Here is a 115343-nt window from a genome sequence, read left to right as displayed (position 1 = left end):
CTTTTTTTCTGCTATAAATAACAATCAATTTAAAGTACACCTAATGATTCTAATCTTCTTCTATTTTAGATTCAAATGACTTATAATCATTTATCCAATAATCAATTCGTTTTTTACATTGCTCAATAAAGCTTAAATGCTCAGCATTGAGTAATTCATTTGTATTGGGGTCTGGGTTAAAATTATCTTCAAATGCTATATCATGCTTTGAACAAAAATCTCTGAGCTCTTGTATCATCTGAACACCGACAAGAAAACTCTCATTATCATACTTAAACCGTATTTTTTTATTAACATTATCTTGATTAATTACATCGATTGTGTCGTCCCAAAAAATTATCTTTTTTATCTCAACAGCTTTAAATGAAAGGATACCAAGTACGATAGTAGTCTTCTTTATCTTTACGATCAAAAAAAATTGAACTAAATAAATCAAAATTAAACTTTGCAAAAAAAAAGCAATACCCTTGAGCATCTCTTGATAATTCGCCTGAAGTAATAAATTGTAAAGGATAAAAATAAATGAACCCAAAAAAAATACACTCAAAAACACATATCTCAACCTAAAACCTTTCCATCTAGCCTTAAGAATAAAGGTTTCTGTCTGAATTGGAAGTCTTTGATTTCTAAATCTATACAACTGAATAAAATACCTTCTAAAACTCAAAAGTATTACAAAGTACAATAACTCAAGTTCATATTGCTTAAAAAGTCCAGTTACCCATTCAAAAAAAGTCCTAATCTGTTCCATTCGAGTATAAAAAGTATTTCACCTTAAGATAAAGCAATATAAATAAAGCTTAAAACACAACCATCAGTCCTTACATTTAAAACAAAGCTGAAACAAAAAAAGCAACTTTCCAGATCGGAAAGTTGCTCTTTATATCATTATACAAGCAATATTCATTTTAGAATAATTGTAATCTGTGTTTGACACCAATCATTATACTCGAATTACTGATATCTTCTACGCCAGCAGCATTTACTTGATCAACATAATTAAAACCTTGACTTGAAACGGCTAAATGTACTCTAAAACCATCTGCGTACCCGTATGGGTAATATTCAAAAGCAACAACTCCTGTTTGTGACGTAAACACATCACTTTGAGTTGAACTAGTTTCGCCATAGAAGCTTCCATCTTTAGTATTTGCTTTTTCATAAGCATACTTCACAAGTGCATGACATTTATCTGAAAAAGCATATCTATATTTTCCTACAACCCCATAATACTGAACATCTGTCATTAAGGTATTATCGTTACCCTCAAACTGCTGATAAACATCTGAAACCAATTTCATGTCATCCACATCCTCTGAAGAGTTATATACTTCAAACTCAAAGAATCTGTTTGGTTTCTTTTGGTTTATTCTAAATCCTAAGTTGACACGCTTTGTGAAAGCATCTTCATAGTTATTATACAACTGATATGACCATATCGGCTGAAGCTTTCCATCAAATAACGATCCGTACCAAAGTACGTTATATCCCATTGCTGCCCCAGTTTCATTCACACCTTCAGGTAAACGATCAGTTGACAGTGTATTATCAGCATTTACGATCTGAAAATTTAAATTTTGTGCACCAATATCATAAGAGAAGTTTACCCCTGTCAAGAATCCCTTACAGTAATTACCAATAAGAGTGTACTGATAGATATCGATTGGGTTATAATCAAATTCGTAACCACCTAGCATTTCAGCCTGCTTACCAAATTTAATTCTAAAATCGTCATTAACCTCATATTGTAACTCCATTACGTCAGTCGCAAAAGATAAACCATCTTGATTGCCATTTCCTGAAGTACTATTGATTCTTTGTCTAAAACGATAAGTAAGTCCGTCTGCTAACTCGCCCATCATTTCAATACGGAATTGATCTATCGTAAATTTATTATCTACAAATCCGTTTTGATCAAAATTTGATCGGTTATTTCCTTGGAAGTTAATAAGTAAGTTAAAACGATCATTTTTTTGTTTAAGTTGATCAACCTCTTGTTGTAAAAGATCAATTCTTTGTGCTAATGAATCAGGTTCTTGTGTCGGTTCTACAGACTGAGCATTTGCAAGTTTATTAGCAAACACGCCGCCTAGAACACACATTGTGTAAATTAATTTTCTCATAGTGAAGTGTGTGTGCGCTTCAGATTTTGAAGTTTATTTTACTGTCATTTAAAAATCAAAAGTAGAACAGCTAAATAAAGTATGACAATTCAATGCGATAACAGAAGTTAACTGTTTACCAATATTTAAAGCATCTCTAAAATCACTACCTCACTTTACATTTAATTAAAAACGCTGTTTAATATAGATATTCATGAATCTTTTTCAATATCACTTAACATATTCAAACACGTCTTATGTACCTTCTAATCTATTGCGTATACTTGCGGTTCATTTCTTCTAAAAAATCAATATACCATTAGAGTAATACATGAATTCAGTAAATCAAGCCGATAAACAAACTCCAAAAGGGAATGGCTTTGCACTTTTACCATTAATCAGTTTCTTATTCGTATACCTGTGTACGTCCATTGTTACAGGGGACTTTTATAAGATGCCTGTGAGCGTTGCCTTTTTGATCTCTTTAGGGATTGCCCTTTTTCAAAATAAAAGCAGATCTCTACATGACAAATTAGAATCATTTTGTAAAGGAGCTGGAAATAGTGACATCATGCTGATGAGTTTAATTTTCATTTTGGCAGGAGCTTTTGCTACAGTTGCCAAAGAAATGGGAGCTGTAGACTCAGTAGTTAACTTCAGTTTGGCTTTCATGCCTTCAAATATGCTTTTAGCAGGCGTGTTCTTGATCGCATGTTTCATCTCGATATCTATCGGAACGTCTGTCGGTACTATTGCGGCACTAACCCCTATGGCTGTAGGAATTGCAGAAAGTACAGGCTTTCATATAGGTTTATCATTGAGTGCCGTTGTCAGTGGAGCAATGTTTGGAGACAATCTTTCCATGATTTCTGACACAACTATTGCCGCTACGAGATCGCAAGGTTGTACAATGCGAGATAAATTCAGAACAAATTTCAGAATTGTATTCCCTGCCGCACTAATCACAATTTTCATTTACATCTATCTTACTTCTTCAGCAGAAAATACGTTTAGTATTCAGAATGGAGAATATAGCCTTGTAAAAATCTTTCCTTACTTATTTGTACTTGTCGCAGCAATTTTAGGTATAAATGTAACCGTAGTACTTACACTCGGTACTCTGATTGCTGGAGGAATTGGTATTTATTCAGGAGATTTTGACACTTGGGGTTTTGTTCATAACATTTCCACAGGAATTCAAGGAATGTCAGAACTTGTCATCATCTGTATTTTAGTTGGAGGTACTTTTGAACTCATTAGATACAATGGCGGTATACAGTTTATTTTAAATAAGATTGAGAAAAATATTTCTGGACAAAAAGGTGGACAAATCGGCATAGCACTTTTAGTCTTCTTGACAAATCTTTGTACAGCTAATAATACCATTGCAATTGTTATAAGTGGGCCTATTGCAAAAAATATTGCAGACAAATACGGAATTTCAGGTAGAAAATCAGCAAGTTTATTAGATACCTTCTCTTGTTTTACACAAGGAATTATTCCTTATGGTGCGCAACTTCTTACAGCTGTCGGGATTGCAGGAGTCAGCTTGGTTAGTCCTATCGAAGTGATGCAATATTTATTTTACCCGATTTTGATGGGAATTTCTGCTGTAATTGCCATTTTTTTCTTCAAAAACTAAATAAGAAATAACTTCTTCCATTTTCTATGAAGGCTTTTGAAAGCTTTAATGTTTTTCTATTTAGACGAAGACATAAGATTCAAGGATTTAGCTATCTTTGCGAGTTGTCATTATTAAGATGTAAAGATTAATGAGCGGACTGAAATTTGAATTAAAGAAAAAAGACCCTCAGTCGAAAGCCCGTTTAGGGGAAATCACGACAGGTCACGGAAAGATACAAACTCCTATATTTATGCCTGTTGGTACAGCAGGAACTGTAAAATCGGTGCATACAAGGGAGATTAAAGAGGATATCAACGCTGAAATTATATTAGGAAATACTTATCACCTTTACCTTCGTCCAAAGTTAGAGATTTTGGAGAAAGCAGGTGGTTTACACAAATTCAATGGTTGGGATAGACCTATCTTAACTGATTCAGGTGGATACCAAGTATTTTCTTTGGGTGATATGCGTAAGATTACAGAAGAAGGCGTATTGTTCCGTTCGCACATTGACGGTTCAAAACACCTTTTCACTCCTGAAAATGTAATGGATACGCAACGTACCATTGGTGCCGATATCATTATGGCATTTGATGAATGTACACCATATCCATGTGATTATGCTTATGCTAAAAATTCGATGGAGCGTACACACCGTTGGTTACAAAGATGTGTAGATCGCTTTGACAGTACGGACCCAAAATACGGATATCACCAGTCTCTTTTCCCGATTGTACAAGGAAGTACATTCAAGGATTTGAGAATTAAATCTGCGGAAACAATTGCAAGTTTTGGTAGAGAAGGTAATGCTATTGGTGGTCTTTCAGTTGGAGAACCAGCTGAAGATATGTACGAAATGACTGACTTAGTTACGGACATTCTTCCAGAAGACAAGCCACGTTACTTGATGGGTGTAGGTACTCCTGCAAACATTTTGGAAGGTATTGCCTTAGGAGTAGATATGTTTGACTGCGTAATGCCTACTAGAAATGCAAGAAATGGTATGCTATTCACTACTCAAGGAGTAATCAATATCAAGAACTTGAAATGGGCAGATGACTTCTCTCCTATTGATGAAGAACTTGGCGGCTATGTAAGTACATTCTACTCAAAAGCATACCTAAGACATTTGATTCATGCAAAAGAAATCTTAGCGGCTCAAATTGCAAGTATCCATAACCTTACATTCTATTTATGGTTGGTTAGAGAGGCTCGCAAACACATTGAAGCAGGAGACTTCAGAGAGTGGAAAGACGTAATGGTCAAAAAATTAATGACTAGACTTTAGTCTTCAAATATAAAATGCGGTTCCTATACAGAACCGCATTTTTTATTTAAACTTAAGCAGCGTCATCTTTATGATGGTGATAAATTGTATTTTCATGTACTTCCCAACGGCATTCCATACCTTTCGGAATCACTACATAGTCATTCTTCTCAATTTCAACTTGCCCATGTTCTGAGCTAATTCGTGCACTTCCCTTTAAAATGTAAAATGATTCTGCATGTTCTGAGAAATGAGAAAACTCAGACTTTTCCATACTCTCTTGTTCCCAATTCGAAACCCCTTTTGCATTTCTTTCGTTTGTTGAAATTTTTCTTACTTCTATATTCATACTTACTGTTTTTGGTTGAGAATAATAGTTAAATCAGTTTTTAGTATATATCTGCCATAACAAAAAAGCCTGACCTTTTGGTCAAGCTTTTCAGATACTTACTTATTTTTTTTCGGAAAATGGAAATACAAATCGATCACTAACAATAAAAGTAACAAGACCTTTATCACTCCAAAATAGGGAATTTCATACCCCATTAGATCAAGTGAAAGAATAGCCAAGCAACAGCTTATAATGACTAAATGCCCCCTTTTTATCGTCCCTTTTGTTAATTCCATTTTTTGTTTGCAATACAATTCTTACTACCTATATAACGCAAAAACTGGAATACAAATGCCCAAAACACAGAGACACAGATTATTTCATCAGCTCTTTATCTTTTTTGATAAAGATAAAGTCTCCACCTTCATCTCCTGCACCTTTTATTTCACCGTATTGGGGTACATTTTCACTGTTATTCATTACAGCTCTTCTAAATGATGAAAATAGCTCCTCCGAAGAAACATATTTTTCTTCATTCTCAAGAAGTCTTTTTTTCAAGAAGTGGACAAATACACTCTCATCTGGAACCTCCTTCAAAGTACCGCTAGTCATAGCCTTCCGACTTGGCAAATCATACAATCGCTTAATATCTGGTCGGTCTTCACTGAAAGCTTTACGAGTCTGGAAAATACCACCACTAAAACAAGCATCTGCAATTAGTAATGTATGTTTAGAAGGAATTGAGGAGATATAATCTTTCAATCGACTATTCCCTAACCAATTTGCAGTACTATTTCTTTTTGCATCTGAAGGAAGCCAAAAACCAAGTTTACTACTATCATCCCAATAGCCATGACCTGCAAAGAATATCAGTAAGTTATCTTCTGCTGTCATTTTAGCTCTTAGCAAGTCAAAAGACTCAACGATAGATGAACGACTTGGATTTTTTAGAATTTGAACATTTTCTCCTTCAAACTCATAATTTTCAATCAATATTTTATTCAAGTCAGTTACATCATTAATTGGATTTGTTAGTGAATTAATCTCAGGATCTCCATAATCCTGTACACCAATTAACAACGCATAGTATTTACCATCAGATTTATTTATATCAAGTTCTAAATCCTTTGCCACATGAGTTGGCGTTACTCCAAAACCCTTTGAATCTTTATTTTCTGGTTTATAAGTTTCAGCCTCAAGAATACCTTCAAGACGCTCTCTATCTTGGTAAATAGAAGGTTTACTTGGTGTTGCAGGAGGAGTTGTTGGAGTCTGAGGTGTATTCTGAGCTACAAACTCTACTTTTTCCTCTTTAGGAGCTTTTTCCTTTTTCTCAGGTTCTTTCAGATAAATTGGCAATTCAATTTTTCTACGGTCAGGTTTATATATTGCTCCAGTTGCAAAGTCAATTAAAATACCAACACCACCAGTAGTTAAGGCATCTAATATTAAGAAATTAATAGAAGGTCGTCTCTTCATATCGTAAACCGAGCTCTGAAAACCATCTTTTCGAACCTCAATATGATGATTAGTATTTCTTCTCGGAACACGAACTTTAAGAGGCGTATATCCTTTGAAATCTCCATCAATATAAACTTCTGCACCTCTATGTCTATGTCCAAAATAGGTGGACTTTATCTTTATCTTTTTGGTAGAATTCCTACCCTTCATGATAGTTGCACAACTTGAGATTGATATGGATAGAGAGAGTAGTATTAATAGTTTAGAAAAAAATTTCATGAATTTTGAATTAAATAGTTCACTTACAAATGACAATTAAAATAGGGAAACTGTCAATAGAATTTCAACTAAAATGACAAGTCTTTAAAAACACTGAATCTTGAATTGAGTACATCTTTACTAAAGATGCAAAAAAAGGTAAGCGAGTCACTTACCTTACATTTAGATTATCTAGAAAACTTTAAATATCACAATGGCTTCTAATACGAAGAAAATATCTTTTCAAAATCACCTGTTACTTGTGGTGTTTGCCAACGATTATACAATCGTCTAGCTCTGTAGGAAACTTCTTCTTGTATATAATTTTCTAATTCACTTAAAGACACCTGACGGTCTTGATTCGAATCAGCCTCTCCTTGAATTCCTTTTAAAAAGTAATAGGTAAACATAGAATGTCCTTTTTCTGGATACCAAGATGAAACCTGGGTGTTAGATGAAGAAGTAAATACCATAGCATTTTCATCATGAAAAATCTTATTCCCCGATCGGATAAAAACTGGTGAGGCCTCAACCACTAGCGGACCAGCAGAAGAAACTCCACTAAAACAGGCATCCAAAACGACAGTTAAGTTTCTATAAGGCAACTTCGAAAGGTTATCGAACATCACATCTTGAGAATATCCTCCAAATTTCACGAGAGTAGGATCACAGTCTACAGGAATAAAGTACCCTGACTTTGTTTCTATATCTGGAGCACCATGACCACTGTAAAATACAAATACATCGGACTTATTTGGCTTGATATAATTAAATAACTTTCCTTGATGATCTTCCTTGCTTCCAAAAACAGCATTGAACTGAGCTTGCGTAGCATTTTCAAGATAAATAATATTCCCCTCACTAAAGCCTAATGTATTTGTTAGATATTTCTTTACGGTTTGGGCATCTTTTAAAGCGAAATCAACACTTGGAATATCTGTATTTTTATAATCCTTATTTCCAATAACTACAGCTATAGCATCTTGATTTAGTTTACCGACTTTAGGAATGTTTAAATCGACATCTGAAAGCGGTATATTTTTCATTTCTACCACGGGTGATGAAGTACTTAGATTTTCAGTTTCAATTGTTGCTACTAGGTTTTTCTGTTTTTCAGGAATATCTATTTCATCTTCTTTCTTCTTCTCGAGCATTGCTACTCGAATATATTTATGATCTGGAGTGTAAATGGCTCCTGTTGCAAAATCTAAGGGAATGCCTACTCCATAGGTAACTAGATTAAACAATAAATACGAAAGTTGTGGTTTTCTTTTCAAGAAGTATTTGACGGGGTAGTATCCTTCCCTTTTGAACAAAAGTTCATGTTCTTCTCTCTGACTTACTCTTGCCTTTAAAGGAGTTTCTCCGACATAAATCCCATCTATATAAACTTTTGCTGGAGCTGGGTCTGATGAGATCGTTATACGTTTTGTGGCATATCTTCCTTTGAAGACTGTAGCACAACTAGATACACACACACTTAGGGTTAATAAAAGTGCTAATTGAGCGAATAGCTTCATGTAGTGATGATTGGATTAATAATGGTTCTCTCAGTTCTAGACAGCTATATAAAGAAGAAAGACAAAACTTCCTCTTTATATAGCTGACTTCCACCAATACTTCTCCAAAAACTACTATTTCAACATAAAACAAAAAAAGGCAAACCACATTTTGGCTTGCCTTCTTGATTTATATTTTCTTGATGAAATTAACGATCAAATTTCAATCTTTTCCCTTTTACAGATTCATCAAATTCACCATCGGCATAAGCTAGGTGACCTGAAACAATAGTATGTGATACTTTACCACTAAATGTTGTTCCTTCAAATGGAGACCAACCACACTGGTACAAGATATTATCTTTTGCAACTGTTTGGCTCGCATTCGGATCAAACAACACTAAATCTGCCCAATATCCTTCACGAATATATCCTCTTTTCTCAACTTCAAAAAGAATAGCAGGGTTATGAGACATCTTCTCAACCATTTTCTCCAATGAGATTTTGCCTTGCTTGTAGAATTCAAACATTACTTGAAGGCTGTGTTGAACCAAAGGACCTCCTGAAGGAGCTTTAGTATATACATTATCCTTTTCTTCTAAAGTGTGAGGCGCATGATCAGTTGCAATCACATCAATTCTATCGTCGATAACAGCTTCTAGAATTGCTTTTCCATCTTCAGCAGTTTTTACTGCAGGATTCCATTTGATTAGTGTACCTTTTGTTTCGTAGTCCTTATCATTAAACCACATATGGTGTACACAAGCTTCAGAAGTAATCTTCTTTTCTGACAATGGAATATTATTATCAAAAAGCTCTAGTTCTTTCGCTGTAGAGATATGCAGAATATGCAAACGAGCACCATGTTTCTTCGCTAAAGCCACAGCTTTTGAAGAAGATGAATAACATGCTTCTTCTGAACGAATTTTTGGATGATATTTGATTGGAATATCTTCTCCAAACTCTTCTACATACTTGTCTTGATTCTCTTTAATCATTGGATCATCCTCACAGTGAGATGCAATAATCATCTTACATTTAGAGAATAATTCACTCAAAGTTTTTTCATTATCTACCAGCATATTACCAGTAGATGACCCCATGAATACTTTTACTCCACAAACATTTTCTTTGTCTACTTTCAACACCTCATCGATATTGTCATTTGTAGCACCAAAGAAGAAAGAATAGTTTGCCAAAGAAGTATTGGCTGCAATTGTAAATTTCTCTTCTAGTTTTTCAATAGTAGTTGTTGGAGGCTTTGTATTAGGCATCTCCATAAACGAAGTTACACCACCTGCTACAGCTGCTTTTGCCTCTGATGCAATGTGTGCTTTGTGAGTTAGTCCTGGCTCTCTGAAGTGTACTTGATCATCAATTACTCCTGGTAAAAGGTACTTCCCAGTACCATCAATTGTTTGCTCTACATTTTCTGGAGAAAGATCTTGCCCTATTTGATTGATGAAGCCATCTACCACAAAAACGTCTTTCACTTCAATCGTTCCTTCGTTCACGACGCTTGCGTTCTTTATCAGAATAGATTTCATTTGATACACTTTAAGTTCAACTAGAATTTTTGCGAAGATACACCCAGAAGAAAGAAATAGAAACCTTCTTTTATAAAAAATGTAAACTAATAAATTCAATTATTATCATCTCTGTTATTTTCTTTCTGAAAATAAAAAAGCTCATTAAGACTGATTCTTAACGAGCTTTTTAGGAAACAGAGATGAAGTGATTATTGCATTGTAGTAATAACCAATCTTTTTTCTGCTTTAAATACTTTCTTTTTAACTCCAAAACCTCTGGACTTCACAACAATAGTTTCCAAGTCGTCAGTAATAAAGTTATAACCATACTCTTCACGAGTAGCCAAAGGTTCAAAAGGTTTTTCTTGAGCATTTACTTGAAGCATTTCTACCCCAAATGGTTCTTGACACTCAAATTCATATGGCAGTTCATATACTTCTCCAGCATTAGCTGAGTTGATATATTCATCGAAGAAATGAACACGTTGTCCATCAGCCAAGTGATAAACCACACGAATATGGCAAGGTACATTTACTTTTACATAAAGCTTCATCATCTCGCCGTTTGAGAAAATCAAATCATCTTTACCTCTATTCGTCCAAGTATCTAGCTGAATACCATTTGCTGCAAACTCAGAATTCTTAAAGGCCTCCATCTCTTTCTGCTTCTGCTTGAAGTCAGTAGGAGTGTATTGCAATCCTGCAGATTCAATTACAGATTTAGGTATAGACTTTGAGATTGAACAGATTTTTTCCCCACTTCGTATTTCTTGGATAAATACATTGAATTTAACTTCATTTTCTTTTACCCAATACGTACCACGAAGTGCATATTTGTAATCTGAATTATTGATTTGCTGAGTGTAATTTGTAAACTGTACAAAAGACCATTGAGCAACTGAAATCAGTTCTTCCTCCAATTCAGTTTTGAAAAACTTAGAAAACTTACTAGACATTTCTGAGTCTTGGTAAGTGAGAGGCGAAATAACTACATTATTCAAAACTTGGTCTTTGTACTGACCTTTTAAACAGTAGGCTAGATAATGAGCAAGCTGATCAGTATTCAGAATCGGCTTGTTAATCACATCATCAAGTGCTTTTTGTAGCTTCAGTTGAGAAATATATTTTTTTTCAGCAGGAGGCGTTCCCAAACCATAAAGGATACCTTCCATTTCCAAAATATCTGAAAGCATATTCGAGGCATGAAGAAAAGCATCTTCAGCTCTTTCTCTTTGCTCACCGTCAGCATAATTCAGACCTTCTTGATAAAGATTCTTCTGTTCTACCTGAGCCTCTTCAAATTTGGTCTGATAATATTCGATTACTTTCGATTTATTGGCATAAACGAAAGCGTATTGGATTTTCTTTCTTTTATCATAGAAAAAGGCTTGCTTCATGCCTTGTACTTCTATCGTAGATTTTGAGTTTACGTAACTATCTACAGACTCTGAGAAATCCATATCATTTGACTGAGAATGTATAACCGTGTTTGATTGTACTTTTACGTTCACCTTTTCAGTCATGGAGGTTTTTGCATACTGCAATGCTGCCTCTTTTACTTGTTCAGGATCTTCTCCTTTTGAGTTTACACTCATCCCGAAACCTGTCAAGAAACGACTCTCAGGATATTCAATACTCTCTCCTTTATTAATTACCCAATCAGGTGTAATTTGAGCAGAAGCAATGCTCGTAATACAATAAGAAAGGATTAAGAATATAAAAAATCGATTCATCTTCATCACATCTGATTTTGATGGCACTTAAAAATATGAAAATTGCCCCAAAGCCCAATTCTCACTTTGGCCTTGGAGCAATTATATAGACTAAAGCAAATTTTATTGCTCAGAAACTTCTTTGTCGAAGATCGCACGGAACTTCTCTCTATCCATTTCTACGTTCTTCTCCATTTCTTTAGAAACTTTGTCGAACATTTGGTTACGATCCAACTCTACACATACATAGTATGTATACATGATTACTTTCTTTTTTGTCTTTGGATCTCTCTCTTTGTCGATTCTTACTTCTTCGTCAGAAACGTAAGCACCACTGATACTTTGATCAACAACTTCTCTTGTGAAGCTTTCTGAGATCAAGTTTAAGCTCTCACCAGCATCTGTTACTACTGATTTTTCATAGTCCTCTGAAACTCTTTTGATTTCAGCTCCCATGATTGCAGCAATCTCTGCTTTTGCTTTTCTAATAGCGTTTTTCTTAGCGAATTCTTGGTTTTTAGACTTGTGAGAAGAAACAGCTCTGTAAAAATCTTTGTTTGTACGGTGTTTGTTATTGCTCAATGGAGTATCCATTTTCTTACCACCTCTAGCTTTTTTTCTTGACTGAGCAAATGAGTCTGAAGGCGCTGACAAAGTAGCCATAATGAAGGCAACAGCAAATAAAAGTAATTTTGAAATTCTCATGATAAAAAATATTCAGTTATTTAAATTAATTGTTATTCTATTTTACAACACTCTGCCTAAACAGAGGATAATCAAATTCTAAGTTTTCAGCTCTTGTAGTCGGGTTTTGCTTCCCTCCTGTTAGCTCTTTCACTCTATTAAAAACATAATGACGAAGCTCTGACATACTAATTGCTCCATCCTTATTTGTATCACCCTTCAAATTGGTGAAACATTCTTTCAAAGAATAAGTGAAGACACCATTTGAGATATCGCCTCTCTCCAATGCGTACTCTGAACCTCCTGCTGCTCCTATGACTACAGCTCCTATTCCTTTATTCAAATCTGGGAATAGCTCTTGCATCAATTGGAAACTTGTTTTTCCTAAAAGAGACTGGTCTCCAAGATTCATATTCAATCTTTTCATACCAAAACCTCTTGAAGCTATCATTCCAGAAAGATCATCAGCATCTGGTATTAATTCAGACAAATCAACATCGAGACTTGCCATTTCATCTTCATCAACTTCTCCAGAATGACACGCATCTATCATCATAAGACGCTTACGAGCAGGAATTTTATCTAAAATATTTTCAAAATCTTCGTAACCTAGACCTTTTTCTTTCATTCGATTAAGGTCAAAAGTGATATCATGTGTACCTAAAAAGTAGTCGTAATTACTATCAAGAACTCCATGTCCTGCAAAAAATACAACCACTTGATCATCCACTTTAGAATTCATCAATTGCTCATGTACTTTTAGCATATTTTCTTTTGTACACGCTTCATTGAAAAAAGTAAGTCGATGAACTTGTCCAAATTCATTCTCTTGACTCAAAAATAGATCTGCAATATCTTGTGCATCTTTTGCTGCATAATTCAAGTTCATTGCAGAGTCCTTATACTCTGAAACACCAAAACTTACTACGTACAAATCTGGTTTAAGGTTTGGCTTTTTATACGCTGTGAAGATTGTTTTCTTGAATGATTCTGCACCTTTCTGATTCAATACTGAAATCTGAATTTTATTTTTCCCATCAGATAATGGTATTTGAACTAACTTTTCAACCTCCTTGATATTCTCAGCTCGAACTGATATACCATCTCGCCCTTGGAGTGGTACATCGTTTACCCAAATATTAATTCGATCTAAATTATACTTTTCATCCTTTGCTGATATTTTCAAAGAAATTGATTCAGTCGTAGATAACGCCTCAATGTCTTTCAAATTTGTGATTTCTACAGAAGGAACATGATAATCATTACTTAACATTTCTTCTGTAAAGCCCATCTTATCAAGTCTTTTCAAATAGGCATTTTTAAAAGCTTCAATCACTCTTCCATCAGCCATTCCAAGACGTTTCGCTACTAAATCTGGTCTGTTTAGTCTTAGGTCAAATTGCTCGAATAAAAAGATTTTATCATTTACGGTAAAATGTACCGATTTCACACCATCTCTTGAACACGTATAATAATTGTCTGGAGTAGAGATGATATAATCATCACCATTATTAAAAGTGATAATATTAGCCAGTTCAAGTCCTTTTTGAGTATCCCAAACTTTAATCTGACGATCTTCAGCTGCACTAAATAACTTTTGATCATTATCTCCAAAGACAATAGAAGTAACTCCTGATGTATGCCCTTCCAGTTTAAACTTCTGAGACAATGTATTTTTATCCCAAAGGATTATAGTGTTATCATAACTAGCTGTCGCAAAAAGATTTCCTTTTTTATTGAAGCTAACTTGATTAATAGCTTTAGAATGACCGCTTAATTTTTTAAGAAATGTTTTTGTTTTCCAATCCCAAACAACTAGCTCAACAGAGTTACTTACTTTTACATTTCCTTGATTTCCACTTACCGATATTAAGTATTGAGCTTGTGGGTCAATAACAAGCGAGTTTATTTCAAATTGATGTTGTTGCTCCAACTCTACCTGTTTTTCACCTTTTTCTAAATCCCAAACAATAACTTTCTTATCAGCTCCAGCACTGACCAAAAACTTAGAATCGGGAGAAAAAGCAATGGCTTTTACCAAAGAACTATGTCCTGCTAGATTGTAAATCAATTCACCATCCTTATTCCAAACCTTTACTTTATTGTCTGTAGAACCACTTGCTAAATACGCTCTGTCTGGTGAAAATTTCGAATCTCTTAAATACCCACCTCCAGACAACTCAACTACCAACCTTTTACTCTTAGGATCTAAAACTTTTACTTTAGTTCCTTTGAGGGTATTCATTAAAAGTAAGTTCTTTCCTGCACTTGGGTAAGAAAGGTTTTCAATCGCATCGTTTCTTCTCAATTTCCCTAAATCTATTTTAGACTTAGCGGTATTTACAGCTACTAAATTCACTTTCTCTAAACCGGCAGAGGCTGTTCCAACTGTCAATGATTGAGTCTCTGGATCGAATCCTAAGGCTGTTCCAATTACGGCTGGTTTTGATTGGAATGCTGGAATAATTTGTCCGGACTTCACATCCCACAAAATTAACTGATTATCTTCTGAAACGGTCACCAAAAAATTTGCATCTGGAGAAAGCGCTACTTTATTAATTTTCTTTTTATGTCCGTTTTTAAAGCTTACAACAGGTGATTTTTCATCTCCTTCAATATTATAAAGGTAGGCTTCTTTATTTTTTGCGACGATAAAAAATGCTCCATTATCTGCTAAAGCCACAGCATTTCCACTTCCTATAAAAGACTTCAAAAGTGTCTTTTCATAAGAATCATAAAGATGTATTTCGTGACCTACAGCTACTAGTAAATTTCTATTTGAACTGTAAGCAATATCCGCTACCGACTTAGGATTCACTTCCCAAATAGGTTTCTGAACTTCAGGGTAATTATAAATTTTTAGGTTAGATTTTTTGTCTTTTGTCGAACCCGTAATTAGTAAACCTCTTACAGGAGCTATTTCCAAACTTTGAATACTTTGATAGTTAGATGCCTTTGGTGTATTGTAGAAATACTCGGCTTTCTTGTCACCTGTCAGAAAATCATAAACTCGTACAGCATTTTGCTTAAAATCACCTTCAGCAGTGATTATTTGCTCTCTAGCACCATCATAAACGATACGATGTACTTTACCTAAACAGTTCGAAATCGTACGTATTATGTTTCCTTTTTCTACATCCCAAATATGAATGAGCTTTTCTTTATAACCACTACCACTTAACAGGTATTTGTCATTATATGAAAAATAGATGGAAGAAATATCTTCCTTATGACCATATAAAGTTTTGACTTCTTTCCCACTGAGTAAATCCCATATTTTAATGGTTTTATCATCACTCACTGTCGCTATCAAATCGCCTTTGTTACTAAATGCGACATCATTGATTGCTTTAGAGTGCCCTAATTCTAATACCGTAGTTGGTTTAGACTGAGCAAAAACAGAAATAATAGGTATAAAAAGTAAAAATATACCTTGATAAATAGGCTTTAGTATTTTCATTTCCAGCATTGGATAATACAGAAAAAATCATCTCCCTAATTTTATACATAAACAGGGAGATGAATTTCATTATAGTTCTATGACAGTTGACTGTTTAAAAATGTCAAGTTTAGTTGAATTATTTTCAACATAAAAGTGAAAATAAAGAACATTTTCATCGTCAAATTTCACAAAACCTACTTGACCTTTTTGAGCCTTCTCAGCTACTCCTCCAAGAATTATATTCTGATTTTTAATTTCTTCACCAGTCGTTACAGATGCGATGCCTAGCACGGCACTAGCTTCATCATCTTTGTAATAGACTAACTTTCTTTCGTCTCCACTCCCCATAAAGAATTGGTAATCAAAATAACCATACTCATCAATTAGCTTCGCTAATTTGAGTCCTTGATAACCGTAATAATAAGACTGAATTGATGTCTTTGGCTTTTTAATCAATCTTACTTCAAGAAGATTTCCTTGATCATCATAATCAAAAACCAATAGGTCTTTCACTTTAATAGTTCTAGGAGCCTCATCTTCCATTACAGGATAACCTATGACTTTCGCATTCGGATTAATCGATAATAATTGAGCAGTAGTATTTACAAGACTTCCAACATCTTCCAACAAATCTACACCTGTTACAGCTCCTGCAACTTCAGCTAGGCTACCTAAAAACGCTGCAGTTCTCTTTGCTCCTTCAGTAAAGAATGTTTCAGCAATTACTTGATATCCGCCATCCTCTTTTACTGTAATATCATGGAAGAAAGGTTTGATTTTAGCAATTTGAAACGATTTAGCTTGTTTCATTTGCTTTTGAATATCTTTTGCCCAAGAATCTTTATTGATCACAATTGGAGAACCCGTTGGATCAAGCTTCATTAAGAATACACCATCTGAAGCCATTTTACGTATCTTCGTTCCAGAATAATAATCCCCCGACAGAACAATGTTCTCTTCTGTATCTATATGAATTTTACTTGGGAATAACGTTGTATTTTCGTTCACAAGAGGAAACTTAAATAGCACCTCACCCGATTCACTGTCTAAACTATATAGCTTAGGATCAGCAACTCTTGAATTAACTGTCTTTTTTGAGAAGTTGATAAAAAAGATACGGTCGTAGAAAACCTCCACTGATAAAGCTTCATTATACTTGAAGCCATTTTCAATTTCTACTTTGAATGGATTTTCCCACTTTGGCTCTAAATCATTACCAATTTTGACTACTTCAAAAGTCCTGTGGTCAACAGTATTTTCAAAAACAGCTACAAATGACTGATCATAACTTGAAGCAACTAGTTTAACATGATTCCAGCCTTCAACTAGTTTAGATGTAGAATTTCTTTTGTAATCCAACCTAATAGGTTTAACTCCTAAAAGTTCCCCTTCTAAATCATAAGAAAGTAAAACTTTAGTTTGGTTAGTAGAAACCATTAGCGCAAATGCCTCACCATTAAAAACAATTTGATCTAATTGGTAATCTGCATTAAAATTGGCTCTAGTTTGTGTGAAATCTACTCCTTTTGAAAGGTCTACACTAAACTCTTTGATTTCTTCACCTTCATTACTTAGGCGAACAATTGTCAGTAAATTACCAGACTTTGCCGTATAAAAAACCTCACTAACCTGCCCCTCTTCGTCTTGAATAGCTTGCATTTGTTGCACTTTGGTTGTAACTAAGCCTTCTTTCGAGTGAAACACTTCTTGCGCGTAGCTAAGAATGCTCATACTCAAAAGTATCAGTATCAGAGATAAAGATCTTATCATATCTTTTAGTTTATATAAAAAGTATAATTGGTTTTATTTTATTCTTTTATTTAAAAAATCGACAGTTATTCAGTCGAAAAATAAAAAAATAGCCACTAGGAATATAAAAATTCCTAGTGGCAAAATTACAAAAACAATTTACAAGTATTATAAAAGAGCATTCATTTTAGTATAGAATCCATTTTAATAAAGGAATAATCCTAATTCAAATTTAGTATCGTACTCTTTCTAGGTTATTCTTTTTCTTTCTTAAAAATCCCCTTATAATCTTGTTTACATCCTTATTATCTTGAAAAGGTTTTACTTGAGAAATCAACTCTTCCACACTTGACCTGAAAGATGTGTCTGCAAACCCAAATCCTTTATATACCCCTTTCTCAATTTGAATTACAGCTAACTCTCCATCACTTCTACCTTTATCTAGAAGAAGCATATTATCTATACCATAACTGAAGTAACGCATTGCTTTCTCAGCTCTTTTGTTATAGACCTCAACAGGTTCATTCTGAATACAAGCTCCATTACAATTTTTGAGGTGATATGAAAAACAGGCCGAATCAGTTTTTTGGAACCCACAAAGCTTTTGGCAAAGCTTATACCTTTCCATCATTCTTTCTAAAATACGCTCAGCTTCTTTCTTAGAGAATGTCGTAGTGACAGGGTCTGCACTATTTTCATTAAGTGCTTCTATATAAAATGTCACGTAGCCATGCTCATCCATATCTTGGAAAATGCCAAAGAACATTTTAGTTCTTCTTTGAGCTACATTATATATAGGTTTATGTTTTTTTATCTCGGCAGATTCATAAAGCAGCGCAACTAGCTCACTACCTGTAAGCTCAAAACTTATATTTGATACTTCTCTAGCTTTTTTAATCGCTCGATTAGTCGTCCTATCAGACAGGTGTTGCATTATTCTTTTACGAATATTCTTACTCTTACCAATATAGATTAATTCATTTTTCTTATTGAAGAAATAATATACTCCAGTTTCCTCTGGTAAATCATCAATAATTTCTTTAGGCAGTTGTTTATGAATACTTTTATGATATGTATCAAACGTAAGATTTTCATTTGAAACATCCATCCAATCTGGATGATCTAACATCATTTCAAGTAAATTCACAGTTGCTCTAGCATCTCCAGCAGCTCTGTGTCTACCATTTATTTCAATACCTAAATCCTTACAAAGCTTCCCTAAACTATATGACTCTTTACCTGGAATCAATATTCTAGACAATTCTACTGTGCAAAGTGAATCTCTCCTATACGTATAGCCCAAACTTTTAAATTCATGCTTCAAGAAATTATAATCAAAGTCACTGTTGTGAGCTACAATCAGACAATCTTTAGTTTTTTCTACAATTTCTTTGGCTACCTCATAAAACTTAGGAGCATCGGCCACCATTTTATTACTTATACCTGTAAGTGATGTAATGAAAGGAGGTATATCCTTTTCAGGGTTTATGAGACTATTAAACTCATCAATGATCTTTTCTCCATCATGAATATATATTGCAATTTCAGTGATTTTACCTTCACTTGTATTACCTCCTGTCGTTTCTAAATCTACTACAGCGTATTTCACCTCACAAATTTTTTCTTCTTCAATAAAACACAAAAATAGGGTAGGAAAAGCAGAATAGCCAATCCTTCTACTCAACAACAAAAATTTAAGGAACTGATTACTTTATTTTTTTCATTATGATATATGAATACTGATTATAACTCACTTCTATATTTATATATGAAAATTCAATGGAATAATATAGGTAACGTTGATTTTGAAAAACTGGATACCTACAAAAAACAATTTCATAGTGTTGTGAGATTGATTGCAATCGTTGAAAAAGGGATTACAGACTGTGATCCAAATTCAATAATGTTAACATGGCTACCTGAATTTAATGCTGTATCTACTCATAAATGTGACAGTTCTGGGCATTCATTCAAACTTGCTGTTGTTCCAGAAGACTTAACACTTTTACTCATCAGAGACAATCAGTCTATTGAAAATAGCCTAAGTCTAGACGGAGTTTCCCAAAGAGAAGCTTATGAATGGATTAAATCTGAAATTAATCTCGTTGGGATAGACAATCGCAACCTTTCAGAAGATCTGCCATTCAATGATGAATCTTTCAATATTGACCCTGATCTAGTCTATGAAATTGAAAGTAAGGATTCAGGTTTAGAACTAACTAAATATTACTCAAATGCTTTTGAGTTATTAAATCACTTCAAAAACAAAAGAGATCATACTACAGAACTTCTAATTTCGCCACTCTACCTAAACTTGGAAACCAGCTTTCCTATTCACAAAAACAGTGAATCAAATCTATCTATCGGCTTCTCTCCTGGTGATAAATTTGAAAGTGAGCCCTATTTTTATGTAAGTCGCCCATCATCTGAAGAAGTACTTAATAATAAACTACTTCCTCTAAATGGAGCGAATTGGGTTAAAGAAGAAGCTTGGTTTGGTTGTAAGTATAGTGCGAAAGTGTTCTCTAGAACTGAAAGTCAGTTAGAAATTTGTAAAGATTTCCTACATGACGGGCAAGGCTACATCAAAGCAATTTCAGCATAAATGAACTACCCTAGAAGATTTTATTACTTCTAGGGTAATTTGTATTCTTTTTTTAAGGCAAAAGCGGCTAAAATAACTTTAATGAAAACATATCTTCATATAAGTATATTGTTTTAATTTGCACTTTAAGAAGCAGTACAATCTAACCTTCTAATAATGCAAAAGTCATTTTTTCTACAATACCTCTCTTTCTCAGCTTAACCCATACTTTATTTCATTTTATTGGCTTTTTATAGAATAAAACCAAAAAAAATTGACTTTACCCATAATTAATACTTTAATTATGCATTGTTCTTTGAGAGCGTTTCAAAAAAAAATCATGTTTTTTTTATAAAAAAACAGAAGTATATTTTTCTAAAAAAAGAAAAAATACTATTTTCATATTAGTTTAAGAGTCAATAAAAAGAAAATTTATATTGCATTTTATTGCTAAAAACACTTTTAGGGTAGCTACCTTTTTAAAAACTTAACCAACGTTCCCAATTATTTACCTCTTTAACATCAACCTAAATTATGATTGACGATTACAATAAAATAATCGAATCACTGAACATTAAATTTATTCGAACAAATTCACTTAATGTAATCAAGTCGGTTCGAATCCATAACTTCTACGATGTTCAGAACACGCTATTTCTCGTCAACAAAGGGAAGATTACTCTTGCTGAAAACGACGTTGCTACTGCTGGAGATATCATTTTTATTCCTGGCGGACGCAGTACTGAAATCACCTTCGGTGCTGTTGAGGCAGAAGAAATAAACAATGAGACCTTCATTAACAAAAGAGAATTGTACTTTAGTCCAATTCAAATGGAACATGAAGATTTCATCCATTTGGACGAGGCTGACTTGACGAATTTTATTTCTGTCACTTTTGATGTAAAGGCTTTCGATTCTGTAAACTTCTTTACATCTCTTGATTTCCCTCCATTTATTATCCATCAGAGTTCTTCTCTGAAAGATACTGTTGATCAGATCTATGATGAGAATGGATCAAATAAAGCAGGGCGTTCAAGAATCATCAATAACTTGACAGAATACCTAATTATTGAAGTATTCCGCTACATTCTTGAGAGTAAAATGTTTGTTGAGCAATTAGCTACAAACAGTAACTACTTCAAAGACAGCAGACTTATTGACATCTTTAATTACATTAAAGACAATATTGCTGGAGATCTTTCAAATAAAACTCTTGCAAGTGTAGCCAATGTATCAGAAGACTACGTAGGTCAATACTTCAAAATGCTTACTGGTATCAACCCACAAGACTACATTGAATACCAACGTATGGAGAAAGCCGTAGACCTTCTTCGTACTTCTAAGAAAAGTATTCGAGCTATTGGTGCAGAAGTTGGATACAAAGACACCGCTTATTTCTGTAGAAGATTTAAAATGATGTTTGGTATCCCTGCTGGTAAAATGAGAAAGAGAGATTCTCTCATTGACATCTAAGATTTTCATCATCTTAAAAGATAAAAAAACTCCACTGTTTAACAACAATGGAGTTTTTTTTGTGATCTACTATTACTAGTTTTTAAACTTCTTTATAAACTACAACAGCACGGTTTATATTATAAATTGATAGTTTTTGATCTTTATCACTAAAGAATTCGGCATCTCTATCTAATCGATCAAACCCTCCAAAAGCCTTCTCATCTGAAGTAAATACAATCTTAAACTTTGCTTCTGAGTTTACATGGAATTTGTAATCAGGAATTGAATTCTGATAATGGAAATTAAAAACAAAGACCAATTCTCCTCTTTTGAATATTAAAGTCTTGTTATCATTATCTACGTTCAATAATTCGATACTAGAATCTGAGAGAACATTATATTCTTTCAATAACTCTATCATGCCTTGATCAAAATTATTTAGGTCTTTATAACGTAAGAAGCCTTTATCTGCCAAAGACCATTGTCTACGAGCATGCTTATAGCTCCACCCATTACCTTCTCTAGGAAAGTCAACCCATTCTGGATGTCCAAACTCATTCCCCATAAAAGTTAGGTAGGCATCTCCACCCGCACTCGCAGTCAACATTCTGATCATTTTATGTAAGGCAATACCTCTATCAATGATTGGACTTTCTGATTCATCATTCATACTCCAATACATTTCTTTATCCATCAACCAGAAAGCTAATGTTTTATCTCCTACCAACGCTTGATCATGTGATTCTGCATATGCTACTGATTTCTCATTCCAACGACGGTTAATCATTACGTTCCAGAAATCCCACATATTCCAGTCCTCATCACGTTGTTCTTCTAAGATTTTAATCCAGAAATCAGGAATACCCATCCCAAGTCTGAAGTCAAATCCTACCCCTCCTTCATCAACTGGTCTACACAAACCTGGCATACCACTTACATCTTCAGCAATCGTTAAAGCTGTAGGGCTCACCTCATGAGTCAACTCATTTGCCAATTGAATATAAGTAATAGCATCAACATCAGTACCCATACCGAAATAGTCATCATAACTATTGAAACCAGCATGTCCATGATGATGGTATAACATTGAAGTAACACCATCAAATCTAAAGCCGTCAAAATGAAACTCTTCAAGCCAATACCTCACATTTGAAAGTAAGAATCTTGATACTTCAGGCTTAGCGTAATCAAATAGTTTTGAATCCCAATCTGGATGCTCACCTTTACCTCCTGAATGGAAATATTGATATTCAGTGCCATCAAAGAAGTTTAAACCTTCATTTAGGTTTTTCACTGCGTGCGAATGAACAATATCCATAATCACAGCAATTCCTTCTTTATGAGCAGATTTTATAAGTTCCTTTAATTCTTCTGGTGTTCCGAATCTAGATGTCGGAGCAAAAAAGTTTGAAACGTGATAACCAAAAGAACCATAATAAGGATGCTCTTGAACGGCCATCAACTGAATTGTATTGTACCCAAGCTTCTTAATTCTTGGCAATACATTTTCTACAAACTCAGAATATGTCCCTACACTTTCAGTCTCTTGCGCCATACCTACATGAGCCTCATAAATAAGAGGTTGTTGATCAGTAGGTAGTGAAAACTTATCATCAGACCAATCAAATTCTTTTTCTGGATTCCAGAATTGACCAGTAAAGTTTGGTGAATCTTGCTCTTGAACTACTCTTCTGATATAAGAAGGAATACGGTCCATACCTCCCATATCAGAAACAACATGAACTTTCAGTTTACTTTCATGAGTCAATCTTTCTTGATAGCCTGCATCACTTAAGAAAATCTCCCAATTTCCATCTCCAATACTTTTCAATGGATGAGAAGTTCTATCCCAATTATTGAAGTCTCCTATTAAATATAATGCGTGTGCATTTGGAGCCCATTCACGATAGTACCAACCCTTTAGTTTTTCATCATAGTTAAAACCATAGAATTTATGCGCTGATGCAAATTCTTTTAATGAACCGTAAGAATTTTCTATTTCCTCTTTTCGAGCTTGAAAACGTTGAAAACGATTTTCAATTTCTTCAGCATGTGGCTCTAACCATGGATCATCTTTGAGAAGCCTCAAGTCACTATTTTTTGTGTTGGTTTTCATAGGGATTAATCTTAAAAAAATATATTACACACACTTTACACAAGAATAATTGAGTGTTTGAATCTTAAGTGTAAACTGGATTAGGATAAAGACATTGAATGACAGCATGCAAAATGGTTTATTTTTCAATAACCTAAGATGACTATGATCATAAAAAAATTACACAATTCAGCAGCAAGAAATTTTTCATAAATATTGAACAATATTATAATTTAATTTTACTCTTCTTATTTCACAAAAAAATATTGAAGATATAAGTAAAATTGTTTCACTATTCACATTCAATTATCTTTGCGGCATGAAAACTATTATTGCACCTTCAGTACTTGCAGCAGATTTCGCAAACCTGCAAAGAGACGTAGAAATGATCAATGATAGCCAAGCTGATTGGTTCCACATTGACATAATGGATGGCGCTTTTGTTCCAAATATCTCATTTGGACTACCTGTTTGTGCTGCAATTCACAAACATGCACAAAAGCCTTTGGATGTACACTTAATGATCGAGAATCCTGATCAATACCTTGAAGCTTTTAAAAAAGCTGGTGCTGAATTAATTTCTGTTCATTATGAGGCTTGTACTCATTTACATAGATCAATTCAAAAAATTAAAGAACTTGGTTGTAAAGCAGGGGTTGCAATCAACCCTCATACCCCAGTAAGTTTACTAGAAGACATCATTACAGAGCTTGACTATGTTTGTATCATGTCTGTAAACCCTGGTTTTGGTGGTCAGAAATTTATCGAAAAAACGTATGATAAAGTTCGTGATCTGAAAAATATCATTGACAGAAACAACGCTCACACTTTAATCCAAATTGACGGTGGTGTGGACGACAAGAATGCAGACAAATTAGTTGAAGCTGGAGCGAGTATTCTTGTAGCAGGTAGCTATGTTTTTGGAAATGAAGATCCTAAATCAGCAATTGAAAAAATTAAAATTGAGATTCCTCAATAATCTTAAAATCCCTCAGCAACCTGAGGGATTTCTTTTTATATCTTAATAAGTTTTTCCCTTTCCTAATACACCAAACTTTCCATTTAAACTATTACTTTTTTGTTTGATTAATTCAAATTCAAGCCTACTTTTACGGCTCGTTTAATTAATCCCAAAAAAAAGCTTTATCAACTTAAACTAGAATATACAAATGAAAGTGTTCAAGTTTGGTGGTGCGTCAGTAAAAGATGCTGATGCAGTAAGAAATGTTGTCTCAATCATCAACAACTTCTCAGAACGTAAACAAGTGATGGTTGTCGTTTCCGCTATGGGAAAAACAACAAATAAACTTGAAGACATCCTTTCCTCTTTTCTTAAAGATGAGGATTTTGTCTCTCTAATCGAAGATTTAAAAGCCTTCCATTTTGATATCATTACGAAGCTCTTCCAAGAAGACCCTAAGAATGATATATTCAAACAAGTCGATAATTTATTTTTCCTTCTGGAAAAGAAACTAGAAAAAAGTGATGATGTAAGTGAAAATGAGCTCTATGATCAAATCATTTGTTTCGGAGAGCTGATTTCAACTCATATAATTGCCGCATACTTGAATCATGCTAATATCCCTACTCAATGGATTGATGCAAGGCATTACATCTTAGCTTCCGAAGATTGGAAAGAAGGAATCATTAACTGGGATTGGACCGAACAGACAATTCGCACTGAGTTACCTAATATGCTTGAAAACCAAGTTTTGGTTACTCAAGGCTTCATTGGAGGCAGTATGTCTAGCAATAAAACAGTTACTCTAGGAAGAGAAGGTTCAGACTTCAGTGCTGCTATTTTTGGTGCTTGTCTAGATGCGGATCATGTTACTATTTGGAAAGATGTACCGGGTATTTTAAATGCAGACCCAAGAAGAATTCGAAATACAATTCTTTTCAATGAACTTTCATATAAATATGCAGCAGAATTGACTTATTACGGTGCGAGTGTTATCCACCCTAAAACAATTCGTCCGCTAGCGATCAAAAACATCCCTTTGTTAGTTAAATCATTTATAAAACCAGAACAACAAGGGACACGTATTGGCAACTTCCCAACTGAAGAAGATGTCACTTCTATCATATTTAAGAGCAAGCAAAGTCTAATCACTTTTGAAGAAAAAGATTTCCTAAATGTTAACAGAGCAAATATTGCGATTATATTTAAGGAACTCGCTCGTTATCATATTGAAGTGAATCTCACAAAGAATTCCGCTCATAAATTAACGATTTGTACCAACACGAATAAGTCAAAATTTCGTAAATTAGTGCAATTATTCGACAAACACTTCCACATAGAAAGTATAGACAATTTAGAACTTGTCACAATAAAAAATCCATTTCATGATGTTTTAACTGCATACGACATCAACTTGGATAAGGGAGTTTTACTAGAACAAAAAACAGATACAACTTACCAATTGGTAAGAAGAGTATAAATAAAACATAAGTGTATTTATTACGCTATCATTTTTATTCCAACATTATATTTTGATATTTGTAGGAAACATTAGAAAAATTCCTAATTAGTAATCATGAATACAAAGGCCATTGACAAAGCAATACTAGAGATCATCGAAAAGCGATCAGAATTAAATAAGATTGACTATAACGATGAAAGATATGACGATGTTGAAGACGAACTTCATGAGCTTGAAGATGATTTCATTGACGAGCATGGAGAGGTAATGGAAGAAATCCTTGGCGATGTACACGATGAATTATGTCCTGACTCTGATGTTCTTTCTCCAATCAGTTATATCGCTGATTCTTACATCAAAACTGGAGAAAACGAAAACGGTCCAGAACTAGATGTCACTTATAACCAAGGAGTGTATGTTGAAATTGACGACTATTTACACAAGGAAACAAAACTAGTTATTATTCCAAATCCACTAAGGATTTTACTTAACATTGATCGAAATACTCGAGAAATCATTTGGAATAATAACCCTGTCGCATAAAGACATTCAAGAAAAGCTGCCAATAGGCAGCTTTTTTATTTTATTTAAGATAGAATAATCTATCACTTTGTATATTTGCAAAATTAATAATCAAAGAAATATTCTATTTTGACAAAAGGATTAATTGTACGTTCCACTGGCTCATGGTATGATATCTTCGACGAAGAAAATCAGAAAAGCTACAAAGGACGATTGAGAGGGAGATTCAAGCTAAAAGGAATGAAAGTAACCAACCCGATAGCTGTTGGAGACTATGTACATTTTGAGCTTGAAAATGAGTCTGAAAACACTGTAGTAATTACAGAGCTTTTGAAACGTGATAATTATATCATTCGTCAATCAACTCGTAAAAAATATCACGGTCACGTGATAGCTGCAAACATCGATCAAGCAATTCTTATTGCAACTCTTGTATCGCCAAGAACTTCACTTGGTTTTATTGATCGATTTTTAGTTTCTGCTGAATCTTTTGGCATTCCAGTAACTATTGCCTTCAATAAATGTGACTTACTTCTTGAAGAAGATCTTGAATATCAAGAGCAGTTAATGGCCTTATATGAAAACCTAGGTTATAACTGTGTTGCTATTTCTGCGCTAACAGACGATGACACAGACATTATTGATGAGCTCATTCTAGGCAAAAAATCTCTTTTAGCTGGTCATTCAGGTGTTGGAAAGTCAACACTCATCAACCGAATTGACCCTAACATTTCTCAGAGAACTGATGAAATATCTACTTTCGCAGACAAGGGAAAACACACAACTACATTTGCACAAATGTTCCAAGTAAATGACAATAGTTTTGTGATTGATACTCCAGGAATTAAAGAACTTGGTATTATTGGCTTAGAAGACCTTACAATTGGACACTTTTTCCCTGAAATAAAAGATGCAATGGGACATTGCAAATATCATAACTGTACGCATGTACACGAACCGAATTGTGAAGTCTTGAAAAGAGTTGAAGGAGGCAAAATTGCACTTCCCCGCTATCAAAGCTATCTCAGTATTTTAAATTCTGATGACAATAGAAGATAGTCTTGTTGTATTTCTTTTATAATTTATAGTTCAAGATGTACTAAAGGAATACAACCGTTAGATAATAATATCTTTTTTTCTGTAAATCAGTTTAATTAAAGAAATTATCCTATCTTAAGAAGATTTTAAGTCATTAAAGTTGGAATTTTTCAACTCAAATCAAACGTAGTACTGATAACCTCCAAATCTATGGTTAAGGAAGTTCTGAAGGAAAAAATTGTTATCGAAAACTCTTCATTAATTGAATTTTTAATCTATGACTATGAAGCTGAATTCCTTGAAGTAAAATACAAAAGAGGAAAACACAAAGGAAAAATCAGAGGCTATGAAAGTATTACCTTACAAGATTACAAAGAGATAATTAACAGTGAATCTGTAGGAAGACAATTACTCAGAACCTTGTCGCATCGTCAGAAAGAAGAAAGTTCGTTTTTAGAGAATTTCAAAAACATTTTCAGCAACAAGTCTAATACACCGTATTAACCCCTAAAAAAGAAAAAATAAAAAAGCTACAAGTTCCGACTTGTAGCTTTTTCTTTTTGGGAAGCTTAAATTTGCACTACATATTCAATATTCTTTCAAATTTTAGTTTCATGGATAAACAGTTTAAGGTATATAGTTCTTCAGCAGGTTCAGGTAAGACCTTCACCCTTACAAAAGAATACTTAAAAATTGTATTTACAGCACCAGCTTTAGAAGGTGAATTCAGATCCGATTACTTTAAAAGCATCTTAGCTGTCACATTTACCAGAGATGCCACAAATGAAATGAAAGATAGAATTTTAGATAGTCTATCTGATATGAGAGACTATTTAAACGGTGGTGAAAAACCTTTTATCCTTAAACTTATTGTTGACGAACTTAATGAAGAATATCCTCAAAGTGGTTATACTGAAAAAATCATAAGCGAAAGGGCTGAAAGTATTTATTATTCAATTTTACATAACTACTCAGACTTTGCTGTAAGTACTATTGATTCATTTAATCAAAAAATTGTACAAGCCTTTAAAAAAGACCTAGAGCTCCCATTCAGATTTGACTTACAATTAGATAAAGATGAATTATTACAGGATGCTATTCAGATCATTCAAGATAAAGCTGGTAAAAAGGAACAATCAAAACTCACACAACTTTTAGTAGACTTTGCCTTTAGAAGAGCATCAGAAGGGAATAGCTGGTATTTAGATCATAGTCTCACTTCTTTTGGTCAGAATATATTTAGCGAAGAAAAATGGAATATCATTCAAAATTTATCAGAGCTTACCCTTGAAGACTTTGAAAGATTACGTAAAGAAATCATTGCTTTTAATACAAAAATTGAAAATCAGGTTAGAGAGCTAGCCCAAAAAGGAGCTGAGTTAATCAAAACAAATCAAATTGAAGCTGCTGACTTTGCGTATGGAAATTCGACTATACATCCTTATTTTAATAAACTAGCCAATCCAGATGTTTCAATCTTAGATGTAGAAGTAAAAGCAAGGCTTAGTAAATTATTTAACGACAATAGCTCTAAATGGCATAGTAGTAAAGCCTCTTCCGCTGCTCAACAAGCAATTGAACTTATACGTCCTCAATTGGTTGACCTACATCTACAAATCAACTCCATCCTTCAAGATGTAGAAAGTGACTATATTATAGCGAAAGAGCTTGATAAAAACATCTATCTGTTATCTTCGATCAATGAGATTTCTAATGAAATAAATAGGCTTAAAGAGGAAAAGAATATTGTTCATATTTCAGACATCAATAAAAAAATAAACACTGTAATCGAAGGACAACCAGTCCCTTATCTTTATGAAAGAATAGGTGAAAAATACAATCACATTTTGATTGATGAGTTCCAAGATACCTCTATGATGCAGTGGCATAACCTAATACCTTTAGTCACTCATACTTTATCAAAAAACTTGACTAGCCTTGTAGTTGGAGATCCTAAGCAAGCAATTTATAGATGGAGAGGAGGGAAAGCTCAAATGTTAGTTTCACTACCTGAAATTACTACAGCGCCAGAAGGTTCTTCATTAAAAGACGAAGAATATACTTTCAAAATGCATCAAGAAAGTATTGCTCTTCAAACAAACTACAGAAGTCGATCAAATGTCATCACTTTTAACAACCATTTCTTTAACCTTATTGTATCTAAACTTAAGAGTGATTATCCAAGCATCACTCAATATTATCAAGATGTAGCTCAAAATATCACATCAAAAGCAGGCGGTAATGTCAGTATTCAACTCCTAAATGATAAGCAACAATACGCTGACACTAGTCTTTATACAGTATTAAATACTATTAATAACGTAATTGATAAGGGGTATAGATATTCTGATATTGCGATACTCGTTCGAAATAACAGCCATGGTGTCAATGTTGCCCAATTCTTAATTGAGAAAGGCCTTAGAGTTGTTTCATCTGAGTCATTATTAGTAAATAACTCAGAAGCTGTACAACTTTCAATTTGTCTTTTAAAAATAATTTCTAGCAAAGACATAGAGGCTGAGAAATTACATCTCTATAGAATTCTAAGTAAACTCACAAAGAAAAGTAATCTTCTACAAGGGAAAAAATACCTGGACTTTACACTAAACGTCCAAAACAGTGATCTCCCGACTTTTTTCAAACACATAAAAGATGAGTTTAACATCAATATAGATTACAATGCATTAAACCTTCTCCCCCTTTATGACTTAATCGAAGAAATCTACAATATATTCAACTTTAATAACCTTGAAGACCAACAGATTTATCTTCAAAGGTTTTTGGATATCATATTAGACTTTAGCAACATTAAAGGAAATCACCTTCTCGATTTTCTTACTTTTTGGGAAACTAAGTCTGATAAACTTTCAATTAACTCTCCTCAATCAGAAGATTCCATTGAAATACTTACCATTCACAAATCCAAAGGGCTACAGTATCCTATCGTAATTATGCCTTTTGCAGATTGGAAAACGACCCCATACCCTACTGAAAAGCTTTGGCTTGAGTGGGAAAATAACTTATTCCCCGATTTGAATACTACAATTATGGGAATTAACAAAACCACTGAAAAAACACTGTTTAGTGGCGATGTTTACAAAGAAAAAGAAGCTACATTTTTAGATGCCTTCAATGTACTTTATGTAGCTATGACAAGAGCTGAAGAGGAGCTTCATATCATAGGAAAAGAAACGAAATCAGGGAATTCGATACAACATATCAGTCATCTATTCAATCTTTTCTTAAACCAAGAAAATGAAGATCTACATATTGATAAAAAAGAAATTGAAATAACTTTAGATGATGAAAATGAGCCTATTTTAATTTCAGAATATAGTTTTTTTGATGATGTAGAAGAGAAAGTGGATTCAAAGAAAAAGGAAGAAATTGAAAACTATAATCTCCCAAAAGTTATTCACAGCTCTTCCAAAAGCATTATTTCTTTAAAAAGTAATAATAATGAAGAATTTGAAAGTGAATTAAGCATTTCCGAATTACTCTCAACTCAAAGAAAAGGGCTACTTGTACATAAAGCTTTTGAAAAACTAAACACTATAAATGACCTTGACAAGGTACTTGAAGAGCTAAAATATAGTGGCGCTATAACTTCTAATGAAATCCATTCTATCAAAGAACAAATGCTTAAAGTAATGGATTTAGAAGAGCTAAAAGAATACTTTTTAGAGGGGCGAAACTATAAAGTTCTAAACGAAAGAGAGCTAATTTTAAGGCCAAAAAGAATCAAAGGACTAAGTACTGTTAAATCTTTAAGACCAGATAGAGTTCTTGTTAAAGATAAAAAGGTAATAATAATTGATTATAAAACTGGAAATAATCCTCAAGAAAGTCATATTCAACAAATCAAAAAATATGGAGAGTATTTCCAATCATTAGGTTATAAAGAAATTGAAAAAATATTGGTTTATACTGAGGTTCCTTTTTGTAAAATTGTGACTTAAGAATTATCTTATAATGATATAGAAATGCATTTTTTTAATAAAAAACCACAATATGAAAAACTTACTAATTTTATTTGGACTTTTACTACTTAGCTATTCATCATTCGCTCAAAAATCAGCCATCGGAAAATGGAAAACGATTGATGATGAAACAGGAAAAGCTAGATCAATCGTAGAAATTTTTGAAAAAAATGGTAAAGTATTCGGTAAGATTGCTGAATTACTAGATGATGATCCATCAAAAGTTTGTGATAAATGTCCTGATGACAGAAAAGATCAGAAAATTGTTGGATTGGAAATTATCCGTGACATGGAATTAGAAGAGGAAGGATTGTATGAAGAAGGTGAAATTCTTGATCCTGCAAATGGAAAAATCTACGGCTGTATTCTAAAAGTATCTGAAAGCGGAGAAAAAATGGAAGTCCGAGGCTTTCTAGGTTTCAGTTTACTAGGTCGTTCTCAAGAATGGATCAAGGTTCAATAAATTAAGAATGTATTAAATAAAATTAGCCCAATATCAGATTGATATTGGGCTAATTTTTTTGTGAAGAAACTTATCTATTACAATAAGGTGCCTATTCTTCTTCTATCATTTCCAATTCAATTGGAATCTTAATAATTTCCTGGAAATCTAATCCAGCTTCTTTCATATCCTCATCTTCTTCGTCGTAATACCACTTTACGATCACGCGTGAACCAACTTCAGTAAGGGATTCTACACGTCTAAGAATTTCCACAATACACTTTGAAGAGCTTGTATTAAAATACTCTAAACTTACCTCTACAAAGGTAGTATCTTGTGGTTCTGATTTATATTCATCTAACCAATCATAAACAGGTTTGTAAAACTCCAATGAATTCTCGGGAATAGACCGACCTGAAATAATAAATTTCCCGGTTATCCCATCCAAAGATATTTTTGGTGTTTTTGATGTCTTTTCAAGATAAAAGTTCTTCATCATTGTTATTTATAATGGCACGTTTACTGTCAAACAAAAAAACTTTTCGGAGTAGCCCATGTCTAAAAACTCGTATTCTAACTTTTGTCCAGATTTCCGAGCAAGATCTATAATACCTAAACCGGCTCCTCCATATTCTGAGAACTCTCCGTTACTCAATATTCCACGATATACATTTTTCAACTCTTCTACGGATAATGAATTCACTGTATCAATCCGCTCACTGAGCTCATACATATGCTCTTCAGTAACAAAGTTTCCAGATGTAATAGAATATTTTTCTTGATCTTTGGATAGGAAAAAAATGATCTTATTAAAAAAGGGATCTGAGTTTTTAGATCGGTACTCAAAGTGATGAAAGATATTCTGAAGTGCTTCCACTATAATAAGGTGAACTCTCCTCTTGAATTTGGGAATAGATTCATTGAGAGATATTTCATCTTCTGCCACAGAAAGAATATGATCTAGCGTATCAGCATTTATCACACCTCTGTAAGAAAAGATGACCCCTTCTAGCTGTTGAAGTTCTTCATAATATTCTTTGATATCTAAGGATTCTTTCAAAGCAATTTTTTTCAACTTTGATAAAATTAAGGCATTTATCAATTAGTAAAATATATAATTATGCAGTTCAAATATTGCACAAGCATAAGTGGGAAACTAAAAAATAGAATTTTTCACAAAATATAATTTTTTTGGTTTGAAATGAAAAAATAACCATTCTCTTTTACAAAAAAAGATAAAAAAGAGGTGTGTATTTAAGTATACACACCTCATCTATTAGTTTGAACCTTGATAATAAGTTATCTCAGCCCATTTATTTCCAGACACGTTACCTGCAGCATCTTTAAATTTTACAAAAACTCGTTTCAAACCTGGTCCATCTGTAAGCTGCCAAGGCTTCTTATCAGAGTAAGGTTCCCACAAAGCACCTTCAAACTTCGGATTATTTGAAACCATCATGTGAGATGCGTCTTTCGCTTGAATAGTAAGATTTACAAACTTCGTATTCACTGCAGTTTGACCATTATTAATTTTCAAGAATCTAGGAATTGGAGGAGTTGTATCTAAAGTAATTTTCGCTTTAGCTACACTAGACTCATTTCCAGCTTTGTCTCTAAATTTCACGAAAACGTTTTTAGCTCCATCACGACCTAATACTCTCCATTCTCTTGACGGTCTATATGGTTCCCATTTAGTAGCACTATTGAAGCTTCCTGAGTTTGATAATATCATTTCATCTGCTCCTTCAGCCATAATTTCCAAAGAAACTACATTATCAGGGTTGTTTGTAAGCTTTTCTCCGTTATTAATCACTAGCATTTCGTTTACAGGTTCCTGTCTATCCAAATAGATACTTGCTTTAATAGGAACTGTAGCATTTCCAGCGTCATCAGAGAATTTAGCATAAACATACTTTTCACCGTCTTCTTCACTGTCTAACATATAGTCATATACAAACGGCTTGAAAGGTTGCCAATCTGTTCCTTCAAAATTACTATTGTTACTAATCATCATCTTAGTTGCTGCTCTAGCAAATAAGCGAAGAGTAACCATACCATTTATATTCGTACAATATTTTTCTTTCTTATTAATAACAATCATTCCTTGTTCAGGAGCCTTAGTATCAATACCAACCCTAGCACCTACAGGTCTTGAAATGTTACCTATTTCATCTTTAAACTTGATATAAAGATACTTTACGCCATCACCATTATTAAACTTCCAGACTTTCTTAGGGTTAAAAGGCTCCCAATCGGCTCCTCTGAAGTCAATATTTGTACTTACGATCATCTCGGTAGCTCCTTTAGCAGAAATTGTAAGAGAAACCTCATTACTGTTATTCAGCTTACCTCCATCATTGATGACAATCTTACCCTCTTGAGGAGGACGTCTATTAAGCCTGATCTTATCAGAGAATGCTTGAGAAATATTTCCAGCTTCATCCATAAATCTCACAAATACTTCTTTATCACCATCTGTTGGTGAAAGTCTCCATTTAAGATTTAAAGGATTATACTTTTCCCAGCGTTTCCCTGAAAATGCATTAGAATTACTCAATTGCATTTTGACGGCTTCTTGAGCTCTAATTTTTAACCAAACAATTCCATCTGGATGGTTTGTCTGCTCTTCTCCTTTATTAATTTCAATTAAGCAATCAAAAGGAGGTTGTCTATCTAGAATAATTTCATCAGCAACTGGTTCAGTTACATTACCTGCAAAATCTTTATATTTCACAAAGACAGATTTTACGCCATCTTGCCCATCTAAAGTCCAATCTTTTAGTTGACCATAAGTTTCCCATTTAGCATTATCGAAAGTTGGGAAGTTACTTATCATCATTTGATCTGCTCCTCTAGCAAAAAGCTTAAGTTGAGTCTTCTTTTCTTTATTAATGGTATAAACATTATTTCCATCAATTACCATACGAGCATCTACAGGTGGTGTATTATCAATTACTACACGATCAAAAGCTGTTTCAGAGATATTACCTGCTTTATCTCTAAATCGCACATATACTTGCCTTACTCCGTCATGCTCACCTTCCAATTGCCAAGAATCAACACTTGTCTTATACAACTGCCAACTAGCTCCATAGAAATTCCCCACATTACTAATCATCATGAATTTAGCATCATCGGCTTTAATTGCTAAAGGCACCTTTCGAGTGTCACTCATCAAGAATTTCACATCATTCGACTTATCATAAGCAATCCCTTCATGAACTACTTCCACAAAAGGATTTTTAGGTGGAGTCGAGTCAAGAATAATGGAATCTGAATATACTTTTGATATGTTATTTGCTTCATCCTTGAACTTAGCATACAAATGCTTTACACCATCTCCCGGAGGAAAAGACCAATTAGCGATTGTTGTCGTATAGGGTTGCCATCTTCCATTTCTAAAGTCAGAAAAGTTAGACACCATCATATGCGAAGCACCTTGTACAAATAACTCTATACTATGATGAGCATAATTTGTTATGTATCTTTTATTTTTAGCAATTACTACTTTACCAAATTTTGGAGGAGTTGTATCTACTATAATAAATGATTTCGCTGCCTTTGATACATTTCCAGCATCATCTCTAAATCTTGCATAAACAACCTTTTGGCCATCACCTTTAGACAGTTCCCACTCCATTTCTTTTTGCAGAGGAAACCATTCATCTGAACCTCTCAGTTGGACTTCTGTGGCACCATCTGCTTTTAAAGATAATTTTACTGTATTCGACTTAGAATATTTGGCTCCGTTATTTATGGCAAGTCCTACATTTGTAGGAGGAGTAATATCTAGTATAATTGAAGCATCAACTACTTCAGACATGTTTCCTGCCAAATCTTTAAACCTAGCAAAAAGTCTCTTTTTACCATCTACTCCAAATAACTTATAATCAGAAAGACTTTCTCTGTATGGCTGCCATTTTGCACCAGCAAAATCTTCACGATGAGAAATCATCATGTAATTAGCCTCATCACAACTCAAAATAAGTTGAACTTTACGTTCCTTATTATTTGTATAAGATAATCCGCCGTTAATCTGGAAAGATGGATTATAAGGAGCTTGTCTATCTAGTTCAATCAGCGCTGAAGAAACTTCTGATACATTACCATTACCATCTCTAAACTTTGCATACAAAGTTTTAAGACCATCTTCCTGGCCACTTCTAATTAGTGGGAAATCATAAATTGTGTGTGTTATAGGTTTCCAAACTGCCCCTCTAAAACTACCATCCCTACTAATCTGCATTTGGGAAGCCCCCTGTGAAATCACCTTGATATTTACTTTTCCTTCAGGATGATTCGTAACAGAAGAATTGTTATTAATTACTATTGATCCTGTAACACCTTGTGCATTTCCGAGGTAAGGAAATGAAAAGAGAAGAACCAATAAAAAGAAATATATTCGCATAACTGATCTAGCTTTATACAACCACTCCACCACAATTACTATAAGTGTAAATTCGAAATATAAACGATTATTATATGGCTTTATTGAGTCTGCTAAGAAATTAAGTTCAAAATAGTATCTAATAAGATGATTCTCTTAGAATAATAATATCAGCGATACTCACCAAGATAGTTAAATTTCATCCTCATAATAAAAAAACACAGAACACAGCAACCAAAACAATGCCATTTTTATTATAAAGTTAAGAATAGTAGCACTAGTAAAAATCACAAAAACACTAAATATTATACACATGGGTAATTTTTAACCCAAAAAAACTTTCTAATAAGTAGTTTCCTAGTATTTTTGCACCAAATAGAAACCATAGTATAGACTTTTAGATTCTTATATTAAAAATCATGTCTACATTAAGATTTAACGCATTAGCACAACTTCAAAACCGTCAATCTCGTAAGGTTGAGGCACCATCAGAATTAGTTTCAGATTATTATGGATCACATGTTTTTGATCTTAATAAAATGAAAAAAACACTTTCTTCAGTTGTATTCAAGAAAGTTGAAAGAGCAATTAAAGAAGGTGAATCTATAGATGAATATGTAGCTGATGCTGTAGCTACAGCCCTAAAAACTTGGGCTATAGATAAAGGAGCAACGCATTATACACACTGGTTCCAACCTTTGACAGGTTCAACAGCAGAGAAACACGATGCATTTCTTGATGTAAGCCCTGACGGCTCAGCAATCGAGAAATTCAAAGGAAGTGCATTGATCAGACAAGAACCTGATGCTTCTTCTTTCCCAAGTGGTGGAATCAGACAAACTTTTGAAGCAAGAGGATATACTGCATGGGATCCGACATCACCTGCATTTTTAATGGAGAATGGAAACGGTATTACACTTTGTATTCCTACCGTTTTTGTTTCATATACAGGAGAAGCTCTTGATAATAAAGCCCCTCTACTTAAAGCTTTAGAAAAAGTAGATATTGCAGCCACAGAAGTTTGCCAATATTTTGATAAATCAGTTACTAAAGTTACTCCTACCCTAGGCTGTGAGCAAGAATTTTTCTTAATCGACAGTGCTTTGGCTGATGTCCGTCCTGATTTAACAATTACAGGCCGTACGCTTTTTGGTAGAAAACCAGCTAAAGGTCAACAACTTGATGATCATTACTTTGGTTCTATCCCATCTAGAGTTCAACACTTCCTTCAAGAACTAGAAATTGAATCTTATAAATTAGGTATTCCAATTACTACTCGTCACAATGAGGTTGCTCCTAGTCAATTCGAGGTTGCTCCTATTTTTGAAGAAGTAAACGTAGCTAATGATCACAACCAATTATTGATGGATGTGATGGAAAAAGTTGCCAGAAGACATGAATTCAAGATTCTATTCCATGAAAAACCATTTGCAGAATTAAATGGTAGTGGTAAACATAACAACTGGGCTTTAGCAACGAATACAGGTAAAAATCTACTTGCACCAAGTTCTAAAGCAAAAGAAAATCTTCAGTTCTTAACATTCTTCGTAAACACAATCAAAGCTGTTTATGAACACGCTGACTTAATTAGAGCATCGATTGCTTCTGCTGGTAATGATCATAGACTAGGAGCCAACGAAGCTCCTCCAGCTATCCTTTCTATTTTCATTGGTACTCAGCTGACAAACGTATTGAATGAGCTTGAGCATAATGGAGATGTTAAAGTAGGTAAAGGTGATAACATCTACATGAAATTGGGTATTGATAAAATCCCTCCAATTCTCCTAGATAACACCGACCGTAACCGTACTTCACCATTTGCATTTACTGGTAACAAATTTGAATTGAGAGCTGTTGGATCTAACGCAAACAATGCAACTAGTATGACTGCATTGAACACTGCGGTAGCAGATCAACTGAATAAATTCAAGATTTCTGTTGACGCTCAAATCGATAAAGGTGTTAAGAAAGAAGTTGCTATTGTAAATATTCTTAGAGAATATATTCAAGAATCAAAAAATATTCTTTTTGAAGGAAATGGATATAGTGATGAGTGGGTTGACGAAGCTGCTAAACGTGGCCTGAACAACAGAAAATCTACTCCTCATGCTTTGGATGCATATACTGATAAGAAGACAATCAACCTTCTAACTTCTAATTCAGTAATGAATGAGCAGGAAATCAAAGCTCGTCATGAAATCATGTTGGAAGATTACATCATGAAAATCCAGATTGAGGCAAGAACAATGACTGATATTGCGGTAAATCACATTGCTCCTACTGCTATCAAATATCAGAATACCTTGATTAAAAATGCCAAAGGATTGAAAGAACTTGGATTGGAAGAAGAAACGAAAGAAATCGTAATTTCAATCAAAAATATTTCAAATCACATCAGCAGCATCAAACGTTTGAGCTATGAGTTGACTCAAGAAAGAAAAAGAGTGAACAAAATAAAAAACACGAGAGATAAAGCGATTGCTTACTGTGAAGATATTAAAGAAAAATATTTCGATCAGTTAAGATGGCATGCAGATAAATTAGAAACGATGATTGATGATCAAGATTGGCCTCTACCAAAATATAGAGAATTATTATTCTTGAGATAATCTGAAATCTAAAGACAAGAGCCAATATCAAAAATGATATTGGCTCTTTTTATTTTGAATAAATTTCAATCTCCTTAAACCAGTTCTTTCTGTGAAGCTACAAGTGCTTGCTCAATATCTTTCTTGATATCATCAATATGCTCTAATCCACATGAAATTCTAACAAGGCCAGCACTAATTCCAACCTTCAAACGCTCTGCTTCGGAAAGTTTTGAATGAGTTGTAGAAGCTGAATGTGTAGCAATTGTACGTGTATCTCCAAGGTTTGAAGTAAGTGTACACATCTTCAAAGAGTTCAAGAAAGTTCTTCCTGCATCAATTCCTCCTTTTACTTCAAAAGTAACAATTGCACCACCCAATCTCATCTGTTCTTTCGCCAATTCATATTGAGGGTGTGAAGGTAAAAATGGATATTTCACAAACTCAACTTCATCTCTTGTTTCTAAGAATTTTGCAAGTTCAAGAGCATTCTGACAATGTCTTTCCATTCTGACAGAAAGAGTCTCTAGACTTTTTGATAAAATCCAACCATGGAAAGGAGATAAAGAAGGACCTGTATGTCTTGCCAAGAACAAAATATCTTTAAAAAGCTCTTTGCTTGTCAAAATTGCTCCTCCAAGTACTCTTCCCTGCCCATCCATAAACTTAGTAGCAGAATGTGTAACGATATGCGCTCCTAATTTTATAGGATTCTGAATATATGGAGTTGCAAAACAATTATCTACATTCAACAGAATGTCATGTTTATTGGCCAAATCAGCCAAGTACTTTATATCTATTAGATCAAGAGCTGGATTAGAAGGCGATTCAACAAAAATCATTTTAGTATTTGGCTGAATAGCTTTTTCGAAATCTTCTGGCTTATCTACATCGACATAAGTATGGCTCACCCCCCAACGAGGAAATAGTTGTGTTAAAATTTGATGTGTTGAACCAAATACAGAGCGACAAGCAACAATATGATCACCAGACTTCACAAATGCAGCCATACTCATAAACATTGCAGCCATTCCAGAAGCTGTTGCAATACCAGTTTCTGCACCTTCTAAAAGGCATAATTTTTCAACAAACTCATTATTATTTGGATTTGAATAACGAGTATAAATATTCCCATCAACCTCATCATTGAATAAGGCGGAAGCATGTTCGGCACTGTCAAATGTAAAGCTAGAAGTAGCATAAATTGGTGCAGAGTGCTCATTGAATTGAGAACGCTCAGATTGCGTGCGAACAGCAATGCTTTCAAAATTTTTCAATTCCATTTCTCCACTATTTTAGTATAATCTCACGGAAACAATAGTCTTCTACAAAGAATATTTGCAGTTTATAAATAGCAAATTTGTCAAATAAAGCACATAATAAAAAGTTATTGATTATTATATTTTTTGGGAGGAAAACTTAGCCTCTCAACAGTATCCTTATCAACTAACCTACATGAAACCCAATTTCACTTATTACTTGACCGTTCTAAGTATACTTTTCTGTCTTTCCTGTGATCAGGAGAGTCTGATTAGGAACACAAACTATGTACACTATAATTATATGGAGTTAAATGAAAATAGCTCCGATTGGAGACTAATCACATCAAATATTTCTTCAGTTGACTCAATTAATGAACTTTATATCTCTCGTTTCGAACATCAAAAAGATATTCAGTTAGAGTTTGAAGATGAGATTCAAACAGAAAGCGGGTATGCTTTTTCTCTCAATAACATTGAAGAAAAAGGGATCTTTCAATTTATGAAAACTAAAATATCAGAACTTACACCTGAAACACCTTACATCATAGATATTGAAGTATCTTTTGCTACCCAAACTTTAGATACCCTGATACATTCACAAAATGATTTTAATGTAGAAGTCAACCTAGGGTATTTACTATATGAACCTAATTTGATTGAAGAATCTAAAACCTTCAAACAGAACTTTGAATTGAGTGCGACCAATAACGTAGGTTCGTCTACTTCACTAGGTTTTTATAATATAGATAAGCTCCCTTATTCAACACCTACACTTCATAAAATTAAATCTGATGATATTTTGACAATCAGAAGTGATGAAAATGGAGAGTTTTGGCTTTGGATAGGTTATCAATCTGATATAAAAGGGCATCAAGGATTTTTCATTAATCAGCTAAGTATTTTTTATGAGCTAGCTGAATAAATATCATGAAGAAATTATCCGTTAAAAAGAGACTAGATTTACGATAGTTCAATAATTCTTAGAAATATTCATAATATTGTAGTTGGTTTTGATTTCAAGCTGAACTACAATTTCATTATGAGAACTTATCAATCAGTTTTATTTTTTATTCTAGCCCTAACTTTAAATTCCTGTCTAAAAGAGGATGATTCTTCATTATTAGATTATTCAAAATATAACTATTTCATATTTGATGACATTGATGGATGGCAATTTACTCCTGCAAACCTCCCTTCAGACACAAGCTTATATAATGAATACGAACCAAGTATGTTTATTCAAGAAGATTGGGTAGTTTTTTCTGAAGATGAAAATGCACCTACTCAGACTACTGGGTTAGTTTTTAGTATAAACAATCAAGATTCAACTGAAGTATTTCCTTTTATCATTAACAAAATGACAGGATTAAAGCCTAGTACTTCATATAAAGTAGACTTAAGAACTCAATTTTCACCAATAGTATTAAATGATGTCCTTTTGAGTGACTTAAATGCTAATGTAAAATTGGGTATTTCAACATCTCAACCTACTATATCTGATGACAATGGTATTCTAAAACCAAATTTTGAAAGAGCTACTGACCTAGATAATGATAAAGTAATACTACTTGACGAAATAGTATTTAACCCTACAAATATTGAAATTTCAAATCTTCATACTTCTGAAATTTATGAAACATTAGAAATAGAAACAGATGAAAATGGAGAGTTTTGGCTTTGGATAGGAATTGAATCTTCTGCTTATGGGAAACACGGTTTATTTATAGATGACCTTGCTATTTTTTACAAAGAGCTTTAAACAGAAAATGCCTCACATTGATTTTAAATGTGAGGCATTTTTTATTTATATTTTGTTTTTGTTCGAAAGTCGTAAAATGAACCATCTTTATAATGAATTCCTAAGAAAGGCTTCCACTCTCCCTTCAAATCAAAAATGCTCAAATAAGCATAACAATTGAATTCATTTTTCGCAAAATCCATTAGCTCTTGCTCACTATCTTCTGAGAAGATAAAAATAACTTCAGAATCTTCTTTACTCTCATAAAAGCTTTGAAGCTCTTCTTGACTCAAGCCATCTGCAAAAAAATAGAGCACATTTTTATCGTCTTCAACTCTGATAAATTCCTTATTATCTTTTGGACTTACAGCCAATATTTTTGAGATCGCTTCTAACTTATGTTCCATTTTTTCAAAATCATAATTCTTAAGTGCAAATATGCATATTTTGTAGAAAATGAAAACAGAATGTGTTTAGTAATTCAAGCGATTTAAATCTTTATCATTAGGTTTTAATTGATTTAATCCTGGTTTCTTTAAATAAAGCTACACTCTATTTATATTTGTCCTCTTAAAAACAATGAAAACAAAATAATGATGGAGAAAAACTTTGCTTTTTCTGCTCAAGAAGGTTTCCGTGGAGCCATCTTACAGAACTACAAAACCAAACAACTTTTAGGAATTATATACATTGCAATAGATTCACTGGAAGAATTAACACTCGGTCAAGATATTCCAGTATCAGCGAATGAAAAAGGAAAGCTAATTAAAATCCATCATCATAACAGTCAAGACAGCATTCTTTTAGAAGTAGACTCTACATCAGAATCTACATTTGAAAAAGAAGTAAATGAGAAGGCAGGCTTTATTGATTACTTATCAGAAATTATTGCTGATCGTAAAAAAGCAGACCCTAGTAGTTCTTACACCAGCAGTTTATTTGCAAAAGGCATAAATAAAGTTGCTCAAAAAGTTGGTGAAGAAGCTGTTGAAATCGTCATTGAAGCGAAAGATGACAACAAAGACCTTTTCATGGGAGAAGCTGCAGACCTCCTATATCATTACTTAGTATTACTTGAAGCAAAAGATTACAAATTGCATGAAGTAATAGAAGTTCTTGAAGCTCGTCATAAATAATGAGCTAAATCATCGGATTTAACTCCCTTAAAAGCTAGATTCGTTTGACACACATTTAGATTTGAGTGTCACCAAGTTTTTAAAATAGAAGTAAATCATCATTTTTTATACAATTTTAGACTATGAATCCTGAAGTTCAATCCATTACAGGACAATGGTTAGAAGACCCAGTCATTGACCAAGCCACAAAAGACGAAATTATCCGCCTTCAATCTGAAGATGAAAAAGAACTAGTAGACAGTTTTTACAAAGAACTAGAGTTCGGTACTGGTGGACTTAGAGGAATTATGGGAGTTGGTTCAAACCGTATGAACAAGTACACGGTTGGAAAAGCTACCCAAGGTTTTGCCAATTATTTGAAAGCAAATGTACAAGGAGAGATTAAAGTAGCTATTGCACATGATAGCCGAAATAATAGTACTCTATTTGCTGAAACTACCGCTAATGTTTTTGCTGCAAACGGCATCAAAGTATTTCTTTTTGACGGTCTAAGACCAACACCTGAGTTGTCTTTTGCTATCCGTCAGTTAGGTTGTCATGGAGGTGTTGTTCTAACCGCATCACATAATCCTAAAGAATACAATGGTTATAAAGCTTATTGGGCTGATGGTGGTCAATTAGTACCTCCTCACGATAAGAATGTAATCACTGAAGTAAATAAAATCACAAACTTCTCTGAAGTGAAATTTGAAGGAGGAGCATCTAATATTGAGAAAATCACCTCTGAAGTAGATGAGCCATATTTAGAGATGTTGAAGAGTCTTTCTGTTAATCCAGAAATGATTAAGAGACAAAAAGATCTAAAGATTGTCTTTACTCCAATTCATGGTACTGGTATCGTACTAGGACCTAAAATTCTTGAGAAGTATGGGTTTGAAAATGTAACAGTCGTTGAGGAGCAAGCAGAACCTAATGGAAACTTCCCAACAGTTGTATATCCTAACCCTGAAGAAGCTGAAGCACTAAGCATTGGTCTTGCTAAAGCAAAAGAACTTGATGCAGATATTCTTTTAGGAACTGACCCTGACGCTGACCGTGTAGGTATTGCAGTAAAAGACAACCACGGAGAATGGGTACTTTTAAATGGTAACCAAACGGCATCCCTTCTTTTCAACTATGTAATTAAAGCTAGAAAAGATAATGGTTTGATGAAGGACAATGATTTTGTTTGTAAAACAATTGTTACTTCGGACCTCATCGATCGTTTTGCTGAAAAGCAAGGAATGGAATGCTTCAATGTATTGACTGGCTTTAAATATATTGCTGAAGTTATTCTAGAGCAAGAAGGAAAGAAGAACTTCGTAGTTGGTGGTGAAGAATCTTACGGATATCTTATCGGTGACCAAGTTCGTGATAAAGATGCAATTGCTTCATTGGCTATGATTTGTGAAATGGCAGCAGACGCCAAAGATCAAGGCAAGTCTCTTTATGATCAGCTAATTGATATCTATACTGAATACGGATTCTTCAAAGAGCGTTTAATCTCTATTACGAAGAAAGGAAAAGAAGGCGCTGAGGACATCAAAGCAATGATGAAATCATTTCGAGAAAATCCTCCTGCAACAATCAATGGTTCTAAAGTTGTTTGTGTGAAAGATTATCAAGCTCAAACAAGTAAAAATCTTGAAACTCAAGAACTGGAGCCAATCGAACTTCCTTCATCAAATGTATTGCAGTTCTTCACTGAAGATGGTTCTAAAATCTCAGCTCGCCCTTCTGGTACTGAGCCTAAGATCAAGTTCTACTTCAGCGTAAATACAGCGCTTACAAATAAAGCTGATTTCGATAAAGTTAATACTGAATTGGAAGCAAAAATTGACGGTATTATTACAAGCCTAGATTTAGCTTAATTCAAGATTATCTTTCATAGATATACTAAACTCTCTTCTAATTCTAGAGGAGAGTTTTTCTTTTATATACAGATTTAGTTACTTCCTCTATTCTTTGAAATTGCACTTAACTGTGATACAAGTAATTATTTGTATATTTGTCGGTATTCGTAAACTGAATTATCCGAATGAAGAAGAGCCTATTTATTTATTTCCTTCTTTTACCATTTATTCTAAAAGCCCAGAGCGTTTCTAATCTTATTCAACATTATCAAGAAAGAGCGCAAACATACCTTGTAAAATCAAATGAATTACGTCAGTATTTTTCAATAAATACTGATGGAATACATATGTATGCTTCTCCTGAAATGAAACAGCTGAACAAGGCTGAATTCACTGTGTTTTGGGAAGACTTAGAACAATTTAAAGCACTCTTAAAGTATACAGATAGAGCTTATCAAATAGAGTTTTATGAAAACCATGGGACTAATCGCTTTTCAGATGATGTGGCTAGTACCATTGAGATTCTAAAACAGAACTATAGGTATTACCATCAACCGTCCAATAATCCTCTAGCAGGGATAAAAGTCGCAATTGACCCTGGGCATATTGCTGGAGATTTTAAAACTGCTCAAGTTGAAGGTAGATACATCAATATGAAACACGGGGGAAAAGAATATCAATTTTGGGAAGCTGAGTTGAATCTGGCCACTGCAAAAGTTCTAAAAGACAGTTTATCTAAGTATGGAGCTGAAGTTTATTTAACAAGAGAAATTCCAAATACTTCTGCCGAAGGTTTCACATATGAAGATTGGAAAAAATCTCATTTGAGGAAAAAAATGCAAGCCGATGGATTAAGCTCACCTCAGATTGATAAGAAGATTAAAATTTCATACCCTAGTCAAATTTATAGAGAGTACTTTTTAAGGGGAGATTTAGAGGCTAGAGCGAATAATATCAATTATTTCAATCCCGATGTTGTAGTTGTTATCCATTACAATGCTGATGAAAAAAATCAAGGATGGTCTAAACCTTCTCAACGTAATTTTGGAATGGTCTTCGTCCCAGGTTCATATCTAAAAAAAGAGTTAGAAACCCCCCGTGACAGATATGATTTTCTTAGAAACTTGGTCAGTGATCACACACAAGAATCTGCGAAGCTTTCGAAGCATATCATGGAGAATTTAGAGGAACATATCCAAGTACCAGCAGTAGATGATACAACTGAGCCTAATTATCTTAAAAGTGTTGCGATAAGACTCTCACCAGGGGTTTATGCTAGAAACCTCAGACTATGTAGGCTATTAAATGCTCCTTTATGTTATGGCGAACCACTTCTTCAAGACAATGAAAAAGAACTGGAAGCCCTTAGTAAAATTGACTTAAGTAAAGGTATTATTCCTAACCGAATAGTGGAAGTTGCCAATTCTTATTTCTTTGGAATTTTAAAATACATTGAAGAAAAATAAAGGACTGTATTTCTACAGTCCTTTATTTTTGGATGAAATCATATCTCTTCTTATAATTCTAATAAGAACTTCATCGTATCAACTCCATCTGCATAATCCCATAATTCTGGCAATTGGGCTTCTCCTAAATCAAAGCTACCCGCATACCATGCTCCTTTAGAAACAATACATTGAATTTTATCTTGATGAGCAGAAATTTTTGATTTCAAATCAGCTTCATCTGAGTAATTTTCATGATAGAATACTGAAATCGGAGAAACCAAGTTTTCGCTTTTAGTTGTGATAACGGCACCATTATCTAGGTGGTCAATTTTATCAACTAAATAAATAGACTTGTTGTAATCGTAGTTATTTACATACTTTTGATTATTAACAGCCTCTTTACCTTGAACTTCTAAAGCCTCCATCAAATTGAAGAAGTCATAGTTTTCTGGTGCATAGATTTTCGCCACATTTCGACACCCTAAACCATAGTACGTCAAGATATCTTTAGATAGCTCTAGTAAATCTTCTTTAGTTTCCTCACCATTCAAAACAGCAACTGAAGTTCTATTTTGACGAATGATATTTTTAAATTTACTGAAATACTTCTCAAAATATCTAGCTGAGTTATCACTTCCAGTTGCGATCACTGCTTCCATGCCTTTCAACATGTCTACGATCTCAAACTGATCCAAGAATCTAGGCTCAATCTCGCCTAGCCTAGCAAAGATAAACTTCATTAAAACTTCATCTTGCGAACTAAGTTTCACCAATAAATCTTGGCCGCTAATAAGTACACAAAGCACATCATGAAAGCCTACCATCGGGATATTCCCAGCTAAGACTAATCCTACTTTGTGTTTATTAATTGGTTTCAAAAAATCATACTTTGATGTCCATTCAATCAAAGCATCTTTTTCCAACATTTTTATGATGCCTTTAAATGCATGTCTGACATTAGGTTCATCAAACCATGTATTATGTGCTCTTGCAGCTGAAACTAAGCTCAAAAGTTCATCTTCTGGCATATTTTTAAGCCTCTCTCCTAATAAAGAAAAGGCATCTATTCTCTCAGATAAAGTCATAATCTATCTCTAGTCATAATTCCAATTCCATGCAAAATTAAGAAAACCCTACAAACCTCCTTTGCTTTAAGGCGCTTTATATCAAAGAATCATTTAAATTTGTAGTTAAAATATTAAGTACTAAGATGGATTTTGGTAGGGAGGTTCTAGAATTTTTACAAGAAAATAGCCAGTTTAAAATAGCAGTAGCTTATTCGGAAGATAAGATTGAAAGTATATCTATTCCTGAAAAAATGTTGATTTTCAGAATTAATTCAATGGCAGCCCCTCTTGATAGCAACCAAAAGCTACAATCCATTTCTCATGCTCAAGACTTAGGATACAAGCACATTCACCTGTCCGAAGATGAATGGCTAAAAAAGCGAATCATTCTGCAGTCAAGAATACTATCCTTACTAGGTCAAACAAAAACTGTTTTTGCTCGAAAAGGTAAAATCAGAAAAATTAATCAACCTGAACTTCATATTTTCTTAGAAGAGAATCATCTTCAGATTCCTACAAATGCTAAACATAAATATGGCCTTTTCATTGAAGACACTCTTTACGCTGTAATGTCTTTTAGCAAACCGAGACCAATTCATAGAAACGGAAAAGAAGTACTTTCCTATGAACTCATTCGTCATTGTAATAAACTGGGTTATACCGTAACAGGAGGAATGAGTAAACTACTCAAGCACTTCATTCGTGAGATTCAGCCAGAAGATATTATGAGTTATGTAGACAGAGATTGGTCTGATGGCTCTGTTTATGAAAAAATGGGATTCAAGTTATTGGAAACAACTCCTCCTATGGAATTTTGGATTAATCCTAACTCTGGGGAAAGGCATTATCCTCATCGTTTGAATAATGCGGAAAGTCAAGATAAATTATTATCACAAGGCTTTAAAAAAGTATTCAACAGTGGTAACTTGAAATATATCATGACATTCTAAAAGAGAAGGGAAATCACTCCTTTAGAATGCCATTTCTTGACTATATCTTATAGCATTTCACCCCTAGCAGGATAGCCCGAAGATATGATGTAATCAACTGCTTTCACAAAAGAAGGAAGGTAAGGTCTTCCCCAAGGATTACTATTCATAGACGCATAATAAACTAGTTCGTCTTTATCGATCAAGAACAAACCCGGTTCACTAAAAACATCTGGTTCTCCTTCTTTTACGCCTTTACTCATATATAACCCCCAACTTCTCGCAGTCTCTTCTGAAAGTCCATAACCGAGTGTCAACTCAGATATTTCCCATTTCTGTCTCGAAAGTCTTGCTCTTTTTTCGGAGTCCATACTTACAGCCACTACTTCAACTCCTTGCTTTTTGAAATCGGGTAGTAATTCTTTCAGCTGTTCTAAATACTTTTTACACAACGGACAATGCAATCCTCTATAAAAGATAATTAGTGTAAATGGATCAGCCTTATGTTCGCTCAAGCTCCACTCACTGCCATCTAGCAATGAAAATTTCAAACTCGGAGCTTTTTGTTTTGGTGTAGGTCTAGTCATATTTATTTCTGTAAGAAAAGAGTATTGAGGTGATCATCAAAACGTTTAAAATCACTTTCAATCTCTGGGTTTTTCATAACATCATAAGCCATAAAAGTAGGTAATGGCTCATAACCAAACCATCGAAAATTCAAATGCATTGGTCTTAACAAATCATCTTCACTTATTCCACCAAAAAAAGTCTCATTGGGGTCATTGAAAGCTTCTTTCGGAGCATTTGCAGTTACCGACATCATGTACTTTCCTTGTAACTTCCCCCCTAATCCATAATTTTTCTTAGGTTCTTCTCTTGTTCTTCCATCTCCATCTGACATCTCGCCCATCATTCCTGTAGAAAAAACATGGTCTATATACTTTTTAAAAGACCAACTGACTCCCATCCAGTTAATAGGTGTCTGAAAAAAAACTAAATCAGCCCACTTAAACTTCTCAATCTCCTCATTTACATCATACTCATCCTCCATCGTAGTTTTCTTTACATTATATCCATTACGATTAAAAAAAAGCTCTGCTTTCTCCGCAAAACTCGCATTCAATTTCCCTTCTGAAAATGGATATTTCTGATGACCATTTATGATAAATACATTTTTCATAAAGTAGAATATTAGATTTCGAGACCTCTTTGATTAGCATTTATAATTTAATGAGAAAACCTCTTTCGAAGAGGAATAATTTCCTTTTAAAAAGTACAAGAGAGCGAGTTTTAAATCCAAAAATCAGGACAATGCCCTAGCTCGAAAAGAAATTTGGCTATAGAAAAAAGACTTCTCTCTAAGTTTTAACCTAGAGGGAAGTCTTTAACAAATAATTAGAGGTTGAGTACTTTTCTATAGAACAGTTTAAGATTTACACTTTCTAGCATATCAATATTTAAAAGCCTATCAAAAAATGACTTTAGGCTAGTTTAAGGATTCCTTTGATCTCCAAATCAATATTTTTCATTGGCGCACTATTAGAAAAATCTTTTATCAAACCAATTACATCATGATCAATAACAACTGATCTGGAACCATCAATAACCACCTTCGTATTATCAGGAATTTTATTTAGTAAACCAGAAATACTAGCCTTATTCAAAAATGAGACTTCTTCAGCCAGAGTGATATACATCGTTTCTTTTGTTCCTATCGTCTCCTTCTCAATATTGAATGGTGTACGATAATTATTCAATAAAATATGGAAAAATGCGACTACCATTCCAATACCAATTCCAGTAAGCATATCTGTGAACACAAGCCCCAGAATAGTTACGATAAATGGTATAAATTGAACTCTCCCATTTTCATACTGCTCTACAAATAATTTTGGACTAGCCAGTTTATACCCAATCATCAAAAGGATAGCTGCCAAAGAAGCTAAAGGAATTAGATTTAAAGTGGCAGGAATTAGAATGACACAAACCAAAAGAAAAATACCATGAGAGAACGCTGACGCTCTTCCTCTTCCTCCAGAGACAACATTGGTAGTTGTTCTTACGATTACTTGAGTTACAGGAATACCACCAATTAAACCTGAAATGGTGTTACCTACACCTTGACCAATCAATTCCCTATTAGTTGGTGTAATTCTTTTTAAGGGGTCTAATTTGTCTGAAGCTTCCACACTAAGAAGTGTTTCCAAGCTAGCCACTACTGCTAATGTAAGTGCTGTGATCCAGACTCCCTTCTCCCCTATCATAGAAAAATCAGGAAATGTAAGCACAGACTTGAAGTCCTCGAAAGTACTGAGAACGGGTAAATTTACTAAATGAGTATTACCTCCATCAGTATTGTTCAATGTCCATTCTGGTATAAAAACACTGTACAATTGATTCATTCCTACACCTAATAAAACTACGAGTAAAGGCCCTGGAAAAGCATTTATAAATGATATCTTTTTTCCTCTTTCACTATTCCAAAAAATGAGAATCGCCAACGAGACAATGGTTATCATGACGGCTCCTATACTTGGAAACATAAAAGCATGAACGATTTCTGAAAAAGTATTCATTCCATCTTGTTGGAAGAATTCAATTTCCCCTTCATAAGCTCGATCAAAACCCAAAGCATGAGGAATTTGCTTTAGAAAAATTGAAACGCCAATACCTGCTAACATCCCTTTGATAACAGATGAAGGGAAATACTGACCAAGAATACCTATTTTACCAAAACCTGCAACAATCTGTATCAAGCCAGCCAAAACTACAGCCAACAAAAAGGGTTCAAAACCTAAATCAGCAATTGCAGTAGCGACAATAACAGCAAGTCCTGCAGCAGGCCCACTCACTCCAATGGCAGAATGACTAATTGAAGTAACAACGATTCCTCCTACTATTCCGGCTATCAAGCCCGAAAACAAAGGGGCTCCAGAGGCTAATGCAATCCCTAAACACAATGGTAAGGCAACTAAAAAAACGACGAATCCAGCGACTATATCTTTTCCTGTTGATTTTTTGTTCTCCATAATCTTAAGTAATAAAGCACAAAACACACGGAGTCTATATAGGTATAACTTAAAACCTATACATCCGATTCGATTTGAAAATGAATTTTGAATAAATATTACACGAAAATGGAAGGCTGTTCTGGAGGTGGTTTTATAACTTCTTGTATAAAGGAATGAGGTATATTTAAATCGTATAAATCAAAAAAAACATTGCTCAAACAAGTCAGTAAATAAGGGTAATCAAATTCAGGGAAGACCTTTTCTTCATCTATTTCTTTTTTAGATTCTTTTTCTTCCTCATCCTCCTCAAAATCATCACTTTCTAACAGAATAGCATAGCAAATGCCTTCATCTTCTATGGAAAAGTGAAGTATATATTCAGCTCCTCCCGTCACAATGAATGCTATAATTATAGCAATGAATTGATTAAGAAATATTTGATGATAAGGTCTTAGCAATTTAACAATAGTATAGTTTTTGGTGAATCCCTTTGCATTTTACAAAGGAAAATGAAAATATATTTTTATTTTCAGCCTTTGGATTACGTCACAATAACATTAGTCTAAAAAAATAGTTGCAGAAGCAGCTTATTACCTTTTAAGGTAGGTTAATAAATAATATTTTAAAACTAGCTCATCATGTTTAATCTAGAAAAACTGGTCAGAAAACACATTTTAACGCTAAAACCATACTCATCGGCAAGAGATGAATATAGTGGTAATGAAGGAATTTTTATTGATGCCAATGAGAACCCATATCATTCAGTAGGAAACTTGGATTTCAATAGATACCCTGATCCTTATCAGAAAGAGTTGAAAAAAGAAATAGCAGAAATTAAGAATGTGGCTGCAAATCAAATTTTTCTAGGCAATGGGTCTGATGAAATAATAGATTATATTACTCGTACTTTTTGTGAGCCATACCAAGACAATATCTTGATCATGCCTCCAACATTTGCGATGTACAAGGTTAATGCCTTAATCAATACTGTAGAGGTAAAAGAAGCTCCTTTGGATCAAAACTTCCAAATGGATGAAAAAAAGGTACATGAATTAATTGACGAAAACACAAAAGTTGTCTACGTATGTACTCCAAATAACCCTACAGGTAACAACTTAGCATACCAAGCAATTATTAATATCCTAGAATCAGATTACAATGGGATCGTAGTTATTGATGAGGCTTACTTGGAATTTAGCGGACGTGATAGCTTTACATCAATGCTTGACAAATACCCTAACATGATTGTTTTACAAACTTTCTCAAAAGCTTGGGGTATGGCAGGTCTTCGCTTAGGGATGGGATTTGCTTCTAGTGAAATCATACATATGCTAAACAAAATCAAGCCTCCTTACAACTTAAGTCAACTGACACAAGAAACTGCTTTGAAAGCCCTTTCTCAAAAAGAACAGATGACTAAAATGGTTGAAGATATGATCATAGAGCGTAAATTCTTAGAAGAGGAATTTGCAAAGCTAAGTGTTGTAGAAAAGATTTATCCTTCAGATACTAACTTCATCTTAGTCAGAGTTTCTAATCCTAATAAAGTATTCACTACGCTACTAAATAAATTGATTATTGTGAGAAACCAATCTCATGTAGCTCAGTGCGAAGGCTGTTTGCGTATTACAGCAGGTACTCGTGAAGAAAATATAGCCCTTATTGAAACTTTACAAGAGCTTTCATAAGGCTAGGAACCAAGAAAAATAAAGCTGTTGTTCTTTCTGAAAACTAAACTAACCATGAAGAATAACAGCTTTATTTTATGCTTTTTATGTATTGGGCTGTTGATTATCGGAAGTTCTTGCAATCATGCCTTTGATGAATCTCCGGTCTTTTACAACCTCAAAATTGTAAATCAGTCTACAAATATTTACAACGTTTACATTGAAGACAAAGACAAAAACCAATTCAAGAATCACGGCTTACTAGATGGGCTATCTATTGTAGAAATTGAAGGTTTTATTTCTGGTCAGTCAAAAGAAGTAAGACTTGTAGATACTTCAACTCGGAATACCTTCGACACAACCCCCACAGGTCTTAGAAAAACATTCAAAAACCAAACATCAACATCCGAGCAATGGGTGATTACTCCCTAACATTTTCTTACTAATTCAGATTGTTTAGTTCAAAAACACTACCTTTGCGATCTTCTTGTCAAAAGAAACTAAAGAATTCTACCAATAATATTTGTATTTCTGAATGGAGCAATCAACAAATACCAACGGATTTGAGCAATTCAAACTGAACCGACAACTTCTTAATGCTATTGATGACTTAGGCTTTACGGCTCCTAGTCCAATTCAAGAAAAAGCTATCCCATTGGCTCTAGCTGGTCATGACTTATTCGGTATTGCTCAAACTGGTACAGGAAAAACAGCCGCATTTGTTCTTCCTATTCTAATGAAGATCAAATACGCTCAGGGTAATAATCCTAGAGCTTTGATTCTTGCTCCTACCCGAGAGCTTGCCATTCAGATTAAAGAAAATGCAACAAACCTAGGAAAGTATACTGACTTAAGAATCAAAGTTGCTTTCGGTGGTATAGGTATCAAAAAGCAGTTAGAAGATATCAAAGAAGGTGTAGATATTCTGATTGGTACACCAGGGCGTGTAATGGATTTATACGCTACAGGAGAACTGTACTTGAAAGAAATCAATACGATGGTCTTGGATGAAGCTGACCGTATGATGGATATGGGTTTTATGCCTCAAATCCGTCAAATGCTAGAAATTTTACCTAGTAAAAAACGTCAGAACCTTCTTTTCTCAGCTACAATGCCTCAAACAGTTGTGAAACTAAGTGAAGAATTCCTTGAGTTTCCAGAAACAGTTGAGGTAACTCCTCAAGCTACAACTGCTGAGATGGTTGACCAGTCTTTATTTTATGTTCCAAACATTAAATCTAAGATCAACCTCCTTGAACACTTTTTGAGCGATCGTGAAACATTCAAAAAAGTAATTGTTTTTGCTCGAAAACGCCAAACAGCTGATAGTATTTTCAAGTACTTGGAAAGAAAGGTTAAGGATGCAAACATTAGAGTTTTACATGCGAACAAAGGACAAAATACTCGTATAAATACGATTCAAGCCTTTAGAGATGACGAAGTTGATATTCTGGTATCTACTGATGTAGCTGCAAGAGGTATTGATGTAAGTGCAGTATCTCATGTGATCAACTTTGACATACCTGTACTTTATGAAGAGTATGTACACCGAGTTGGACGAACAGGAAGAGCGAATACGGAAGGTACGGCTTTTACGTTCTGTAACCCTGCTGAAAAGTATCACTTAAAGAAAATTCAAGAATTAATTAGTCTTGAAATTCCTGTTAAAGATATTCCAGCTGAAGTTCTGATTGAAGAAACCCCTTTTGCGGAGCATCAGGAAATGGCAATGGAAATTGACCGTCAGAAACGTAAGGAAGACCCGAACTACAAAGGAGCTTTCCACGAAAAGAAAGATAAAAACGTTAAGAAGCAGGAAAAGAAACAAAGAAATGCGAGACGTAATGCAGGACAATCTTCAAAAGGAAGTTCTGTTTATGTATCTAAAAAGAAGAAAACTTCTTCAAAAGGTGGAGGTAGTTCTCGTTCTAGCTCTTCAAGAGGAAGAGGAAAAAGAAGATAATTTAAAATAATATATACAGGCAGCTCTTTAGCTGCCTTTTTTATTAATTACTACTCAATTCTCCAACTGCATCTAGTTCGGTCTCTTCATTCAAACAACAGAGTGGCTTTTCATTTTCTCTCGAAAAACCTTCTTCTTCCAAAAAATGAAAGAGGCATTCTAAATCAAACTCTTTGGGATCTACTTTAAGACGTAAAATCCCAGAATCTCTATTCAGCTTAGAATAATGCACACCTTTCAATTCACTAAGAAGCTTATGTTCTAGCGTTTCTTTACATGACTCACATGCATATTCCAATTTAAATTCTTTTTCTTCCAATTGAATACAACTCCCTAAGAAGATCAAGAGGTGTAAAAACAATAGATTTTTCATCTTATTCAGTTTATTCCAAGAATCTAAATGATGATAGCTTTACATCATTCATTTTCGTTGAAAAATCCCTTCTTTAGTCACTGATTGACTTAGAACTTTACTATTTTTACCGACAAATTTGACCTCATGAATAGTTCAACATATAGATTAAATCCCATTGTTGGGATCACAAATATTTGTGCTGCCTTAGGTGTGGAAAAAGCTGTACTTTCTCCTGGCTCAAGGTGTGCACCTCTTACTTTAGCCTTTGCTCGTCACAAAGACATTGAAACAATTTCTATTTCTGACGAACGTTCTGCTGCATTTATAGGAATGGGAATGGCTCAGCAGTCAGGAAAACCTGTTGTACTAATTTGTACTTCTGGAACTGCAGCTGCCAACTATTATCCTGCAATAATTGAAGCTTACTATCAACAAATCCCTTTGATCGTTCTTACAGCTGATCGACCTCCTGAATGGATTGACCAACTAGATGGTCAGACTATCAGGCAGCAAAATATTTACGCCAATCATATAAAAAGAGCATTCGAACTTCCTGTAGACTATGAACACCCAGATGCAAAATGGCAAATAGATCGTACGGTTTCAGACGCTATTAATATTGCAAAAAGCTATCCACAAGGCCCTGTACAAATCAACATCCCACTTCGTGAACCTTTCTATCCGATGGAAGGCGAAACGATGGATTTTGATGCTCCATTTAAACACATTGAAGAAGAAAAAGGGGAAACTATCCTTTCAGAAAGCCAATGGACAAGTATTTTGGATAAGCTAAAAGATAAAAGAATTTTATTAGTTGCTGGACAACAAGAAACTGATATTAACTTTGCATCTTTTATCTCTCAACTACCTTTTCCTTTAGCCTCAGATATTATTTCAAACTTTCACTCATGCACAAATGCCATTCAACATCAAGATGCATTTTTAGGAATGGAAGGAGCTGAAAAACTTCAAGCTGATATTGTAATTTCATTTGGAAAGTCTGTCATCAGTAAAAACTTGAAATTGTTTATTCGTAAACATAAACCTCAAGAACACTGGCACATACAAGAAGCAGGAGATGTTGCCGATACATTCCAATCACTAAGAAAAATATGGAGGGTGAATCCAAAGTATTTCTTTCAAGAACTTTCTAAAAGATGGAACGATTCTGACAAAAGTTACTTAGAGCAATGGCAAAAAGTTAATACAGATTTTAGGTCTAAAATCCCTACCTTTTTTAAAGAACAAGACTTTTCAGAATTTGAAGCTATATATCGTTCAATTGAAAAGTGTGAAAATAATACTCAGCTTCATTTAGCTAACAGCATGTCTGTTCGATATGCGAATATGCTTTCCACACTCGGGAAACCATTGAAAGTTTGGGCAAACCGAGGAGCTAGTGGTATTGATGGAAGTACAAGTAGCATGATTGGGCACAGCTTGATTTCAAATGAACCTCAACTTTTGATTACAGGAGATTTATCCTTTATGTATGATCGAAATGCATTATGGAATAACTATCTCAAATCAAACGTCAAAATCTTGATGCTTAATAATCAAGGTGGGGTGATTTTTAGAATGATTGATGGTCCAGCTCGCCAACCTGAGCTTGAAGAATACTTTGAGACACATCAGAAAAGAACGGCTGAATTAACAGCTAAAGATGCTGGTCTAGCTTACTTCTCGGTAAATACTAGAGAGGAATTTGAAGAGAATTTAGTAAAATGGCTACATGAAAAAGATGCTCCAGCTATCTTAGAAGTGTTCACAGATAAAGCACTTTGTAAAACAACATTTGGAGCATTTAAAAGACTCATACCTAAGATTTAAATTAATAATAAACCCCAGTTCTAATAGCCGATATTAAAACTGGGGTTTTACTTTACAAAGTGTTTACTACTCGTGGGCGACCCAAAGATCTCTAATTTCTACTTCGGCGAATGAACTACAACGCTCTCCTTCCACTTTCTTTTTACCTTGACAAGACGATTGAGCGTAACAGCCTGCCTTAAAATAGGCACCTTCATATTCCTTTTCTAACGTATATTTCAACTTTCCATTATAGAAACAATTTGTCTTTCCATCACTGACTTCAAATCGAACTGTAAAAAATTTTCCTAGCTTATAATTTGAATCTAAGACAGGTCCATCTTCACCATTTATATCCACAAATAGCTTTCTATTTTCGAGTCTGAACACAATTACATCATCGTCTTTATCATGAATTTGCCCAACTACAACGTGCTTTTTCTTGTAAGGCAAATTCGTAACAGCTTGTGTGATCTCCATTACATGTCTCCCTTCAGTTGAACTCCAACTTGCTTTATCTTTCCCTCCATTTGTCATTTCTCGAAGCTCTGTACGAGGGTAACCAGAACCTTTTGTAGTTGCCCCTCCTGCAAAAGCTGTAAACACAATTGCCTTACGGTCCTCGGATACTTTAAAATGTTTTTTATCCCAATATTTATTCAATAAAGGTTGCTTCACCTCATCAGCTTTCCCATTTCCATCCTGATCAGAAGTTGTATCTAGTTTCCAGTTTGTCAAATCTTGTGTGAAATAGATGAGCATCAGCTCTGATGGTAATTGCACCATCATATCAGAGTTCTTAACGTATCCTCCAAAAATTTCCAATTCACTAATCGAGTTCAATTCGTCCTCTGAATTTCCAAAGCCTGTAATTCTTACATATCGAACATTTTGAGGTAGAAATTTATAATCTTCAAAATCCTCTGTTTTCCCACTTGAAGTACCATTATAAATAGTGTACAAGTTTGAGGTAGATGTACCTACTCTTATCTTAAACTTGAATTGTTTTTTCTTTCCACTTCCCCAAGCTACACGTAGTCCCGATACACTTTTGATTCTGCCCAAATCATAAGTAATATACCGTCCTTTTCCTTCAGCCTCCCAAGCGGTTTCAAAATTCCCATCAGTGGTAAAATAAGGAGCTTCACCTTTGTTAGCACTAGCAGTTACTTTGGTTACTGTTAATTTGTCCCCTTTTAGTTTTTCAACATTAGAAAACGCATAACCTAATTGGGATAAAAAAATAATGAGTAAAAATAGTGTTCGATAAAAAGTCATCATAGTAATTATTTTGTGTTGGTGATTATAGTTTGTAATGATAATTATTCAAAAAGTACATTTTTGATTGATAATGCTCTATCAGAATTGATTTTGAATATGAAAAAATTGAATTAAATACGTACAAACAACACTTTATATTGATTATTTCTGCAAAAATAGAAATAAAAAAGGCACCAATTTCAATAATTGATGCCTTTAAGTACTCTATAATGATAAGTAATTATTAGCTATTAAATGCTTCTCTTTTTTGTAAACGCATCATTGCATAAAGAATCATAGCCACACTTGCTACAAGCATGTAAATTCTATTATAGAAGATGATGTCTTCCCATAAAGCTGTATTTGTAACTTGGTATGGTTGATCGAAAGGATTTAAAAAGAAATCCCATTTCGTTCCTTCTGCGGCACCAGATAAAATCATTAATGCAATAGTCACAAGAATTGTAACAACTGCAGCTCCACTACCTGTTTTTATCATCGTTGAAAAAACGAACCCTATACTACCAAAGAATATCACAGGAAAACAAAGCTGAAGTACAACCTTTGATATTTCGTGTGGGAAAATCAAGACCGACAGCAAACTATCAAAGAGTGCTAGAATAGCTATTGAAATGATAAAAACCATTACTAACCTCACTAGCCATACTTTATATCTGTAATTCGGTATAGAGAAAATCACTTCTAAGATATTCGCATCTTTGTCGTTTTGAATCCCGAAAGTAGTTGGGTAAAAAACGAGTAACATTCCAGGAAATAACAACCAGCCATACATCAAATCTATGGCAAAATTAAAGCCTTCACTATCTGCAATAGCAATTCCTACAATCAGTGCCAAGACTAAAAAGGCAACGATCAGAAAGTAAGTAAAGAAACTGGAAAAGATAATTTTCAAGTTGTACTTCACCATACTTGTGATAATGATGGATGAATTTTTAAAACTCTTGAACATTGTTTTTCAGTTTAATTAAGTGATACTTCTACTTCTTCCTTTTCCTTAATCTGCTCCAAGCCTTTTCCTTTCAAAAGCCACAGATAAGCGTCTTCAAGAGATGGTGGAAGTGAAACAGCTGCTTCCGATGGTTTTACCTCTGAAAGTACTCTAGCCAATACACCATTTCCTGCTCGAGTATGATGAATGACAACATACTTTTCATTCACTTCCTCAAATTCTTCCATACTCAACTGCATTTGCCAAACTTTCTCTTCTGCTACATGAAGCATCTTTTCTGGAACTCCCGAATACATCAGGTTTCCTCGTTTAACCACTGCAATCTGATCACATGAACTTGAAATATCTTCGATGATATGTGTTGAGAAAATCACAATTCGTTCTCTACTCAATTCCACCAAAAGATTACGGAAACGGATACGCTCTTTAGGATCAAGTCCTGCGGTAGGCTCATCCACAACCAAGATTCTTGGTAAGTGCAACAAGATAGAAGCAATACCGACTCTTTGTCTCATACCTCCAGAAAAACCTCCAACTTGGACATCTTTCTTCTCCCAAAGGTGCACAGCTTTCAAAACATATTCTACACGTTCCTTTCGAACTTTCGCGTCTGTTACACCTTTCAAGATTGCTTCATAATCCAAGAATTCGTAGGCAGTCATATTTCCGTAACAGCTAAATTCTTGAGGTAGGAAACCGATCAAACCTTGTAACTCTTCACGTTTCTCTTGGGTATCTATTCCATTGATCCAGATTTTACCATAACTCTGTTCATAGATTCCACAAATGATTCGCATCATGGTCGATTTACCAGCTCCGTTTGGTCCAAGAAGTCCGAACATTCCTTGCTGAATATTCAAAGAAACACCATTCAAAGCTCGGAAAGCAGCTTTTGGCTTACCAACTTTAGGCATATTTTTCACTAGTGTTTTAATTCCTCTAATGATTTTCCATTTGCCTTTAACTTCCCAATTATTTTTCTCTAGCCCAGTTCTGATATGCCAAATAATAAGCGATATCACACCTAAAAACTCTACGAAAACCAGTTGAGAATTATCAATCCAAAGTGGTCTTAAGAGGTTCTGCCCTAAAACAAAAGTCCACCAAAATACAATAGGGAAAGCTTTCAACAATTTTGGTTTTTCTCGTAACCAATAACTAACAGGTTTCATCAATCCCCATAAATAGAATCCAAAACCTACAGCCAAGAACATCTGATAAAGTGATGTTTCGAGGTATATAAATGTAAAGTAGAACCAGAAAGCAGCCAAAGGCAATTGCCAAAGCCATTCGGCATGATCTTTCAATCTTGTATATGATTTTTCATGCTCGAAGAAAGCAATAATACGTTGTCCTCCTTTCCATTCTCTCAAAAACTGAGTTTCTCGACCATACACTTTTACCAAGTGCTGAATCTCGATTTCTACTTTTTCATCATCAGCAATAAGCTTATTATCGGCTTGCTTCAAACTTTCTTTTAGGAAATATGTGATTGCAGGAACAAACATGATTGTACTTGCCCCCATAATGATTTGCCAGATTACAGAAGAAACCTCGAAATAAACGTAATAACCCATCAAGCCAACCAAGAGTAATTGGAATAACTTCCAACCGAACTCTAAGTTTTTGAACCAATTGATGGTTTCTTCCAAGCCCGAATAAAAAGCAGGAATGAAAACCAAAGTAAGCAAAGTACTGAAAGACAAACCTCCGATTACGGTAATTCCAAATGGTGCACCAATAGCTCCAACATATTCATTATCTCCCATTGCTAAAGGCACAAGAGCTACAATTGTGGTAATTGCAGTAATCAGAATAGGGCGAAGACGAGCTTGCCCTGCCATCAGCAACGCTCTGTTTTTATGATAACCTTTCCTTCTTAACTCTTGTGCATAATCAATCAGAATAATACTATTGTTTACAACTACTCCTAATAGAATAAGGAAGCCTGTAAATACATTGCTATTCATAATCGACTGACCACTTAAAATCAGAGCTAAGAATGAACCTGTTGCAGCCAATGGAATCGTGAACATCAATACAAATGGCACATAGAAAGATTCAAACACTGCTGCCAAAATCATATAAATGAGAATGAAAGCTGCTCCAAATAAGAAATAGTAATCTTCAAATAGATCATCTTCTACAATGTAATCGACAGCCAAACCCGATGGAATTGGTAGTGAAGCTAGTAGCTCACGCACTTCCATTTGTGCAATTTCCTTCAAGTCATTTGCTTCATTGATTTCAGATTCAAACTGAATATATAATGAAAGCTGTTTTCCTTGATTGAAACGTTTGATACTTGCTTTTCCAGAGGCATATCGAATATCAGAGAACGACTTCAATTGATGTTGTGTACCATTATTATCTGATACTTCCATCTTTCGTAAATCATCCATTCGCATATCCTTATCATTCTGAGTTAAATCCCCTCTTTTGATGACGATATCGTATTGTTCAGTTCCTTGTACAAACTTTTCACTTGCGGTTGATTCTTTAGAACTAGCATTCAATTCAGAAGCAACATTTTGCAGAGAAATATCCCAATAACTCATAAGCGTAGGATCGAAACTCAGATGTACCTCTGGTCTGTCGCTGCCAATATTTTTACTGACTGACTTTACATTTTCGAGTTCTTTCAAATATTGCTCAAGGTCACTCGCAAAATTCTGCATAAGCACAAAATCAGTCCCTTTAATCTGAATTTCTTCTTGTTGAGTACCGATTCCTAAAGCTTTTAGCAATCTTCCGCCTCCTCGCATTCCATTTCCGCCACCTTGTCCTCCGCCAAATCGGCTAGAAGATGAAGAGGGTTCGAACGAGATTTCAGCTTCCGATATATTCTTTACTCTTTCTTCAATATCTGATTTGATCTGATAAATCTTTCGGTCAGCTACTTTTTCATAATCTTCTTGCAGACTAATCGTAAGTACTGCATCTCCTTCATTGATATTTGAGATGATATGTTCTTTCTCATCCAAACTATCCAACAAGACTTCCACTTGTTTTACCAAATCATCTGTCTTTTGTAACGAAGCACCTTCTGGCATTTCTACATAAAGCTTCAAATCTTTGGTATCAACTGATTGAAGATTTGATAAACCGACAACCAAAGTCAGTAAAAGTGACCCGAAAAAAGTAAAAACAAGAGTCAGTAGCGATTGAGCAGGATGTCTTAACGCCCACTTAAAAAGAAGGCTGTAAACCTGTACGATACGATCTCTGATATTGATTTCTTTTTGCGAAATTGGGTTACTTTTATTTTTCGATAAAAAGAAATGTACCACCATCGGTACAAACAGAAACGCAACAACCAAAGAAACCATTAAGGTCGAAATAATAGAGACTCCGATGTTTGTACCGATCAATTTGATGATAAAAGAATCAGCAAAAATAAATGGCATAAACACCACAATAGTTGTAAGCGTAGCCGCTCCAACCGATCTCAATACTTCACGCACACCTTGCGTAGCCGACACATCTGGGTCTTTTGTGATTGAGAACCATCGGTAGATGTTTTCCAACACGACAATACTATTGTCCAACAACATACCGAGTGCCAAAGCCATCCCGATCATGGTCAAACTATTCAAGGTAATCCCGAATCCGTAAAAGAAGTTGAAAGCTGTCAATATAGAAATCGGCATTGCGACACCAATTGTTAAAACCCAGAAAGGTTGACGGAGGAAAATCCAAAGGATGAAAATTGCAATCAACCCTCCTGTGAGTGCCAATTCTTGAATTTCCTCCATATTTTTTTCCATTGCCTCTGCCGTATCTGTAGAAATATCTAATTCGACTTGAAGTGGTTTTAGAGCAATGTTCAGCTTTTCAATTTCATTTCTGATGTTATGAGATGCTTCAATTTGATTGGCTTGTGTGTCATAAACCAAATACAAGTTAACTGCATCTTTTCCATCCAAACGGCTAAATGAGGTTTCTTCTTTTACATTGAAACTCACCTCTGCCACATCCTTCAATCGAATTCCTTTTGTAGCATCAAGCAAAACTTCTTCTACATCTGAAACTCGCTCAAAAGGTGCTGTGATGTTCACAAAATAACGGCTACCCGCATCTTTCACATTCCCGACATAAGTTCGGACTTGAGCACTCGCACTCAGTTTTTGTTGAATCTGACCAATTGTAATTCCGTTGGCTTCACAAGCCTTTTCATTCAGAATGATTTCTAAAGCTTTTTCTCGTCCTCCAAATATTTCAACGTTAGCAACTCCGTCTACACTTTTGAGAACATCAATTACTTCCCGATCAGCTACATTTCTTACACGATCAATCCCTCCAACGCCTTTAAGCTGAAGACTCATCATGTCACTTCCGAGCTGATTCTGATTGATTTTAGAAACAACTGCTTGAAATTCTGAAGGTAGATTTGAGCGAATGCTATTAATTCGCTCTTCCAACTTAAGTTGTTCAAACTTTATATCAACACCATCTTGATAATAAATAAAGATGGTTCCTCTTCTATTATTTGCTTCAGACTCAATTTCATCAATTCCCTCCAACATACTGATTGCACCTTCAATTGGTACAATCCCTTGTATCTCCATATAATCTGGAGTTACTTCCAAGGTACTTGTGATATTGACGATCAGTACTGGAGGTTCCGCATTTGGAAACAGCTCCATTTCTAGCCTTTCATAAGAGATGTATCCTAACATACACATACCTATGAAGAGCATACTGATCAGTACTTTTCTTTTGACGACAAAATTCATAGATAAATGTGTTTAAGAGATCAAATTCATCACTTTCTGATAAGCTTTCTCAATCACTTCATAATAACATGGAATAACGACAAGCGTAAGCAATGTAGAAGTGATCAAACCTCCGATCACAGCCAATGCCATTGGTTGACGCAATTCTGCTCCATCTCCAAATCCGAAAATCATAGGAAGTAAAGCTAAAATTGTAGTCAAACTAGTCATCAAGATCGGACGAAGTCTTTGTTGAGAAGCTAGAATAATTCCAACTCTCAAATCAGCTCCTTTCTTCTTTTGCTGATTGATGGTATCTACCAAAACAATTGCATCATTTACCGAAATACCTGCAAGCATAATTAAGCCGATAAATGCCATCAAACTGAATGCTTTTCCAAAAATGAAAAAGGCAAATACAGAACCTACAGCAGCCAAAGGAATAGATAATAAAATGGTAAAAGGATGTACCAAAGATTCAAACTGAGATGCCATTACCATATAAACTAAGACAATAGACAGAATCAGTGCGAAAGTAAGTCCAGCCATCGCTTCTTCACGTTTGGCTTCTTCTCCTCCGTATACCAATTTGATTCCGTTTGGTAATTCCATTTTGTCTAACTCTGTTTTCACCTTAGTCACCATTTGATCTAATGGAACATCACCTTGAATCTGAGCACTCACTCTTCCGATTCTATTCTGATTATTTCTCAAGATTGCTTTTGGCGAAGTTTTGAAGTCCATTTTCGTCACTTCTGCCAAACGAATATCTTGTGTACCTATGCTCAACTTTATATTTTCTAAATCCTTCAAAGACATTTCTGGCAATTTGATTTGAATATCTTTCATCTCGCCTTCATGCTCAAAAGAACCTACTTCGTGTCCATCCAACTGATCTTTGACTTGTGTAGTAATTCCGTCTACAGAAAGATTATACAAACCAGCTTGCAAACGATCTACGGTAACTTCTAATTCAGGAGAACCTCCTTCTACAGAAGTTTCCACGTTGAAGACATTTTCAACTTGAACTAATATAGCCTTTACTTTCTGTGTAATTTCAACAATTTCGTCTAAGTCTTTCCCTACCACATCAATAGAAATTGGGCTTTCTTCTGAACCTAGAATATTTTGGATAGCTGCATCTTGTTGTACAAAACGCATTTCTACTTCCTCCATCTGATTCAGTGTTTTTTCCAAACTTCTCATCGCATTATCTAGGCTGATAGTTGCTGAATCAGTCAAAATCACTGTTACATAAGCGGTATTTTCACCTTCCATTTTCGCAATTGTAGCATCATCTTCTGTGGTAGATGGTCCCGCTTGCGAATAGACTGTTTTTACTTGTTCTCCGTACAATCCATCAATCAACTTTTCGATTTTCTGAACTGTTTTAGAAGTTTGTTTCAAGGAAGTATTATCAGAAAGATTCATTTCTAGAGTAAATGATTTCCCCGATGTTTTAGGGAAATATTCGCTACCGATAAATGGCAACAATTGGTAAGCTCCAAAAATCAGTAAAACTGCTAATCCGATAATTCCCCATTTATAGGCCATGATTGATTTCAAAAACCTACCATAAGCATTCAAACTTTGAGATTCTGTAGTCTCTTCCTCTGCTACTTTAATCGTTTTATCAGTAAAGAATCTGCTCACAAGCATTGGAATCACAAGAATAGCCACAAACAGAGATGATAGCAGTGAAAATGCTACCGTCCAAGCTTGATCTTTGAACAACTCACCCGAAGCTCCTTGTAAATAAACGATCGGAAGAAACACAACAATTGTCGTAAGTGTAGAAGCCGTAATTGCACCACCCATTTCGGCTGTACCTTTGATGGCTGCATCTTTCACACTAGCACCTTTTTCCAAATGACGGAATATATTTTCCATCACAACAATTGCGTTATCAACAAGCATACCTGCACCCAATGCCAGACCTCCAAGTGTCATGATATTCAAGGTAAGACCATTGAAATACATCAAGTTGAAAGTGGCGATCACAGAAACAGGAATTGCTACAGATATAATCACAGTCACTCCTATTCTACGAAGGAAAACATAGAGAATAAGAATAGCTAAAAGAATACCTCCAACTGCCGAATCTTTTACTTCATTGATTGCTTGATTGATAAAAATCCCTTGGTTCTGGATTACCTCAAATTGATAACCAGGCAAAGCATTTTTCATTTTATCAAAACTCTTCGTCAAAGACTCTTGGGCTTTTACGGTATTGAATCTTGGTTCTTTATAAACGGCTAAGCCAATACATTGCTCCCCATTCAATCTTGCAATATTCTCAGGGTCAGCTTTTGAGAAAGATACTTTTGCTAAATCCTTTAAGTAAACAGGTGTTTTAAGGTTTGTTACCTCGTCTACTTTGTGCGTAACCACGATACTTTCAAAGTCATCCACAGCCTTGAAAAGATTGATTCCTTTTACGGTATATTTCAATCCCATTTCCTCAATAGAACCTCCAGAAACACTTCTATTGAATGCTGAAATTTTGTTTGAAATATCATCAATCGTGACTCCGTGAGCATCCAAAAGATATTGTTTTGTCTCGATCAGAAGTTGATCTACTTCTTTTCCGACCAACTGCACATCAGCAATACCTTCCAAACGGATCAGCTCATTACGGATATAATTTTCGGCTACTTTTCTTAGCTCATTAATATCCTTTACCGATTCGTGTGTCAAACCGACCAACATAATTGGCGATTCATTTGGTGAGAACTGAGAAATATTCAGTTCATCAACCCCTTCTTGCAAAGAAAATGCACTTAAAGCCTTTTGAAGATCAAGAAAAGCTTCGTCCATGTCTTTTTCCCAAGTATAGGAAACTGTAACGATTGCTTTTCCTGTACGACAAACTGAACCCACTTCTACTACATCTGACTGACGCAGACAAAGTGTTTCAATCTGATCTACAAATTGCTTTTCAATTTCTTCTGGTGGTCTTTCCCCACTTTTCAGTTCCACATATATTTTTGGGTTGTTCATATCTGGAAATAAATCCACTCCCAGTTTACTGAAAGAGATATATCCCAAAAGCACAATTCCCAAAACAATCATGAGCACTGAGACGGGATAATTGACCGAAAATCTTGTCAGTTTTTCCATGATCTCAATGCTTATTTTTTACTTTTTAAAACTTTTACTTTCGTCTTATTTCCTAAGACTTCATAACCATCTATTACCAAACGATCTCCTTTTGCTAAACCGTTTAATACTTCAATTTCATCGTTATTTTCAAGACCTGTTTTCAGAATACGTTGTTTTGCCAAAGACTTCTCAACTACATAAACTGTTTTTCCTTTTTGCGTAGCTAAAACCACATCTTTAGGAATTACAATTGTACTGTCTTTACTCGCTACTTCAATCCCTGCCTCTACGAACATACCCGGTCTGAATTTTCGTTGAGGATTTTCAATTAGAATCTGTGCCGTGAAAGTTCTTGTTTCTTCATCAATTGAAGGAGAAATCGCACTTACTTTACCGTAAACTGTATCTTCTTCCATCGAATAATGAGTAACCATTACTTTTTGGTTGACAGAAATATTTCCAATTTCTTTCTCAGGTAAGCTCGCCTCCATATACATATTGGCATATTCCATCATAGACAGCATCTCTTGACTCGCTTCAATCTCAACACCTTTTGTATAATGCGGAAGTTTGACAATTACACCTGTAAATGGCGCTTTGATTGTCATTTTAGAAAGTTGAATTTCTGCATTTTCAGCATCGTATTTCGCATCGATATAAGAACGTTCTGCTGTTTTCAGCTCTGTCAAAGTCACACCACCTTTTTCGTATAAAGAAGCCTGTTTATCGTAATCTCTCTTTGTGGTTTCTAGCTGTAATTGAACAGACTGAATCTTGATCTGATTTTCGTATTCTTTATCTTCAATCTTGATGATCGGTGTTCCAGCTTTTACCACATCACCAAGAGCAAATGTTCTTCCTGTATTTGGGTTTTTAAGCAGATTATATTTTCCTTTTAGCTCATTGACTAAGCTTACATCTTTAAAAGGTTTTACAGTACCTGTTGTCGAAATATATTCTGTGATCTGTCCAGATTTCACCATTTCTACAGAAACAGGAATCTGAATTTCACTTTCTTCTTGTGTATTAGCATTTCCACATGCTGTGAGCCCGATGAACCCAAATCCTACTAAAAAGTGTGCTATATATCTCATTTCTATTATTTCTTTTGCGATTAGTATTACTAAGTCTAAATGTCTTCTCTGTGGTATTTTATTTATTGATATCTAACTCCATTCGGTTTTTCCACATATCTTCTGGAAGGAATGGCTGATCAAATTCAAAATCCCAAAGTGATTGGATTTTTATATTGAGTAAAGCTAGTTTGTAATCAATCTGAGCATTTACAAGAGTAATTTTTTTTTCGGAAAGCTGATTCTGAAATACGTTTAAGTCAATACTTGTAAGATCACCGTTTCTATATCTTTCTAAATTGATATCGTAAGTCAATTGTGCGTTTTTCAGGTTTTGCTCCGCTAGTTTGATTTGGAGTTTAGAGTTTCCAAAATCTCTATGAATCTGACGTAGATTCTTCACAATATTTCGTTCTTCAACCTTTAGGCTCAATTGCGATGACTTGATTTGTGCTTGTGCAGCTTTTACTCTTGATTTCTTTTCTCCCCAATCAAAAATTGGAACAGATAATGAAATAGAAATCAATTGGTCATCTGTAGGATTTGCGTAGATGTTATTTAACTCAGCTTCTTGTCCAATGAGACCTAATCTTAAGGCTACATTACCTTTAAATTCGTTAGTTGCTTTTGCCTGAATTAAATCAAATTCAGAGTTTTTAATATCTAAATCTCTCTGACGAAGTTCTAACCTTTGATTCAAACCATAATCAATTGCTCTATCCAAGTCTACATCTATCTCTGTGATCTCTACCTTAGTCAATACTTCAATTTCTTCATCTAAAGCTAGACCTGTTACTTCTTTAAAGTCATCTAAGACATTTTGAAGATTCATCTGAGCAGTAAACAAATTTGACTCTGAAGTGGCTAAGTTCAATTCTGCTTGATAAAGCTCTTCCTTAGCTTGAAGTCCACTTTCTACTTTATTCTTAATGATATCATGACTTTCTTTCTGATTTGCATATTCCTCCTCATTGATAATCACTTGCATCTGCTGATTGTAGACATTATAGAAAGCTTGAGAAACATTAGCTTCTAGGTTTAGTCTTCTAATCACATACGCCATATATGCATTTTCATAATCCAACTCAATTCTATCCAAATCCATTTTCAACTGATTATAAGTGAAAATAGGTTGATTTAATGTCAGATAGAGGTTATTGGTGTAAGCTGTAGTTGATTGATCTCCTGTAAACTGATCAAACTGACCTCCACTCGTTTTAGAATCTTGAAATGAGAATCTATTTTCAAGAGATACAGAACCACCCGTCCAAATAAGAGGTTGAGTTACTCTAAAAGTCCCTTCCGAAGACATTTGCTCTGTATTTAACCAATCATTGGCTACGGCAAAAAATTCTCTGTTTTTATAATATCTAAAAGGATTTAAATCAAGATCAAACCTTGTTCTCAAAGAAGCTCTCTGTGCATTTAGTAATTCTTGATTTCTTTCCAATTGAAGTTTCACCTCCATCAAGTCTGGGCTATTTTCTTCTGCAATTTGCAATGCAGACTCAAGTGTCACCACTCTTTGTGCAAAGCTTAGCTCGGGTATAAATAATAGATAGCATAAGCCCAAGCCCATTAAAAATTTGTTCACTGTATCTCTATTTTTCATTTATCAAAAAGTTCAGTGTGTATAATCTGACACTCTATATTTTAGTTAATCTTGTAATCTTACCCATTTGACAGCATCGGCAATGATGGCTCCTTCGCCACTACCTTCGTCACTCAATTCAATTTTGGCTTTACCTTCTGAGTAGTAAAAAGTACCGAGGTAATTCCAACCATCTACAAAGTCATCATTGCGTTGAGTGATTTCTTCTTCTCCGTCATCATGAAATACTTTGTAGTTATAATCTGACATCTTAGCATCGTCACTTCCTCTTCTTCTCCCTCTACGTTTGGCTGTCAAATTCTGATGGACATAAACTTCGTAAGTTCCTCTTTTCTCAATCTCTGCTTCCCAAGAAACCTTTTGTTCTCCTTTCCCAGGCTTTATAAAAAATGCAGACTGTATATAATCGCCATAAAAACCAGAAAGAACTGTAGCTTCCCAAACCGAAGGTGGATTCCAAGCATTCAATCCTTTGTACTTGTCATTTTCTTTCTTATCGAAATTAATCCACTGCTCTAGCAATCCTGCTTGTTGAACATTTGAATACGTGCTAAATCCTTTGTCTTCGTTATCAACCACAATTTCAGTGATTCCAGAATTCACTTTTGGAAGGCTTACAATACCCTCAAAAGGCTTCATATCCTTATTTTTCTCAACTTTCTCAAAACGATAAAGTAGGATTGAAGGAATGTTTTTAGATACAAAAGTCTCGACATTCATTCGACCGATTTGTTCGTTCATCACAAAACCAGCCTTTATCTTTTCATTTGCAGGGATTTTCAGATAACGAACAACCGTATTGTCTTCATCATTATCTCGTCTTCGTCTTCTTCTACCGCCTTCTCCTCTTGGTTCTAAACTGATTTGAAGTAATCCGTTTACTGATGTCGGGTTCTCTATTTCCATTGTAATTTGGAAACGCTCATATTCATCAACTTCAATCTTATGCTGTTCCACCTCACGAATCTTATAAGCAGGCATTTCAAACTTTTTATCTGATGGTCTCAAATAATCACTCATATCCAAACCCGAATCATCCAATGTATCCATCAGACTTTCGATTGGTAAAGCTTGAAACTGATGATCTGAAAGTTTATTTGCCAAATAAGAACTGAAAGCTTCACTTCCCAATTCTTTTTTTAGCATATGGAACATCATTTTACCTTGTGCATTGATTGCATAAAGCTTAATATCTTTTTCAGTGTCTTCGTCTTTCAGAATTTGATCTAAGGAATTTTCCTGTAATTTTTTATTTGCCTTTTCACTGAAAGTCATTCCCCACCAACCCCATCTTCTACGTCCTTTATCAGTCTGATTTTCTTCTTTCAAGTATTGTTGAAGTGAAGCATTAAGGTATGGCAATTCGGGAGCATCTAGGTAATAAACTCCTTTATAGAAAAGATTCAGAAGGTTTGTCGGATTTCGTTCTTCCTCATCCCCGAGTTCCATATTAAATCCGACCATTCCTTTCATCAAGGAATTCATTGCTCTTCTGAAAAGTTTCACTTGAGCAACTTTAGGGTCTTCTTCCTCTTCTTTATTATTCCCTCCAGAACCACGTCTTCTATTTCTGAATTTATCAAAACCTTTAAAATCAAACATTGGATATGCCGCAGCCATCTCTCCTACCCAAATCTGTTCTGCTTCGGTTGTCCCAAAAAGAGCCGCATGAATCGGAATTTCAACCATTGAGAATCGCTCATAAGGGTAATCCAATCCTAGATTAGCCTCAAAGTCCGATTTATATTTGGTAATTTCGGTATCAAGTGTGTCAGTTAAAAGATCAAACTGTTTACTGAAAAAGTCATGTTTTTTATGATGATAAATGGCATATTCCATACCATCAATTTCTTTCCCAATTTTAGTATACTCACCTATAATTAATGACATTCCACCCAATCTATCTGAAGTGAATTTCTGCGGATTACTTTCAGAAGATTTCCCTTGAGTTAAAACCGTTGCATTTGGCATTTCAGTCTCTACATTCACTTGGAAACTCGAAAACTGTTGAACCTCTTTCAGTGGATATGAAGGACTATAACCTACACCTGCTTTTGGATACCAAGCAATTGAACTCGGTAACAGCACATAATCTGATTGTAGAAATGCGTATTGATAAGTGATTTTTTGATGTAAAATTCTGAATGACTCTTTCTCGAAATCCTTCAATCGATTAAGGTCATCGTTGATTGTTCCTTTATAAACGATAGTGAGCTTATCAGCAGTTTTTGGTAAAAGTGATTTTGTAGGAATGACCTCTAACAAATGCTTTTCTCTGTTCCACTCCAAAGATTTCCCATCTTGATCTTTTACTTCTGAAACGGATAGTCCAGAGTTTAGATGAAGAACATAACTTTTAAGTGCTGTTGCATGATTATTCGCTAAGGTTAGTTCGGAAGTGGCTTGTAAAGTATTTCCAGCATGAGAAACTGAAATATCATAATCCGTAATTGTAGGTACTCGTTTATTTACCCACTCATCATTCAATTTTGCTGTTTCTTCTAACCTAGAAAGATTTCCTTTGGTGACATCCAAGTATTTAAAACCTAAGAAACCTGCCACAGAAAATATAGCGACAGTAACTACTGCTGAAATTCTGGGAGCCCAAACATTTTCAGAAAGACGGTCTAACAAAACAGCTGTTAAACCAATCATCCCAAGTCCTACAACAAAATAGAATGCTCTTTGCCACAACACATCGGAGGTTACCGTCCAAGAAGTAAATTCTGAAAAACCCAATGGAATATGTAATGCCAAATAGTCAAAGAAATTGTAATACTTCCCTCCTAAATACCAAACTGTTACAATGATGTAAGACAACAAGACAAGAAATGTTACTGCTTGATTTCTGAGTAAACGCATCAAAACGAATGACAATCCCAAAATATAAACCAATGACGGTAGTGCTAAAGCTAATGGCAAGAAAATATAAGCAGACCACATCACTTCGCGATCATAAACAAACAAATGGAATAGCAGACTTTCAGCCAATACAATTGCTTGTAATACCATAAATACCCACAAAATACTCAAGGTCTTCCCGATCACATAATCAGCATTGGACATAGGTCGGGCGTAGACTACGGCAGTAGTATCTAGCTTTTTATCTCTTTTCAAGAAATCGGACGCTAAAAAAATCGCTAAAACTCCTTGAGAGAGGTTCAATGCCATCAAACTGAAATACGGAATACCAACAGCTAGCCCTGTAAAATTCCATGAGTTTGGAGTCTGAAGTATAGTTGCAGAATTGACCAAGTTGAAAAAGGTCAATACAAAAAGTAGCAAAAGGCTATAGATTCTGAAAAACCACGATCGGAACAGAATTTTCACCTCAAATCTAGCTACTGTAAGAATATGATGTAAGGACATTTCTTAAGATGATAAAGATGAAAAACTATTTTCAGAAGTATTTTTTTCTTGTTGCTCCATAAAATACATATAGGCATGTTCTAGGTCTGGCGTAATATTTTTAGCATCTAAATTACTGATGTCATCCGCAATCAATTGAACATTCCACCCATTTACGGTAGGCATGGTATTCACTACTGTAAAATGTTGTTGGATATGATTCATTGTAGCTTGATCTACTTCCACTTGCCAAACTTTTCCTTCAGCCATATTCATAAACTCACGAGGAGAACCTTGAAAATCAATATGCCCATGATTCAGTAAGCCCATATCATTACACGAACTCGAAATATCTCCAACAATATGAGTGGAAAGAATAATGATCACATCTTTATGACTAAGCTCTGTCAAAAGATTTCTGAATCGAATACGCTCATCGGGATCAAGACCTGTTGTAGGTTCATCTACAATCACAATTTTCGGGTCTCCGATTAAGGCTTGAGCAATACCCAAACGGCGTTTCATACCTCCAGAAAGTTTATTAGCATAACGATTTCTAAACTCCCAAAGCCCAACGGCGTTGAGCATTTCTTCAACTGCCGCAGATCGTTCCTTCTTACTTTTCATGCCAGCAAGTGAGGCGGCGTAGTCTAAAAATTCCCATGATTTAAGCGAAGCAAAAAAACGGAAATCTTGAGGTAAATAGCCCAAGTATTGCCTTACCATTTTACGATGTTTATTCAAGTCTAAACCGTTAACTTCAATCAGTCCAGAGCTAGGTTCCATCATAGCAGTAAGAATACGCATCAGACTTGATTTCCCTGCTCCATTCGGACCAAGTAAACCAAACATACCTTCTCTAATGGTTAAGTTCACACCTTTGAGAGCATGATAACCATTATCGTATCTTTTATGCAGGTCTTTGATTTTAATTTCCACTGAAAAATTCTTCTAATTGTTTATACTCCAAATAACATCGGGCAACTCAAGTCTACAATTTTATTCAACCAACGTCGATAAATTCTAAACCAACTACTTTAGATTATGTTGCAATTCATCCCAATAATAAGCCTCTTTGAGTAGTTCAATGATCGAAGCTTGCTTTTCCTGTACTTCTTCAAGACTTTGAAAAATGACCTTCCCCATTTCCTTTCTTTTCTCAAAAGTCATCAAGTCTTGTTCGTTGGAAAGATAAATTCCAGCACAAATACCTAGAGCGACACCTGTTTTTACTCCACCCCAAGGAATACTTGAAGGCCATATGTAACATATTCTTTTGTGTCTGAAATAAAATGGAACGTTGTAGCTTATCCTCTCTTCTATCTGAGGAAGATTAGTCTCAATAAGGTTTTTCAAAAATTGGAATATCTGCTTGTGTTCATCTGTAAGTAAATCTATAAACTCATCCAGATGATGAATCTTTTGTGAGTGCATTCTTTGAATTGGTTTTTTAATTTGACCTCCTGATCGTATTGAAGTTACAACCTATAATTATTTTTTTGTACTATTTCTTCAAAAAGAAACTATAAAATACGGTATTTCAAATATTTACAAATAGATTTTAACACTAAATCCACAAACTGAATAAATAAAAAGTGTTCAGTTTTGAGACAGAAACGAATTGATTAGTAACTCACTAATAGACTCTTAGCTCAGAAGTTGCATCTTTCAGAATCTGAGTTTTCCCTGCTTTACCATATAGATTTACAGATGCTTTATTTTCAAGTTCTAAATTCACCTCATTCACAGGCCCTTCCACACTCATCTTAGAATTATTGAGTTTAAAATCTGCTTGTTGATATTTAGCATAGATATCCACAGTCGAACGATCTTTCGCTTCAATAGATAAGTTAGAAATCTCATTATGTCGACTAAATTGATTAAAGTGAGAGTGATTCAAATTCACAGCTATTGCATCGCCCTTAAATTGACCAATTTCAAATATTGAGGCATCAGCACTGATTGATAAATTTTCATTGGGTAATGATACCGTAATCCACATTACCTTATTTTTTTCTTCCTCTGACAATTTTGAAATAAATAAAGTATCATTCTTTACTTCATATGGAACTTCAACAGTATCTGTGATCCCTCTCCCGAGCTTTATTTCAAGTCCGTAATTTTCAGCCGTTTCAAACTTTAATTTCCCAACTTCATCTAAATGAATATGAGAGAATGAAGGTATCGTAGTCTGATGAGTTTCATACATTGTGATTTCCTCATCAAAAGATGCCCAAGCTTGGAATATTACACTTAAAAATAGAAGTGGAAAACTACTGAATAAGGTGATTAATAGAATATTACTTTTTTTCATGATATAATGTCTTAATGTCGTTTTGGAGTTCTTCTAACGAAATTTCAAGCTTCATTGCTTGTACAACAGTTTCGGGTAAAATCTCTTCTAAAAACTCTTTCTTTTTCCTTTCCAGAATAATTTCTTTAGCTCCTTCAGCTACAAAATATCCTTTACCTCTCTGGGTAAAAATGATTCCTTCTTGTTGTAGAGCCGCATATGCTTTTATGGTAGTATTGGGGTTTACACCTACAACACCTGCCAATTCTCTTGTAGAAGGTATTTTTGCAGTTTCCTGATATTCGCCTCTCAAAATTTTATCTTTTACATCGTCTCCTATTTGAGAAAAGATGCTTTTTGTACTTTTAAAATCCATCTCACAATACTTTTTCTTGAAGTTTCAAATAACTACAATACACCAACACCACATTTGTCAGTAAGAAATAACCAATCACTAGCTTCATGGCTGTTAGCTTATCACTTAATATAAAATTTGGGTTCTGACCTATGAATCTTCCCATATCCCATACTTCTAATACTTGGTAGAAGATGAATACATGAAGAAGTATATACACGCCCATAAACAACGTTGTTTTCACAATTGGGAATTTTGTAAAAACTGAATTTCCGACAAAAAGTATATTCAATACTGTCCAAGGAAAACCAACTGCAAATACTCTTATCAGCACTCGTTGTTCTGGGGCTTTAGCAGAAATACCAAAAATTTCATTCAGAAAGCTTAAACCACTATAGTTAATGTCATAGTTAATTAGCTTATGTACTTCCCCCTCTATCACGTAAGCCAATAAAATGATAGCAGGAATCCCGACCAAGCCAAATACAACTTTAGACAGATATTCAAATAAGAACTTCTCAAATTGTGAAGCTGGTAAAGTCAGAAAATTGATAAGCTTCTCTCTATTTCGGAAAGGTAAAAATGAACGGTTTATCCATACAACACCTAATACCAAGTATGACATGATAAACATTGGCACTAGGTCATTCTTAGCTAAAGGAGATACGGATAACTCTCTTATCGCGAATAGTGCTACAATCACAAAAAAGAATACGGCAGTAATTGCCATTAGTAAAAACTGCTTATTGAAGCTAAATTCTCGGACACTGAAATCACGGAAACGCTTAAATTCAAAAGTATTATTCATCTTAAAAAAATTGTTTATAATCACTGATTAAAGCATTGAAGAATAACTCTAAATCAACTTGAGTTTCTTCGTGGTCTTGTTTCGATACGATGGCTTTATAACCTCCTAATACGGCTTCAGAATAGATGGCATCTACTGCGTTCTCATTTGAGATCGTTAGGAAATTATACTTCTGAGTAAGATCAAATATTGACTCATTGTAGATTACCCCACCTTCGTCCAATACAACCAGATGATCTATAATTGTATCGATATCTTTTACTTGGTGAGTAGAAATCATGATAAGCTGATCTTCTTCAAAATGCCCTGCCATGATTTTTCTAAAGATATTTTTTGACGGAATATCTAAACCATTTGTAGGTTCATCCATCAAAATAAGCTCTGCCTTAGTTGCTAGTGCAAAAGCGATAATCACTTTCTTCTTTTGCCCATAAGACATCCCTTTCAAATTCTGCCCATCCTGTAATGAGAATTCCTTCAAGAGTTCATTCATCAATGAATAATCGAACCTAGGATAAAATACAGCTGTATTTTTCACAAAGTCCCTTACACGAATCGGAGGCATATCAAATTCCTCTGGGACAAAAAACAATTTGGAAAGAAATGAAGGTTCTCTGCGGAAAGGATCGGTTTCAGAGATAGTAATACTTCCACTTTTTGGTTGAAGTAAACCACTCATCAATTTGAATAAGGTACTTTTTCCTGTGCCGTTCTTCCCTAACAAACCTACAATTTTCCCTACTTCCAACTCAAGATTAAGCTGATTATAAATCATTGCTCTTTTGGAGTACTGGAAGTCAAGATTTTTAACTGAAATCATAAATACAAAATTTTAATATAGTGCACTATTGATCTATTGCACTATAAAATTCATTCGCATTTTCATAAATTCCAAATGTTTGTCATCAAATTTTTAAAAAAAATTCCTCGATGATAGTTTTAGAACTAATCTCTACATCAATTCAGTTTAAAGAATAATCAACGTATAAATGATATGAAAGCACTTACTTTTAACCCTTCAACCGATGAATTCAGTATTAAACAGCTCAATAAACCAAGTCCTTCTGCTACTGAAGTTTTAGTAAAAGTTGAAGCTTGCGGACTCAATCCTGTAGATGCCAAGGTCAGATTTTGGAAAAGTATGATTCCTGATCAGATGAATGATAATTGGGTTGTTGGTTTAGATGTCGTAGGAACTATCGAAGAAGTAGGTTCTGAGGTTTCAGATTGGAAAGTTGGGGATAAAGTCCAATATCATGGTAATATGTCCAAACCTCATGGCGGATTAGCTGAATATGCCATTCATGAATCTTCGTCATTGATTAAATGTCCCGAAAAGTTTTCTGTTGAAGAAGTTGCCGCCATGCCCTGTGCTGGATGGACTGCATGGAGAGCTTTAGTAGATAAACTTCAAGTTGATCATACAGACTCTTTGCTTGTGATTGGAGGTTCTGGAGGTGTGGGGTCTTTAGCCGTACAAATCGCAAAATATGCCTTAAACTGCCCCAATATTATTGGAGTTTGCTCTACTGACAATGTAGAATTTGTGAGGAAAATGGGTGCTCATCATGTGATAGATTATAAAACAGAAGATATTTTAGAGAAAGTAAAAGAATACACCAATCAGAAAGGTGTTACCAAAGCATTAGATGCAGTAGGTGGAGATAACGACATCATTGCCGCAAATGCTTTAGCTTTCGAGGGGCAAATGGTTGAACTAGTTGGCACAGTTCGCCCCAAAGAATATGATAATGCTTTTATGAAAGGTCTAGGATTTCATCAGTTAAGCCTTGGTGCTGGTCATGGATACGATGGAGGAAAAACAATTGTAGAAGCTGGCAAAGCATTCAATAAAGCGTGGAAAGCTGGTAAAATATGTATTCCTCAACTTCAAACTATTTCTTTAGAAGAAGCAGGTGATGCACTTGTAAAAATATTAGATAAAAGAACTGTGGGTAAAATAGTAGTGAAAATGTAAGCAATTTTACTCTTACTATTTGAAGGCTTTATTTATTCATTTTTGGGTAGATAAAGTCTTTTTTTTAATCTTTGAGAATTAGAAACCGAAAACTGATACTACTTTTTTATGCTCTCAATACTCATTAACGCTTTTAAAAAGTCTCCACAATCTTGGGCTAGGACTATTCTGAGTGGAGTCTTTATGTTTGTCGTACTCTTTATCTATAAAGCTTATGACATCCAACAAGGTATTTCATATTCGGGGCATAGTCTCTTATTTAGAGCTTTCAGTTTCGGTTTGTCAAGTAGTATTTGTTTTTACCTTTTAGAATTTTTCTTCTTTGACAGAGTTAAATCAAAATCCCTCAAATCATACTTCGTTCTTTTTACTTTAGAAATCTTCTTAGGGACAAATATCACTTTTCTACTTTTCAATATTTTTTGGAATTGGACTGAATTACTTTGGAGTGCTTACACGCTTCTCCTTTTTGAGTATACTCTGATCATGATTTTTCCCATTTCACTTTCTTTCATCTTTAAAATAGACAATGAGAAGACAAAAGATTCAACACCTCTAGATGACTACATTTCATTCGAATCTGATAATGGAAAAGATATTTTTAGCCTAAAAACCGAACAACTTCTCTACATCCAATCAGCTGACAATTACGTAGAAATCCATTACTTATCTGAAAAAGAGCATAAACAAACGCTACTGAGAAGTTCTCTCAAAAAAATTGAAGAAAAATATGCACTTCATTTCACAAGAATTCACCGTTCTTTTCTGATAAACCCTCAGAATATTCAAAATATCATCAAAAACACTAAGGGAGTCACTATTGACTTGGGTTTTGGAATTCAAGTGCCTGTGTCTAAATCGTATCAGAAAAAATTAGATTCTTTCCTTCCTCACTCAAGCTCATATAAAAATTCTAACAATAAACCTGTAAGCATCTAAGCTCTAGGAACTACACACAGTACTCACATTGTATAGTCTTTTGAGAACGACTAGACTATGCACAAACGAGCTATACCAAAACAACCGCCCAAAGTCATATCCTACTTAAGAGTGGGACTGCTGTTGCATACCTCGTTGATTCTATTCTTTATAGAATCTTGGGTCTATTGGATTCAGCTTGAAAAAGCCTATTCAATGGGTTCTGTGTTTTGGACAATCTTTTGGATTGCTTTCTTCTTATTCTCATTTCTACATATTTTCCTTGTATTGGCAGATAGTTGGTCAAGATTTCAGAATTATAAGAGAATCAAAGATCAACTCTATAAATACGGTTTTCAATCTCGGATTATCAATCGATTTATAGGCTCAAAATGTCAACGAGCAGCCGCACATACTGCCGCATTAGAACTTGGGATGGAATCTCAGATCAAGCATCATTTTTGGAAAATGGGCTACAGGTGGTTTCATTTTATTCCAGATTTTATGGTAAAAGACCCTTTATTTTTCTTTAGGAGATACTTCTGGTCAAGAACATTTCTGGAAAAGTTCTATACCTCTGAGTTTGACTATCATCAACTTTACGCAGACAACCATAGTAATGATTAAGACGGTAGCACTCAGTAAAACATACGGCAAAGTAAAGGCACTTGATAAAGTTAGCCTTGAAATTGAAGGTGGAAAAATTCATGGATTGCTAGGGCCTAATGGAGCAGGTAAAAGTACACTGTTCAAAATGATCTGTGGTCTGATCAGTCCTACAAGTGGTGAAATTCTTCTCCCTCAAAAAGAACGGAAATGTGTTGGGGCTATCATAGAAAATGTGGGTTTATACATGCATTTGAGTGCCTTTGAAAATTTATATGTATTCTCTAAAATCCAGAATGCACCAACGCAACAATCCGCTTTAGAGCATCTTCTTGAATTAGTTGATTTACCGCTTGATAGAAAAGATCCTGTCAGAAATTTCTCACTTGGGATGAAGCAAAGGTTGGGACTTGCCATTGCAATGATTAATCAGCCTGAGTTTTTGTTACTTGATGAACCTTTTTCAGGATTAGACCCTTCTGGCACACAAAAATTAAAAAATTTGCTTTCTGAATTAGCGAAGCAGAAAAATATTGGAATACTCGTTTCCTCGCACTTAATCGAAGAATTGAACTTGATTTCTGAACAATTATTTGTTCTACAAAAAGGTAAACTCATTGAGCAAGGACGTACAGATTCAATTATCCGAAAGCACGCTACACATTACTTAATCATTGCTCAAAATATTCAGAACTCGAAAAGTATTTTAGGCTATCAACATCAAATAGAAGGGCAAAAAGTTGAAATAGAAATTAGTGCTGAAAAACTACCAAAACTGCTTCAAAGTTTGCTAGAGGAAGGAATCCAAATTCAATCCTGTAAACAATTGATGCCGTGGGATACATTTTTCACTACAGAATACGATGACTGAAATTGTAAAAATTGAACTATATAAACTATTTAAACAAGCTCGTACATATTACGCACTTCTAGCCCTTTTTATTCTAGAAGTGATCATTATGTTGGTGGCGTACATTCAAGGAAATTCTATTCTTGAACTGTTGCTCAGCACCCTAAAACAAAACTTTTATTTTGAAGGAAATCTGCTGAATGGCAATCTGATTCTCTACGTTGTTCTTCAGTCTTTGTGGTTCAATTTACCACTGATTCTGATGATAGTTATTTCGGGAATGCTCACCGATGAATACCGAGATAAAACCCTTCATACAAGTCTGATGCAAGCTATTCCCAAAAAGCATTTTATCCTTTCAAAATATTTAGTTGCCGCTATTTTCACAGCAGGAGTTGTATGCTTTTTATGGCTAACTGCTATTTCCCTTTCATATTTATTCTTCGGAAAAGGAGAACTAATTGTCTATCTAAACTCACTTAACTTTTTTCCTCCTTCGGAAGCATTCAAACGTATCAGCTTCTCATTTTCATCTGGACTTTTATCCATGCTATTTTATGCTTTTATCAGTCTCAGTATTGCTACTTTTTTTAAAGACGCTACAAAAACATGGATAGTAGCAGCTCTTTTTCTGGTACTCACTAATATCCTTTTAAAAGTTGACGTTGGAAATGAATGGTTTTCACTTTTGTTTTTCCCAAAACTCATGGACACTTGGCAGTACTTCTTCTACTATGAAATCAACTGGACTGCAATTTTTAGTAATAGCCTATCATTGATTGTTCACAGCTTGTTATTTGCAGGCTTGGGAATCTATTATTTCAGTAAATCTGATGTAGTATGAAAAATTTAATATTTATACTCACACTGTCATTCTTATCATTTACATCTTTTTCACAAGAAATAGATGCGGTTTTATCTGCCACAAAAAATAGACTCGATGCTATTCAATCCATTGATGCAGATGTGAAAATTGACATAGACGTTCCACACATTCAGATGCCAACTAAGAGTGCTAAGCTACATTACAAAAAAGATAAACCTACAAAACTAGAGTCAAAGGACTTTTTGATGGTTCCAAGAAAAGGACTTGATTTCACTTTAGAATCGCTGTTTAAGTTTCCATTTATCACAGCAGATCGTGGGCTTGTAGAAGTTGATGGAATTTCTTGTCGTCAGATCAATGTAATCCCCACAGATTCTCGTTCTGATTTTGCAATCGCTTTACTCACTATAGACACCAAAAATCATAGAATTTTAAAATCAGAAGTAAGTACAAAAAAAGAAGGTTCTTATCAGACAGTCATGGCATATGCAAATGAAGAAGCTATTGTGCCTTCAGCCATTGAGGTTAATTTTGAAATGGATAAACTGAGAATCCCACTCAGTTTTATGGGAAAAAATATTGAAGTAGATAAAAAAGCTTTAAAAGAAAGTGGTGAAATAGAAGGAAAGATCTTCATCAAGATTAGTAATCCAGAAGTTCAATTCAACTAATTCACCACCATTTAAAATCTTAGATTAGAACAATTCATCTACAGAGAAATAACGCTCTCCTGTATCGTAATTAAAACCTATGATTTTTGTTCCTTTTGGAAGTTCAGCCACTTTTTTAGCAATTGCAGCTAGAGTAGCTCCAGAAGAAATCCCTCCTAAAACACCTTCTTTCTCTGCAGCCAAACGAGCATATTTAAAAGCTTCTTCCTTAGAGACTTTTACAACTCCATCCAAAATGTCTGTATGAAGGTTTACAGGAATAAAACCTGCTCCAATCCCTTGAATAGGGTGAGGGCCTGGCTCTCCACCACTAATTACTGGCGAAGCTTCTGGCTCAACAGCAAATACTTTAAAGTCGCTCCATTTTTCCTTTAAAACTTCTGCAACTCCTGTAATATGACCTCCTGTTCCTACACCAGTAATCATATAGTCAACTCCCTCAGGAAAATCATTCAGAATTTCTTGAGCAGTCTGATCTTTATGAATTCTAATGTTTGATGGGTTATCAAACTGAGAAGGCATCCATGAATTAGGGTTTTCACTAATGAGCTGTTCTGCTCTTTCAATAGCCCCTTTCATTCCTTTCTCTTTTGGTGTCAATTCCAATTTAGCACCATAAACAGACATGATTCTACGTCTTTCAATAGACATAGACTCGGGCATTGTCAAAATAACTTCGTAGCCTTTTACAGCAGCAACCATAGCAACACCTACGCCAGTATTACCAGATGTAGGCTCGATAATAACATCTCCTTTTTTAAGTTTGCCACTCTTTTCAGCATCTTCAATCATTGCCAAAGCAATACGATCTTTGATACTTCCTCCTGGGTTAGATTTCTCTAATTTCATCCAAACTTCATGGTCTGGAAACAATCTCGAAAAACGGACATGGGGGGTGTTTCCGATATTCTCTAATACATTGTTAAATTTCATATTTTAACAAGAGTTAATAGGTGATAGATTTCTTATTTTAATAGATTCGCAAACTTAATGGTCTCCATAAAGTTGTTAAAAAGAACTCTTTATAGAAAGACCACTTGAAGATAAACTTTTTTGAGAGAAATCAAGACTATCCAAAGAACTTCAACCATTTAATATTGCTAAGAACATATACCAAATGCGAAAGTTACGCTACCTCATTTTAATCTTATTTACTATTTCCGCTACAAACATAGTTTGTGCACAAAGTAAAATCACTCTTAAGGGTGAAGTCAAGAATAAGCTAAATGATGAGCCCTTATTTGGGGCGACCATCTATGTAAAAGAACTAAAGTCTGGAACGACAACAGACCTTAATGGTGCTTTTAATATGAGCATCCCAACAGGAGACTACACTTTTGTCATATCCTATGTGGGCTTTCTTGACCTAGAAAAACAGCTAAATGTCACACAATCCATGTCTGGAATCACTTTCCAATTGGAAGAAAGTGGACAAAAACTCGATGAAATCACAGTAACAGGCGAACGAGAAGACATCAATGTAAGTGGTATGCAAATGGGTACTCAAAAACTAGATGTAAAGGTTGTTGAGAAGCTCCCTGCTCTACTTGGTGAAGTTGATATCATCAAAAGTCTTCAATTACTACCTGGAGTAAGTTCAGTAGGCGAAGGCTCTTCCGGCTTCAATGTACGTGGTGGAGGTGTTGGTGAAAACCTTGTCTTAATGGACAAAACACCTATTTTCAATTCATCTCACCTTTTTGGATTCTTCTCTATTTTCAATCCTGACGCGGTAGAAAATGTACAACTAATTAAAGGTGGTATTCCATCAAATTATGGAGGAAGACTTTCTTCTGTTTTGGACGTAAAAATGCAAGAAGCCGATACTGAAAAGTGGAAAGTGAACGGAGGACTTGGTCTTATTTTTAGTAGACTTTCTGTAGAAGCCCCAATTGTTGAAGACAAACTTTCTGTTCTTGTGGCTGGAAGAAGATCATACATCGATGTGTTGTCTCAACCATTTCTAAATGATGACTTGGCTGGTTCAATTTTTTACTTTTATGACCTCTCTGGAAAACTGAGATGGAAAGTTGGCGAGAAAGATAATATTTCATTTACAGCCTATACAGGACGTGATGTCTTTGCAGCCGAAAGTCTTTTCAGAAATAATTGGGGAAATAATACGGCTACACTTCAGTGGAATCACCTGTTCAATATGAATTGGACATTGAACACAACTGCATTTGTCAGTAAATATGATTACACACTTGGTTTTGGTGTTGGGGATGACAAGTTTGATTGGGACTCTGATATTACAACCTACAACACTTCTGTAGATTTGAATTACGCTCCTTCAAGCAGAAGTTCATGGACTTTTGGAGCATCGAGCAATCTTTATAAATTCACACCTGCAGATGTACAAGCAACCTCAGATGGAGATGTTGCAGAGTTCAGCATTCCTAATATGCAAGCACTAGAAAGTGCCATTTATTTCAGTCACGAATGGAAAATCACAGACAATATTGGAATCCAATACGGACTGAGATTACCTGTTTTCATGTATCTAGGGGAAGCGACTACATTTGATTACAATGAGTCTGAAAAAGGAGCTGGTTGGGCTAAAGACATTGATTTTAGTTCTGCTCAAACTTACGATGATTGGGAAATCATAAAATCTTATGTTACTCCAGAACCTCGTCTATCAGTAAAATTTGGGTTGAACAAAGAATCTTCAATCAAAGCGAGTTACAACAGAATGCACCAATACATCCACCTCATCTCTAATACTACAGCTTCTACGCCTTTAGATATTTGGTGGCCAACAACAGATAAAATCAAACCACAACAAGCTGATCAATATTCAATTGGGTATTTCAGAAACTTCAAAGACAATACATACGAAGCTTCTGTTGAAACCTACTATAAAGATATGCCTCAGTTAGTTGATTATGTAAATGGCGCACAACTTCTACTAAATCCTTTCTTGGAAGGAGAATTGATTGATGGAAAAGGTCGTGCCTATGGACTTGAATTGTATTTCAAAAAGAAAAAAGGACGTTTCCAAGGTTGGTTGAGCTATACTTTATCTAGAACAGAACGACTTGCTCAAGGGATCAATAATAACGAATGGTATGCTGCTCGTTTTGATCAACCTCATAACTTGAAAATTGTAACATTCTACGATTTCAATAAGCAGTGGAGTATTTCTTCAAGCTTCACTTACCTATCGGGTACGCCAGCTACTTTTGCGACAAATACCTATGAAATTGGAGATTGGTTAATTCCTCACAATCCTTCTGAACGACGAAATAACTTTAGAATACCTGCTTACCACAGACTGGATGCCGCTATTACTTACAAGCCTAAAAAGAATGAAAATAGAAAATATCAATCAAATTGGGTCTTCTCTATTTACAACTTGTATGGTAACAAAAATCCATTCTCTATTTATTTCGAACAAGCAGTTGGTAGACCTACCATAGATCAGCCACAGTACAATCAAGCTGTTCAGACTTCTATTATTGGTACAATCGTCCCTTCTGTTTCATACAATTTCAAATTCTAATTCCAATGAAAAAATATATAAATATACTGAGTTCTATCGCTCTATTCTCTACGCTTACTGCCTGTGAAGATATTGTAGATATCAGTGTAGAAGCAGGTGATCAACAATTGGTAGTTGAGTCTTTCATTAATACCAATTTTGAAGAACAAACAGTTAAGCTTACTTATTCAAAACCATTCTTTTCTACAGATGATTTTGAAGTGGAAGCTAATGCTTCTGTCTTTATCACAGAACTAGAAACTGGTAGAAAATTAGAATTTACAGATGAAGATCAAGATGGCTTATACACTTGGACTCCAGCTACTGAAGCAGATACGCTTGTTACAAGATTACGACCTGAAGGTGAATTAATTGATAGAGGAAATGATTATGAAAATCAATATCAGTTAGAAATTGACTTACCAAATGGATGGAGTTTTGAATCTTTCACTTCTATTGAACGTGTCCCAAAGATTGATTCAATCCAATTCGTAACTAGAGAGATAAATGTTGCAAATCCGATCGAACAAATCGTAGCTTCTTTTTGGGCAAAAGATCTTGTAGGAGTTGGAGATACTTATTGGATTAAAGCATATAAAAATGGTGTTTATCTAAACAAACCAGACGAAGCTGTTTTCGCTTACGATGCTGCTTTTTCTAATTTTTCACCAGATCAAAATAATAGTACAGATGGAAATACTTTCATTGTCCCTATTAGAGAAAGTATAAATCCAGATGGTTCAATTGACCCTGAAGAAGATGAATCTGAAGAACCAATTCCGAATTATGAAGTTGGTGATTCTGTTTATGTTGAAATTCATTCAATTACTGAAACGACATTTGAATACATGAATCAAGCACTCAGTCAGATGGAAAACGGAGGTCTTTTTGCTCGCCCTGTTGAAAATGTTTTTTCAAATATTCGTCCCAAAAATGAAGCTTCGCAAGGGAAAGTTGTAGGTATTTTCTGTGGTTCTACAATTAGTGGTTTGGGAAGAAAAATCGATACAACTCCACCAATTGAAGAGGATTAATTTCAGTCTTAAAAATATTTATTTTAATTTAGTCTAAATAACTAAAACTAAACAACGTATTTTTATGAAAGAATTAAGCCAAGAAGAACTTCAGAACTACAGCAAACAAGCAAAGACATTGGTTGATGGCCACAAGAGTATTTATATTTCTAGTCTGACTGCTGATTTATTCCCTGACATCAGTTACGCTCCTTTCGTAAAAGATGAAAAAGGTGTGTTCTATATTTTTGTCAGTGAACTATCGAATCACACAAAAAACCTTCTCGGTCAAAAGAAAGCTTCGGTGTTTTTTGCTCAAAATGAAGCTGAAAGCAAAAATATCTTCGCAAGAGAACGTATGACTTATGCTTGTGAAGTCGATGAAGTTGAAAAAGGTACAGATGAATTTAATACACTTTTAGATCAGATGACTGAAGTTCATGGAAATACGGTAAGTGTTCTCAGAGGCTTGAACGATTTTCATTTAATTGCACTAAAACCATTCAATGGACAATATGTCGTAGGTTTTGGAAAAGCATTTACGGTTGATGTAACAACTGGAGAGCTTTCACATATTGTTATTGACAAGAAATAAATGAACAAAAGCTACTTTCTACTTACTATTTTAACCCTTACTCAATTATCAATTTGTATGTCCCAATCACTAGAAAATCACCAGTGGAAAGATCGACTGGTGATTCTTTGTACACAAGATTCTTCCAATTCTATCTTCCAAAAGCAACTCAACTTACTCAAGAAAAATAAAGAAGAACTTAACGATCGAAAAATTGTAATTTATCAAGTTTTTCCAGATCAGTATGCTCAAGGTCTAGAAGCACTGAAATGGAATTCTGAAACAACTTTTTCAGATCAGTTTAACCCTGATAATTCCGATTTCAAGTTTATTCTTATTGGTCTTGACGGAGGAATAAAATTAGAAAGAGCAACTCTTGTAACAACTGCTGAACTATTCTCTTTGATCGATCAAATGCCCATGCGAAAAGCAGAATTAGAAAAAAGGACAAGAGAGTAAATATTTCTGATTTCTTCTTTTAGAAGTCTTTCTTATAAATACCGCTTGAACCTTATTCCAATATTTTTTGTGAATTTACAAGGAGGATCAATGGTTTATGAGTCTGAACGAGATCAGAGGAGATGGTAAAATAATGGTCATTACGGGGGCATCGAAAGGAATTGGAAAGCAGATCAGTATTGACTTCATCGAAAGAGGATTTAAAGTTTTCGGCATTGCCCGAAGTGAAGAGAAGCTAAATGAGACAGCTCAACGTTTAAATCCTATTTCAAGAGGTGAATTTATTCCTATGCCTTATGATATTGGCAATGAAACCCAAATTGAGACACTCATTGAAAAATTATATTCCAAGATTCCCAAAATCGATGTACTCATACTCTGTGCGGGAATTGCACACTCTCGAATTTTTGAAGATTTGAGCTTAAAAGACATTCAGATAGAATTAAAAGTCAATTACACCTCCCATATTTTCTTGATACAAAAACTAGAAGAATTACTGAAAAAGTCATCCTCTCCTAGGATTATAGCAATCGGTTCGCTCACTAGTGAATTACCATTTCCTACCAATGCAAGTTATTCTGCTTCAAAAGCTGCTCTTTTCCAATTTCTTCGATCTTGGAGAATGGAAAACCCATTTTTTGAAGACAAAGTGAAGATCATTTTACCAGGCTTTGTGAAAACTCATATTGCTTCAGAATATGACATGCATAAATATATGCCTCAAGAATCGACGAAAGAAGTTAGTCATGCTTGTCTAAAAGCACTTCAATCTCATAAATCAGTCCTTTTTCCATCTTGGACAACAGCCTGTGCTTATCGGCTAGGACGTTTTTCTTTGAGTCTGAGTGAATGGTTAATTAAACTAGGAAGTAAATACTTTGTGATCAATAAAAAATATCCACCAAAATCATAAATATGGAAGCAAGTAGAAAAATAATTGTGATTGGTGGAGCTGGATTCATTGCCCGAGCGTTCATTCAAGAAGTAAGTAAAACTTACACAGTCATTTCTTTTGATAAGAAAACTCCTACTAAAATCTTTCCTGAAGAGCACTTTACAGAATGTGATTTAGGTAAAAAAGAAGATATTGAAGTCATTAAAGACTGTATTAAAAAAGAAGTTGAATCACTTCACGGCATTGTATTTTTAGCCGCTTATTATGACTTTTCCAATAAGCCGAACCCATTTTACCAAGATGTTTACAATGGATTTTGTGACTTGGTAGATTTTCATTCAGAAACTCTTCCGAGTACAATTAAATTTATTTTTTCTTCCTCAATGGCATCAATGCTTCCAACAACTCCTGGTATCAAACAAACGGAAGATAGTCCAAGAAAAGGCATGTGGCAATACCCTTATTGGAAGCTTGAAATGGAAAAATATTTAGAAGGTAAAAAACTTCAACATCCATTTTTTTCTTTGGTCTTAGCGGCTGTTTATTCTGACAACATTGAAATTGTACCTTTATACCATTTGGTTAAAAATGTAAGTGAAAAGAAAATAGAACGATTCTTCTATCCTTCTGACACAAATAGAGGACTCACTTACGTACACCTAGATGATGTAGTAAAACTCCTATTAAAAGTAATAGAGAATGATACTTTTGAAAGGGGCTATCACAGGTTTTTAATCGGAGAAGAAGAAGCGCTGACTTATCATGATATTCATTCTAATAGTTCAAAAATATTTCTCAATCAGAAAGGTGTCATCATAAAAATCCCAAAGTCTCTCACTCTTTTTGGAGCTAAATTCTTAGGCTTTCTTTCCTCTTTATTAAACAAAAGACGATTTGTACAAGCTTGGATGATCGAGCTTTCAGACGAACATTATGAATTTGATATTTCAAAAGTGAGAAATGAACTTGGTTGGCAACCCGAGCGAAATATAAAAGAGGAACTACCTAAACTTCTTCAAGCTGCAAAAGATAACTATGAGACTTGGAAAACTATTAATGAAAAACGCCCTTGGTAAGCTTTCATACTATTTATTTTTATTGATAAAGCTCTCAAAAGTCACATCTTTCCCCTATTCACTTTCTCGATCTTGTTCTAGGTATAAAATAAGCTAACTACGAGACACTTTTAAGAATACGACTAACAATGAACAAACTACTACCAATACTTTTCCTCATATTTTGGGGCTTAGTCCAACATGCAAACGCACAAGTAAATGGAAATACTTGGGTTGGAGATCTCAACCTTACCTCACAAATGCAACTTGATGGAATTGCTCAAACCCTCAAAGACTTAGGTGTTACGACAATTGATGGAAATCTGAATATTCAAGATGGTACACAATCCGAGGCTGACCCAATCACATCATTTGCTGCTTTGGAACTTGAATTGGTCACTGGGCAACTAAGAATTACATCTAACTTTGTAAAAGAGGTCACTGATCTTCAAATCACGAAAGTCGGGCGTTTTCAAATTCTGAATGCGATAAGACTCGAAAGATTTAAGCTACAGGGGGAAATTGAAAATAGAAGGCTAAATATAGTCCAAGTCCCAAACTTAGTTTCGATTGATATTCCTACAGAATTGAAAGAAAGTGTTGAACACTTCAATCTCAAATTCGCTAACATCATCACTGAATTACCTCAAAATCTGCATCTCAAGTCAATTGAAATAGTCGGTGTAAAAATCACTGAACTACCAATTTTTACGGGAATAGGTAAAATGTCTCTGATTAATATTACGAATACAAGAATCCAAAATTTAAAAAATAAGAATAGTAAAAGTCTGCCAGCCACAGAAGAAATTGACCTCAGATTCAATCCTCAGCTAGAAACGCTGGAAGGTTTTCCTGTTTCTGAAGATTCTGTCAAAGCGATTATCCGACGAAACCCAAAACTATCTCTTTGCTGCGTTCTTCTTGATGCAAACTTGACCGATGACAGTGATATAAATTTGAATGCTGAAGGTTGTGATAACCTTCAAGATGTTCAAGAAAGCTGTCGTACAGAAGGTGAATGTGATTACCACCAAAGTCCACCAATTAAAGAGGATAACAGCCAAATTATTGAGGAAAATGATAGCATCAAAGGGCAAGCTTTCAGTTATGATCTAGTTGAAATTGAAGAGCATTCTTTGGATAAAAAAACTCATCTAAATGATGTCATCTCCAATATCTTTTCCAATGTCAAAACCACTCAGAATTTCACCTCACTAACTTCATCATCATTTAAAATTCAAAAATCTGAGGGTTCAACAGCACTTTTATTACTCAACCTTTCTATCAATGGATTTCATTGGAAATTGGAAACGGCATTAAATAAAATTTCACATGACGGAAACGCATTCTACGTAGGCAAAGGCAAGCTGATTCTAGAAGAAAATAAATCATTATCCTTCGATCTAGACAATATCACTCTTGTCCATCAAAAAGAAGCTAAAGCTTTGAATTTAAAATTCGATTGGAAATATCAAACTCAGCATGGGTCTGAAGAATTACATTTAAAAACCGAAAAAGAGTTTGAAGATTACTCCGCTACGGCTATCGAATGCGCAAAAATGAAAGGATTCTATTTTTGGGAGATTCAAAATAATAATGCATTCCAATCCATTGAAGTCATTAATGCTCTCGGACGGAAATTTCAGATTGGTGTAGGTGAGAAATTAAGTGTTTACACGAAATCATCAGAAATAAATATTCTGAAAAATGATCAAATAGAAACACACTCGCACAATTACATTCATGGAAATCAGAATTGTACAGAACAAGAAACAATTAGCTTACATGATTTTGATTGGGATCATTCGCTACCCATTCTTCAAGCAAAACATACAACCGTAACAGTCTACCCAAACCCAAATAAGGGGACTTTTACTCTAAAAAATAACTTCAAATTCCCGATCAAAGTTGAAATCATAGCTCCTGACTCTAAAAAAGTGTATCAGCATAAAATTGAAGGTGAAAGTGCCGAAGTCCTAGACCTCAGCCATATAAAAAAGGGAATTTATCTGATTATGTCTGAATCGGAAGAAGGAGTTAATCATCAAAAAATTGTAATTCACTAGTATTACATACCGATATATAAAAAAGCCTTTCAATCAGAGGTTAATTATTTCTGACTGAAAGGCTTTTAAACAGCTATTTTTTAAATTCTTATTGCTGATTAAAATAAGGTGTTAGACTATTAATTCTTTGAGAATTAGGCCATTTCTGGAGTGCTTCGCTATATAATCTGTAAGCAGATTCAAGCTCTTTTCCTTTCATTTTAATGACAATCAGATTATACATATAACTGTCATTATCTTGATCTAACTCCGCTGCCTTTTCAATGTAAAAACTCGCTTTTCCAAAATCATTTAACTCACTATAAAGCAAGCCTAAATAATACATTGGCAATGGATTTTCCTTTTCAATGAATTGACAAGGCTCTAAAGTTTCAATTGCATCATAAGTCTGGCCTTCTTGACTTAAAAGGATTGCAAGATTTATTCTAACAGGCACTTGTAGGCTATCCATTTTTAATGAAAAACGATAGGCTTTAATCGCTTTTTGCGGCTCTCCCATTCTTAAATGGTACTCCCCTTTTTGCACTTGTCCATTTACCATATCGGCATTGGCATATAGCATTTCTTCATACTCAGCTTTTGCTGTATTATAAGCTGATTGATAAGTTTGAGGAACATTTTGATCTGCCAACAGTCTGAAACTCGCCAATCGAATAGCTCGAGTGGAATCATTCAAACCTTCCCACATTTGAGGTAAATCCTTAGATATTGGAAGTTGCAGAATATTTAGATAAGCTGCTTGTCTCACAAGTGGTGTTTCTTCCTTTTCTAAAGCTTTAATGAACACATCTGCATGTTTATCTTCATACACATAATATAAATATTGTAATGCTGTTGCTCTCACAATATCATTTTGTGTACGGTCTTTAATCAGCTTTAATAAATAAGGAGCTGACTTCTCATCCAATTTACTTCCTGGTAAAAGGTCATCTGAAAAATGATAAGGTCTTTCTTTCCCAAAGTTCTTCTCAACAGCTTCTTTAGCCCAGGTAGGTGACTTATCGGTATGACATTTATTACAAGCATTTGGAGTTCCATACTCTACACTTTGGTCTGGTCTCGGAATTCTGAAACTATGGTCTCTACGATAATCATTTCCCATATACTCCTTACCGTCCATGTGACAGTTTACACATTCAGCACCTTCACTACCCATCTCGTGGAAATGGTGTTCTTCTAAGGTATATTTAGGGCTATGACATTGTAAACACACTTTTGTCATATCTCCGTTAAACTTCAGCTTCGTTGTATGCGGATCATGACAGCTTGTACATCTCACATGTTCCGCATACATTTTACTAGAGAGGAATGAGCTTAGCACATAATCTTCATTGTCAATCTGCCCATCAGGATGATAGTTATCTTTCGTCAGTAATACGGGGAAAAAATAGTCTAAATATTCTGGGTGTGGATTATTGTCATTTGTGATCATGGTTTTACGAGCATGACAAGTTCCACAAGCACTGATTTGCGCTTCTTGAGAACGAATACTCCAAACATCATCTTTATACTCTTCTCCCGCATTCATAGCTTTTACATGTTCCTCTCCCGGTCCATGACAAGCCTCACAAGCCACATTTATTTCTGAAAAAGTAGTATTGTAAGAATCTGTTTCTTCATCAAAGTTTTTATGCAAGTTTGTACTATGGCAAGCCGCACACATGTTATTCCAGTTCTGAGCATTTCCAGTCCAGTGTAACCAATCGTGTGACGGAATGACTGAATCTGGGTATTGATGAAACCACTTTTCAAGTTCAGTATCCCAAGTTGCTCTTAGCGTCTGATATTTTCCATTAGGGAATTCAATTAGATATTGCTGTAGAGGCTCCCATCCAAACGTATATTTTACTTCGTAGTCAGTTGTTTTTCCTTCTTCCGTTATTTTCACAAAAAAGCTAGAATCATTCTGGTAAAAAAGGTACTGCATACTGTCTTGCTCCCATCTTACATTATTAAAGTCACCTCTTACGTATTTAGGTGTTGCTTTTTGCATTGCTAAATCATGATGAGAGTTTTGCCATTTTTGAGTCTCTTCTTGGTGGCATGAAATACACTGCTTACTCCCTATGTAGCCTTCGGAAAATACTTCTTCATGAGATTGTACCTCTGCATGCTCTTTTTGAGTATTACATTTCAATAAAAAAAATGAGGTTCCTAAATAAAGGAATAAAAAAGGTAAAAATAAGTGAAGTTTATTTTTCATAGTCGTAGTGTTTTAGCGCTAACTAAAAAGTTTAGCTTATACTCCAAAAATCCTATTCATAGATTTCGGTTTCACTTGTGAATCTACAAAACGAGAGACAAGTAGACAATTCAGCATGGGTAAAACAATAGTCTAAATGAACATAAAAACTCATATTTAAAGATATACACCCTCTCTTTTGAAATAAATCCCCTTCCAAACAAAGAAAGGGCTATATCTTGAGCATATAAAAAATTATAAAAAAGTACAATTCTATTTTAAGTATTAAAGCCTGAAATTATCTTACTTTTGTGCAAGAGTACTTTTTACAATTGACCAACAGACAAGCTTCTTAATAACTAAACAAAGAACCGAGATGAAGATGAGATTGAAGCATTTTTTATTGATACCTATACTATATTGTTTTATAAATACATCTGTATTTTCCCAAAGCAATTCAAATACTCAAGCCCTAAACTTTAGAGAAATCACAACCGATATTGGCTTATCTCATACCAATATTACTTCTGTGGTTCAAGATCAGAAAGGCTATATGTGGTTTGGTTCCAACCATGGATTAAACAGATACAATGGATTTGAAATAAAGTCTTTCTTTCATAATTCTTCTGACACAAGTAGTTTGAGTTCAAGTAGAGTAAGTACTTTATTTGAAGACCGTCAAGAAAATCTTTGGATCGGTACGAGAGATGGTGTAGTAAATAAATACCTGCCCCAAAGTGAGACTTTTGATCATTATAAAATCACCGATAAAGAGTTTGGTATTTTAAGTATTTCTGAAGATAGCTCATCTAATTTATGGATCGGAACACTCCGAAATGCATTATTCCAACTGAATACTCTAACAAAAGAAGTAACTCATTTCCCATACCAAAATGGAGATATATCAATTTCTCAAGTTTGGACTCTCAATAAGAATTTTCTTCTGATAGGTACACGAAAGAAAGGACTATTAATTTTTGATTTGGAAGATCAAACTTATCATTCCATCGATCAATCTCTTCTAAAACATAAAAATATACGTTCAATACAATCCTTCAATAATCAAATTTGGGTGGCCACACCTACTCAATTATTTACCCTTTCATCAGAATCCTTTTCAAACCCAAAACAGATCGTTTTAAACGAAGTAAGTCTCCCAAAATATGCTCAAAATCTAGGATTTAGTGCTATTTACCCCGACAAACAAGCACTTTGGTGTGGTTCAAAAAATGGTTTACTCAAAATATGCATCACTTCCTCTGAGTATAGAAAATACAAATTCGATTTATACAGAAGTGAGCAAAACAAGCGAAACTCATTACTCAGCAATACAATCAATGCCGTTTATAAAGACAGATTTGATGTTTTATGGGTAGCTTCTACAGCTGGGATAAACTCCACAAGTTCATTTTCGCTTCCACTTGAAAATCTCTACTTACCCGAACTTGAAAAAGAAAAAGTAAACTCAACTTATGAAGATAAATTCGGTCAGACATGGCTTGGTTTAAATAGCGGTTCTATCATTAAATTGAGTGAAGGAAAAGTAAAAAGATATTCTAGACATCAGATTTTTGGAGAAAGTACTCAAGGCGAAGGAAGTATCGAAGATTTTTGTGAAGACCCTTTTGGAAACTTATGGATTGCAAGTTGGGGAAATGGTCTTCGGAAGATTGATCTATCTAAAGAAAAGCAAGGAAATATACGTTTCAAGAATGTGAAAAATGAGCTGTTAAGTTCTAATATCATCACATCGGTAGAGATGTATAACAACAAACTTTATATAGGTACATTCAAACGCGGACTGAATAAAGTCTCATTTGAGGCTAATGGAAGAATCTCTAAAGTAGAAAAACTGAAGTATAGACAGAAAGTAAAAGCTTCAAACCAAATTATAAGTAATACAGTAAATCACTTATATCATGATACCATCGAAAATTGTCTTTGGATGAGTTCTCCTGATGGTATCTGCAAGATAAAAGATGAAACTAATCGTACATATTTTTCACATTATAACACAGAGAAAAAGAACTTTCCCCTACCCAACAACTTTTGTTGGGAAATGCTCAGAACTTCCAAGTCACACCTTTGGGTAGGTTCTGTAGAAGATGGATTATATAAACTAACTTTTGATAGCTTAAACTTCAAACAATCAAATCTAGAAGTCTTTAGAAAGTCTAATGGATTAAGCTCAAACTCTATTCAATCTTTAGCCTTCGACAAAGCATCTTCTACCCTATGGATTGGAAGTAATGGATTGAATACAATCAACATCAAGAATCATCAAGTCCATAAGTATGATACCAATGATGGTATTCTAGGTAGTTTTTTCAGAATTGGAAATGCAATCAATACCGACAAAGGTGAACTGCTTTTTGTTTCAAATAAAGGCTTGAACAAAATACAGCCAAACGTGTACCAGAGCAATCCTACCTCTCCACAGATTGTATTGGAATCATTCTCGCTATTCGGTAAACCAATTTCGCAAGGAGATACCATAAATGGTGATATTATTTTACCTAAAACATTAGGAGAAACAAACAAAGTCATCCTCGCTCACAATCAGAATAATATTGAGATAGGTTTTATGCCTTTGCACTTCGGTAATCCTTCAAAAAATCATGTTAGATATAAATTAGAAGGATTTGACCAACAATGGATGAGTACAAGCAGAAGCTCTGTGGTTTACTCAAACCTTAAGCATGGAAAATATACATTTAAAGTTCAAGCAGTCAGTAGTGATGGAATCAAAAGTGAGCATATTCGAGAGCTAGAGATAATCATTAAAACTCCTTGGTGGCTTACTTGGATAGCATTTTTATCTTATGCGGTAATTCTGTTTCTCATCATTTGGAAAATAAACGAATTAATTATCAATAGGCATAAGTTAAAACAACAACTAGAATTAGAGCATTTTAAAGCTCAAAAGACAGAGGAACTTACCCTCATGAAAATTCGCTTTTTTGTAAATATTTCACACGAGCTCAGAACACCTCTAACACTTATTTCTAGTCCATTAGAAAATCTATTGCAAGATGAAAGTCTTAATGCTTCAGTAAAGGAATACTTAAGCACAATGAAGCAAAACACAGATCGTTTATTGGTACTCTTTGATCAATTGCTTGATTTCAGAAAGATTGAAACGGGCAATCACAAAGTAAGTTTTGAAAAAGTTGAGGTGATCAAATTCTGTCGAATGGTAACTTCATCATTTAAGAATATAGCCAAAGACAACAAGATCAACTATTCTTTCCATTCGCACATCGATAAACTGAATACTTGGATTGATAAAGATTCAATTGAGAAAATCATCTACAATCTTGTTTCCAATTCTTTCAAAAACACATCTAAGGGAGGAAATATCTTGGTTGATATTCATCAGAAAACAGATAAAGAGTTTCAGATTTGTGTGAGTGACTCAGGAATTGGTATTGATAAAGAAGATCAAAAAAATCTGTTCAAGCTATTCTATCAGACCAAAAACAAAACGGATAGAGGATCAGGTATAGGACTTGCGTTAGTAAAAGAATTGGTTGATGCTCATTATGGTAAAATTGAATTTGAAAGTGAAAAAGGAAAAGGAACGAAGTTTATCTTGACTTTCCCTACTGGAAATTCCTTCATGAAACCAGATGAATTAGCTAAGGAGAAAGTCAAAGAGAAGCCTAAGAAAGTCCTTGAAGTCAACAATACTACAGAGGAAACCAAAGATGAGAAAAAGCAGAGTATTTTGATTGTTGAAGACAATGAAGATATTGCTGCTTATCTGAAAAACGAATTAGACCAACTTTACAATATTTCTATAGCTTCTAATGGAAAAATAGGGTTGGATAAAACGAGAAAAGAAATTCCTGACCTAATTATATCAGATGTGATGATGGATGAAATGGATGGTATTGAACTTTGTAAACAGGTTAAAAGCAATGCCATGCTCAATCATATTCCAATCATTTTACTAACCGCAAGAAGTAATGATGTCGATAAACTAGAAGGTATAAAAAGTGGTGCTGATGCTTACATCACGAAGCCTTTTAAGAATAACTATTTAAAGGCAACTATTACAAATTTGTTAGAAGAACGAAAATCTGTAAAACAGTTTTTTGCGACTAAAAAAGATGCAAGTCTACAATCTTCTGACCCAGAAAAAGAAGCATTCTTGGTAAAAGCTCAAAAGGTAGTTGAAGATAATTTATTAGAAACCGACTTTGATACGCAGATTTTTGCTGAAAAAATGGGACTGACCTATGCAACACTTTACAACCGACTAAAAAAATATGATAATGTATCACCTACAGCATACATCAGACTTATTCGATTGAAACATGCTGCAAAATTAATCGCCAATACCGATAATTCAATCAAAGAGATTCAATTCTTGGTCGGGTTTAATGATGCTAAATATTTCCGTTCCAATTTCAAAAAGTACTTCGATATCACTCCTTCTGAGTATTTGAAGAAATACAGAAAAATAGAGAAAACGGAAAGTTAATAGCCATAATTCCCCTCTTTGATTCTATCATAATCATAAATAAAAAAGCCATTTTATTTCAGGTTTCACTGAGATAAAATGGCTTTAAATTTAGATAAGAATATTGCCTTAGAAATTACTTCACTGAAGTATAAATCCACTTAGAAACACCATAAGTAGCATCTGTTACTTCTACTACTAATTTTCCATCTTCAGAAAGGTAGATTTTATCCGAGTTTCCTTTTACCAACTCTTTTGAGTTTAAAAGTAACTCCTCAAAACTCATCATTTCTAAGTTGTTTTCTTCAATTACAAGCGTAGGTAAACCTGTTTCTACATTTGTGATGTCTTCACTTTTAGCATCATCAAAAGCAAAAGCGTTAATCACTGCACCTCTAATTTCTGCCATATACTCTTCCACAGGGAAAATCAAGAAACCTAAATCCCCGAAATCTGGCATCATTGCAAATTGATACGCCAAAAGTTTCTCGTTCAACTCTTCAGCAGTTGCTGGATCTTCTACTGAAGCTTTGTACATATCATTTTCCTCAGTGAAGCTTACGATCATATCAAACTCCAAAACAGCATTTGCTCTAGTGATTGTAGTTAAAGCAAGCAAACCATCTTCTGTTTGAGCTGCAGAAGCCATTTCTGCTGATGGCTCAAATTTCTCTGGTGCCCATTTAGAATCTGTGATCAAGTCAAAAGTTTCTGCTGCTGCCTCAATGATTTCTTGACGAGCAATTTCATCTAATTCTCCTTGAGTCAAAGTTGCTTCATCTTCATCACAAGAGATTGTAGCTAATGACAATGCAGCCAATAGCATAAGGTTAAATTTGTTGAATAGTTTCATGATTATGTTTGTTTGCGTTTAGTTAATTATTGAATGAAAATATTTTTGTACGTTTTTCTCTTTCGGCTAACTCATATTTGACACCATAAAAACCTGGTATCACATTAGGGTTACTTACAGAATCTATATAAACCGCTACATCAAGTTTACTTACATCTTCCTCTGGAATTTCTAAGCCTTCAAAAGTAAAATAACCAAAGTAACTACCTGCAGGAATTACGACTTCTTGCTGCATACTATAGTGCTCATCAAGCTTAGCCGTTGTTTTCTTTTGGTCAATGGCAATGTAAACCTTCAAGTCTTCTGTAATTGGAGTACTAATGAGTACACTATCTTTAAAAACTTTGACCAAACCGCTTGTTGGGTTTTCTTTTGAAAGTTGTACTATCGCTTGTTCTGAACTTAAGCACACAATTGGGTCTCCTGTATATTCTTTATCTTCAGATACTAAATCATTACATGAAGTAGCTAAAAAGCCCAATACGATCCATAAAAACTGCTTCATCATCTAGTCTATATAAGGGTTTGAATTCGTCTCTACCAAAGGAATATCCCAGTTGTAAAGTTTTGAACCAGGTACTAACAATTCTCCGCTAGAACGTTCAACGGTTATGTTCAGACGTTCAGAAATACGTTTCAAATCATAGAAGCGTAAACCTTCTGAAAACAACTCCAAACGGCGTTCATTCATTATTTTTTTAAGATCAATCGTAGCGTACAAACTAGCTCCACGAGCTTCTCGTAAAGTATTCACTACTTTTAGTGCCTCCGATGGATTTGTATCCAATACAGCTTCTGCATAAATCAAATACTGCTCGGCTAAACGGAAGTGTTTGTAGTTCAAGTTCTGATCTAGAGTAGTTTGATAATCAATACGGTACTTTGAAGGCATATTGATATCATTGATATACTCTGGGTATTTTCTGATGTCACTATCTTCAAACAAAAGCAGTAGATCCGTAGCTAAACTCACACTATTGAATTCATACATTTCTTGATAATCCAAATACTGAGCTTCATCTGTATCACTCAAGTCATAAGTCATGAAAATCACTTCTTGATTTTCGCTACTTTCAATATCCTTCCACAACTTTTCGTATTCTTCTTTGGATAAAAAGGAACGATCAATGAAAGATTTTGCACTTTCTTTTGCCATCTCCAAATCACCCATAAATAAGGCTACTCTTGCTTTCAACGCTCTTACAGCATCTAGTCCAAATACAAACTCCTCATCTGCGGCTAAAGGTGTAAAGCTTGTTTCTACAAATATGCTTTCAGCCTTCTCCAAATCTGAAATAATTTGCCCATAAACAGTTTCCAAAGGTGATTGAGGTAAGTATTCTCTATCTAACTTAAGTTTTAATGGAATTCCTAACTCTTGTCCGTTTGTACCATCATAACGAGGGGCATATAATTGAACCAAGTTGAAGAAAGACCAAGCCCTCAAAGCAATTGCTTGAGCATAAATTTGATCTCTTTGTACTCTTTCTTCCTCTGTAGGTACAGGAACAATTGAATAGTTGTCACTTAACACATTCATTTTGGAAATCAAACTATACTGAGATGCCCAAATATGTGGTTCCGGTTGTGAGGAATAATCCCATTTGAATACGTAGTAGTTACTTGGAGAATACCCTTCGTATGCTTTACCAAAATCATCAGATGCAAAATCAGTCATTTGCATATTGCTATTGGCATCTGCAAGACTTCTGTAAACGTAGTTCAAAGCCTGTTGATAGTATTTTACATCATCAAAAGCAGACTCAGATGGAACGACATTATCAGGGTCTATGTCTAACAAACTGCATCCTGAAAGCATCAAGCTCCCGATGAATGCACAAAGTGTTTTTTTCATTTTCATCAGACACTTAGAAAGTAAGGTCAAAACCAAGTGTATAAGAACGTAAAAGTGGTTGTCCGATACCTGTAATCTCAGGGTCTATACCTTCGTATTTGGTGAAAGTAAATACGTTATTCACCTGAGCCGTAATCATACATTTTGTACCTATCCACTTAAGATAATCGCTTAGGTTATAGCGAACAATCAAGTTTTTCCATCTTATGTACGATGCATCTTCCAAGAATAGAGAGTTTACCGAAGTATCTGTGAAAAACTTAGGATATGGGTACATTTTCACATCACCCGGAGCTAACCAAATTTCATTTAAGAATCCTTCAAACGGAACTTCTCCATTCTTTACATTTTGGATCATAGTGGCTTTCAAGTTATTGTAATTCACACCTCCAAAGGCAAAAGTGAATAAGGTCGAAATTTCTAAGTTTTTGATCGTAAAAATGTTAGAAAAACCTCCTGTAAGCGGATGATCATAAGTTCCAAAACCTATCATTTGCGGCGCTACACCTCCAAGTACCAAGTTATGATTTTCATCATAGTACATTGGACTTCCATTGGCTGGATTAACCCCTGCCCAATACTTTACATAAGCTGAGTTTATTGGCTCTCCCACTTTAAAATATCCTTCTGTACCTACTTTAATTTCATCAGCACCATACAAGTCTGTAATCTCATTGATGTTATATGCTAGGTTGAACTGTGATGTCCATCTGAAATGACTTGTACGAATATTCACAGTACTCAATTGGAATTCAATTCCTCGGTTTTGTAAAGCACCAATGTTTTGAAGAAGATCTGTATATCCATTACTTGCAGGAATACTCACGGTAGATAATAGATCATTTGTATTCTTAATATAACCTTCTACCGTACCATAAACTCTACTGTCAAATAATCCGAAATCTACGGCTGCACTCCATTGTTTTGTCTTTTCAAATCTGAGGTCAGGATTATAGAATTCCACAAGGTTTATCATTCGCTCCCCTCGATACATATCATCGTTGGTGAAGTCATAAAATGGCATACCAAGTGTCTGACGAATACCTCCAGAGTTATAATTCAATCCGTATGAAAAACGTAAGTTCAGTTTATCTATAACTTGATTATTTGCAAGAAAAGGTTCAGCCTTCATATCCCATGCAGCCCCTGCTCCCCATGCCGTTACAAACTGTTTGTCTGATGGTAAAATAGATGAACCATCATATCGTAAAGAAGCATTAAAGTCATACTTATTCTTGAAGCTATATGAGAAATTCCCATAGAAGCCCAAAAGAGCATCAATGTATTTACTATTACTTACCGTTGCATCTGGGTTTGCTCCAATAGATGGATCAACTTTATCTGAAATTCCTACACTAGAATAACCAAATCCCCAGTTCTGATTGTGAATGTATTCTGTCCCTGCTGAAACCGAGAAAAAGTGTTTTTCCAATGATTTCACATAGTTCATATTCGCATTTAAGCGATTACTCAGAAACTTCGATTGGTTTTTACTAAATCTACCAAGCTGATCACTTGTCGTAATCGCATCTGCATTCGGAAGATTTACATTATCATTTTCCCCATCATTATAAGTCAATCCATAACCTGCAAAGAGGCTAAAACCTTTACCCATTGTCCAAGTTAGTTTTGGGTCAATGCTTAAACGCCATGTTGTATTTTCAGCATACGAATTATACAATTCATCAAATGGGTCTACAAAATTAACACTACCATTATTATTTTTTCTTGCTACAAAATCAGTAGTTTCCAAGGTTTCATAAGGCTGTAAAGTATAGATCAAACGAGCGGGTGAAGTACTAGACTTAGAAGTCTTGCTACGACCAATCGAAGCATCTACACCCACAGTAAGATTATGGGTTATGTTGTTATCTACATTTAGGCGAGTGGTGAATCGCTCAGCCCATGAATTTTCATATCCACCATCTTCTTTGTAGTAGTTTGTAGATAAGAAATAACGGCTATCGTCACTGCCTCCAGAAATACTAATTTGTAAATCTTTGATCTGCCCAACTCTAGAAAGTTCTTTTAACCAATTTGTATTGGTGTTCTCAAGTTCTCTATACTTTCTTTCTTTGTAAGCCAAAACAAGTTCATCATCTAAAGGATGTGGAGAATAAATATAACCTGCTCCGTTCGTTATATTCAGCGCTTTTTCTAAAGCCATTTTTTCTCTAGCATCCATCAAACTAATACCTCCTAATCCTCCAATCGGACGAACAGTATGCTGATAACGCACATTGTACTGCGTTTTGCCTGACAGACCTTTCTTTGTTTTGATTTCAATAACTCCATTTGCCCCACGAGTACCATAAGCTACTGTAGACAAACCATCTTTCAAGACATTGATTTCGATAATGTCATTTGGGTTGATGGTATTGAATACATCAGAAGTAATAGGGTTTCCATTCAAGATGTAAAGAGGTTCATTAGCAAGGTTAAAAGATGCCATTTCTGTATCATCTTGAGTACGAATACCCAAAGAGTTATTTCCTCGAATACGAATTTGTGAAGTTTCACCAGGCTCACCACTTGTTTGAATCGCCAGACCAGCTACTTGCCCTTGTAGTAATTGGTCGAAAGAACCTGAAGGTGTTCCTTGTGAGAAAACTTTGCTATCAATTTTACTAACAGAACTTGTAATTGTACGTGTATCTTTCTGACTTTCACCAAAGACCATTACTTGTTCTAGTGTGCTTACTGTAGATTTCAATTGCACATCTACTATGCTTCGACCTTTAGCATCTACCGTAATACTTTCATACCCGATATAACTAAAAATCAGTTTTGCATCAAGTGCTACATCATACAACAAATACTCTCCATTATAATCTGTAATCACTCCCATACTTGTCCCTTCAACAATAATATTCGCTCCAATGAGAGGATCTCCATTATCCTTGTCAGTGACCACCCCCTTGATGGTATTGCCTTGAGCGAAAGCTTGCCACCCTAATCCGAAGAGAAAAAGGATGAACAAAGGCAGTTTCACTGACACCAATGAAATATATTTCATTTTCAATTAGTTAGTCTGCAAGTGGACTAAGCGAAAACTGAAGCGCTTTTTCCTCTTTCAAATACTTCTTTGCTATTTTTTGCAGTTGTTTGATCGTAATTCCTTCTGCAAAATCTTCGTAGTTATTATAAATTGAAATACCTTCTTTACTTTCTTCGATAGCATGTAAAAGCTTCATCCAAAAGCCATTCGTTTCAAGTGATGCTTTTCTGTGATTGAGTGCCGCTTTTCTTACTTTTTCCAAATCTGAAAAATCAATACCTTCTTTTAATTTTTCAATCTCTTCAAAAGTAGCCTTGCTCAATTCTTCGACTTTTTCTGGGTCACAAGTGTACATGATATCAAAACGATAATGCTGATAAGGTGATTTCATCACCGTTACAGTTGAGTATGGAGCATATGCTCCTCCTAACTCTTCACGAATTCGATACGTTAACTTAATGGTCAGAATATCACTCAAATACTCAATTGCCATTTTCTCTTCTTGCCCCTCAGGGTATTTACCTGTTAGGCGTATGATGACTTTTGTCTTATTCGCTTTATTTAATTGAAAATCGTGGATACCACCTTTTGGAGGTCTAATACCATGATCTTTGAATTTAGCAGTTAAACTTTCTCCAGAAAGTGATCCTATATATTTCGCTATGAGTGGTTTAACTTCTTCTACATCAAAACTACCTACCATAAAAAAAATCATGCCTTTCACCGATGAGAATCGTTCTTTGTAAAACTCAAATGAGTTTTTAAAATTTAGCGCATCGAGCTGCTCAGTAGTTAGCATAGTAGCCGTACGTAGGCTATTCTGCATCATCACCTTATTGATTTCATCTGCAAACCTTGTTTCAGGGTCATTCAAACTATTGCGATTGTACTCCTTTTTGTTTGTGATGAACTGACTACATTTATCCTTATCCAAACGCGGAGATTCAAAAGTCAAATGTGCTAATTGTAGCAGCGTTTCTAAATCTTCTTTTGTGGAAAAACCAGAAACACCTTCCGAATATCGGTGGATAAACGGAGCTAGATAAACCTGCTTTGTACTTAATATCAGATCAACTTCTTTCTGACTAAATTTTCCTAGACCTCCTAAATTCACTAAAGTAGCCGCCATTGAAGCATCATCAAATATTGAATCTGCAGCCCAAGAATATCCCCCATCTCTTGTAGAGGTTAATCGGATTTCATCATTTTTTAGCGCTGTTGGTTTCAATACTACTCTTGCTCCATTTTCAAACTCTAAAGTAGTTGCTCCTATTTCTTCTTGGTACTTTTCGTTCACCAATATCCCTGCCTCAGGAAGCGTTGCCATTAATGGTTCATTCACTTCTTTACTTTCAAATGGCTTCAAGTTTTCATACTCAATTTCTTGAATCGCATCTACAAGCTCTTTCTCTGATGGTAAGTTTTCTGTATTAGGAGCTGTTACCAAAATTACTCGGTTCGCTTCAGAATTGTGAATGTACTTATCTATCAGAATTTGAATATCAGCTAGTGTTACCTTATCAATTACCTCTTGTACAAACTCCTTTTTGAAATCATTGTCTGCATACTCCTCATCATACAAAATATGGTTGGTAAGCATTCCTGCCAACTGTGCTGAAGTAAGTGTATTTTGCTCTAGTAAAGCAGTTTTTAGTTCTTTTGAAAGAATGGTTCGCTTGCGCTCCAACTCTACTTCACTGAATCCATATTTCTTGATTCGGTATAGTTCATTCAGTAAGTCTTGTGTACCCGATACAACTTTTCCAGAACGAACAGTTGCTGTAGAAATGTATCTGTCTTTATTTCCAGAAGCATCCGAAGCATAAGATTGAGCGTACATAAAATCTTTTGTTCCTGTTTGAGCAACATCGGAAAGTCGTTGGTTTACCAAATAGGTATAAAGTAAATCCAATACACTTTCTTTCAAGTCTTGTAGTGTCTCCATTTTTCGGTTAGGAATCTTATCGACAATCTTTACCGAAAGACTTGTAATCTCTGGATCTTGAATCAAACGAACTAAAGTTTCCTCATGAGAAGGTACTGTAAATCGCTCACGTTTTCTTTCGTTTACAGGGTTTTCTAAATGCCCGAAAGTTTCTTCGATACGACTGATGATTTCCTCTTGATCAATATCACCTATTACAACTAAACTAGCCAAATTTGGGCGATACCAATCTTTGTAATAACGGCGAAGCTCATCGCTATTACTTTCATCCATAACGATATCCATTTCTCCAATAGGCATACGCTTTAAGTACTTTGAATTGTGATAAAGAAGTGGATACATCTCCTTTTTCAAACGCTCTGAAAGTCCTATTGTCGTTCTCCATTCTTCATGAATGATATTTCGCTCTGAGTTAATAGCCTCTTCTTTCAATTCTAAACCTGCAAGAATATCTTGAAAGAACAGAAATGCACTATCTAAAGTCGTTTTCTCCGTATTTGGAACTGGAAGCATATACACGGTCTCATCATAAGAAGTATATGCATTGATATCGCTACCAAAAGCTACACCTATCGATTGAAAATAATCAATCAAAGAATTATCAGGAAAATGCTTACTTCCGTTGAAAGCCATATGCTCCAAAAAGTGCGCAAAGCCTTTTTGAGTATCGTCTTCAAGAATAGAACCTGCATCAATAATTAACCTAAATTGGACTTCATTTTTAGGCACTTCATTTTTTTGAATGTAGTACTGGAAGCCATTGGCTAATTTGCCTTTCGTCAAAGCTTTATTGAGCGGAATATTCTGAGCGCTCAAATCCATCGCTAGGTGTACAAACACTACAATCAACAGGATTGCACTGAGTACCTTGTTTGAAATCTTCATAAAATATTAAAAGCCCTAGGTCTCCCCATAGCGATTACAGAATATTTTAATTACATCGTTGAAGCTTTCTTGAGAAGAGTATTTCATTATCCGTTAAATGTGCTCTTTTTAGGGTTAATAACACACTGTGGACTAGTTGCTTGTTTAGTTTAATTGAACTACTCTCATCAAATTAAGCGCGCGAAGATAAACCTAAAAAAAATTAAAATAAAATAAAGACCACAATAAAATTTCAAAATGAATATAAAGTAAACCCTAAACACCACCCCAACAACTACCTATTAACCAAACACATACAAATAAATCACCTTAATTCTCTAGGCAAATATTTCTGTTCAAGATATTGGTATATATAAATATTTAACAACAGCTACTAACGTCATTTTAAACATTTACCTATCTCCACAACAAAAACTATAAATACTTCAAACTTCTAATCACTACTTTTCTCTTTATAAAAAAGCCTTAATCCATTTTTATGAATTAAGGCTTTAAATTATTTCTGACTTATAAAAATTAGTGCATTACTCCGACTGCTTGTTTCTCCTCCTCTTTCTCTTCAAACTTGAGTCTTGAACAGTAAAAACCGTAAAATAAAATATACAGGTAACAAACTACAGGAACAATAAATGACATTTGTACTCCAATGATATCTGCGATAAACCCTTGAACTAAAGGAATCAGTGCTCCTCCTAAAATAGCCATTACCAACAGCGAAGAACCTTGACCTGTGTACTTACCTAATCCTTTAATACCTAAAGTAAAAATATTTGGCCACATGATACTATTGAAAATACCGACACCAATTAAAGCCCACATCGCAAAGCTGCCTGAAGTAAACATTGCTACGCTGATAAGCACAACGCTTACAAAAGCAAAGATTGCTAAAGTTCTACCAGCTACACTTTTACCTATTACAAATGCAATAAAGTTTAGTGCGATTATCCCGATATAAGGGAGAACAATATCAAATGAAATATCTGCAATACTGAAAATCAGTAGAAATGAAAACGTAGCTGCGAATAGCATTGAAAGGTATTTTTTTCCATTACTCATTTCACTCAAGGAAATAGCGCCAGAAAATCGACCAATCATTGAACCGCCCCAATAATATGCAAGATAATTTTTAGCGGTTGCTTCTTCTAATCCCATAATTTCTTCCAAACCAATAAAGTTGATAAGAAAACTGCCTATGGCAACCTCTCCACCTACATATGCAAATATCGCAAAAGTACCCAAAGACAGATTCGGGAATCGAAGTGCTCCCACTCCTTTTACAATCTCTGAATCATTCACAAAATTAGGAAGCTTAATCAGCTTGAAAATGATTGCCATCACAAGGAACATCCCTCCAAAAACCAAATATGGAATCTTCACAGCATCCCCTGTTGTGGTTTCTGTAAAGAATAAATCAAAGATCAAATACCCTCCCAAAATTGGGGCTATCGTTGTTCCTAAGGAGTTAAATGCTTGTGACATATTCAATCGTGATGATGCCGTCTCAGAAGGTCCTAAAATAGAGACATAAGGATTGGCTGCAATCTGTAACATAGTAAATCCTAGTCCCAAAATAAATAAGGCTGAAAGGAAGAAACCGTACATTTCAAACTGTGCCGCAGGATAAAATAAAAAACAACCTATACTAGACATCACAAGCCCTATTACGATTCCATTTTGATAACCTATTTTATTAATTGGATCACCAATTCTCAATGAAAGAATAAAATACAGTAATGAACCGATGAAATATGCTCCGAAAAAGGCAAACTGAACAAGCATTGCTTGCCAATATTTCAAATCAAATAAGTCTTTTAAATAAGGAATAAGGATGTCATTCATACATGTGAGAAAACCCCACATAAAAAATAATGCGGTAATAATGATCAGAATTGATCTGTAGCTTTTGTTCATAATAGTTTTAGTTATAGATAAGATATTTTATGTCTCTACTTCTTAAAAAATGAATAAGAAGTAAGTTCCTTTTGTCAGCTTTTGGTCATCTGAAACAATACAGTCTCGTATTTACTGAGTAAAAATCTATTCTTATGGGAAGAAACCCCAACAAAATGTTGGGGTTTATAAGTTGTACGAAGTTGTTGAGAAACTTCTTTGTCTATATATACTATTCCCAGAGTTCGAATTCTATATTTCTAGTCGCAAAAATCAAGGTATCTGTTACGTTATAAGCCATATTATCCTTTTCAAAAGAATACTGTAAGTATAACTCTTTACTTTCTTGATTATAGCTACATTCATGCTGTTGAAAATCGGAAACTTCATCAGAGGTTAAAATCAACTCTTCACCTTCCAATTGTATTTCCATTCCTTCTGACCTATCGGCTATCCCAGTAGTTTTTACGGCATTTGCATCTTCAGTATTCAAGTTCCAATGCTCATTTTTCTGTAAACTTTCTTGTGAATAAACTATCCAGAAGGTTGAATCTTTTTCTATATCAGTTACTTCAGACTTACCCTTATGATACCAAAGTCCATCTAATAAATGGATATATTTCAAGGCTATTATCGTATAGTCTTTTTCATCATGAATTACATCTAAAGAAGTAGATGTCAATTGAAATGGCAAAGCATATAAAGTATTCGGATCTCGATCATTTGATATAGCTTCTAGATCAAAATCGACTTGTATCACACCTTGAAATTCTCCTTTGGGGATTACCATTCTAGAAGGATCACTGAGTGAATACATTGAAGAAGGTAATATTTCAAAAGGTGTTCCAGCTAACAACTCTGGAACAATCTCGAAATCAGCCCACTCTTGAGATGTATTTTCTCTTCTCCCTCCAAATGACACTCCTACTTTTATAGATTCATACTCGTCTAAAATCAGTGTTCTGACTGGTTTCTGATAAGAAAAATAAGTAGTTGTTGTATCAAAATCATTCAAGTAGTCTTCATAAGCACAACTTGATAAAAAGAATACGCTACTCAATACTAAAAATATATTTTTCATGCCATTGGTATTTACATTTTACCATCCATCATTTTGTCTCAAACCCTTTCTTACCTCATCAAAAGGTATCGGACCAAAGTACATATAGTCTTGAAAGTTTCTTTGCTCTACAAGTACCTCTTGATAAGAAAAGCTACTATCTGCATTCATTGTAATTTGGAGTCCATTCACTTCTGAGTTCAAATCACTTTTCCATCTTCTTAAATCCCAAAAACGATGACCTTCAAAACACAACTCTACTCTTCTTTCATTTCTGATTAATTCTCTGAAAGCATCTTTCCCTTGTGCTGCTACTTCATCTAGGTATGCTGTATCTTTTATTCCTGCTCTATTACGGATTTCTAAAATTGCATCCTTAGCACTCAAGGTCACACCTCCAAAGCCTAATTTCACATCTGGCCCAACCCATTCGTTGGCAGCTTCGGCAAAATTTAACCACAATTCTGCCTGACGGAACAAAGCATAATAATGTGTTGCTACACTTTCATCTAGACCGTCCGTACTCGCTGATTCGGCCATCCACTTTCTCAAATAATGTCCTGTGCGAGTAGCATGTACAAAAGTTTGTTCTGTATCAAAACCACCTTCGTAGGTCTCAATACTTTTGTTTTTAAACTTCATCCCATTATGCACAATAGATGCGTAATAACGTTTAGACAGTCCCTCAAATGGTTTATTAGGATCAAAACCACTCAGCTCATGATCTTGTGGATAACCATTGGCCATGTAAAAGCTCTTGGCTAAATTTTGAGATGGGCTTGTTCTTCCTGAACCATTTGATGAAGGAGGAAAATTCGCTCTAAAGAATGAATTATTTCTCGTAAACTTTCGTAGGATGATCTCATTATGATTTTGACTATTGTAATACTTATCCAAGTTTCCCCATTTGATCCCTGGCAAGCTTTCTCCCTTTTGATTAATAGCATCTAAAGCGGCTCTTGCAGCAGCAGACCAAGATTCTTTTTCAAATAATGGGCTAGCTGCGTATAGCAAAACACGAGATTTTAAGGCGAAAGCAGCTGTTAAATTAGCTCGACCTGTTTGATCTTCGCCAAATACCAGATCAGTTCCTTCATAAGTTGGGGGCAATAATTCAATTGCTTTATTACAATCAGAAACAATCTGTGAAATACAGTCTTCATAAGTATCTCTTTCTATCGCTTCATACTTATCAGTGTTATTTTCTAAGGCTTTTGTTTGTAAAGGAATTCCCATCAGAACGCCATCAACTTTCCCTCCATAAGCTTGAAGTAATTGCCAAGTGTACCATGCTCTCAGAAAGTATGCTTCTCCTTTCAGACGCATCACAATTTGAGTATTCAAACCTTTGTCAGATAGATAATAAGGTGCAGTTTGACCATATTTTAGCCAAAGGTTTATGTTTTCAAGCTGTGCGTAATACTTATTCCAATCTCCAAGAATATTATTTTCGGCTCGCCAAGCCCCATTTCCATTTATAAAGATAGAAGAACTGTAGTCATTCGTAACAGCATTATCTGTCATACAATCCATGAAAATATGATCTTCCAATGCAAAGCTGTTTGGTAACGCATGATATGCATTTAGCAGTACTCCTTCAGCATACTTAGGATTGCTCCATACCATCTCATCATCTACAGAACCATCAAAATCTGTCTCTAAATAATCTTGACATGAGCTCAAACAGATGATAAAAAGAAAAAGTAAAAAATGTTTTTTCATGGTCATATCATTAGATCGTTAAATTCAAACCTATAGAAACGGATTTCATCAGTGGGAAATTGGAAATACCAGCCGAAGTACTTTCTGGATCAATCCCATCTAGCTCAGAAAAGATTAAAAGATTATTACCTTTCATCCATATGCTCATTTCTCTCAGTTGATTGTCTGATACTTTTTTCAAGGGCAATCTATAGCGAAGAAAAAAATTGCTCAGTTTCAAATAATCTCCATTTCTGACCCAGAAACTACTGTTCTGATGGTTGTTTTCAGCAGATTTACTGGTGAGCCTTGGATAACTTGCCGCTGTATTTTCTGGCGTCCAACGATCATTAACCTGTTCTGAATACTTTTGAACACCATCTACCCAGTGATAACTGTCATTCAAAATCACATCTCTTCCAAAAATACCCGATACTTCTGCAAAGAGTGAGAAACGCTTATAGTTTAACTTTAGCGTAGTGTTGAGCAAGAAATCGGGAAAAGAATCACCTATGATTTCTTGATCATATTCATTGATTTTTCCATCACCGTTCAAATCTTGATACTTGATATCTCCCGCTTGAACAGTTCCATAATGCTGTGTATAGTGATTCTCAATTTCTTGAGCTGACTGGAACAATCCATTTGCCTGAAGACCAAGAATTGAATTTACAGGATAACCAATTACATTATTGAATTCATTGCCAGCCACAAGTTCAGACTGAGAGTACATTCCACCTAGACCTATTTCATAATGAAAATGATTAATGTGTTTTTTTAGGTTTAAGGCTAGTTCTACTCCATGGTTATTGACAACACCATAATTTGCATATGAATCAACTTGAGATGCATTTAAATACCTATTATTGATTAGGTTAAGAATATCAAATCGGTGATGATTAAAATATGACATTTCGAATGAAAAAGACTTTCCTAGTGAACCTTCCAAATTAAACTCATACTCTTCCTGCTTTTCCCAAGTCAGATTTGATACACCATATTGAGCCAACTGATAAACTTGATGGCTGTTATTATTATTTTTACCAAAATCTACGCTACCATTCGAGCTCCATACATTTTGATTTAACAGATGATTTCCAAAACTCATATCTGTAGAAACCAAACCATAAGAAGCTTTCAAACGAAGGTATTTGAATACATCAGGCACAAAACGTTCTTCGCTCAAAATCCAAGAAGCTGAAGCTGCATAATTCAACTGATGGGGATTATCAGAAATTCTATTCGTTGCGAAATCAGAGATTGTTCCTTCAAAAATATACTTATTCTTTAAGTTTAAAGTTGAAAGGAAAGCTAAAATAAGCTGTTTTGGTTCTTGCCTACTTGTCTTAAATTCTTCTCTGTTATAGTTGAAAAATCCTTCCAATAATAACTTACTTTTCTTTGCTATCGACTTCTTATAATTTAAAGACGCTCTCAAATTATAGTTTCTGAATACAGCATCGCTATTCCTAGACTGATTGCTCAACTCTGTCTCTCTTTGCCTCTGCTGATAACTGATTTCTCCATCATCAGAGAACCCTAGTGTATAAGCATTGTATTTTTTATTCTGCCCATAATTCACCATGTTATGAGTATCAACAGCTACACTTGTCTTGGCACTCAAACCTTTAGAGAATTTTGAAAGATCATAATCCAAGGTCAACATGGACTGCCCTATGATTCGTTGCTCTTTTTGATAGCCTTTATCATTCAGCTCTGCATAAATATTTTGTGTATACAATCTCGAAACACCGTAGCCATTTGCTGTAATCCCGTTTACATCTTCGGTATTTACAAAAATTGGATATTCATTTGGGCGATGAGTAGAAAGCAATCCAAATAACTTATCACCAGAGACTGTGCCCGAAGACAGTAAGTCTGTTCTTACATTTATCTTTGCTAATAAATTGATTGATTTGCTCAGCTTTGCTCCTAGATTTCCTCTAACATTAATTCTATCCAATCTATTTTCTGGCCCTACATTCGTAAGACCCTCTTGCCCCGTGTAACCAAGAGAAACAAAGTACCTAGTTTTTGAACCTCCTTTAGAAAAGTTTAAATATGCCTTCTGAAATGCAGAGTGTTCATTAAAAATCAAGTCTTGATAATCATTATTGGGGTATCTTAAACTATTGTCACTTGACTGATAAGCTTGAATAGCCGACTCGGAATAATAAGGAGTTAATCCATCATTGGCTCTAGCTTCATTATAAAGTTTGGCATATTCATCGGAACCCAAATAATTTGCAGTAAAGGTAGGCATCTGTACTCCCTGTTCATAAGAAGCATAAATACGTCCTTTACTAATTTCGGGTGTTTTTGTTGTAATAGAAATAATACCATTTATAGCTCTTGGCCCGTATAGAATCTTAGCCTTAGACCCCTTAAGAACTTTGACACTCTCAATCTCTTCTACATTCAAATTATAAATAGAACGAGGTACTCCATCAATAAAAACTGCGGCTTGATTATCTCCAGTTGTACTCAAACCACGAATTGTCATGCTTGCCTGATTCCATGCTAAATCCCCATTCAATTGTTCAATAAGCAAACTTGGCTCTTTTCCTTTCAAAGCTAGTGCGACATCCAAGCTGTACGAATGCTTAAAGGAATGGTAGTTTACATTCTCAGTCATTCGAGCAGATGAAATATTTGTAAAAGAAAGTAGATCATCTAACTCAATCTCTTGTTCTTTCACTCTATCCCTTAGTACTAATTTATTGTAATCAATAAATGCACTCACATGATGAATCAATTTCTTTTTCCCCTCTGCTTCAATAACATACTGAAACCCTGGTTCTCCATCTAGATGAACAATACCTCTTCTGTTGGTGTGATAAACTTGATCTGAAACCTTATCACTCCCAGCATTTATAAGTCTTGTTACCTTAGCATTCTTAATAGGCTTCTTATCTTTATCTACAATCTTAAGCGTATATAAAGTATAGTCAAGCTTCTTCCTCTGCGCTTGCAAAGGATGAGACAAAAATCCTAAAGCGAGAATAGCGGCTACAATAAGGGTATTGTGTTTTAAAAAAATCTTTTTCATAATAAAGTATTTAGCGCCTTACCATCCAGGGTTTTGTTCGAAGTTTTCTAACATGAAAATCATATCGCGTGGCCAAGGGTACCAATAATGCTTTTCATCAAAAACTCTACGAGCTCCAACTACATCTATTGTTTCAAATG

84 protein-coding genes (1 of these 84 cut by a window edge) are annotated in these 115343 nt (G+C 34.7%); 36 read left to right on the top strand and 48 right to left on the bottom strand.

The annotated features are described in order from the left end of the window. Positions 1 to 49: 49 nt before the first annotated feature. Positions 50 to 751, bottom strand: a complete 702-nt coding sequence (locus BC781_RS13505; RefSeq protein WP_109618583.1) for a hypothetical protein — start codon at positions 749 to 751, stop codon at positions 50 to 52. Between the two features lie 157 nt (positions 752 to 908). Then, complete coding sequence (locus BC781_RS13500) at positions 909 to 2123, bottom strand: porin (RefSeq protein ID WP_109618581.1); 1215 nt, start codon at positions 2121 to 2123, stop codon at positions 909 to 911. Positions 2124 to 2433: 310 nt separating this feature from the next. Here BC781_RS13500 and BC781_RS13495 point away from each other — a divergent pair, with 310 nt between their 5' ends. Both BC781_RS13495 and tgt read left to right on the top strand, forming a co-directional pair. Continuing rightward, on the top strand, positions 2434 to 3744 hold the full coding sequence (locus tag BC781_RS13495) for a Na+/H+ antiporter NhaC family protein (RefSeq protein ID WP_109618579.1): 1311 nt from the start codon (positions 2434 to 2436) through the stop codon (positions 3742 to 3744). A gap of 130 nt (positions 3745 to 3874) precedes the next feature. Further along, on the top strand, positions 3875 to 5014 hold the full coding sequence (tgt, locus tag BC781_RS13490; RefSeq protein WP_394342333.1) for a tRNA guanosine(34) transglycosylase Tgt: 1140 nt from the start codon (positions 3875 to 3877) through the stop codon (positions 5012 to 5014). Between the two features lie 52 nt (positions 5015 to 5066). Here tgt and BC781_RS13485 read toward each other — a convergent pair whose 3' ends face one another. From BC781_RS13485 to BC781_RS13440, 9 genes are all read right to left on the bottom strand, one after another. Next, entirely contained in the window at positions 5067 to 5342 is a 276-nt protein-coding gene (locus BC781_RS13485; RefSeq protein ID WP_109618577.1) for a cupin domain-containing protein, read from the bottom strand. Between the two features lie 357 nt (positions 5343 to 5699). Then, positions 5700 to 6995 carry a caspase family protein gene (locus BC781_RS13480; protein WP_158281476.1) on the bottom strand — a complete coding sequence of 432 codons (1296 nt, stop codon included), beginning with the start codon at positions 6993 to 6995 and terminating at the stop codon, positions 5700 to 5702. A gap of 269 nt (positions 6996 to 7264) precedes the next feature. Then, the gene (locus BC781_RS13475; protein ID WP_109618572.1) at positions 7265 to 8563 is read right to left on the bottom strand and encodes a caspase family protein; all 1299 of its coding nucleotides are present in this window, start codon (positions 8561 to 8563) and stop codon (positions 7265 to 7267) included. Between the two features lie 188 nt (positions 8564 to 8751). Beyond that, positions 8752 to 10089 carry a dihydroorotase gene (locus BC781_RS13470; RefSeq protein ID WP_109618570.1) on the bottom strand — a complete coding sequence of 446 codons (1338 nt, stop codon included), beginning with the start codon at positions 10087 to 10089 and terminating at the stop codon, positions 8752 to 8754. A gap of 191 nt (positions 10090 to 10280) precedes the next feature. Continuing rightward, on the bottom strand, positions 10281 to 11804 hold the full coding sequence (locus BC781_RS13465) for a DUF4384 domain-containing protein (RefSeq protein WP_158281475.1): 1524 nt from the start codon (positions 11802 to 11804) through the stop codon (positions 10281 to 10283). Between the two features lie 102 nt (positions 11805 to 11906). Next, the gene (locus BC781_RS13460; RefSeq protein WP_109618566.1) at positions 11907 to 12488 is read right to left on the bottom strand and encodes a hypothetical protein; all 582 of its coding nucleotides are present in this window, start codon (positions 12486 to 12488) and stop codon (positions 11907 to 11909) included. Between the two features lie 37 nt (positions 12489 to 12525). Further along, the gene (locus BC781_RS13455) at positions 12526 to 15927 is read right to left on the bottom strand and encodes a WD40 domain-containing protein (RefSeq protein ID WP_158281474.1); all 3402 of its coding nucleotides are present in this window, start codon (positions 15925 to 15927) and stop codon (positions 12526 to 12528) included. 69 nt (positions 15928 to 15996) lie between these two features. After that, positions 15997 to 17679, bottom strand: a complete 1683-nt coding sequence (locus BC781_RS13450; protein ID WP_146201690.1) for a DUF6770 family protein — start codon at positions 17677 to 17679, stop codon at positions 15997 to 15999. Between the two features lie 211 nt (positions 17680 to 17890). Continuing rightward, entirely contained in the window at positions 17891 to 19342 is a 1452-nt protein-coding gene (locus BC781_RS13440) for an exonuclease domain-containing protein (RefSeq protein ID WP_158281473.1), read from the bottom strand. 84 nt (positions 19343 to 19426) lie between these two features. On the opposite strand from BC781_RS13440, the gene BC781_RS13435 reads away from it, so the two are divergent. Beyond that, a complete protein-coding gene (locus BC781_RS13435) occupies positions 19427 to 20263 on the top strand; it encodes a hypothetical protein (RefSeq protein ID WP_146201689.1) in 837 nt (278 codons plus the stop codon). Positions 20264 to 20779: 516 nt separating this feature from the next. Then, positions 20780 to 21715, top strand: a complete 936-nt coding sequence (locus tag BC781_RS13430) for an AraC family transcriptional regulator (protein ID WP_109619394.1) — start codon at positions 20780 to 20782, stop codon at positions 21713 to 21715. 82 nt (positions 21716 to 21797) lie between these two features. On the opposite strand, the gene BC781_RS13425 is transcribed toward BC781_RS13430, so the two are convergent. Next, positions 21798 to 23813, bottom strand: coding sequence for an alpha-amylase family glycosyl hydrolase (locus BC781_RS13425; RefSeq protein ID WP_109618554.1), 2016 nt, complete (start codon positions 23811 to 23813; stop codon positions 21798 to 21800). A 298-nt stretch (positions 23814 to 24111) separates the two neighbouring features. Here BC781_RS13425 and rpe point away from each other — a divergent pair, with 298 nt between their 5' ends. From rpe to BC781_RS13390, 7 genes are all read left to right on the top strand, one after another. Next, positions 24112 to 24771 (top strand): ribulose-phosphate 3-epimerase, encoded by a 660-nt coding sequence (rpe, locus tag BC781_RS13420; protein ID WP_109618552.1) that lies wholly within the window; start codon positions 24112 to 24114, stop codon positions 24769 to 24771. A 190-nt stretch (positions 24772 to 24961) separates the two neighbouring features. Next, a complete protein-coding gene (locus BC781_RS13415; protein ID WP_109618550.1) occupies positions 24962 to 26233 on the top strand; it encodes an aspartate kinase in 1272 nt (423 codons plus the stop codon). 96 nt (positions 26234 to 26329) lie between these two features. After that, entirely contained in the window at positions 26330 to 26758 is a 429-nt protein-coding gene (locus tag BC781_RS13410) for a hypothetical protein (protein WP_109618547.1), read from the top strand. A gap of 108 nt (positions 26759 to 26866) precedes the next feature. Further along, positions 26867 to 27796, top strand: coding sequence for a ribosome small subunit-dependent GTPase A (gene rsgA, locus BC781_RS13405; RefSeq protein ID WP_211323801.1), 930 nt, complete (start codon positions 26867 to 26869; stop codon positions 27794 to 27796). A gap of 189 nt (positions 27797 to 27985) precedes the next feature. Continuing rightward, positions 27986 to 28279 (top strand): KTSC domain-containing protein, encoded by a 294-nt coding sequence (locus tag BC781_RS13400; protein ID WP_109618543.1) that lies wholly within the window; start codon positions 27986 to 27988, stop codon positions 28277 to 28279. A 110-nt stretch (positions 28280 to 28389) separates the two neighbouring features. Continuing rightward, on the top strand, positions 28390 to 31734 hold the full coding sequence (locus BC781_RS13395) for a UvrD-helicase domain-containing protein (RefSeq protein ID WP_146201688.1): 3345 nt from the start codon (positions 28390 to 28392) through the stop codon (positions 31732 to 31734). A 52-nt stretch (positions 31735 to 31786) separates the two neighbouring features. Continuing rightward, a complete protein-coding gene (locus BC781_RS13390; RefSeq protein WP_109618539.1) occupies positions 31787 to 32218 on the top strand; it encodes a DUF2147 domain-containing protein in 432 nt (143 codons plus the stop codon). A 91-nt stretch (positions 32219 to 32309) separates the two neighbouring features. On the opposite strand, the gene BC781_RS13385 is transcribed toward BC781_RS13390, so the two are convergent. From BC781_RS13385 to BC781_RS13375, 3 genes are all read right to left on the bottom strand, one after another. Beyond that, entirely contained in the window at positions 32310 to 32696 is a 387-nt protein-coding gene (locus BC781_RS13385) for a DUF1987 domain-containing protein (RefSeq protein WP_317047239.1), read from the bottom strand. Between the two features lie 6 nt (positions 32697 to 32702). Continuing rightward, positions 32703 to 33272, bottom strand: coding sequence for a SiaB family protein kinase (locus BC781_RS13380; RefSeq protein WP_146201687.1), 570 nt, complete (start codon positions 33270 to 33272; stop codon positions 32703 to 32705). A 201-nt stretch (positions 33273 to 33473) separates the two neighbouring features. Then, positions 33474 to 36605, bottom strand: coding sequence for a hypothetical protein (locus BC781_RS13375; RefSeq protein ID WP_109618535.1), 3132 nt, complete (start codon positions 36603 to 36605; stop codon positions 33474 to 33476). A 398-nt stretch (positions 36606 to 37003) separates the two neighbouring features. On the opposite strand from BC781_RS13375, the gene BC781_RS13370 reads away from it, so the two are divergent. After that, positions 37004 to 39193, top strand: coding sequence for a glutamine synthetase III family protein (locus tag BC781_RS13370; RefSeq protein WP_109618532.1), 2190 nt, complete (start codon positions 37004 to 37006; stop codon positions 39191 to 39193). A 74-nt stretch (positions 39194 to 39267) separates the two neighbouring features. On the opposite strand, the gene BC781_RS13365 is transcribed toward BC781_RS13370, so the two are convergent. Beyond that, on the bottom strand, positions 39268 to 40455 hold the full coding sequence (locus tag BC781_RS13365) for a trans-sulfuration enzyme family protein (protein WP_109618530.1): 1188 nt from the start codon (positions 40453 to 40455) through the stop codon (positions 39268 to 39270). A gap of 280 nt (positions 40456 to 40735) precedes the next feature. On the opposite strand from BC781_RS13365, the gene BC781_RS13360 reads away from it, so the two are divergent. After that, on the top strand, positions 40736 to 41356 hold the full coding sequence (locus tag BC781_RS13360) for a hypothetical protein (RefSeq protein ID WP_109618528.1): 621 nt from the start codon (positions 40736 to 40738) through the stop codon (positions 41354 to 41356). 117 nt (positions 41357 to 41473) lie between these two features. Continuing rightward, complete coding sequence (locus BC781_RS13355; RefSeq protein ID WP_109618526.1) at positions 41474 to 42193, top strand: hypothetical protein; 720 nt, start codon at positions 41474 to 41476, stop codon at positions 42191 to 42193. A 41-nt stretch (positions 42194 to 42234) separates the two neighbouring features. Here the strand turns inward: BC781_RS13355 and BC781_RS13350 are convergent, their stop codons facing one another. After that, positions 42235 to 42579, bottom strand: a complete 345-nt coding sequence (locus tag BC781_RS13350) for a hypothetical protein (RefSeq protein WP_109618523.1) — start codon at positions 42577 to 42579, stop codon at positions 42235 to 42237. Between the two features lie 186 nt (positions 42580 to 42765). Here BC781_RS13350 and hisE point away from each other — a divergent pair, with 186 nt between their 5' ends. The 3 genes from hisE to BC781_RS13335 all read left to right on the top strand — a co-directional run bounded on the left by hisE (position 42766) and on the right by BC781_RS13335 (position 46606). Continuing rightward, positions 42766 to 43308, top strand: a complete 543-nt coding sequence (hisE, locus tag BC781_RS13345) for a phosphoribosyl-ATP diphosphatase (protein ID WP_109618521.1) — start codon at positions 42766 to 42768, stop codon at positions 43306 to 43308. A gap of 122 nt (positions 43309 to 43430) precedes the next feature. Next, positions 43431 to 45158: a phospho-sugar mutase gene (locus BC781_RS13340; RefSeq protein WP_109618519.1), complete on the top strand. Its 1728-nt coding sequence runs from the start codon at positions 43431 to 43433 to the stop codon at positions 45156 to 45158. A 167-nt stretch (positions 45159 to 45325) separates the two neighbouring features. Continuing rightward, a complete protein-coding gene (locus BC781_RS13335; protein WP_109618517.1) occupies positions 45326 to 46606 on the top strand; it encodes an N-acetylmuramoyl-L-alanine amidase family protein in 1281 nt (426 codons plus the stop codon). A gap of 50 nt (positions 46607 to 46656) precedes the next feature. On the opposite strand, the gene BC781_RS13330 is transcribed toward BC781_RS13335, so the two are convergent. Beyond that, on the bottom strand, positions 46657 to 47673 hold the full coding sequence (locus BC781_RS13330; RefSeq protein WP_109618515.1) for an acyl-CoA reductase: 1017 nt from the start codon (positions 47671 to 47673) through the stop codon (positions 46657 to 46659). 125 nt (positions 47674 to 47798) lie between these two features. On the opposite strand from BC781_RS13330, the gene BC781_RS13325 reads away from it, so the two are divergent. Beyond that, entirely contained in the window at positions 47799 to 48605 is an 807-nt protein-coding gene (locus BC781_RS13325) for a hypothetical protein (RefSeq protein ID WP_109618513.1), read from the top strand. Between the two features lie 47 nt (positions 48606 to 48652). Here BC781_RS13325 and BC781_RS13320 read toward each other — a convergent pair whose 3' ends face one another. The 4 genes from BC781_RS13320 to BC781_RS13305 form a co-directional block, all read right to left on the bottom strand. Further along, a complete protein-coding gene (locus tag BC781_RS13320; protein WP_109618511.1) occupies positions 48653 to 49171 on the bottom strand; it encodes a peroxiredoxin-like family protein in 519 nt (172 codons plus the stop codon). A 2-nt stretch (positions 49172 to 49173) separates the two neighbouring features. Then, entirely contained in the window at positions 49174 to 49764 is a 591-nt protein-coding gene (locus tag BC781_RS13315; RefSeq protein WP_109618509.1) for an NAD(P)H-dependent oxidoreductase, read from the bottom strand. A 301-nt stretch (positions 49765 to 50065) separates the two neighbouring features. After that, positions 50066 to 51613 carry a SulP family inorganic anion transporter gene (locus tag BC781_RS13310; protein WP_109618507.1) on the bottom strand — a complete coding sequence of 516 codons (1548 nt, stop codon included), beginning with the start codon at positions 51611 to 51613 and terminating at the stop codon, positions 50066 to 50068. Positions 51614 to 51711: 98 nt separating this feature from the next. Further along, the gene (locus BC781_RS13305; RefSeq protein WP_109618505.1) at positions 51712 to 52053 is read right to left on the bottom strand and encodes a hypothetical protein; all 342 of its coding nucleotides are present in this window, start codon (positions 52051 to 52053) and stop codon (positions 51712 to 51714) included. A gap of 180 nt (positions 52054 to 52233) precedes the next feature. On the opposite strand from BC781_RS13305, the gene hisC reads away from it, so the two are divergent. From hisC to BC781_RS13290, 3 genes are all read left to right on the top strand, one after another. Next, positions 52234 to 53283, top strand: coding sequence for a histidinol-phosphate transaminase (hisC, locus tag BC781_RS13300; RefSeq protein ID WP_317047238.1), 1050 nt, complete (start codon positions 52234 to 52236; stop codon positions 53281 to 53283). 54 nt (positions 53284 to 53337) lie between these two features. Next, on the top strand, positions 53338 to 53694 hold the full coding sequence (locus BC781_RS13295; RefSeq protein ID WP_109618500.1) for a hypothetical protein: 357 nt from the start codon (positions 53338 to 53340) through the stop codon (positions 53692 to 53694). Between the two features lie 103 nt (positions 53695 to 53797). Beyond that, a complete protein-coding gene (locus BC781_RS13290) occupies positions 53798 to 55225 on the top strand; it encodes a DEAD/DEAH box helicase (RefSeq protein ID WP_109618499.1) in 1428 nt (475 codons plus the stop codon). Positions 55226 to 55268: 43 nt separating this feature from the next. Here BC781_RS13290 and BC781_RS13285 read toward each other — a convergent pair whose 3' ends face one another. After that, positions 55269 to 55598, bottom strand: coding sequence for a hypothetical protein (locus BC781_RS13285; protein WP_109618496.1), 330 nt, complete (start codon positions 55596 to 55598; stop codon positions 55269 to 55271). A gap of 126 nt (positions 55599 to 55724) precedes the next feature. Here BC781_RS13285 and menD point away from each other — a divergent pair, with 126 nt between their 5' ends. Beyond that, positions 55725 to 57410, top strand: a complete 1686-nt coding sequence (gene menD, locus BC781_RS13280; protein ID WP_109618494.1) for a 2-succinyl-5-enolpyruvyl-6-hydroxy-3-cyclohexene-1-carboxylic-acid synthase — start codon at positions 55725 to 55727, stop codon at positions 57408 to 57410. Positions 57411 to 57476: 66 nt separating this feature from the next. Here the strand turns inward: menD and BC781_RS13275 are convergent, their stop codons facing one another. The 13 genes from BC781_RS13275 to BC781_RS13215 form a co-directional block, all read right to left on the bottom strand. After that, positions 57477 to 58670: a polysaccharide lyase family 7 protein gene (locus tag BC781_RS13275; protein WP_109618492.1), complete on the bottom strand. Its 1194-nt coding sequence runs from the start codon at positions 58668 to 58670 to the stop codon at positions 57477 to 57479. 223 nt (positions 58671 to 58893) lie between these two features. Beyond that, positions 58894 to 59619 (bottom strand): hypothetical protein, encoded by a 726-nt coding sequence (locus BC781_RS13270; RefSeq protein WP_109618489.1) that lies wholly within the window; start codon positions 59617 to 59619, stop codon positions 58894 to 58896. Between the two features lie 11 nt (positions 59620 to 59630). Then, entirely contained in the window at positions 59631 to 64355 is a 4725-nt protein-coding gene (locus BC781_RS13265) for an efflux RND transporter permease subunit (RefSeq protein ID WP_109618487.1), read from the bottom strand. A 12-nt stretch (positions 64356 to 64367) separates the two neighbouring features. Further along, entirely contained in the window at positions 64368 to 67454 is a 3087-nt protein-coding gene (locus BC781_RS13260) for an efflux RND transporter permease subunit (RefSeq protein ID WP_109618485.1), read from the bottom strand. 11 nt (positions 67455 to 67465) lie between these two features. Beyond that, positions 67466 to 68530 (bottom strand): efflux RND transporter periplasmic adaptor subunit, encoded by a 1065-nt coding sequence (locus tag BC781_RS13255; protein WP_109618483.1) that lies wholly within the window; start codon positions 68528 to 68530, stop codon positions 67466 to 67468. Positions 68531 to 68588: 58 nt separating this feature from the next. Next, complete coding sequence (locus BC781_RS13250; protein WP_109618481.1) at positions 68589 to 70121, bottom strand: TolC family protein; 1533 nt, start codon at positions 70119 to 70121, stop codon at positions 68589 to 68591. Between the two features lie 45 nt (positions 70122 to 70166). Continuing rightward, positions 70167 to 73490 carry a golvesin C-terminal-like domain-containing protein gene (locus BC781_RS13245; protein ID WP_109618478.1) on the bottom strand — a complete coding sequence of 1108 codons (3324 nt, stop codon included), beginning with the start codon at positions 73488 to 73490 and terminating at the stop codon, positions 70167 to 70169. Positions 73491 to 73493: 3 nt separating this feature from the next. Continuing rightward, on the bottom strand, positions 73494 to 74408 hold the full coding sequence (locus BC781_RS13240; protein WP_109618476.1) for an ABC transporter ATP-binding protein: 915 nt from the start codon (positions 74406 to 74408) through the stop codon (positions 73494 to 73496). Positions 74409 to 74501: 93 nt separating this feature from the next. Next, positions 74502 to 74903 (bottom strand): DUF1801 domain-containing protein, encoded by a 402-nt coding sequence (locus tag BC781_RS13235; protein ID WP_109618474.1) that lies wholly within the window; start codon positions 74901 to 74903, stop codon positions 74502 to 74504. A gap of 202 nt (positions 74904 to 75105) precedes the next feature. Beyond that, positions 75106 to 75783, bottom strand: coding sequence for a head GIN domain-containing protein (locus BC781_RS13230; RefSeq protein ID WP_109618472.1), 678 nt, complete (start codon positions 75781 to 75783; stop codon positions 75106 to 75108). Continuing rightward, positions 75770 to 76138 carry a GntR family transcriptional regulator gene (locus BC781_RS13225; RefSeq protein ID WP_109618470.1) on the bottom strand — a complete coding sequence of 123 codons (369 nt, stop codon included), beginning with the start codon at positions 76136 to 76138 and terminating at the stop codon, positions 75770 to 75772. Before BC781_RS13225 ends, BC781_RS13230 begins: the two co-directional genes overlap by 14 nt. Position 76139: 1 nt before the next feature. Next, positions 76140 to 76925 (bottom strand): hypothetical protein, encoded by a 786-nt coding sequence (locus BC781_RS13220; RefSeq protein ID WP_109618468.1) that lies wholly within the window; start codon positions 76923 to 76925, stop codon positions 76140 to 76142. A gap of 1 nt (position 76926) precedes the next feature. Further along, the gene (locus BC781_RS13215) at positions 76927 to 77745 is read right to left on the bottom strand and encodes an ABC transporter ATP-binding protein (RefSeq protein ID WP_109618466.1); all 819 of its coding nucleotides are present in this window, start codon (positions 77743 to 77745) and stop codon (positions 76927 to 76929) included. A gap of 174 nt (positions 77746 to 77919) precedes the next feature. On the opposite strand from BC781_RS13215, the gene BC781_RS13210 reads away from it, so the two are divergent. The 6 genes from BC781_RS13210 (at position 77920) to BC781_RS13185 (ending at position 82774) form a co-directional block, all read left to right on the top strand. Beyond that, positions 77920 to 78903: a zinc-binding dehydrogenase gene (locus tag BC781_RS13210; protein WP_109618464.1), complete on the top strand. Its 984-nt coding sequence runs from the start codon at positions 77920 to 77922 to the stop codon at positions 78901 to 78903. Between the two features lie 108 nt (positions 78904 to 79011). Then, positions 79012 to 79842: a LytR/AlgR family response regulator transcription factor gene (locus BC781_RS13205; RefSeq protein WP_109618462.1), complete on the top strand. Its 831-nt coding sequence runs from the start codon at positions 79012 to 79014 to the stop codon at positions 79840 to 79842. A 57-nt stretch (positions 79843 to 79899) separates the two neighbouring features. Then, positions 79900 to 80448: a hypothetical protein gene (locus BC781_RS13200; RefSeq protein WP_109618460.1), complete on the top strand. Its 549-nt coding sequence runs from the start codon at positions 79900 to 79902 to the stop codon at positions 80446 to 80448. Further along, positions 80441 to 81298, top strand: coding sequence for an ABC transporter ATP-binding protein (locus tag BC781_RS13195; protein ID WP_109618458.1), 858 nt, complete (start codon positions 80441 to 80443; stop codon positions 81296 to 81298). Before BC781_RS13200 ends, BC781_RS13195 begins: the two co-directional genes overlap by 8 nt. Continuing rightward, on the top strand, positions 81291 to 82121 hold the full coding sequence (locus BC781_RS13190; protein ID WP_109618456.1) for an ABC transporter permease: 831 nt from the start codon (positions 81291 to 81293) through the stop codon (positions 82119 to 82121). The genes BC781_RS13195 and BC781_RS13190 overlap by 8 nt, the downstream gene beginning before the upstream one ends. Next, a complete protein-coding gene (locus tag BC781_RS13185; protein WP_109618454.1) occupies positions 82118 to 82774 on the top strand; it encodes a hypothetical protein in 657 nt (218 codons plus the stop codon). The genes BC781_RS13190 and BC781_RS13185 overlap by 4 nt, the downstream gene beginning before the upstream one ends. A gap of 24 nt (positions 82775 to 82798) precedes the next feature. Here the strand turns inward: BC781_RS13185 and cysK are convergent, their stop codons facing one another. Next, positions 82799 to 83707, bottom strand: a complete 909-nt coding sequence (cysK, locus tag BC781_RS13180; RefSeq protein ID WP_109618452.1) for a cysteine synthase A — start codon at positions 83705 to 83707, stop codon at positions 82799 to 82801. Between the two features lie 184 nt (positions 83708 to 83891). On the opposite strand from cysK, the gene BC781_RS13175 reads away from it, so the two are divergent. The 7 genes from BC781_RS13175 (at position 83892) to BC781_RS13145 (ending at position 92320) form a co-directional block, all read left to right on the top strand. Further along, positions 83892 to 86279 carry a TonB-dependent receptor gene (locus tag BC781_RS13175; protein WP_109618450.1) on the top strand — a complete coding sequence of 796 codons (2388 nt, stop codon included), beginning with the start codon at positions 83892 to 83894 and terminating at the stop codon, positions 86277 to 86279. A 5-nt stretch (positions 86280 to 86284) separates the two neighbouring features. Further along, a complete protein-coding gene (locus BC781_RS13170; RefSeq protein WP_109618447.1) occupies positions 86285 to 87292 on the top strand; it encodes a DUF4249 family protein in 1008 nt (335 codons plus the stop codon). Positions 87293 to 87356: 64 nt separating this feature from the next. Continuing rightward, positions 87357 to 87866: a HugZ family pyridoxamine 5'-phosphate oxidase gene (locus BC781_RS13165; protein WP_109618445.1), complete on the top strand. Its 510-nt coding sequence runs from the start codon at positions 87357 to 87359 to the stop codon at positions 87864 to 87866. 57 nt (positions 87867 to 87923) lie between these two features. Further along, positions 87924 to 88304 carry a DUF4174 domain-containing protein gene (locus tag BC781_RS13160; protein WP_158281472.1) on the top strand — a complete coding sequence of 127 codons (381 nt, stop codon included), beginning with the start codon at positions 87924 to 87926 and terminating at the stop codon, positions 88302 to 88304. Between the two features lie 97 nt (positions 88305 to 88401). Continuing rightward, positions 88402 to 89217: an SDR family NAD(P)-dependent oxidoreductase gene (locus tag BC781_RS13155; protein WP_109618441.1), complete on the top strand. Its 816-nt coding sequence runs from the start codon at positions 88402 to 88404 to the stop codon at positions 89215 to 89217. Positions 89218 to 89219: 2 nt separating this feature from the next. Beyond that, positions 89220 to 90275 carry an NAD-dependent epimerase/dehydratase family protein gene (locus BC781_RS13150; RefSeq protein WP_109618439.1) on the top strand — a complete coding sequence of 352 codons (1056 nt, stop codon included), beginning with the start codon at positions 89220 to 89222 and terminating at the stop codon, positions 90273 to 90275. Between the two features lie 128 nt (positions 90276 to 90403). Continuing rightward, a complete protein-coding gene (locus BC781_RS13145) occupies positions 90404 to 92320 on the top strand; it encodes a T9SS type A sorting domain-containing protein (protein WP_109618436.1) in 1917 nt (638 codons plus the stop codon). Between the two features lie 88 nt (positions 92321 to 92408). Here BC781_RS13145 and BC781_RS13140 read toward each other — a convergent pair whose 3' ends face one another. Next, a complete protein-coding gene (locus BC781_RS13140; protein ID WP_109618433.1) occupies positions 92409 to 94523 on the bottom strand; it encodes a cytochrome c3 family protein in 2115 nt (704 codons plus the stop codon). A gap of 355 nt (positions 94524 to 94878) precedes the next feature. Here BC781_RS13140 and BC781_RS13135 point away from each other — a divergent pair, with 355 nt between their 5' ends. Beyond that, complete coding sequence (locus BC781_RS13135) at positions 94879 to 98988, top strand: hybrid sensor histidine kinase/response regulator transcription factor (protein WP_109618432.1); 4110 nt, start codon at positions 94879 to 94881, stop codon at positions 98986 to 98988. Between the two features lie 115 nt (positions 98989 to 99103). Here the strand turns inward: BC781_RS13135 and BC781_RS13130 are convergent, their stop codons facing one another. From BC781_RS13130 to BC781_RS13085, 10 genes are all read right to left on the bottom strand, one after another. Next, on the bottom strand, positions 99104 to 99820 hold the full coding sequence (locus BC781_RS13130; protein WP_109618430.1) for a hypothetical protein: 717 nt from the start codon (positions 99818 to 99820) through the stop codon (positions 99104 to 99106). Positions 99821 to 99842: 22 nt separating this feature from the next. Then, positions 99843 to 100328, bottom strand: a complete 486-nt coding sequence (locus BC781_RS13125; RefSeq protein ID WP_109618428.1) for a hypothetical protein — start codon at positions 100326 to 100328, stop codon at positions 99843 to 99845. After that, positions 100329 to 101675 (bottom strand): RagB/SusD family nutrient uptake outer membrane protein, encoded by a 1347-nt coding sequence (locus BC781_RS13120; RefSeq protein WP_158281471.1) that lies wholly within the window; start codon positions 101673 to 101675, stop codon positions 100329 to 100331. A 13-nt stretch (positions 101676 to 101688) separates the two neighbouring features. Further along, positions 101689 to 104691 (bottom strand): SusC/RagA family TonB-linked outer membrane protein, encoded by a 3003-nt coding sequence (locus BC781_RS13115; RefSeq protein WP_109618423.1) that lies wholly within the window; start codon positions 104689 to 104691, stop codon positions 101689 to 101691. 10 nt (positions 104692 to 104701) lie between these two features. Next, positions 104702 to 107503 carry a M16 family metallopeptidase gene (locus BC781_RS13110; protein ID WP_109618421.1) on the bottom strand — a complete coding sequence of 934 codons (2802 nt, stop codon included), beginning with the start codon at positions 107501 to 107503 and terminating at the stop codon, positions 104702 to 104704. A gap of 516 nt (positions 107504 to 108019) precedes the next feature. Continuing rightward, positions 108020 to 109414, bottom strand: a complete 1395-nt coding sequence (locus tag BC781_RS13105) for a sugar MFS transporter (protein WP_109618418.1) — start codon at positions 109412 to 109414, stop codon at positions 108020 to 108022. Between the two features lie 211 nt (positions 109415 to 109625). Further along, positions 109626 to 110474: a DUF1735 domain-containing protein gene (locus BC781_RS13100; protein WP_109618416.1), complete on the bottom strand. Its 849-nt coding sequence runs from the start codon at positions 110472 to 110474 to the stop codon at positions 109626 to 109628. Positions 110475 to 110492: 18 nt separating this feature from the next. Then, the gene (locus tag BC781_RS13095; RefSeq protein ID WP_158281470.1) at positions 110493 to 112175 is read right to left on the bottom strand and encodes a RagB/SusD family nutrient uptake outer membrane protein; all 1683 of its coding nucleotides are present in this window, start codon (positions 112173 to 112175) and stop codon (positions 110493 to 110495) included. 10 nt (positions 112176 to 112185) lie between these two features. After that, positions 112186 to 115203, bottom strand: a complete 3018-nt coding sequence (locus tag BC781_RS13090; protein ID WP_109618412.1) for a SusC/RagA family TonB-linked outer membrane protein — start codon at positions 115201 to 115203, stop codon at positions 112186 to 112188. A gap of 18 nt (positions 115204 to 115221) precedes the next feature. Next, positions 115222 to 115343: the final stretch of a RagB/SusD family nutrient uptake outer membrane protein gene (locus BC781_RS13085; protein ID WP_109618409.1), read on the bottom strand. 1660 nt of this gene lie beyond the right edge of the window; 122 of the gene's 1782 nt are visible here — the last part of the coding sequence; its start codon lies off the right edge, out of view — the gene reads right to left on this strand; it ends in the stop codon at positions 115222 to 115224.

This window comes from Sediminitomix flava (assembly GCF_003149185.1).
GTDB lineage: Bacteria > Bacteroidota > Bacteroidia > Cytophagales > Flammeovirgaceae > Sediminitomix > Sediminitomix flava.
The sequence above is the reverse complement of the archived record's forward strand: the minus strand, read 5'-3'. Positions and strand labels throughout refer to the sequence as shown.

Bases quoted from the DNA above. Each gene is read 5' to 3' on its own strand.
- BC781_RS13455 (WP_158281474.1), bottom strand. From the start codon at position 15,927: ATGAAAATACTAAAGCCTATTTATCAAGGTATATTTTTACTTTTTATA.
- BC781_RS13485 (WP_109618577.1), bottom strand. From the start codon at position 5,342: ATGAATATAGAAGTAAGAAAAATTTCAACAAACGAAAGAAATGCAAAA.
- hisE (WP_109618521.1), top strand. From the start codon at position 42,766: ATGATGGAGAAAAACTTTGCTTTTTCTGCTCAAGAAGGTTTCCGTGGA.
- BC781_RS13165 (WP_109618445.1), top strand. From the start codon at position 87,357: ATGAAAGAATTAAGCCAAGAAGAACTTCAGAACTACAGCAAACAAGCA.
- BC781_RS13355 (WP_109618526.1), top strand. From the start codon at position 41,474: ATGAGAACTTATCAATCAGTTTTATTTTTTATTCTAGCCCTAACTTTA.
- BC781_RS13370 (WP_109618532.1), top strand. From the start codon at position 37,004: ATGTCTACATTAAGATTTAACGCATTAGCACAACTTCAAAACCGTCAA.
- BC781_RS13505 (WP_109618583.1), bottom strand. From the start codon at position 751: ATGGAACAGATTAGGACTTTTTTTGAATGGGTAACTGGACTTTTTAAG.
- BC781_RS13275 (WP_109618492.1), bottom strand. From the start codon at position 58,670: ATGATGACTTTTTATCGAACACTATTTTTACTCATTATTTTTTTATCC.
- hisC (WP_317047238.1), top strand. From the start codon at position 52,234: ATGTTTAATCTAGAAAAACTGGTCAGAAAACACATTTTAACGCTAAAA.
- BC781_RS13400 (WP_109618543.1), top strand. From the start codon at position 27,986: ATGGTTAAGGAAGTTCTGAAGGAAAAAATTGTTATCGAAAACTCTTCA.
- BC781_RS13365 (WP_109618530.1), bottom strand. From the start codon at position 40,455: ATGGAATTGAAAAATTTTGAAAGCATTGCTGTTCGCACGCAATCTGAG.
- BC781_RS13360 (WP_109618528.1), top strand. From the start codon at position 40,736: ATGGAGTTAAATGAAAATAGCTCCGATTGGAGACTAATCACATCAAAT.
- BC781_RS13230 (WP_109618472.1), bottom strand. From the start codon at position 75,783: ATGAAAAAAAGTAATATTCTATTAATCACCTTATTCAGTAGTTTTCCA.
- BC781_RS13175 (WP_109618450.1), top strand. From the start codon at position 83,892: ATGCGAAAGTTACGCTACCTCATTTTAATCTTATTTACTATTTCCGCT.
- BC781_RS13250 (WP_109618481.1), bottom strand. From the start codon at position 70,121: ATGAAAAATAGAGATACAGTGAACAAATTTTTAATGGGCTTGGGCTTA.
- BC781_RS13410 (WP_109618547.1), top strand. From the start codon at position 26,330: ATGAATACAAAGGCCATTGACAAAGCAATACTAGAGATCATCGAAAAG.
- BC781_RS13095 (WP_158281470.1), bottom strand. From the start codon at position 112,175: ATGAAAAAACATTTTTTACTTTTTCTTTTTATCATCTGTTTGAGCTCA.
- BC781_RS13435 (WP_146201689.1), top strand. From the start codon at position 19,427: ATGAAAATTCAATGGAATAATATAGGTAACGTTGATTTTGAAAAACTG.
- BC781_RS13390 (WP_109618539.1), top strand. From the start codon at position 31,787: ATGAAAAACTTACTAATTTTATTTGGACTTTTACTACTTAGCTATTCA.
- BC781_RS13500 (WP_109618581.1), bottom strand. From the start codon at position 2,123: ATGAGAAAATTAATTTACACAATGTGTGTTCTAGGCGGCGTGTTTGCT.
- BC781_RS13330 (WP_109618515.1), bottom strand. From the start codon at position 47,673: ATGACTTTATCTGAGAGAATAGATGCCTTTTCTTTATTAGGAGAGAGG.
- BC781_RS13425 (WP_109618554.1), bottom strand. From the start codon at position 23,813: ATGAAAACCAACACAAAAAATAGTGACTTGAGGCTTCTCAAAGATGAT.
- BC781_RS13495 (WP_109618579.1), top strand. From the start codon at position 2,434: ATGAATTCAGTAAATCAAGCCGATAAACAAACTCCAAAAGGGAATGGC.
- BC781_RS13320 (WP_109618511.1), bottom strand. From the start codon at position 49,171: ATGACTAGACCTACACCAAAACAAAAAGCTCCGAGTTTGAAATTTTCA.
- BC781_RS13090 (WP_109618412.1), bottom strand. From the start codon at position 115,203: ATGAAAAAGATTTTTTTAAAACACAATACCCTTATTGTAGCCGCTATT.
- BC781_RS13160 (WP_158281472.1), top strand. From the start codon at position 87,924: ATGTCCCAATCACTAGAAAATCACCAGTGGAAAGATCGACTGGTGATT.
- BC781_RS13145 (WP_109618436.1), top strand. From the start codon at position 90,404: ATGAACAAACTACTACCAATACTTTTCCTCATATTTTGGGGCTTAGTC.
- BC781_RS13395 (WP_146201688.1), top strand. From the start codon at position 28,390: ATGGATAAACAGTTTAAGGTATATAGTTCTTCAGCAGGTTCAGGTAAG.
- BC781_RS13335 (WP_109618517.1), top strand. From the start codon at position 45,326: ATGAAGAAGAGCCTATTTATTTATTTCCTTCTTTTACCATTTATTCTA.
- BC781_RS13290 (WP_109618499.1), top strand. From the start codon at position 53,798: ATGGAGCAATCAACAAATACCAACGGATTTGAGCAATTCAAACTGAAC.
- BC781_RS13200 (WP_109618460.1), top strand. From the start codon at position 79,900: ATGCACAAACGAGCTATACCAAAACAACCGCCCAAAGTCATATCCTAC.
- BC781_RS13125 (WP_109618428.1), bottom strand. From the start codon at position 100,328: ATGATGAAGCAGTTTTTATGGATCGTATTGGGCTTTTTAGCTACTTCA.
- BC781_RS13170 (WP_109618447.1), top strand. From the start codon at position 86,285: ATGAAAAAATATATAAATATACTGAGTTCTATCGCTCTATTCTCTACG.
- BC781_RS13110 (WP_109618421.1), bottom strand. From the start codon at position 107,503: ATGAAGATTTCAAACAAGGTACTCAGTGCAATCCTGTTGATTGTAGTG.
- BC781_RS13465 (WP_158281475.1), bottom strand. From the start codon at position 11,804: ATGAATCGATTTTTTATATTCTTAATCCTTTCTTATTGTATTACGAGC.
- BC781_RS13205 (WP_109618462.1), top strand. From the start codon at position 79,012: ATGCTCTCAATACTCATTAACGCTTTTAAAAAGTCTCCACAATCTTGG.
- BC781_RS13140 (WP_109618433.1), bottom strand. From the start codon at position 94,523: ATGAAAAATAAACTTCACTTATTTTTACCTTTTTTATTCCTTTATTTA.
- BC781_RS13470 (WP_109618570.1), bottom strand. From the start codon at position 10,089: ATGAAATCTATTCTGATAAAGAACGCAAGCGTCGTGAACGAAGGAACG.
- BC781_RS13265 (WP_109618487.1), bottom strand. From the start codon at position 64,355: ATGAATTTTGTCGTCAAAAGAAAAGTACTGATCAGTATGCTCTTCATA.
- BC781_RS13385 (WP_317047239.1), bottom strand. From the start codon at position 32,696: ATGATGAAGAACTTTTATCTTGAAAAGACATCAAAAACACCAAAAATA.
- BC781_RS13135 (WP_109618432.1), top strand. From the start codon at position 94,879: ATGAAGATGAGATTGAAGCATTTTTTATTGATACCTATACTATATTGT.
- BC781_RS13185 (WP_109618454.1), top strand. From the start codon at position 82,118: ATGAAAAATTTAATATTTATACTCACACTGTCATTCTTATCATTTACA.
- BC781_RS13245 (WP_109618478.1), bottom strand. From the start codon at position 73,490: ATGTCCTTACATCATATTCTTACAGTAGCTAGATTTGAGGTGAAAATT.
- BC781_RS13120 (WP_158281471.1), bottom strand. From the start codon at position 101,675: ATGAAAAAAACACTTTGTGCATTCATCGGGAGCTTGATGCTTTCAGGA.
- BC781_RS13255 (WP_109618483.1), bottom strand. From the start codon at position 68,530: ATGAGATATATAGCACACTTTTTAGTAGGATTTGGGTTCATCGGGCTC.
- BC781_RS13450 (WP_146201690.1), bottom strand. From the start codon at position 17,679: ATGATAAGATCTTTATCTCTGATACTGATACTTTTGAGTATGAGCATT.
- BC781_RS13225 (WP_109618470.1), bottom strand. From the start codon at position 76,138: ATGGATTTTAAAAGTACAAAAAGCATCTTTTCTCAAATAGGAGACGAT.
- BC781_RS13475 (WP_109618572.1), bottom strand. From the start codon at position 8,563: ATGAAGCTATTCGCTCAATTAGCACTTTTATTAACCCTAAGTGTGTGT.
- BC781_RS13415 (WP_109618550.1), top strand. From the start codon at position 24,962: ATGAAAGTGTTCAAGTTTGGTGGTGCGTCAGTAAAAGATGCTGATGCA.
- BC781_RS13210 (WP_109618464.1), top strand. From the start codon at position 77,920: ATGAAAGCACTTACTTTTAACCCTTCAACCGATGAATTCAGTATTAAA.
- BC781_RS13100 (WP_109618416.1), bottom strand. From the start codon at position 110,474: ATGAAAAATATATTTTTAGTATTGAGTAGCGTATTCTTTTTATCAAGT.
- BC781_RS13235 (WP_109618474.1), bottom strand. From the start codon at position 74,903: ATGCACTCACAAAAGATTCATCATCTGGATGAGTTTATAGATTTACTT.
- BC781_RS13480 (WP_158281476.1), bottom strand. From the start codon at position 6,995: ATGAAGGGTAGGAATTCTACCAAAAAGATAAAGATAAAGTCCACCTAT.
- menD (WP_109618494.1), top strand. From the start codon at position 55,725: ATGAATAGTTCAACATATAGATTAAATCCCATTGTTGGGATCACAAAT.
- BC781_RS13150 (WP_109618439.1), top strand. From the start codon at position 89,220: ATGGAAGCAAGTAGAAAAATAATTGTGATTGGTGGAGCTGGATTCATT.
- BC781_RS13375 (WP_109618535.1), bottom strand. From the start codon at position 36,605: ATGCGAATATATTTCTTTTTATTGGTTCTTCTCTTTTCATTTCCTTAC.
- BC781_RS13155 (WP_109618441.1), top strand. From the start codon at position 88,402: ATGAGTCTGAACGAGATCAGAGGAGATGGTAAAATAATGGTCATTACG.
- cysK (WP_109618452.1), bottom strand. From the start codon at position 83,707: ATGAAATTTAACAATGTATTAGAGAATATCGGAAACACCCCCCATGTC.
- BC781_RS13310 (WP_109618507.1), bottom strand. From the start codon at position 51,613: ATGGAGAACAAAAAATCAACAGGAAAAGATATAGTCGCTGGATTCGTC.
- BC781_RS13115 (WP_109618423.1), bottom strand. From the start codon at position 104,691: ATGAAATATATTTCATTGGTGTCAGTGAAACTGCCTTTGTTCATCCTT.
- BC781_RS13215 (WP_109618466.1), bottom strand. From the start codon at position 77,745: ATGATTTCAGTTAAAAATCTTGACTTCCAGTACTCCAAAAGAGCAATG.
- BC781_RS13105 (WP_109618418.1), bottom strand. From the start codon at position 109,414: ATGAACAAAAGCTACAGATCAATTCTGATCATTATTACCGCATTATTT.
- BC781_RS13325 (WP_109618513.1), top strand. From the start codon at position 47,799: ATGGATTTTGGTAGGGAGGTTCTAGAATTTTTACAAGAAAATAGCCAG.
- BC781_RS13350 (WP_109618523.1), bottom strand. From the start codon at position 42,579: ATGGAACATAAGTTAGAAGCGATCTCAAAAATATTGGCTGTAAGTCCA.
- BC781_RS13220 (WP_109618468.1), bottom strand. From the start codon at position 76,925: ATGAATAATACTTTTGAATTTAAGCGTTTCCGTGATTTCAGTGTCCGA.
- BC781_RS13195 (WP_109618458.1), top strand. From the start codon at position 80,441: ATGATTAAGACGGTAGCACTCAGTAAAACATACGGCAAAGTAAAGGCA.
- rpe (WP_109618552.1), top strand. From the start codon at position 24,112: ATGAAAACTATTATTGCACCTTCAGTACTTGCAGCAGATTTCGCAAAC.
- BC781_RS13190 (WP_109618456.1), top strand. From the start codon at position 81,291: ATGACTGAAATTGTAAAAATTGAACTATATAAACTATTTAAACAAGCT.
- BC781_RS13285 (WP_109618496.1), bottom strand. From the start codon at position 55,598: ATGAAAAATCTATTGTTTTTACACCTCTTGATCTTCTTAGGGAGTTGT.
- BC781_RS13460 (WP_109618566.1), bottom strand. From the start codon at position 12,488: ATGAGAATTTCAAAATTACTTTTATTTGCTGTTGCCTTCATTATGGCT.
- BC781_RS13270 (WP_109618489.1), bottom strand. From the start codon at position 59,619: ATGTTCAAGAGTTTTAAAAATTCATCCATCATTATCACAAGTATGGTG.
- BC781_RS13295 (WP_109618500.1), top strand. From the start codon at position 53,338: ATGAAGAATAACAGCTTTATTTTATGCTTTTTATGTATTGGGCTGTTG.
- BC781_RS13130 (WP_109618430.1), bottom strand. From the start codon at position 99,820: ATGAAACTATTCAACAAATTTAACCTTATGCTATTGGCTGCATTGTCA.
- BC781_RS13315 (WP_109618509.1), bottom strand. From the start codon at position 49,764: ATGAAAAATGTATTTATCATAAATGGTCATCAGAAATATCCATTTTCA.
- BC781_RS13340 (WP_109618519.1), top strand. From the start codon at position 43,431: ATGAATCCTGAAGTTCAATCCATTACAGGACAATGGTTAGAAGACCCA.
- BC781_RS13260 (WP_109618485.1), bottom strand. From the start codon at position 67,454: ATGGAAAAACTGACAAGATTTTCGGTCAATTATCCCGTCTCAGTGCTC.
- tgt (WP_394342333.1), top strand. From the start codon at position 3,875: ATGAGCGGACTGAAATTTGAATTAAAGAAAAAAGACCCTCAGTCGAAA.